This window comes from Butyricicoccus sp. AM78-15b2TA (genome assembly GCF_027665985.1).
Taxonomy (GTDB): domain Bacteria; phylum Bacillota; class Clostridia; order Oscillospirales; family Butyricicoccaceae; genus Agathobaculum; species Agathobaculum butyriciproducens.
The window spans coordinates 1-112,427 of sequence record NZ_JAQEHY010000001.1; the positions used below are offsets into that span (position 1 = coordinate 1).

At 52.2% G+C, this 112,427-nt stretch carries 123 protein-coding genes and 2 tRNA genes (1 of these 125 running past the window's edge); 30 read left to right on the forward strand and 95 right to left on the reverse strand.

The window, feature by feature from the left end; translation table 11 throughout:
- Nucleotides 1–343, forward strand: a 343-nt coding sequence (locus PGS25_RS00005; RefSeq protein WP_270417265.1) for a transposase, incomplete at its 5' end; no start/stop codon positions are given.
- A 945-nt stretch (nt 344–1,288) separates the two neighbouring features.
- Here the strand turns inward: PGS25_RS00005 and PGS25_RS00010 are convergent.
- The 9 genes from PGS25_RS00010 to PGS25_RS00050 all read right to left on the reverse strand — a co-directional run bounded on the left by PGS25_RS00010 (nt 1,289) and on the right by PGS25_RS00050 (nt 9,318).
- Nucleotides 1,289–2,089: a hypothetical protein gene (locus PGS25_RS00010; protein ID WP_118564180.1), complete on the reverse strand. Its 801-nt coding sequence runs from the start codon at nt 2,087–2,089 to the stop codon at nt 1,289–1,291.
- Nucleotides 2,090–2,100: 11 nt separating this feature from the next.
- Nucleotides 2,101–3,567, reverse strand: coding sequence for a restriction endonuclease subunit S (locus PGS25_RS00015; protein ID WP_270417266.1), 1,467 nt, complete (start codon nt 3,565–3,567; stop codon nt 2,101–2,103).
- Complete coding sequence (locus tag PGS25_RS00020) at nt 3,561–5,588, reverse strand: N-6 DNA methylase (RefSeq protein ID WP_176923696.1); 2,028 nt, start codon at nt 5,586–5,588, stop codon at nt 3,561–3,563. The genes PGS25_RS00015 and PGS25_RS00020 overlap by 7 nt, the downstream gene beginning before the upstream one ends.
- On the reverse strand, nt 5,581–5,838 hold the full coding sequence (locus tag PGS25_RS00025; RefSeq protein WP_118564178.1) for a helix-turn-helix domain-containing protein: 258 nt from the start codon (nt 5,836–5,838) through the stop codon (nt 5,581–5,583). The genes PGS25_RS00020 and PGS25_RS00025 overlap by 8 nt, the downstream gene beginning before the upstream one ends.
- Nucleotides 5,839–5,954: 116 nt before the next feature.
- Entirely contained in the window at nt 5,955–6,206 is a 252-nt protein-coding gene (locus PGS25_RS00030; protein WP_118564177.1) for a DUF6061 family protein, read from the reverse strand.
- A gap of 407 nt (nt 6,207–6,613) precedes the next feature.
- Nucleotides 6,614–7,720 (reverse strand): AAA family ATPase, encoded by a 1,107-nt coding sequence (locus PGS25_RS00035; protein WP_118564176.1) that lies wholly within the window; start codon nt 7,718–7,720, stop codon nt 6,614–6,616.
- Nucleotides 7,710–8,045: a plasmid mobilization protein gene (locus tag PGS25_RS00040; RefSeq protein WP_108981136.1), complete on the reverse strand. Its 336-nt coding sequence runs from the start codon at nt 8,043–8,045 to the stop codon at nt 7,710–7,712. The genes PGS25_RS00035 and PGS25_RS00040 overlap by 11 nt, the downstream gene beginning before the upstream one ends.
- 2 nt (nt 8,046–8,047) lie before the next feature.
- Nucleotides 8,048–9,121: a site-specific integrase gene (locus tag PGS25_RS00045; RefSeq protein ID WP_270417267.1), complete on the reverse strand. Its 1,074-nt coding sequence runs from the start codon at nt 9,119–9,121 to the stop codon at nt 8,048–8,050.
- A gap of 2 nt (nt 9,122–9,123) precedes the next feature.
- Entirely contained in the window at nt 9,124–9,318 is a 195-nt protein-coding gene (locus tag PGS25_RS00050; protein WP_204704359.1) for a helix-turn-helix domain-containing protein, read from the reverse strand.
- A gap of 302 nt (nt 9,319–9,620) precedes the next feature.
- On the opposite strand from PGS25_RS00050, the gene PGS25_RS00055 reads away from it, so the two are divergent.
- Nucleotides 9,621–10,142, forward strand: a complete 522-nt coding sequence (locus tag PGS25_RS00055) for a helix-turn-helix domain-containing protein (RefSeq protein WP_118564173.1) — start codon at nt 9,621–9,623, stop codon at nt 10,140–10,142.
- Between the two features lie 19 nt (nt 10,143–10,161).
- Complete coding sequence (locus tag PGS25_RS00060; RefSeq protein ID WP_118564172.1) at nt 10,162–10,767, forward strand: hypothetical protein; 606 nt, start codon at nt 10,162–10,164, stop codon at nt 10,765–10,767.
- A 343-nt stretch (nt 10,768–11,110) separates the two neighbouring features.
- Here the strand turns inward: PGS25_RS00060 and PGS25_RS00065 are convergent, their stop codons facing one another.
- The 12 genes from PGS25_RS00065 to PGS25_RS00120 form a co-directional block, all read right to left on the reverse strand.
- Nucleotides 11,111–13,852 carry an AAA family ATPase gene (locus PGS25_RS00065; protein WP_117491237.1) on the reverse strand — a complete coding sequence of 914 codons (2,742 nt, stop codon included), beginning with the start codon at nt 13,850–13,852 and terminating at the stop codon, nt 11,111–11,113.
- 26 nt (nt 13,853–13,878) lie between these two features.
- On the reverse strand, nt 13,879–16,881 hold the full coding sequence (locus PGS25_RS00070; RefSeq protein WP_270417268.1) for a type I restriction endonuclease subunit R: 3,003 nt from the start codon (nt 16,879–16,881) through the stop codon (nt 13,879–13,881).
- 16 nt (nt 16,882–16,897) lie between these two features.
- Nucleotides 16,898–17,116, reverse strand: coding sequence for a hypothetical protein (locus PGS25_RS00075; RefSeq protein ID WP_117491239.1), 219 nt, complete (start codon nt 17,114–17,116; stop codon nt 16,898–16,900).
- Between the two features lie 3 nt (nt 17,117–17,119).
- The gene (locus PGS25_RS00080; protein ID WP_270417269.1) at nt 17,120–18,406 is read right to left on the reverse strand and encodes a restriction endonuclease subunit S; all 1,287 of its coding nucleotides are present in this window, start codon (nt 18,404–18,406) and stop codon (nt 17,120–17,122) included.
- Nucleotides 18,403–20,133: a type I restriction-modification system subunit M gene (locus PGS25_RS00085; protein WP_117555050.1), complete on the reverse strand. Its 1,731-nt coding sequence runs from the start codon at nt 20,131–20,133 to the stop codon at nt 18,403–18,405. The genes PGS25_RS00080 and PGS25_RS00085 overlap by 4 nt, the downstream gene beginning before the upstream one ends.
- Nucleotides 20,130–20,354 (reverse strand): helix-turn-helix domain-containing protein, encoded by a 225-nt coding sequence (locus PGS25_RS00090; protein ID WP_071422329.1) that lies wholly within the window; start codon nt 20,352–20,354, stop codon nt 20,130–20,132. The genes PGS25_RS00085 and PGS25_RS00090 overlap by 4 nt, the downstream gene beginning before the upstream one ends.
- An 85-nt stretch (nt 20,355–20,439) precedes the next feature.
- Nucleotides 20,440–20,685, reverse strand: a complete 246-nt coding sequence (locus tag PGS25_RS00095; protein WP_117491242.1) for a DUF6061 family protein — start codon at nt 20,683–20,685, stop codon at nt 20,440–20,442.
- Nucleotides 20,686–21,312: 627 nt separating this feature from the next.
- The gene (locus PGS25_RS00100) at nt 21,313–21,546 is read right to left on the reverse strand and encodes a complexin-2 (protein WP_117491244.1); all 234 of its coding nucleotides are present in this window, start codon (nt 21,544–21,546) and stop codon (nt 21,313–21,315) included.
- A 93-nt stretch (nt 21,547–21,639) separates the two neighbouring features.
- Nucleotides 21,640–22,830, reverse strand: coding sequence for an AAA family ATPase (locus tag PGS25_RS00105; RefSeq protein WP_270417270.1), 1,191 nt, complete (start codon nt 22,828–22,830; stop codon nt 21,640–21,642).
- Entirely contained in the window at nt 22,820–23,155 is a 336-nt protein-coding gene (locus tag PGS25_RS00110) for a plasmid mobilization protein (RefSeq protein WP_117491248.1), read from the reverse strand. The genes PGS25_RS00105 and PGS25_RS00110 overlap by 11 nt, the downstream gene beginning before the upstream one ends.
- 4 nt (nt 23,156–23,159) lie before the next feature.
- Complete coding sequence (locus PGS25_RS00115) at nt 23,160–24,242, reverse strand: site-specific integrase (protein WP_117491250.1); 1,083 nt, start codon at nt 24,240–24,242, stop codon at nt 23,160–23,162.
- Between the two features lie 2 nt (nt 24,243–24,244).
- Complete coding sequence (locus PGS25_RS00120) at nt 24,245–24,448, reverse strand: hypothetical protein (RefSeq protein ID WP_002566189.1); 204 nt, start codon at nt 24,446–24,448, stop codon at nt 24,245–24,247.
- Nucleotides 24,449–24,749: 301 nt separating this feature from the next.
- On the opposite strand from PGS25_RS00120, the gene PGS25_RS00125 reads away from it, so the two are divergent.
- Nucleotides 24,750–25,238 (forward strand): helix-turn-helix domain-containing protein, encoded by a 489-nt coding sequence (locus PGS25_RS00125; RefSeq protein ID WP_117491252.1) that lies wholly within the window; start codon nt 24,750–24,752, stop codon nt 25,236–25,238.
- Nucleotides 25,239–25,531: 293 nt separating this feature from the next.
- On the opposite strand, the gene guaA is transcribed toward PGS25_RS00125, so the two are convergent.
- Entirely contained in the window at nt 25,532–27,088 is a 1,557-nt protein-coding gene (gene guaA, locus PGS25_RS00130; protein ID WP_117491254.1) for a glutamine-hydrolyzing GMP synthase, read from the reverse strand.
- A 205-nt stretch (nt 27,089–27,293) separates the two neighbouring features.
- Between guaA and PGS25_RS00135 the strand changes: the two genes are divergently transcribed.
- From PGS25_RS00135 to PGS25_RS00145, 3 genes are all read left to right on the forward strand, one after another.
- Nucleotides 27,294–28,229, forward strand: coding sequence for an S-layer homology domain-containing protein (locus PGS25_RS00135; protein WP_270417271.1), 936 nt, complete (start codon nt 27,294–27,296; stop codon nt 28,227–28,229).
- Between the two features lie 87 nt (nt 28,230–28,316).
- On the forward strand, nt 28,317–29,669 hold the full coding sequence (locus tag PGS25_RS00140) for an MATE family efflux transporter (RefSeq protein WP_442865167.1): 1,353 nt from the start codon (nt 28,317–28,319) through the stop codon (nt 29,667–29,669).
- Between the two features lie 16 nt (nt 29,670–29,685).
- On the forward strand, nt 29,686–29,973 hold the full coding sequence (locus tag PGS25_RS00145) for a hypothetical protein (RefSeq protein WP_270417272.1): 288 nt from the start codon (nt 29,686–29,688) through the stop codon (nt 29,971–29,973).
- A gap of 62 nt (nt 29,974–30,035) precedes the next feature.
- Here the strand turns inward: PGS25_RS00145 and PGS25_RS00150 are convergent, their stop codons facing one another.
- Nucleotides 30,036–30,209 carry a DUF1540 domain-containing protein gene (locus PGS25_RS00150; RefSeq protein WP_110436834.1) on the reverse strand — a complete coding sequence of 58 codons (174 nt, stop codon included), beginning with the start codon at nt 30,207–30,209 and terminating at the stop codon, nt 30,036–30,038.
- A 133-nt stretch (nt 30,210–30,342) separates the two neighbouring features.
- On the opposite strand from PGS25_RS00150, the gene PGS25_RS00155 reads away from it, so the two are divergent.
- The 6 genes from PGS25_RS00155 (at nt 30,343) to PGS25_RS00180 (ending at nt 35,146) form a co-directional block, all read left to right on the forward strand.
- Nucleotides 30,343–30,942 carry a hypothetical protein gene (locus PGS25_RS00155; protein ID WP_270417273.1) on the forward strand — a complete coding sequence of 200 codons (600 nt, stop codon included), beginning with the start codon at nt 30,343–30,345 and terminating at the stop codon, nt 30,940–30,942.
- Nucleotides 30,864–31,547 (forward strand): class I SAM-dependent methyltransferase, encoded by a 684-nt coding sequence (locus PGS25_RS00160; RefSeq protein WP_270417274.1) that lies wholly within the window; start codon nt 30,864–30,866, stop codon nt 31,545–31,547. Before PGS25_RS00155 ends, PGS25_RS00160 begins: the two co-directional genes overlap by 79 nt.
- Nucleotides 31,548–31,657: 110 nt before the next feature.
- Nucleotides 31,658–32,470, forward strand: a complete 813-nt coding sequence (locus tag PGS25_RS00165; protein ID WP_270417275.1) for an AraC family transcriptional regulator — start codon at nt 31,658–31,660, stop codon at nt 32,468–32,470.
- 250 nt (nt 32,471–32,720) lie between these two features.
- Nucleotides 32,721–33,854 carry a Gfo/Idh/MocA family protein gene (locus PGS25_RS00170; protein ID WP_270417276.1) on the forward strand — a complete coding sequence of 378 codons (1,134 nt, stop codon included), beginning with the start codon at nt 32,721–32,723 and terminating at the stop codon, nt 33,852–33,854.
- Between the two features lie 133 nt (nt 33,855–33,987).
- A complete protein-coding gene (locus tag PGS25_RS00175; RefSeq protein WP_270417277.1) occupies nt 33,988–34,920 on the forward strand; it encodes a hypothetical protein in 933 nt (310 codons plus the stop codon).
- Between the two features lie 37 nt (nt 34,921–34,957).
- Nucleotides 34,958–35,146, forward strand: a complete 189-nt coding sequence (locus PGS25_RS00180; RefSeq protein WP_270417278.1) for a hypothetical protein — start codon at nt 34,958–34,960, stop codon at nt 35,144–35,146.
- A gap of 114 nt (nt 35,147–35,260) precedes the next feature.
- Here PGS25_RS00180 and proS read toward each other — a convergent pair whose 3' ends face one another.
- From proS to PGS25_RS00265, 17 genes are all read right to left on the reverse strand, one after another.
- Complete coding sequence (gene proS / locus PGS25_RS00185; protein WP_118647379.1) at nt 35,261–36,700, reverse strand: proline--tRNA ligase; 1,440 nt, start codon at nt 36,698–36,700, stop codon at nt 35,261–35,263.
- Nucleotides 36,700–38,466 carry an S-layer homology domain-containing protein gene (locus PGS25_RS00190; RefSeq protein ID WP_270417279.1) on the reverse strand — a complete coding sequence of 589 codons (1,767 nt, stop codon included), beginning with the start codon at nt 38,464–38,466 and terminating at the stop codon, nt 36,700–36,702. The genes proS and PGS25_RS00190 overlap by 1 nt, the downstream gene beginning before the upstream one ends.
- A 95-nt stretch (nt 38,467–38,561) precedes the next feature.
- Entirely contained in the window at nt 38,562–40,316 is a 1,755-nt protein-coding gene (thrS, locus tag PGS25_RS00195) for a threonine--tRNA ligase (protein WP_118481230.1), read from the reverse strand.
- A gap of 534 nt (nt 40,317–40,850) precedes the next feature.
- The gene (locus tag PGS25_RS00200) at nt 40,851–42,107 is read right to left on the reverse strand and encodes a methionine gamma-lyase family protein (RefSeq protein ID WP_270417280.1); all 1,257 of its coding nucleotides are present in this window, start codon (nt 42,105–42,107) and stop codon (nt 40,851–40,853) included.
- Nucleotides 42,108–42,214: 107 nt separating this feature from the next.
- Nucleotides 42,215–43,009: a hypothetical protein gene (locus PGS25_RS00205; RefSeq protein ID WP_118285530.1), complete on the reverse strand. Its 795-nt coding sequence runs from the start codon at nt 43,007–43,009 to the stop codon at nt 42,215–42,217.
- Nucleotides 43,006–44,154: a non-hydrolyzing UDP-N-acetylglucosamine 2-epimerase gene (wecB, locus tag PGS25_RS00210; protein ID WP_110436845.1), complete on the reverse strand. Its 1,149-nt coding sequence runs from the start codon at nt 44,152–44,154 to the stop codon at nt 43,006–43,008. The genes PGS25_RS00205 and wecB overlap by 4 nt, the downstream gene beginning before the upstream one ends.
- Complete coding sequence (locus PGS25_RS00215; RefSeq protein WP_117491700.1) at nt 44,147–45,235, reverse strand: MraY family glycosyltransferase; 1,089 nt, start codon at nt 45,233–45,235, stop codon at nt 44,147–44,149. Before PGS25_RS00215 ends, wecB begins: the two co-directional genes overlap by 8 nt.
- Before the next feature lie 18 nt (nt 45,236–45,253).
- Nucleotides 45,254–46,264: a tryptophan--tRNA ligase gene (gene trpS / locus PGS25_RS00220; protein WP_110436847.1), complete on the reverse strand. Its 1,011-nt coding sequence runs from the start codon at nt 46,262–46,264 to the stop codon at nt 45,254–45,256.
- Nucleotides 46,265–46,530: 266 nt separating this feature from the next.
- Nucleotides 46,531–47,763 carry a peptidase U32 family protein gene (locus PGS25_RS00225; protein ID WP_270417281.1) on the reverse strand — a complete coding sequence of 411 codons (1,233 nt, stop codon included), beginning with the start codon at nt 47,761–47,763 and terminating at the stop codon, nt 46,531–46,533.
- Complete coding sequence (gene mltG / locus PGS25_RS00230; protein WP_270417282.1) at nt 47,756–49,009, reverse strand: endolytic transglycosylase MltG; 1,254 nt, start codon at nt 49,007–49,009, stop codon at nt 47,756–47,758. Before mltG ends, PGS25_RS00225 begins: the two co-directional genes overlap by 8 nt.
- 24 nt (nt 49,010–49,033) lie before the next feature.
- A complete protein-coding gene (locus PGS25_RS00235) occupies nt 49,034–49,924 on the reverse strand; it encodes a CPBP family intramembrane glutamic endopeptidase (RefSeq protein ID WP_270417283.1) in 891 nt (296 codons plus the stop codon).
- The gene (locus PGS25_RS00240) at nt 49,911–50,483 is read right to left on the reverse strand and encodes a 5-formyltetrahydrofolate cyclo-ligase (RefSeq protein WP_270417284.1); all 573 of its coding nucleotides are present in this window, start codon (nt 50,481–50,483) and stop codon (nt 49,911–49,913) included. Before PGS25_RS00240 ends, PGS25_RS00235 begins: the two co-directional genes overlap by 14 nt.
- The gene (locus tag PGS25_RS00245) at nt 50,470–51,021 is read right to left on the reverse strand and encodes a DJ-1 family glyoxalase III (protein ID WP_270417285.1); all 552 of its coding nucleotides are present in this window, start codon (nt 51,019–51,021) and stop codon (nt 50,470–50,472) included. Before PGS25_RS00245 ends, PGS25_RS00240 begins: the two co-directional genes overlap by 14 nt.
- 14 nt (nt 51,022–51,035) lie before the next feature.
- Nucleotides 51,036–51,836: a GNAT family N-acetyltransferase gene (locus PGS25_RS00250; RefSeq protein WP_270417286.1), complete on the reverse strand. Its 801-nt coding sequence runs from the start codon at nt 51,834–51,836 to the stop codon at nt 51,036–51,038.
- A gap of 5 nt (nt 51,837–51,841) precedes the next feature.
- Entirely contained in the window at nt 51,842–52,747 is a 906-nt protein-coding gene (locus PGS25_RS00255; protein ID WP_270417287.1) for a DUF2156 domain-containing protein, read from the reverse strand.
- Between the two features lie 30 nt (nt 52,748–52,777).
- Entirely contained in the window at nt 52,778–53,548 is a 771-nt protein-coding gene (thyX, locus tag PGS25_RS00260; RefSeq protein WP_270417288.1) for an FAD-dependent thymidylate synthase, read from the reverse strand.
- Between the two features lie 5 nt (nt 53,549–53,553).
- Nucleotides 53,554–54,291 (reverse strand): WecB/TagA/CpsF family glycosyltransferase, encoded by a 738-nt coding sequence (locus tag PGS25_RS00265; protein ID WP_117751751.1) that lies wholly within the window; start codon nt 54,289–54,291, stop codon nt 53,554–53,556.
- 276 nt (nt 54,292–54,567) lie between these two features.
- Between PGS25_RS00265 and PGS25_RS00270 the strand changes: the two genes are divergently transcribed.
- The 3 genes from PGS25_RS00270 to PGS25_RS00280 all read left to right on the forward strand — a co-directional run bounded on the left by PGS25_RS00270 (nt 54,568) and on the right by PGS25_RS00280 (nt 56,473).
- Complete coding sequence (locus PGS25_RS00270; protein WP_118481242.1) at nt 54,568–54,873, forward strand: phage holin family protein; 306 nt, start codon at nt 54,568–54,570, stop codon at nt 54,871–54,873.
- 164 nt (nt 54,874–55,037) lie between these two features.
- Complete coding sequence (locus tag PGS25_RS00275; RefSeq protein WP_270417289.1) at nt 55,038–56,093, forward strand: type IV pilus twitching motility protein PilT; 1,056 nt, start codon at nt 55,038–55,040, stop codon at nt 56,091–56,093.
- 242 nt (nt 56,094–56,335) lie between these two features.
- A complete protein-coding gene (locus tag PGS25_RS00280; RefSeq protein WP_330671814.1) occupies nt 56,336–56,473 on the forward strand; it encodes a helix-turn-helix domain-containing protein in 138 nt (45 codons plus the stop codon).
- Nucleotides 56,474–56,698: 225 nt separating this feature from the next.
- Here the strand turns inward: PGS25_RS00280 and PGS25_RS00285 are convergent, their stop codons facing one another.
- The 6 genes from PGS25_RS00285 to PGS25_RS00310 form a co-directional block, all read right to left on the reverse strand.
- The gene (locus PGS25_RS00285) at nt 56,699–57,298 is read right to left on the reverse strand and encodes a response regulator transcription factor (RefSeq protein WP_009243057.1); all 600 of its coding nucleotides are present in this window, start codon (nt 57,296–57,298) and stop codon (nt 56,699–56,701) included.
- Nucleotides 57,279–58,583 carry a hypothetical protein gene (locus PGS25_RS00290; protein WP_118639780.1) on the reverse strand — a complete coding sequence of 435 codons (1,305 nt, stop codon included), beginning with the start codon at nt 58,581–58,583 and terminating at the stop codon, nt 57,279–57,281. Before PGS25_RS00290 ends, PGS25_RS00285 begins: the two co-directional genes overlap by 20 nt.
- 32 nt (nt 58,584–58,615) lie before the next feature.
- The gene (locus tag PGS25_RS00295; RefSeq protein WP_021738928.1) at nt 58,616–59,263 is read right to left on the reverse strand and encodes a hypothetical protein; all 648 of its coding nucleotides are present in this window, start codon (nt 59,261–59,263) and stop codon (nt 58,616–58,618) included.
- Nucleotides 59,254–59,958, reverse strand: coding sequence for a hypothetical protein (locus PGS25_RS00300; protein ID WP_118639779.1), 705 nt, complete (start codon nt 59,956–59,958; stop codon nt 59,254–59,256). Before PGS25_RS00300 ends, PGS25_RS00295 begins: the two co-directional genes overlap by 10 nt.
- Nucleotides 59,951–60,652, reverse strand: coding sequence for an ABC transporter ATP-binding protein (locus PGS25_RS00305; protein WP_009321444.1), 702 nt, complete (start codon nt 60,650–60,652; stop codon nt 59,951–59,953). The genes PGS25_RS00300 and PGS25_RS00305 overlap by 8 nt, the downstream gene beginning before the upstream one ends.
- Before the next feature lie 121 nt (nt 60,653–60,773).
- Nucleotides 60,774–61,739, reverse strand: coding sequence for a DUF6076 domain-containing protein (locus PGS25_RS00310; RefSeq protein ID WP_442865169.1), 966 nt, complete (start codon nt 61,737–61,739; stop codon nt 60,774–60,776).
- 377 nt (nt 61,740–62,116) lie between these two features.
- On the opposite strand from PGS25_RS00310, the gene PGS25_RS00315 reads away from it, so the two are divergent.
- The 10 genes from PGS25_RS00315 to glyA all read left to right on the forward strand — a co-directional run bounded on the left by PGS25_RS00315 (nt 62,117) and on the right by glyA (nt 70,888).
- A complete protein-coding gene (locus PGS25_RS00315) occupies nt 62,117–62,341 on the forward strand; it encodes a helix-turn-helix domain-containing protein (RefSeq protein WP_005362423.1) in 225 nt (74 codons plus the stop codon).
- Between the two features lie 146 nt (nt 62,342–62,487).
- Nucleotides 62,488–62,691, forward strand: a complete 204-nt coding sequence (locus PGS25_RS00320; protein ID WP_004614949.1) for a hypothetical protein — start codon at nt 62,488–62,490, stop codon at nt 62,689–62,691.
- Nucleotides 62,692–62,977: 286 nt separating this feature from the next.
- On the forward strand, nt 62,978–63,295 hold the full coding sequence (locus PGS25_RS00325) for a DUF3847 domain-containing protein (RefSeq protein WP_008816380.1): 318 nt from the start codon (nt 62,978–62,980) through the stop codon (nt 63,293–63,295).
- A 2-nt stretch (nt 63,296–63,297) separates the two neighbouring features.
- Complete coding sequence (gene mobQ / locus PGS25_RS00330) at nt 63,298–64,770, forward strand: MobQ family relaxase (RefSeq protein ID WP_182436540.1); 1,473 nt, start codon at nt 63,298–63,300, stop codon at nt 64,768–64,770.
- Nucleotides 64,771–64,817: 47 nt separating this feature from the next.
- Nucleotides 64,818–65,558 carry a CHC2 zinc finger domain-containing protein gene (locus PGS25_RS00335; protein WP_118749565.1) on the forward strand — a complete coding sequence of 247 codons (741 nt, stop codon included), beginning with the start codon at nt 64,818–64,820 and terminating at the stop codon, nt 65,556–65,558.
- The gene (locus PGS25_RS00340) at nt 65,443–66,783 is read left to right on the forward strand and encodes a virulence-associated E family protein (RefSeq protein WP_118749564.1); all 1,341 of its coding nucleotides are present in this window, start codon (nt 65,443–65,445) and stop codon (nt 66,781–66,783) included. The genes PGS25_RS00335 and PGS25_RS00340 overlap by 116 nt, the downstream gene beginning before the upstream one ends.
- Before the next feature lie 270 nt (nt 66,784–67,053).
- Nucleotides 67,054–67,239: a hypothetical protein gene (locus tag PGS25_RS00345; RefSeq protein ID WP_004849804.1), complete on the forward strand. Its 186-nt coding sequence runs from the start codon at nt 67,054–67,056 to the stop codon at nt 67,237–67,239.
- A 38-nt stretch (nt 67,240–67,277) separates the two neighbouring features.
- Nucleotides 67,278–68,969, forward strand: a complete 1,692-nt coding sequence (locus PGS25_RS00350; protein WP_442865171.1) for a recombinase family protein — start codon at nt 67,278–67,280, stop codon at nt 68,967–68,969.
- A 141-nt stretch (nt 68,970–69,110) separates the two neighbouring features.
- Entirely contained in the window at nt 69,111–69,476 is a 366-nt protein-coding gene (locus tag PGS25_RS00355) for a hypothetical protein (protein WP_116704907.1), read from the forward strand.
- A gap of 158 nt (nt 69,477–69,634) precedes the next feature.
- Nucleotides 69,635–70,888: a serine hydroxymethyltransferase gene (gene glyA / locus PGS25_RS00360; RefSeq protein ID WP_270417292.1), complete on the forward strand. Its 1,254-nt coding sequence runs from the start codon at nt 69,635–69,637 to the stop codon at nt 70,886–70,888.
- 330 nt (nt 70,889–71,218) lie between these two features.
- Here glyA and groL read toward each other — a convergent pair whose 3' ends face one another.
- The 4 genes from groL to PGS25_RS00380 all read right to left on the reverse strand — a co-directional run bounded on the left by groL (nt 71,219) and on the right by PGS25_RS00380 (nt 75,288).
- Nucleotides 71,219–72,844, reverse strand: coding sequence for a chaperonin GroEL (gene groL, locus PGS25_RS00365; RefSeq protein ID WP_118285517.1), 1,626 nt, complete (start codon nt 72,842–72,844; stop codon nt 71,219–71,221).
- Nucleotides 72,845–72,864: 20 nt separating this feature from the next.
- Nucleotides 72,865–73,149, reverse strand: coding sequence for a co-chaperone GroES (locus PGS25_RS00370; protein ID WP_110436870.1), 285 nt, complete (start codon nt 73,147–73,149; stop codon nt 72,865–72,867).
- 174 nt (nt 73,150–73,323) lie between these two features.
- Entirely contained in the window at nt 73,324–74,508 is a 1,185-nt protein-coding gene (locus PGS25_RS00375) for a THUMP domain-containing class I SAM-dependent RNA methyltransferase (RefSeq protein WP_270417293.1), read from the reverse strand.
- A 402-nt stretch (nt 74,509–74,910) separates the two neighbouring features.
- Nucleotides 74,911–75,288 (reverse strand): hypothetical protein, encoded by a 378-nt coding sequence (locus PGS25_RS00380; RefSeq protein ID WP_270417294.1) that lies wholly within the window; start codon nt 75,286–75,288, stop codon nt 74,911–74,913.
- 160 nt (nt 75,289–75,448) lie between these two features.
- Here PGS25_RS00380 and PGS25_RS00385 point away from each other — a divergent pair, with 160 nt between their 5' ends.
- Nucleotides 75,449–75,886 (forward strand): hypothetical protein, encoded by a 438-nt coding sequence (locus tag PGS25_RS00385; RefSeq protein ID WP_270417295.1) that lies wholly within the window; start codon nt 75,449–75,451, stop codon nt 75,884–75,886.
- Nucleotides 75,887–76,320: 434 nt separating this feature from the next.
- Here the strand turns inward: PGS25_RS00385 and PGS25_RS00390 are convergent, their stop codons facing one another.
- The 11 genes from PGS25_RS00390 to PGS25_RS00440 all read right to left on the reverse strand — a co-directional run bounded on the left by PGS25_RS00390 (nt 76,321) and on the right by PGS25_RS00440 (nt 86,833).
- Nucleotides 76,321–76,596, reverse strand: coding sequence for a zinc-ribbon domain containing protein (locus PGS25_RS00390; protein WP_117490422.1), 276 nt, complete (start codon nt 76,594–76,596; stop codon nt 76,321–76,323).
- Between the two features lie 76 nt (nt 76,597–76,672).
- Nucleotides 76,673–77,203 carry a sigma-70 family RNA polymerase sigma factor gene (locus PGS25_RS00395; protein ID WP_270385466.1) on the reverse strand — a complete coding sequence of 177 codons (531 nt, stop codon included), beginning with the start codon at nt 77,201–77,203 and terminating at the stop codon, nt 76,673–76,675.
- Between the two features lie 205 nt (nt 77,204–77,408).
- Nucleotides 77,409–79,247: a glutamine--fructose-6-phosphate transaminase (isomerizing) gene (gene glmS, locus PGS25_RS00400; RefSeq protein WP_117490424.1), complete on the reverse strand. Its 1,839-nt coding sequence runs from the start codon at nt 79,245–79,247 to the stop codon at nt 77,409–77,411.
- A gap of 598 nt (nt 79,248–79,845) precedes the next feature.
- Complete coding sequence (gene glmM / locus PGS25_RS00405; RefSeq protein ID WP_270417296.1) at nt 79,846–81,198, reverse strand: phosphoglucosamine mutase; 1,353 nt, start codon at nt 81,196–81,198, stop codon at nt 79,846–79,848.
- Nucleotides 81,199–81,246: 48 nt separating this feature from the next.
- Nucleotides 81,247–82,287, reverse strand: a complete 1,041-nt coding sequence (gene ruvB, locus PGS25_RS00410) for a Holliday junction branch migration DNA helicase RuvB (RefSeq protein ID WP_181967744.1) — start codon at nt 82,285–82,287, stop codon at nt 81,247–81,249.
- 41 nt (nt 82,288–82,328) lie between these two features.
- A complete protein-coding gene (gene ruvA, locus PGS25_RS00415) occupies nt 82,329–82,937 on the reverse strand; it encodes a Holliday junction branch migration protein RuvA (RefSeq protein ID WP_270417297.1) in 609 nt (202 codons plus the stop codon).
- Between the two features lie 11 nt (nt 82,938–82,948).
- Nucleotides 82,949–83,443, reverse strand: coding sequence for a crossover junction endodeoxyribonuclease RuvC (gene ruvC / locus PGS25_RS00420; RefSeq protein WP_110437233.1), 495 nt, complete (start codon nt 83,441–83,443; stop codon nt 82,949–82,951).
- 152 nt (nt 83,444–83,595) lie between these two features.
- Nucleotides 83,596–84,558, reverse strand: coding sequence for a carbohydrate kinase family protein (locus PGS25_RS00425; RefSeq protein WP_270417299.1), 963 nt, complete (start codon nt 84,556–84,558; stop codon nt 83,596–83,598).
- Nucleotides 84,559–84,561: 3 nt separating this feature from the next.
- Complete coding sequence (locus tag PGS25_RS00430) at nt 84,562–85,431, reverse strand: Cof-type HAD-IIB family hydrolase (protein WP_270417300.1); 870 nt, start codon at nt 85,429–85,431, stop codon at nt 84,562–84,564.
- A gap of 15 nt (nt 85,432–85,446) precedes the next feature.
- A complete protein-coding gene (locus PGS25_RS00435; protein WP_270417301.1) occupies nt 85,447–85,962 on the reverse strand; it encodes a M48 family metallopeptidase in 516 nt (171 codons plus the stop codon).
- A gap of 1 nt (nt 85,963) precedes the next feature.
- On the reverse strand, nt 85,964–86,833 hold the full coding sequence (locus PGS25_RS00440) for a DMT family transporter (RefSeq protein WP_256372134.1): 870 nt from the start codon (nt 86,831–86,833) through the stop codon (nt 85,964–85,966).
- A 202-nt stretch (nt 86,834–87,035) separates the two neighbouring features.
- Between PGS25_RS00440 and PGS25_RS00445 the strand changes: the two genes are divergently transcribed.
- The 3 genes from PGS25_RS00445 (at nt 87,036) to PGS25_RS00455 (ending at nt 87,694) form a co-directional block, all read left to right on the forward strand.
- Nucleotides 87,036–87,120, forward strand: a tRNA-Leu gene (locus PGS25_RS00445).
- A gap of 22 nt (nt 87,121–87,142) precedes the next feature.
- A tRNA-Leu gene (locus PGS25_RS00450) sits at nt 87,143–87,228 on the forward strand.
- Between the two features lie 202 nt (nt 87,229–87,430).
- A complete protein-coding gene (locus PGS25_RS00455) occupies nt 87,431–87,694 on the forward strand; it encodes a DUF1653 domain-containing protein (RefSeq protein ID WP_118647319.1) in 264 nt (87 codons plus the stop codon).
- A 649-nt stretch (nt 87,695–88,343) separates the two neighbouring features.
- Here PGS25_RS00455 and PGS25_RS00460 read toward each other — a convergent pair.
- From PGS25_RS00460 to PGS25_RS00625, 34 genes are all read right to left on the reverse strand, one after another.
- Nucleotides 88,344–88,865 carry an ImmA/IrrE family metallo-endopeptidase gene (locus PGS25_RS00460; protein ID WP_118647317.1) on the reverse strand — a complete coding sequence of 174 codons (522 nt, stop codon included), beginning with the start codon at nt 88,863–88,865 and terminating at the stop codon, nt 88,344–88,346.
- Nucleotides 88,866–88,876: 11 nt separating this feature from the next.
- On the reverse strand, nt 88,877–89,233 hold the full coding sequence (locus tag PGS25_RS00465; RefSeq protein WP_118647315.1) for a helix-turn-helix domain-containing protein: 357 nt from the start codon (nt 89,231–89,233) through the stop codon (nt 88,877–88,879).
- A 155-nt stretch (nt 89,234–89,388) separates the two neighbouring features.
- Complete coding sequence (locus tag PGS25_RS00470) at nt 89,389–89,709, reverse strand: hypothetical protein (protein WP_270417302.1); 321 nt, start codon at nt 89,707–89,709, stop codon at nt 89,389–89,391.
- A 206-nt stretch (nt 89,710–89,915) separates the two neighbouring features.
- Entirely contained in the window at nt 89,916–90,644 is a 729-nt protein-coding gene (locus PGS25_RS00475; RefSeq protein WP_270417303.1) for a hypothetical protein, read from the reverse strand.
- Nucleotides 90,645–90,736: 92 nt separating this feature from the next.
- Nucleotides 90,737–92,068 carry an N-acetylmuramoyl-L-alanine amidase gene (locus PGS25_RS00480; protein ID WP_270417304.1) on the reverse strand — a complete coding sequence of 444 codons (1,332 nt, stop codon included), beginning with the start codon at nt 92,066–92,068 and terminating at the stop codon, nt 90,737–90,739.
- Between the two features lie 46 nt (nt 92,069–92,114).
- The gene (locus PGS25_RS00485; protein WP_270417306.1) at nt 92,115–92,384 is read right to left on the reverse strand and encodes a phage holin; all 270 of its coding nucleotides are present in this window, start codon (nt 92,382–92,384) and stop codon (nt 92,115–92,117) included.
- Between the two features lie 17 nt (nt 92,385–92,401).
- Complete coding sequence (locus tag PGS25_RS00490) at nt 92,402–92,713, reverse strand: hypothetical protein (protein WP_270417307.1); 312 nt, start codon at nt 92,711–92,713, stop codon at nt 92,402–92,404.
- A gap of 59 nt (nt 92,714–92,772) precedes the next feature.
- Nucleotides 92,773–92,904: a hypothetical protein gene (locus PGS25_RS00495; RefSeq protein WP_270417309.1), complete on the reverse strand. Its 132-nt coding sequence runs from the start codon at nt 92,902–92,904 to the stop codon at nt 92,773–92,775.
- Nucleotides 92,905–92,920: 16 nt separating this feature from the next.
- Nucleotides 92,921–93,277 (reverse strand): hypothetical protein, encoded by a 357-nt coding sequence (locus tag PGS25_RS00500; RefSeq protein ID WP_270417311.1) that lies wholly within the window; start codon nt 93,275–93,277, stop codon nt 92,921–92,923.
- A gap of 12 nt (nt 93,278–93,289) precedes the next feature.
- A complete protein-coding gene (locus tag PGS25_RS00505) occupies nt 93,290–94,492 on the reverse strand; it encodes a hypothetical protein (protein ID WP_270417312.1) in 1,203 nt (400 codons plus the stop codon).
- On the reverse strand, nt 94,473–95,033 hold the full coding sequence (locus PGS25_RS00510) for a putative phage tail protein (RefSeq protein ID WP_270417313.1): 561 nt from the start codon (nt 95,031–95,033) through the stop codon (nt 94,473–94,475). The genes PGS25_RS00505 and PGS25_RS00510 overlap by 20 nt, the downstream gene beginning before the upstream one ends.
- Nucleotides 95,030–96,112 carry a baseplate J/gp47 family protein gene (locus tag PGS25_RS00515; protein WP_270417314.1) on the reverse strand — a complete coding sequence of 361 codons (1,083 nt, stop codon included), beginning with the start codon at nt 96,110–96,112 and terminating at the stop codon, nt 95,030–95,032. The genes PGS25_RS00510 and PGS25_RS00515 overlap by 4 nt, the downstream gene beginning before the upstream one ends.
- On the reverse strand, nt 96,109–96,528 hold the full coding sequence (locus tag PGS25_RS00520) for a DUF2634 domain-containing protein (protein WP_270417315.1): 420 nt from the start codon (nt 96,526–96,528) through the stop codon (nt 96,109–96,111). The genes PGS25_RS00515 and PGS25_RS00520 overlap by 4 nt, the downstream gene beginning before the upstream one ends.
- Nucleotides 96,528–96,770, reverse strand: coding sequence for a DUF2577 domain-containing protein (locus tag PGS25_RS00525; RefSeq protein WP_270417316.1), 243 nt, complete (start codon nt 96,768–96,770; stop codon nt 96,528–96,530). The genes PGS25_RS00520 and PGS25_RS00525 overlap by 1 nt, the downstream gene beginning before the upstream one ends.
- 13 nt (nt 96,771–96,783) lie before the next feature.
- Entirely contained in the window at nt 96,784–98,649 is a 1,866-nt protein-coding gene (locus PGS25_RS00530; RefSeq protein ID WP_270417317.1) for an XkdQ/YqbQ family protein, read from the reverse strand.
- Nucleotides 98,650–98,661: 12 nt separating this feature from the next.
- Entirely contained in the window at nt 98,662–99,378 is a 717-nt protein-coding gene (locus PGS25_RS00535; RefSeq protein ID WP_270417318.1) for a LysM peptidoglycan-binding domain-containing protein, read from the reverse strand.
- Entirely contained in the window at nt 99,378–101,231 is a 1,854-nt protein-coding gene (locus PGS25_RS00540; RefSeq protein WP_270417319.1) for a tape measure protein, read from the reverse strand. The genes PGS25_RS00535 and PGS25_RS00540 overlap by 1 nt, the downstream gene beginning before the upstream one ends.
- Before the next feature lie 193 nt (nt 101,232–101,424).
- Entirely contained in the window at nt 101,425–101,850 is a 426-nt protein-coding gene (locus PGS25_RS00545; RefSeq protein WP_118729288.1) for a phage tail assembly chaperone, read from the reverse strand.
- 15 nt (nt 101,851–101,865) lie between these two features.
- A complete protein-coding gene (locus PGS25_RS00550; RefSeq protein ID WP_270417320.1) occupies nt 101,866–102,342 on the reverse strand; it encodes a phage tail tube protein in 477 nt (158 codons plus the stop codon).
- Between the two features lie 14 nt (nt 102,343–102,356).
- A complete protein-coding gene (locus PGS25_RS00555) occupies nt 102,357–103,679 on the reverse strand; it encodes a phage tail sheath family protein (RefSeq protein ID WP_270417321.1) in 1,323 nt (440 codons plus the stop codon).
- Nucleotides 103,680–103,862, reverse strand: coding sequence for a hypothetical protein (locus tag PGS25_RS00560; protein WP_118647978.1), 183 nt, complete (start codon nt 103,860–103,862; stop codon nt 103,680–103,682). It lies immediately after the preceding gene.
- Entirely contained in the window at nt 103,852–104,274 is a 423-nt protein-coding gene (locus tag PGS25_RS00565; RefSeq protein WP_270417322.1) for a phage tail terminator family protein, read from the reverse strand. Before PGS25_RS00565 ends, PGS25_RS00560 begins: the two co-directional genes overlap by 11 nt.
- A complete protein-coding gene (locus PGS25_RS00570; RefSeq protein ID WP_270417324.1) occupies nt 104,271–104,717 on the reverse strand; it encodes an HK97 gp10 family phage protein in 447 nt (148 codons plus the stop codon). Before PGS25_RS00570 ends, PGS25_RS00565 begins: the two co-directional genes overlap by 4 nt.
- Nucleotides 104,717–105,082, reverse strand: coding sequence for a hypothetical protein (locus PGS25_RS00575; protein ID WP_270417326.1), 366 nt, complete (start codon nt 105,080–105,082; stop codon nt 104,717–104,719). The genes PGS25_RS00570 and PGS25_RS00575 overlap by 1 nt, the downstream gene beginning before the upstream one ends.
- 1 nt (nt 105,083) lies before the next feature.
- A complete protein-coding gene (locus PGS25_RS00580; protein WP_227600528.1) occupies nt 105,084–105,434 on the reverse strand; it encodes a hypothetical protein in 351 nt (116 codons plus the stop codon).
- Nucleotides 105,367–105,630, reverse strand: a complete 264-nt coding sequence (locus tag PGS25_RS00585) for a hypothetical protein (protein ID WP_270417327.1) — start codon at nt 105,628–105,630, stop codon at nt 105,367–105,369. Before PGS25_RS00585 ends, PGS25_RS00580 begins: the two co-directional genes overlap by 68 nt.
- A gap of 10 nt (nt 105,631–105,640) precedes the next feature.
- The gene (locus PGS25_RS00590) at nt 105,641–106,645 is read right to left on the reverse strand and encodes a major capsid protein (protein ID WP_270417328.1); all 1,005 of its coding nucleotides are present in this window, start codon (nt 106,643–106,645) and stop codon (nt 105,641–105,643) included.
- A 19-nt stretch (nt 106,646–106,664) separates the two neighbouring features.
- Nucleotides 106,665–107,270 carry a phage scaffolding protein gene (locus PGS25_RS00595; protein WP_270417330.1) on the reverse strand — a complete coding sequence of 202 codons (606 nt, stop codon included), beginning with the start codon at nt 107,268–107,270 and terminating at the stop codon, nt 106,665–106,667.
- A gap of 66 nt (nt 107,271–107,336) precedes the next feature.
- Complete coding sequence (locus tag PGS25_RS00600; RefSeq protein ID WP_161274480.1) at nt 107,337–107,573, reverse strand: hypothetical protein; 237 nt, start codon at nt 107,571–107,573, stop codon at nt 107,337–107,339.
- A 30-nt stretch (nt 107,574–107,603) separates the two neighbouring features.
- Nucleotides 107,604–107,879, reverse strand: a complete 276-nt coding sequence (locus PGS25_RS00605; RefSeq protein WP_270417331.1) for a hypothetical protein — start codon at nt 107,877–107,879, stop codon at nt 107,604–107,606.
- Complete coding sequence (locus PGS25_RS00610; RefSeq protein ID WP_270417332.1) at nt 107,861–109,348, reverse strand: minor capsid protein; 1,488 nt, start codon at nt 109,346–109,348, stop codon at nt 107,861–107,863. The genes PGS25_RS00605 and PGS25_RS00610 overlap by 19 nt, the downstream gene beginning before the upstream one ends.
- Nucleotides 109,332–110,696, reverse strand: a complete 1,365-nt coding sequence (locus PGS25_RS00615; RefSeq protein ID WP_270417333.1) for a phage portal protein — start codon at nt 110,694–110,696, stop codon at nt 109,332–109,334. Before PGS25_RS00615 ends, PGS25_RS00610 begins: the two co-directional genes overlap by 17 nt.
- A complete protein-coding gene (terL, locus tag PGS25_RS00620) occupies nt 110,690–112,078 on the reverse strand; it encodes a phage terminase large subunit (RefSeq protein WP_270417334.1) in 1,389 nt (462 codons plus the stop codon). The genes PGS25_RS00615 and terL overlap by 7 nt, the downstream gene beginning before the upstream one ends.
- Nucleotides 112,071–112,427: the 3' portion of a terminase small subunit gene (locus tag PGS25_RS00625; RefSeq protein WP_270417335.1), read on the reverse strand. The gene runs 48 nt beyond the window's last position; only the last 357 of its 405 coding nucleotides appear in the window; its start codon lies beyond the right edge, outside the window — the gene reads right to left on this strand; the stop codon is at nt 112,071–112,073. Before PGS25_RS00625 ends, terL begins: the two co-directional genes overlap by 8 nt.

Below are 112,427 nucleotides of genomic sequence, written 5' to 3' on the forward strand. Positions count from 1 at the left end.
GGCTGCTTTGGACGCGTTAGACACGTTTGCAGAACACTGGGGCAAGAAATACCCCAAGATTTCTCAGTCGTGGAGGGATAACCGGGCAAATCTCAGCACTTATTTTAAGTTTCCTCAGGCACTTCGGTGGCTGATCTATACGACCAACACGATTGAAGGCTTCAACCGTCAGCTCAGGAAGGTAACTAAGTCGAAATTCGTGTTTCCGACCGATGACAGCCTTTTCAAAATGCTGTATCTGGCGATGATCGACATCACGAAAAAGTGGACCGGCCGCAGACAGGACTGGAGCATAATTCACGCCCAGCTGGCAATCTACTTCGAGGATCGGATGCCCAATTGACAATCCGGCTCGGAGGTCAAGGAGCGCTGCGCCGTCGACGAGACTCCAATGGACGAGGGTGCCCCTTGACTTTCGCCCCCGTTGGCGTTATGTTGTAAACAAGGCGGGCGCAGCCAACGCCGCTCCCGCCTTGAAATATAAGTTCTATTTTACACCGCTTTTTGGTGGTTACACAGAATTCGGGATAGGCCCGCTGTTAGCTTTGCAAACTGCTGTACTTTTTCTTCAATATATATATTGCATTCTCATAACAGCATAGTGCAGCAATCCCAGCCTGGATGACCGCGTCACACATTGCAGTAGCAATTCTGTCAGATTTGTGGTATTCTATTTGTGTGCCATTAGGGTCTCTCCTTTACATCATGATTTTTTCGACAACTATCATTTTACAGGAGCCCTGATGGCTTGGCTATTGCCTATTTGCTTTTGCGAACTTGATATACGCTATCTTTTTAGTTTGCGCAACTTATTGTACCTTATCGAGTCTGCAAATAATTTTGCGCATAAATCTTGACGGGATCTCACTCGTCTGTATAATAATTTGACTGTGTGTATACACATTAACACAAAAAGAAGCCGCCAACTCGGAATGGGCAAGCGAGTTGGCGGCCAATTTTTTAGGATGTTTCGTATTCGAAAATTACTAACGTGTTGCAAAAATTTTTTTGCGTTTTCAAGGTGTTAGCCAGAGAAGATTATTCCCACTCGCTCCTGTCAGAAGTTTTCTAAACAGATTTGCTTATGGGATTTAGTTCAGGGTATCGGCATTATTTTCATTATTCAGATAGTAGGGGCTATCTGATTTTATGTTGCCATGGTGTTGCCAAGAGTCCCAGCCTCAGTATAGCGGATTGTGTAGTGAGACTCAATACACCGAAACCACAAATTATGTTTTGAACACAAAGCGATAGAGATTTTTTAGAGGAAGGGCAGCTTTTCTGCGAACTACCTAAGCTTTTTTAGTGGTATACATAGAACCTCGTATGCATATTTGTAGACATTATTGGATGCTTCATCCGGCGAAAAATCTCCGTGTGCAAGACAGCACCTAAGCATATACAACACGACCACTATTGCTCGACTTATTTTCACATCGTCTTTAACAAACGAATATGCGCCAATCTTTTTGCTCCTGTCTGGACTTCCTACATCCTCGGGCTTGGAAAGAACGGATTCAATCACATATGGAGTCATTTTGCCATAGCAGCGTAAACAAGATTCCTGTTGCGTAGGTGTCAAACTAACATATACTGATTGCTGTTGTAAGGCCTCTTCATCATACTCGTCTTGCTCAAAATGAAAAATCTCAACACCTGTACTTTTTTCTTTGACCGATGTAATAATTTTGCCGCGAATTCGAGTGCATTCGTAATGGTTTTTATAGTAATCAAAGCGTTCAGCAGCATTTAAGTTCTTAGAGGCAACGCTAGAGAAAGAAATAGCTTGTCTCGTACCTATGTATTCCTGCGTCATAAGAGCCGCATTTTGGAGTGCTTCATGCAAGTTTGCCACATTATCCCTGTAGGAAGCCCCCTCGGAGTCCTCTGCTCTCAAAAGATTTACGATATATTCTCTGAATCTATTAGATGTTTGAGCAATAGAATCAATATGCTCTTTATCGTTTTTTCCTGCAATTTCACCGCTATAGTTATACCACGCATTAAAGGCGATCCAGGCCTTCATAAAAGCAGAGTAATAATCAATTTTAATATCTATGGTATCTATCCAGTCTTTATAGCCAGGCATTCTTAATCACCTCACTTTGCAAAAAACACTTTTTGATCCATCGTTCTCAAAGCCTTTTGCTCAAGCAGGTAAGCTTCATAACGTTTTTGATTTGCCTGGAGCGCAAGCTTATTTATTCTATCCTGAATTTCGGCATTTTTCAGAATAGGGATTGGTATTTGACTCACATGCGTTGCATCAATCTCATCAATTACAGACCCATACGTATAGCGTGTAATCAACCGATAGCCATATTGCGAAGACAAAAATACACTCAGATATCCAGCTATTTCATTATTTGCAGGCACTACACGAATAATGTGTTGATTAGCTGTCCAATTCTCCCAGTGTTTTCCGACCAGCGCAACTTTTCCTATGGTTCCACTACAAGTTATAAGCGTCATGTTTTCATGCAGTTCTAGTTGTTCCTCTATACGCTCACCGTGCTGTGTTACCGAAAGATACTTCTTATTTGTAGGGTCTAATTCTCCTAATTGTTTGCCACCGATAAAAATTCGCCCATGTGCTTCATCTACATAGACACGCTTGAATCGGCCCGGTAGAATAACATTACGGCTTATCCTGCAATCACCAATCGTCGTCACCTCTGCTGCGTTTTTATTGAGATAATCAACGATAGCTTTTACAATAGGCACATGATAAGACGCATCCACACGGTTGTTAAGTTGACTTAATTTTACCAGAAAAGTTTCAACTGGAGCATCCTGAACGAAATCATCCACTCCAATCTCTTCAATGGGAGGTAATTTCAATTCCTGCACCAACAAATCCATAGCTTCATCCAGCAATTTATTGGATTCATCTCTGAGGGCATAGGAATCAATGACCATCTTATGAATTTCCTGTTTGATTTCTACCGGTGCATTTGGGATAGGAACGTCAGCTAAATGTTCAGGTTCAATATGCGTAATAACCGCTCCATAGCTATTGGTCAACAATATTTGCTGTCCAATTTTACTCTTAAGATATGCATAAATGTATCCTGCGTTATCATCGTTACTATCAATCCGCAATAGATCATGGCTGAAAATCAATCCGTCGAGGGTATCCGACACATAAGCCACTTTTCCAATTGTGCCAGAACACGTCATAAGAATTTGGCCTTTTTTGACTCGCAGAGCATCGATATCGGTATCCGTACGCTTAGAGATATAGCCGTCTGGAGTAGGCTTTATATCCACAATAGAAGATGGCTGATAAATTGGATACTCAGAGTGGTCTACCCAAATTCTCTTAAACCGCGCTCCAGTGTAAGAACTCGTTAGTCCATCATCCCCACCCAAAGCTATTGCTGGAAATTTACCGTGGATTACGATTTCTCTAGCCTGTTTTGCCTCCACATCATATACGCTGGCTTCCAAACGCTTCCCACGTGCGATAATATCTGAAAGTGTAACAGAACACCATTTTACAGGAGATTTATCAATTTCAGCTTCTTCGAAATTCTGAAGCTGATAAGCAACATTCTCGCTTACCATGATAACCCCTCTCTCTTTTTCCATTCAGCAAAAATAGGCGGCACATCCGATGTTTGGTCATCTTCAACCTTTCTCTTTTGCTCATGTGCTACAGTTCGAGATCCGTCTCCCGTTTTTCCTAATACCAAAACGCTGCTTGTATCCGGGACTAAAATTTCATTTCCTTCTTTATCTCGCTTAAAGATCGGATTTCCACGCTTATCATGACCAACCTTATCCACCATTGCCATGAAAATGTTATAATCAGCCATCGTACCGCTTTTTTCCTCAGCGTCCTTTTGCTCCTTGGTTTTCTTCTGCAAGAATAAGACCGATGTCTGTGTACCGTTTCTCGGCTGGAATGTATCGACATGGAGATCAACACTAGCAATTATGCGGTGGTTTTTAATTAACCACTCACGGATATACCCCAGTCCTGGTGCACCTAAAATATTGTCAGGTAATACTATGCCCATTCTACCGCCAGGAACAAGAAGCTGCGTGCAGCGTTCAACAAACAAAATTTCAGGAGGAACGGACGACTGCAAACGATCAGTCATCTTCCAAGTATTGGAATCTTTATCGTTTTCCCAAACATGTGCGAGATCAAATTGTTCCAAAATATCTTTATCTTTAATAGGAATTTTACTACCAAACGGTGGATTAGTTACAATCACATCAAAAAAGCCAATAGTTGAATGGTTACGAATACTCGACTTGTCAATTCCTAAAGCTTCAGCAAGACTCGTCCTGAAATCTTCGGTCCATTCATGAGGAGGCAACAAAGAGTTATTTTGCAGAATATTTCCGCTTCCGTCATTATTCATGACCATGTTCATCTTAGTTGCTTTAACCAAGTCAGGATTTATATCAAAGCCAAAGTAATTTACTTTGGCCATATCCGATACCCGATCCTGAAATGCGTTTTCAGCATCAGAATCCCACTTATCACGAGGGACTCCTAATTCTTTTGCAAAATCTCTTTCAAGTTGACTCATAACATGTGTCATAGCCGTAACTAAAAATCCGCCTGTGCCACATGAACTGTCCAATACCTTTTCATCCACTTGGGGATTGATCATTTCAACGACCATCTTCATAACATTACGTGGGGTAAAGAATTCTCCTCGATCTCCACGCAAGTTAGCGCCGACAATTTCTTCGTAGGCTTTGCCCTTAATGTCAATATTAGTATGAAGTAAGCTGTACTTTTGAAGCTCACTCACAATATATGCCAAACTCCGAGGCGAAAGCTTGATTTCATCGTTTGTGTCAAAGATCAACCGATATTTTTTCTTGTTTTTTACTCTTTCAAAAATTTTGGAAATTCTTTTTTTAACTGTAAGCTGACCATCAGGATTCGAACGTTCTTCCGATGTAGCATAAAACTCAAGTGGCTTCGGAATGTTTCGTTCATCTTCAATTTTGCAAAAGATAACCTTCAATAGTTCAAAAAAAGCGGGTTGCTTTTGCATACCATCATTAACATAAATATGATTATGGCAGGTCTTGAAGGTGAACAAAAGATTATCATCATATGCGTTTTTAAGAGACGCACGACTCGGACGATTGATATCTTCCAAATTCCCATCGGCAGACGGAATATCATTGTAATCCATAAAGTCAATCTGACCTTTATCATTTACATATTTCCGAAAAACTTCTTTTTGTCTGCCGTTTGTCCACATGCCCCACTCACAGTTAGGACATGCGGACATGTAAGATTTTAATTGTTCAACGCCATCCTTAGCGTTTCTTGCATCTACAGTTTCTTTTTTGCACTCAATAATGATCTTGATATTTTCCTGGGTCTGTGCGGTGTCTTTAGACTCAAAAATAACAATATCAGCTCTAGGCTTTCTAGAGCCCAACTGTAGCGTGTACTCTACTCGAATTTGTTCTGGAAAATATTTGTGTTCATTTACTAACCGCTTTTCGACAGTTTGACGCACATATTCTTCAGGTGTGTCATTACGAAATTTTCCATCTATGTAGTCACATATTTTCCCTTCCGGGATAACAATTACTTTTGTATCAGCCATTGCCCTTCTCTCCATTTCTTTCATTCGGGTGGACATATCGAATAATGTCCGACAACTCACAATTCAACGCATAGCAAATTCGTGCAAGGACATCAAGATCTGGTCGCTTAATATTGTTTTTACAATACGAGTTCAGTTGTGTTCTTTGCAAATTAGCTTTTTCTGAAAGCTGATTTTTGCTAATGCTATTTTGCTTCAGAAAATCCGCAAGGACAATATCAAAATGTCCATAGTCACAAGGCCCATCCATTTAGATCATCCTCCTTATATTTTATTATAGCAAACATTGTCAATATGTACAGCTGTAATTATATACACTCCACGGCATTGAAGTTTAGAATAGTGTTTGGGATGACGGCCTGAATCTCAGCTTTTATCTAAAGATTCATACTCTGTCACGGCTTTCAAATATAGTTCTGGCTCACCATTCAAAATCAGTTCGGCATAGGACAGCGGATCGTTGTAGATTAGCCAGTCCAGCTCTGACCGCTGGTACATACTGTTTGCCACCTCGTTCTCCACGGCGGTGCAGTCGATGGAGAGCAGCGTCCCGTCATCCAGGCGCAGCTCCACGCAGGCGGTGTCCAGGTTGAACTCACAGGACAAAACCTTTCTCATAGTCGTTACCTCCCAATACTTAATTTCAGTTGGTTTTCCGTAGCGGTACAAGGGCCGTTTCGGTTATTTTAGTTACCGGCAAGCAATGCGTGTGGATAGCCACACACAAATCCGGCAAGCAATGCGAGTGTTCATACACACTCACATTGAACACAGAATTTCATTCTGTGGCTGCGCGTTCTCCGAACGCTTTTTTGTCTGTGCCCAGTGCCCCGTTTCGGAGCATAGGGGTGCGTGAATCGCTCACCCCTTTTGCTAATATGGTACTCCCTAAAATAGGGCTTCCCTTGGAAGATGGGGTGGTAAAATGCCACCCCAGATTTTCCGTTCCGCGACGGTTACGACGGTCGCAACGGTGCTGGGAGTACCCCTCAAAACACCGTCGCGACCGTTGCGAGCGTCGCGCTTTACTCGATTACTTCAAACGCGGGGGCTTCCACCACCATGTAGGTCAGCCGGATACGCCGCCCGGCGTGCTTGGTTTTGTTCTCGTACTTCACCTGATGTTCTTCCAATAGGCGGCTGGCATTCACATTCAGATGCTTGGTAAGCCGGTTCACCGCCATGTCTGTTTGAATCGCTTGGGCCAGCTCGGTGGGGCTGCCTTCCCATTCCCGGTTGTCAGCAGATACGATCTTTGCCACGGCTTCCAGTACCGGATCTGGGGGTTGCTTCCAAAGCTCATTCTCTGCATGGTCGAGCCCCCAGACTAGGCTCTCTTGGTCCTTGCTTAGATACAGCCGCTGATCCGGCTGGTCTCTGCCCACAACCTCCAAGGTTGCCTTACTATCCGTCCACTTTTCCTTCTGCATCAGGAGCGCTCCATCCGCACAGCCCAGCAAGCCCGTAGTGCCGGAAATCATCTCAAAGCTGTCTCCCGCAGGCTGCTTTCTGGTGTGGTGGACGATCAGGGCGCAGACACCATAACGGTCAGCAAATTGTTTCAGTCTGCCGATTACCTCATAGTCGCTGGAGTAACTGTAACTGTCGCTCACCGCTTCCCGAACTTTTTGCAGGGTATCCACGATAATCAGCTTGGTATCACTATGTTCCCGGACGAACTTTTCCAGTTGTTCATCCAGGCCGCTGCCGATCATTTTAGCGTTGGTGGCAAAATGCAGGGAGCTTGTTCCCTCTACACCAAACATACGGAACATCCGGCGCTGCAAACGGCTCTCGTCATCTTCCAGAGCAAGATAAAGGACGGTTCCCTGGTGGACCTTGTAGCCCCACAAATCCTGACCGGTACTGATATGGTGGGCGATTTGCGCCACCAGGAAAGACTTGCCCTCGAACACATTGTCCATCAGCTCGTCCAGGGTCACAGTATGCAGATAGGCCGGGTCACTCATGCGGCGCATTTTCCGGTAAAGTTCCTCCAAATCTCTTTCGGGGGAATTGCTTTTTTCGTCTGAATCTGGTATAGTGGTCTTGGAATTTTGAGAGATTGACTGCCCATCATCTGCGCCAACAGATGAACTATGGGCGGTCATTTTCTTTATCTCATCGGTCATAGGCAAAGTCCTCCTGCATCCCGTTCATAATGGTTGCGATCATCTGGATGGTGTCCAGCAGCTCATCGTTTACGCCCTGCCCGGCCTCAATCCGGCGCAGCTCGTCCAGTACGGCGGCCAGCTGGTCCCGCAGGGCCTTGTAAACTCTGGGATTGCCCTGGACCACCACATCCCGGCAAAGCAGCCGCCGGATGATGTAATCCTGCTTGGTCAAGCCGGTGAGCTTCACCGCCGTCTCGATCTGGGTATCCTCTTCCGGGGAGACCCGAAAAGCCACGGTCTTGTTCCTCCAACGGTTGTGCTTGTCCAAATTCTTTGCTGACATTTTTAATTGCCCCTTTCCATGTTTAATTTATCCGCCATTTCCGCCTGCTTGGACGGAAACAGGTGCGCATAATTGTAGGTGATGTCAATGCTCTCATGGCCCACCCGGTCCGCGATGGCCGTGGCAGAGAATCCCATGTCAATCAGAAGCGACACCGCGCTATGACGAATATCGTGGATTCTGATGCGCGGCACCCCGGCTTCTTTGGCTCCCCGGTCCATCTCCCGGTGAAGATAGCTCTTGGTGACGGTAAACATCCGGTCATCCAGCCCGATGCCGTAAAGCATCTTGATGTAATCCTGGATTTCCTCGGCCAGAAACTGCGGCATGGTAATGACCCGATTGCTCTTTTCCGTCTTGGGGGTGGTAATCAAGTCCTGGCCGTTCAGCCGCTGATAGGACTTGTTGATGGTAACGGTACACTTCTCGAAGTCAAAGTCCGCCGGGGTCAGGGCCAGCAGCTCCCCCTCCCGGATACCGCACCAATAGAGCATCTCGAAGGCGTAGAAAGACAGCGGTTTATCCATCATCACATCGGCAAATTTCAGGTACTGTTCCTTGGTCCAGAACATCATCTCCCGGTTTTTCTTCTTGCCCATGCTGCCTGCCTTCTTGCAGGGATTCTCTCGGAGGTTGTAGTACCGAACCGCGTGGTTGAAGATGGCGCTGAGCTGGTTATGAACCGTCTTGAGATACACAGGCGAGTAGGGCTTACCGTTCTCGTCTTTGCGGTTCAGCATCTCATTCTGCCAGGTGATGATCTGCTGGGCAGTGATGTTGCACATTTTCAGCCTGCCGAAGTAGGGCAGCAGCTTGGTACGGATAATGTGATCCTTGGTGGCCCAGGTGTTTTCCTTGAGCCGGGTTTTCATATCCGCTGTGTAGAGGTCCACAAAGCTCCTGAAGGTCATGTCCAGATCAGCGCTGGTCTTGTTGAGCTGTTCGCGCTCCCAGGCCTGTGCCTCCCGTTTGGTCTTGAAGCCCCGCTTCTGGGTCTGCTTGCGCTCGCCGTTCCCATCGGTGTAGCGGTAGACCGCCCGCCAGGTGTTGGTCTTTTCTTCCTTGTAGACTGCCATGATTAGCCCTCCTTTTCCGTTTTGCCGTAGCAAAACTTCTCCATGAAAAAGTTTCGGTTGACCCGCCCGGAGATGGTCAGATAGCCCTTATCCCGGAGTTCGGCGTTGAGCTTGTGGATCACCTTGTAGGCGTGGGACTTGGAGATGCCCAGCTCCTGGGCCACTTCCTCCACGCGCATAAAGTTTTGTGCCTGCATTGAAAATACCTTCCTTTCTTCGTTGATGACTGCTTCGGATGGATGTTGTGTTCCATAAATGCCTCCTCACTTTCGTCCGCCACTTTCTTCCCGGATGTATAACCAGCGTTTGCGGCAGTTCTTTTTTATTTATTGGTTCTAAGCTATTATGCTTAGTCTATTGTCATTATACTAAGCATAATAGCTTATGTCAATCGGAGTACACAAAATAAATTAAATAAAATTGTTTAGTATTTCCTTGACTTTACTAAGCATTTCTGCTACGCTTTTCTTAAAGACAACCAACGATTGGAGTGTATGATATGGCGATTGGCGAACGGATTCACTTTTTCCGTCTCCTGCGGGGGATGACACAAAAATATCTCGGTATGGCGCTGGGCTTCCCGGAGAAGTCTGCCGATGTGCGCCTCGCGCAGTACGAAACAGGGTCAAGAACCCCTAAAGCAGACCTGACTGCCGCCCTGGCCCAGGTACTGGATGTCTCACCCCATGCACTCTCTGTCCCGGACATAGACTCCTATGTAGGGCTCATGCACACCCTGTTTACCCTGGAGGACAACTACGGGCTCAAGATCAGCGAGATGGATGGAGAAGTCTGCTTGAAGGTTGATGTGCGGAAGAGCAAGGACGCCGCCCGGCTGCATGAGATGCTCTGTTCCTGGCAACAGGCCGCTGCCATGCTGGAGGCGGGCGAAATTTCCAAAGAAGATTACGACAAGTGGCGCTACCACTATCCGGAGTTTGATAGGACTCAAAAGAAGACAAAGACGCTATCGCAAGAACTCAGCAATATCATGGTGGAAGCTTTAAAAGATGAAAAATAACTATAAGGAGTGCTCTTAGATGGTAGAGGCTTTAACACTAACAAGGCTTCACGAAGAAGTCCGCGAACGCTATGCCCATGATGAACAATGTGTTGTTGGCATTATGATGGCACGATACGATTTAGGCGTGACAAAGGACATAGTTGAGCAAAACTATCAGTATTGGCACCGCAATACTAGAAAGTACTTTGATGTGTTTTGGGCTGGATATGGTGCATATTTACCCCCAAGTGATGAGTCTTTAACTAAAACGATACTTAAATTTCCCGGTAATACTCAAAGAGCATACTTTGACCTGGATGCATTCATTGAAATCAAAGACCAGTTTAATGAGTACTTTAGCTCTCCTTATGAAGACAAACTTCAACTAATTCTTGTAAACTATCGCAACGGCCAATTACATTTTAGTGAATCTCTAAAAATTGACTTAGAAGAAAACCTTGACCCAAACTACGCAAAAATACGAAAAATAATGGAATTTGTAACTAATGAATGCCGTTCAGAATATGAGGTAGCTCCAATTGCCAAAAAGTTAAAATTAGGAAAATTGAAGGATACTTTTAAAGGCATTACTTTAAGCGATGTAATCAATGCAGCCATAGGAATTGCAGGACTAACAGTTTAATATGATGCAAAAAAAGAGCTAACTGACTAATCAAAATCAGTTAGCTCTTTTTTTATGAATAATGAAAAAGTGTTGCCAAATCGTTGCCACGGATGGCCTTAACCTCTAAAAAAACCAGTTATATCAGGCTTTTCCGAGTCTCTGAAATCATTCCCACTCGCCGAGTTAAATCCATTTCTAAACTTTTTTGTATAGAGGATTTGATTCGTCGTGGTTTTGTTTGATACAGATTATCCTTATCCTAAGGTCTATTCGGACTTTTGCTATCAAAAATCTATCCAGGCCATCCTATCACGAGTTTTGCTTGAGATGCACAATTGGGTGGCTTAGGAGTATTATAGCACTAACAAAGCACCTTGACAATCTTTCCATACACTTTTAGGGTGTCTCCATCATGAATTTCAATAGGGTGGTATTCAGCATTATCCGAGCAAAGAAAGATCTTTCCATCTTTATGTAGCAGTTTTTTACAGTAAACTTCCCCGTTAAGGAAAAATGCACCACTTATGCCATCAGCTATTTCACTTTGCTTTTTGACAAAGACGGTACTTCCGTTGGGAATATCCGGCTCCATACTGTCACCAGATACATGAAGCGCAAAGTCCCCATCCTCAACATCCGTTTCATATTCTACAAAAGGTATGTCACTATCCAGCATATTCTCACCTGAACCAGCGGACAAAGGAATATCATATAGATGGATAATCCGCTTTTTCGGATTAGCTATAATATCAAATTCTTCGTTTGTGCGAATGTCTGCCATCCATTTCTGAATCTCATGGATTGCATCCGGAATATACGATTCGATGTGATCCGGACTTAAGCAGTACATAAAACATAAAACCTCTTTGCAAGTGCGCTGTTTTTCTTCTTCTGAAATAAAACGGTAAAAACTAAGATCGCCTTGCATCGCATAAACACGGGTTTCAAAATGACTTTCTCCATGGAGCACGAGCCGATACATAAGGTTTTCAAAATACCTAGAATGATTGCCCAAACTTTTTATAACCTTCGGGTCAAAAGAGACTTCTGCAATTCCTGTCCCATAAATAAAAGTAGAGAATGCTTCCAATGCTCGTCGCATAGAATTACCAATTGCCAAATCTAACCCCTCGGTATTGCTCATTGCATAGTTAAAAATCATGTGTAGCAAATCACGATATTCATTAATGGACTTTATCGGATCTGACAAAGTTCTCCCTTGCAACTCAAATGATTTACCCTTAACTGACACACCTAGCTTTTGCTTTTTGAAAGACTTCTCCATTTCGTCAGCTATTTTTTGCAAATCAGAAAATGTAGATAAATCGTGTGTCAAAAATAGGATTTTACTTTTGGCATTACCTTTAATAATTCTATGTGTCTGGTACCTCAGGAAGGAGCTTATACCGACTTTGTTCTCAAAATCAAAGCTAGAAATAGGATCATCAATAACCACTAATTCTTCATCCTGATATAGTCTTCCAATATCCTGATTTGACAATATCTGAGTAAAGAAATAGCATAAAGCAATAATGTTTCTCTCGCCTAGGGAAACGCTTTTGGGTTTAACATCATTGCCGTTTGATTTCAAGTAGTACTTGTCATTTTTCAACTCAATCGAAAGCCGACCATGCGAAAAAAACACATAATCGAGCGCATTGTTTATGTTTTCAATAGCCAGCCCCACATTTGACTTTTGCAACTCAAGAGCCTTTAAATGCTCTGAGGTTTCGTTCACCTCTTTCTGCTTGGTTTGCAGTTTGGCCTCTGCGGCTCTCATTTCGCGCTGTTGCTTCAGGTAATCTCGATACGCTTGTCCTATCTGCAGGTGTGCAATTTTTTTGTTAATCAGAAGCAAATCTCGCAAGATTGCTTTTCGTCGGTGAATGGCATCTACAAATTCTTGCCGTTTTGACTCAAGTTTACTTAAAAGCACATTTAGTTGCTGGATACTGTTTTCCAAACCTATGGGGGCAATATTTACCGGATTGTAAATACTATTTAACTTCAGTTGGATAGCGGCTAAATATTGCTCTATCAATTTTTGACAATTCTCAATCTGTTCCTGGATTTCTTTTACTAACCCAGCATCCAAATCCGTAAAATGAGAATAGTCTTGACCAAATCCAGGAAAAGATATTGCCCGTAATTCTGCCTTATGCTCATCAACATCCTTGTTCAGTACTTTATTGATGCTATTAATTAGGCTACGACGATATTCATCATCAATCTCCCGGAAACAGTAGGGACATACAGTAGTAGCTCCATCACTAAAATCATTTTTTGCTGCCTCAACAATAGATTGCCGTCCACTCTGAATCATTGAAAGAATCATCGATTCTCGCTCAGTCAACACGGGCTTTTCGACGAGCTCTGCTAATAGATCACAAATTACTCTCTCAAAGCCGTCCGTGAACTCAATTCCACCGATGGGCACCGGATAGCTTGTTGTGACATCGGCCACCTTATCTAGTAGCGCCTTGGTTTCATCAAACTTTTGTTGTAATTGTTCTTTAGTCTCAGAAACAGAAAGGCCTCCTATTTCTCTGACAACCTCTTCTGTTACCTTCGAGTTAATTTTGTTTCCCTTGATTGCAGCATCTGTAGTTGCCCAATCGCCCTGTAATACTTTTTTGATACGAGTAAAATGGTAATCAGGGCTAAGCGGGTTATTCTTATTTCCAAATGATTGCAATGCTGTTTGAGCTACATCATGTTCTTCTTGAGCTGCCGCCAATAACGCCGTATAGCGATCTATATCTGCCTGTAAATCAACTTGGCCTCCTAAAAGGATAATAGTCCCCAACCCATCTGCATCGATCTTTACATTTTCGTCAATATATTTTTCGTTGAATACAAATATTTTGCTTTCAGGTACCAAATCAATCTCGTTACCAGCTCGATCAATCAGTGAAGCAGATAATTCTTCTGTATCCTCACTGGAAGCAATTTGAGAAAAGCCATCTGAAATTGTACTTTTACCGCTGCCATTTTTACCGTAAACAATAGCAATACGGTCGTTATCATTAGGGAAAAAAGTCAAATTTGTTTTCTTTGAAAAGCAACGACCACAGATTGAAAGACCTTTTACTTTTTCAATCATAGTTTCATCACCTCATTGTTTTCTCTTCATTCCTTTTGGCCTCTTAGCCTCTCATACAGCACCGTGCCCACGGTTTCCATGACCTGCCGCATCATGTCAGGATCAGAGAACATCTTCACAAAGAAGTCCTCATTCTGCTCATACCGGGCGGCAGCCATGTTGGGAAAGTCCTTCTCGAACAGTAGCATGAAGGTCTTGCGGTCATTGTTCTGGGCGTAGCTGTGCCATTTGTCCTGAGCGGCATAGTCGTTCTCCATCTGAAGCAGGACCTTATCCATCTCGGTGAAGTTGGTGCCGTACTTCTCATTGATTTTGTCAATGATAACCGTCAGCGGATCACGCTTCTTCTCTTTGCGGCCAGCCTCGCCGGTAATTGGGCGGAAACCCTCCGGGGCGCTCTCCAGTTGGATTCCGCCCTCGAAGTCCTTTTCCAAACGGTAATACTCCAGCAACACCTTGTCATCCACATAGACCTTATCCCGCCCGCCTTTGGGTAGCATGGTATAGAGGAATTTTGCATATACACTGAACTTGTGGATATCTTTATCAAACAAGCGGCAGACCTGCGTGACGAAGGCATAGATGCGGTTGAATCGGGCTAGAGTAGACTTGAACAGCTCCTGCTTTTCTTCCTCCAGTGCCTCGAAACGATCCAGCGCCGGGCGAATGGTGCCTTGTAGTTTGCCCAAATCGCCACCGGACTGTTCCTTGGAGGAATAGAAAATCTCCGCAAATCGGTCAATCTCCATCTGCTGATATACCCGGTACTCGTCCAAGGTGTTCTTCAGGTCGTACACCACATTGGGGTCGGTCTCCTCTTCCAGAACCGTCTCCTCGTAGTACGGCTCAAAGGCTTTTCTGATGTCCTCGGCAGAGTTCACGAAATCCAGGACAAAAGTATCCTTCTTGCCCCGCATGGTGCGATTTAGTCGGGAAAGTGTCTGAACTGCCTTCACGCCGGACAGCTTCTTGTCCACAAACATGGTGTGCAGCAGCGGCTCGTCAAAGCCAGTCTGATACTTTTCTGCAACAATCAGCATCCCATATTCATCTGTATGGAACGCCTCCGGCAGGGCCTTCTCTTTGATGATCTCGCCGGATTTTGTTTTGTTCAGATTCTCCTCAGTGTAGGTTTCGCCATTGTCCTCTACCTCGCCGGAGAAGGCCACCAGCACATCCAAGTCGGTATACCCCTTCTCCTGGATCTGTCGCTTGAACTCCAGCAGGTAGCGTACCGCATGGAGCCGGGAGGGCGTCACGATCATGGCCTTGGCCTTGCCACCAATCTTGTGCCGGGTCACATTGCGGAACTGATCCAGCATGATAGCCGTTTTCTGCGAGATGTTGTGGGGGTGCAGCGTTTCAAACTGCCGGATAGCACGCACACCAGCGGCGGTGTCCAGCTCCGGGTCATCGGGGATGGCTTTGGCAATCTTAAAGTACATGTTGTAGGTCATGTAGTTTTGCAGCACATCCAGAATAAAGCCTTCCTCGATGGCCTGCCGCATGGAATACACATGGAAGGGGTGGTATTTGCCGCTCTCATCCCGCTGGCCGAACATTTGCAGCGTTTTGTCCTTGGGGGTAGCCGTAAAGGCGAAGAAGGACAGATTTTCGTGGATACCCTGGGCAGCTAGCTCATCCAGCAGCTTGTCCTCATCGTCCTTGCGCTTGGCCTCCTCCTCGTACTCCGCTTTGGCGTACTCCTCCAGAACTTTCTCGGTATCGGCCAGTGCTCGTTTCAGCTTGCGGGCGGCATCGCCGGTCTGGGAAGAATGGGCTTCGTCCACAATGACCGCAAATCGCTTATTGCCAGAGCGCACTTCTTTGTAGATGACCGGAAACTTCTGAAGGGTGGTGATGATGATGCCCGTCCCGGCTTCGATGGCCTCCCGAAGCTGCCGGGCGTTCTTGTCGATCTTCTGCACCACACCTGCTACATGGTCGAACTGATAGACGGTATTTTGCAGCTGACTGTCCAGCACCCGGCGGTCAGTGACGATGATGACGGACTGGAAGATTTTCTCGTCGTGGTCATCATGCAGACCGCTGAGCCGGTGGGCCAGCCACGCAATGGAATTGGACTTGCCGGAACCGGCGCTGTGCTGAATCAAATAGTTCTTGCCAGAGCCGTTAGCCTTTACATCGGCCAGCAGCTTGGTCACCACATCCAGCTGGTGATACCGGGGGAAGATCATCCGCTCGGACTTTATTTCGCCGGTCTTTTCGTCTTTCTCCTGCTGCAAATGGAGGTATTTATGTAAGATCTCCAGCAGGCGATCCTTGCACAGCACATTCTCCCACAGGTAGGCGGTATCGTAGCCGTCAGGGTTGATGGGATTACCCTTACCGCCCACATTTCCGGCCCCATTGCTGCCCTGGTTGAAGGGTAGAAAATAGGTTTTCGCACCCTCCAGCCGGGTAGTCATATACACATTGGTTAGATCCACGGCAAAGTGAACCAGCACCCGGTTTTTGAACTCGAAAATGGCATCTTTCCCCGCTCGGTCGAATTTATATTGCTGGATGGCGTTGGCGGTGTCCTGCCCCGTAAACTGGCATTTCAGTTCCATGGACACCACTGGGATACCGTTGAGGAACAGGACAATATCAATGCTGTTTTCGTTGCTCAGGGAGTAGTGGAGCTGCCGGGTACAGTGGAGGATGTTGGCGGCGTACTGGGCCTGACTGGTTTCATTGATAGAGGTCTCTGGCTTCCAGAACACGGCCCGGAACTTGATGCCCCGATCGGTGAAGCCCTGGCGCAGTACTTTCAGGAGGCCCACCATCTTTACTTCCCGGCAAAAACGGTCGACGAGCTGCTGCTCACTGTCAGTACCGTAGATTTTCTCAAACCGCTCCCATTGCTTGGGCTGGCTTGTCCGAATGAAGGAAAGAAACGTGCCGGTGTCCAGCGCTTTTTCCCGATTGAAGGCAACAGAGTTGCCCTTCTGATAACCGCCGTATGTAGTGAGGTATTCCTCAATATCCTGCTCAAAGCGTTTTTCTTTTACATCAAAGTCGGGCATGGTCGCACCTACTTTCTCAGATAATGCCGTGTTTCTTTGCGTAGTCCGCCAAAACAGCACAGCAGGTAGCGGTTAACGCCCCCTGATATGCTGGATCAACCTTGTCCACACTATCCAGATAATCCTGCAACTTGTGTGCCGCTTCCAGCACTTGTTGTACCTGATTTTGATGGTACTGCTGCTGGGCTTGTTGCTGAATATAGTTGTAGTCCCAAATGTTATAAAGTGGGTTCATAGCTTATACCTCTTTCTTTCCGGTCACAACCTCATAAATGAGGGATTTTTTATAATCAATAAGTTCATCAACGATTTTTTCCTTTTTAGAAACAGCTGCATCTATGCTGCTTGTTCTGTTATTCAAATGATTAACAATTTGTATTTGTTCTTCTATCGGTGGATAAGGAATCACAAAGTCACGAAGGGTACGTAACGATAAATTAGCTATAGTTGAACCCAACAAACTCAAGTCCATAATAAGTTTTGCGGTATAGCTCTGAAGATAATAACGAATAAATTCTCTGCTTTCGGTTGACTTAAGCGTTATAAAACCAGCACTTTTTCCTAACAATATTTTTTCGCCATGATAAAATGATATTTTACCGTATGTTGCTCCATTAAGAGTAACAAACACTGTATTTCCTGTCAGAAGTGGCAGCTTATATGAAGCATATTCTGTATCGCTAATTGTGTTGGTATCTTCTTTAAAAACTAAGTATTCTTCCCCTATATTGTTTCCATTTACAAAATAAACGTTTCCATCCTCATCGTATGTCGGAGTTGCATGTATCCCATCCCCAATGTCGAGTGAAAGATACTTTAATTTATTAAGTACCCAATGCTCCGGTATCTCCCCAATCCACTCAACCCCGCTGTCCTTCATGGGCACATTGGGATTTAGACCTTTTGTGACGGCTTCGGTGATAACGGACAGCTTATAGGCTTTCAGCTTCTCAATTACTTCCTGCTGCCAGGCAATGATGGCGTCAATCTGCCTGCACTTGCGGTCGAGGTAGTCGGCAATGCGACGCTGCGTATCTATGGGCGGTACTTGACACTTAAGTGCTAAAAATTTGTCGGGATATAATCTTAATCGAGAATCAATAATGCCAGTTGAATATTGTTTGAAAAGATTTGCATACATATCTGTGCGAAACAGGTAATGAAAATATTTAGCACACATATTTTGCTTTGCACGATAGATACAATAAGCTGGGCTAACAATGCCGGTATATTTGCTCACGCCCAAAGCCCTTTTCCACGCCAACATAATGTTCATTACCAAATCATTTTCTTTGCAGATTTTATATCCATCAAGAGTTTCTGCATGAGTTAGCATATCATCGTCGCTTATTCTTTCACTTTTGGGCGCAACTCCATAATATTCAGACACAGAAAGCAGAGTGTAGTTTTCACCATTTTCGCATCGGTCATTTACTTCTGAAAACAACTGCTTTATTCTCGAAATTTTCCAACCTTCTGGAATCTCCCCAATCCACTCAATCCCGCTGTCTTTCATCTCCCTCATTCTCCAAACACCTCCGCCAGAGCGCCGTCCAGCTCCGCTTCAATGGTCAGGATCTCCTGCATGATCTCCGCCGAGGGCTTGGGGGCTTCATATTTGTAGAAATACCGGGTGAAGGGGATCTCGTAGCCCACCTTGGACTTTTTCTCGTCGATCCAGGCATCCGGCGCAAAGGGCAGAACTTCCCGCTCAAAGTAGGTCCGGATGTCCTCTTTCAGCGGCACATTTTCCGTGTCCCGCAGGGCGGTGTCCGGCTGGGGCTTGCCCTTCTTCAAAATCGGCTGGCCGTTTTCGTCCTTTAGCGGGCGCTCCACAGTGATTTTGGTATAGCCAAAGTCGGCAGTGTCAAAAATTTTGCTGATCTCACTCTCCACAAAGTCGCCGTACAGCCGGGTGATCTCCGCAATGGCGCTCTCTGGGATGTCATTGCGTTTGTTGCCCAGAGCCTTGCGGCGCTTTTCATACAGACCGTTGGCGTTGATGAGCTGCACCCGCCCCTCTCGCTTGGTGCCTGCTTTCTTGTTGGACAGCACCCAAATGTAGGTGGCAATGCCGGTATTGTAGAAAATATCGTTTGGCAGAGCGATGATGGCCTCCAGCAGGTCATTTTCCAGAATGTACTTGCGAATCTCGGAAGGGCCGCTGCCGGCATCGCCGGTAAAGAGGGGAGAGCCGTTGTGAATGATGGCAATGCGGCTGCCGCCGTCCTTGGGCTCCTTCATTTTGGAAATGGCAGTCAGCAGGAACAGCATCTGCCCATCGCTGGCGGCAGGCAGGCCAGGGCCAAACCGCCCGGCAAAGCCTCGTTTGGACTCGGCTTCCACCGCCGCTTTCTCGTTCTTCCACTCCCGGCCAAAGGGAGGATTGGACAGCACATAGTCGAAAGTCTGGCTCTCAAACTGGTCATCGGATAGTGTGTTGCCGTCCTTGATAAAGTCGGCGTTGTTGCCCTTGATGAGCATGTCCGCCTTGCAGATGGCAAAGGTCTGGTCGTTCAGCTCCTGCCCGAAGGCCATCAGTTCGGTGGAGGCATTGAGCTGGTGCAGATATTCCTCTGCCACTGACAGCATACCGCCGGTACCACAGGCCGGGTCATAGATGGTCTTGGCCACATTGTTGCCGGAGAGAATGTCATTGTCATCGTAGAACAGGATATTGACCATCAGTTGGATCACTTCTCTGGGAGTGTAGTGCTGCCCGGCGTCCTCGTTGTGGGATTCAGAAAACCGGCGGATGATCTCCTCAAAGATATAGCCCATCTCCAGATTGGAGATCACATCTGGGTGCAGATTTGCCTTAGGAGAAGTAAATTCTTTGATGACAATGTATAGGATACCCTTGTTGGCCATGGTGGTGATCTGTCCGTCAAACTTGAACTTTTCCAGAATGTCCTGGACATTCTCTGAGAAACCGTTCAGATAGTCCCGGAAGTTGGCCTCGATGTTGTCCGGGTCATCCAGCAACCGCTCAAAGGTGAACTTGCTGGTGTTGTAAAACGCCTTGCCGGAGGCCTTGCACAGCAGCACATCCCGCATGGGGAGATTCTTCACAGCTTCGTACTTCTCCAGCACCGCATCCTTGGTGTCGGCCAGGATGCAGTCGAAGCGGCGGATCACCGTAAGGGGCAGGATCACCTCACCGTATTCATGGGGCTTATATACCCCGGTCAATTTATCGGCTATCGCCCAGATCAGGGCGGCTTTTTCACTTACATTGGCACTCAAGCTCATGATTCTTTTCCTTCCTTTTCCTCTGGAACAAACTCCAGAATATCGTCCACGCCGCACTCCATCACGCGGCAGATCCGTTCTATACTTTCGATGGAAACATACTCGTTTCGCTTTAGGCGGGTGATAATGTTGGCACTAAAACCAGCCTTTTCTTTCAGCTGTGCGTTACTTATCTTTTTATCAATCATCAAATGAAATAACCGATCATAACAAATCGCCATTTTAGTTCCTCCAAAGCAAGAAATGCTTGTATTTATTTTATCACATTTTCGTGAAAAACTCAATCTCGAGTTATTTTCTCTTCCGTCAATCTAACGGGGCTTTCTTTGTCACGGCCTTGAGATATAGCTCTGGGTCACCATTCAAAATCAGCTCAGCATAGGCCAGCGGATTGTTATAGATCAACCAGTCCAGTTCTGACCGCTGATACATGCCGTTCGCCACCTCGTTCTCCACGGCGGTGCAGTCAATGGAGAGCAGTGTCCCATCCTCCAGATGTAGCTCCACGCAGGCGGTGTCCAAGTTAAACTCACAAGACAAAATCTTTCTCATACTCGTTACCTCCTAATGCTTAAATTTCGGTTGATTTTCCGTAGCGGTACAAAGTCTGTTTCGTTAATTTTAGAATCTGGCAAGCAATGCGAGTGTTAATACACACTCACATTTCCTGCCGTCTGCTTGTTGAGGGCAGCGCCCCCAAGCCCCTTTTGAACACAGAATTTCATTCTGTGGCTGCGCGTTCTGCGAACGCTTTGAAAGGGTACGCCAAAGCGCCGTTCCCTTTCAGATGCCCTGGAACAAATCGTTCCACCCTTATTGCCTGATGGCTGCCGTAAAACACAGTAGCCCTCGCTTGATGTATGGGAAAAATGCCTACCCATCGTTCGTTTTTACTCCGCACACTGTATCCTGTTTTGGCGCATCGGGTGTCGTGAAACGCGACATCCTATGGTGATTTTGGGGTGCCCTAAAATGTGGCACCCTTTGGGATAATGGGGTGGCAAAACACCACCTCATCCGAGATACTTTTTAGCGGAATTTCTTTGCCAAAACTTCCGTTAGTCATTCCTTTTGCCAGAAAAAAACAGGAGCGTGTCACGCTCCTGTTCAAGCCAACAGGGAGTAGATTGACTTTGGTGCTAATTTCATCTGCGAGATTAGTATGAAAGTAAGCACCTGTTACCAGCGAAAATCCGGGAATATCCCTCGCTTATCCAGGTATTCCTGCCGGGCCTGCTCCCGCTCTTCTGCGGTGGGTGCAGTCTTATATTTTGCATACAGTTCATGCCGCACCATCGCATCTAACTTTTGCTCCAACCCTTGATGAATTTCCTCGGCATAATCATCGTCATAGGCCAGATGATACTCCACCAAAGCTACAAAAAGGTCATAGGTAATTTGTACACTTTTCATATTCATTTCCTTTCCGTGACGGTTGCGACGATAGCGACGGTGTTTTTGGCGGTATCATTTTCACCGTCGCGACCGTCGCTATCGTCGCGCCCCTTATTCTTCGGTTACTTCACAGGCAGTTGATTCTAACAGCATATAGGTCAATTTCACTTGCCGACCGGAGTGTTTGGCCTTATTTTCATAGCCAACATGGTACTCCTCCAGCAGCCTGCCTGCCTTGACATTCAGGTACTTTGTGAGGGCATTGGAGGCCATTCCCATTTGGATGGTTTCAGCTAGTTCGGATGGAGAGCCGATCCACTCCCGGCACTCAAGGGGAACCAACTTTGCAACTGCATCCAGCACTGGGTCCGGCGGTTCTTTATACAGCTCGTTTTCCATGCGTTCCAGGTTCCAGATCTGGGTCTGCGGGTCCTTCTTCAAGTAGAGGATCTGATCCGGCTGATCCCGCCCCACCACCTTGATGGTAGCGTCCAGCTCCGTGCGTTTTTTCTTCTGCATCAGCAGAGAACCATCCGCACAGCCCAGCAGCCCAGTGGTGCCGGAAATCGTCTCAAAGGAATCGTCTGCCTGCTGTTTCCGGGTGTGATGAACGGTCAGAACACAGATACCGTGCTGATCAGCAAACTGCTTGATTCTGCCGATGATCTCATAGTCGCTGGCATAACTGTACGCTTCGCCGCCTACCTCACGGATCTTCTGCATAGTGTCAATGATGATGAGATTAGTGTCCGGGTGCTCCTGCACGAAGTTCTTCAGCTGTTCATCTAACCCATTCCCAATCTTTCCGGCGGCGGTGGCGAAATGGAGGTTGGGGGTGTCGTTCACGCCGTACATCATAAACATCCGGCTTTGAATACGCTGAAAATCATCTTCCAGCGCAAGGTAAAGTACCGTTCCCTGATGGACTTTATATCCCCACAAATCCTGCCCGGTACTGACATGGTAGGCAATCTGAGCCACCAGGAAGGACTTGCCGATTTTGGGTGCTCCGGCAAGGATATATGCCCCTGCGTAAAGCAGGCCTTCCACCACCGGAGGCCTACTCTTATAGGTGGTTTGGAACAGCTCTGTCATCGTGAGTGTATGCAGGTATCGGGGGTCTGTCATACGCTGCATCTTACGGTACATTTCTTCCAGACTGTCCTGAGAGTTTACAATTTCATCGTTGCTTTTTTGCCCGGAAGTGGGTATACTATTTTCAGAGTTTTTTGAGATTGACTGCCCATCATCTGCGCCAACAGATGAGCTTTGGGCGGTCATTTTCTTTTTCTCATCGGTCATAGGCGAATTCCTCCTGCATCCCGTTCATAATGGTTGTGATCATTCGGATAGTATCCAGCAGCTCGTCGCTCACGCCCTGTCCGGCCTCGATCCGGCGCAGCTCGTCCAGCACAGCAGACAACTGATCCCGCAGGGCTTTGTAAACTTTTGGATTGCCCTGCACCACCACATCTCGTTCCAACAGCCGCCGGATAATGTAATCCTGCTTGGTCAGGCCGGTGAGTTTCACCAAAGTTTCCAGTTGGAGATCTTCTTCCGCTGACACTCGGAAAGCCACCGTCTTGTTTCTCCAGCGATTATGGTTGTCATAGTTCTTCTTGGACATCTTCTTACACTCCTTTCTCATTTTTCAGTAAATCCAGCTTGTCAGCCATTTCCACCTGTCGGGTGGGGAACAGATGGGCATAGCGGTAGGTGATGTCGATACTCTCATGCCCCACACGCTCTGCAATAGCCAGGGCAGTAAAGCCCATGTCGATCAACAAACTGATGTGGCTGTGCCTCAAATCGTGTATGCGAATGCGTTTTACCCCAGTTTGCTTACAGCCACGGTCCATTTCTCGGTGGAGATAGCTTTTGCTGATGGGAAACATCCGGCTGTCCGGCTCCACTCCATATAGCTGCTTGAGGTAGTCCTGGAGTTCATCACAGAGAAACTGTGGCATCTGGATCACGCGGTTACTCTTGGGCGTTTTAGGTGTAGTGATCACATCCTGCTTATTGAGTCGCTGGTAAGACTTATTGATGGTGACGGTGCGCTTTTCAAAGTCAAAATCTGCCGGGGTCAGGGCCAGCAGCTCTCCCTCACGGACACCGCACCAGTACAATACCTCAAAGGCGTAGAAGGACAACGGCTTGTCCATCATGGCTTCGGAAAATCTGGTGTACTCCTCTCGGGTCCAGAACAGCATCTCCTTTCGTTCCTCCACCCCCATGTTGCCAGCCTGTCGGGCCGGGTTGATATTCAGACCGTAAAAACGGGCAGCATGGTTGAAAATGGCACTTAGTTGGTTGTGAACTGTCTTCAGGTAAGTTTTCGACAGAGGTTTGCCGTGGCAGTCCCTCAACTCCCGGATTTCATTTTGCCAACGGATAATGTCCTTTGCCGTGATCTCCGAAAGTTTTCGATTCGCAAAATAGGGGAGGATCTTTTTCTTGATGATACTCTCCTTGGTGAGCCAGGTATTGAGTTTCAGCTTGGGTTTAATGTCCTTTTCATAGAGAGCAACGAAGCTCTCAAAGCTCATGTTCACATCAGCCTGTTTTTCCATCAGGAACTCCCGTTCCCATTCCAGCGCTTCTCGCTTGGTAGCAAAGCCGCGCTTGAGCTTCTGCTGGCGTTCGCCCTTCCAATCGGTGTAGCGGAATTGAACATACCAGGTGCCATTGTCCTTATTTTTGAACGCTGCCATAATTATTTCTCCTTCCTTTCTGTCTCAGATCTTGTACCATAGAATTTCTCGTGGAAAAATTTTCGGTCAATTCGCCCGGCAATGGTGATGCAGCCGGTTTTAGCCAGTTCTTCATTCATCTGTCGAATGATCCTATAGGCAAAGGGAATGGAGATCCCCAACTCCTCTGCCACTTCGTTGACACGCATAAAAATCTGATTTGCCATAGTAAATACCTTCCTTTCTTTGTTTTTGGTAGCTGCCTGCTAATTTTGCTTTTCATAAAGACCTCCTCACTTGCTACTGCCACTTTTTTCTCGGTTGTATAACTAAAAAGCTGGCGTAATATTTTTTGCGCTCCCTTATCCAAGCTTATTTGCTTAATGTTCTTATGATACTATACATATAAGCTTAGTTCAAGTGTTTTGAAAGAAATATTATTAAATAAATTTGCTTAGATTGCCTTGACAAAACTAAACAAATATGCTATGTTTCGGATAAGAACAATCATAGACTGGAGTTGGTTACATGGCTATTGGTGAACGAATTCACTTTTTCCGTCTCCTGCGGGGGATGACACAAAAATATCTTGGTATGGCGCTAGGCTTCCCGGAGAAGTCTGCTGATGTACGCCTTGCACAATATGAAACAGGATCAAGAACCCCAAAGGCAGACCTGACCGCCGCCTTAGCTGAGGTGCTGGATGTCTCGCCCCATGCACTCTCTGTTCCGGACATAGACTCCTATGTAGGGCTGATGCACACGCTGTTTACCCTGGAGGACAACTACGGGCTGAAAGTCAGTGAGCAGGACGGTGAGCTTGCCTTGCAGGTGGATTTTCGCAAAAACAAGGATGCCGCCCGACTGCACAAGATGCTCTGGACCTGGCGGGAACAGGCCGCCAAGTTGGAGGCCGGAGAGATCTCTCAGGAGGAGTACGACCGCTGGCGCTACCACTACCCGGAGCACGACCGCAGCCAGATCCGTGCCAAGATGCCGCCGGAGGGGCTGATCTAATCCTCTCACTTGTAAGCCACGGGAAAGGCCGGTTGTTGCACAAAATCAGATAATTCAGATAAATGAGAGCAAAATAAAAAAGGTCTAACTGATCAACAAAAATCAGTTAGACCTTTTACTTATGAATAAAAAGATGAGGATTTTTAGGCTACTCGCAAGCCACCCGATTTTTCTTTTCAAACTCAATAAATCGGGATTTAGCAAGTGCTATCAATCTGCTATCAAATGGGGAATTTGAAAATCAAAAACCCAGTGTTTATGCGGGTTTGCGGGCCCTCATATCCACTTTTTGCTTATTCCCACTCAATCGTAGCCGGCGGCTTACTGGTAATATCATAAACAATACGGTTTACGCCGACAACCTCGTTTACGATACGGCTGGAAGCCTTATCAAGCACCTCGTACGGGATGCGCGCCCAGTCAGCGGTCATGAAGTCGCTGGTGGTTACGCCGCGCAGCGCGAGCGCGTAATCGTAGGTACGGCTGTCACCCATAACGCCTACGGTGCGGGTGTTGGTCAGAACAGCAAAATACTGGTTGATCTCCTTGTCCAGACCTGCATTTGCGATCTCCTCGCGGAAGATTGCGTCTGCCTCACGCAGAATGTCGCACTTCTCCTTGGTGATCTCGCCGGTAATACGGATGCCGAGACCCGGACCCGGGAACGGCTGACGCATAACCAGCTGCTCGGACAGGCCCAGCTCAAAGCCGAGCTGACGAACTTCGTCCTTGAACAGCATGCGCAGCGGCTCAATGATCTCCTTGAAGTCCACGAAATCCGGCAGACCGCCTACGTTGTGGTGGCTCTTGATGACAGCGGCATCGTCCTTGCCGGACTCGATCACGTCCGGATAGATAGTGCCCTGTGCCAGATAGTCGATCTTGCCGACCTGCTCACCGATCTGCTTGCCCATCTTTTCAAACGTGCGGATGAACTGTGCGCCGATGGCCTTGCGCTTGTCCTCCGGATCGGTCAGACCCTTGAGAGCGCCGAGGAATGCGTCCTCCTCGTTCATGCGGATCAGGTTGATGTCCCACTTGGAGAAAGCTGCCTCAACCTCATCACCCTCGTTCTTGCGCATCAGACCATGGTCTACGAATACGCAGGTCAGCTGATTGCCGACTGCCTCAGCCAGCAGGGCCGCTGCAACCGAGGAGTCAACGCCGCCGGACAGCGCCAGCAGAACCTTGCCGTCACCGACCTTCTCGCGGATGGCCTTGATGGAGCTGTTCTTGTAGTCACCCATGGTCCAGTCGCCCTTTGCATGGCAGACTTCATACAGGAAGTTCTTCAGCATGAGCGAACCGTTCTCGGTGTGGTTTACCTCCGGATGGTACTGTACGCCGTAGAAGCCGCGCTTCTCGTCAGCGATGGCAGCAGTCGGGCACATATCGGTGTGAGCAACTAGCTCGAAGCCCTCCGGCACCTTTGCCATGTAGTCGCCGTGGCTCATCCAGGAAATGCCCTGCTCCGGCAGTCCCTTGAACAGCTTGCAGTCCGTGTTGTAGAAGGTCTCGGTCTTGCCGTACTCGCGCGCCGTATCCTCCTGTGCTGCGGTTACCTCGCCGCCGAGGGTATGCGCCATAAGCTGGCAGCCGTAGCAGATGCCCAGAACCGGTACGCCCAGCTCGAACAGAGCCGGATCACATTTCGGGGATTTTTCTTCGTAAACGCTGTTCGGACCGCCGGTAAAGATGATGCCGATCGGATTGAGCGCCTTGATCTCCTCAATCGAGGTCTTATAGGGCTTGACCTCACAGTAAACATTATGTTCGCGGACGCGTCGTGCAATCAGCTGATTGTACTGACCGCCGAAGTCGAGCACCAGAACAAGCTGATGATTTTCCATCGCCAATCTCCTTTCTGTTTTCCCAATGTATATATAATAGAATTATGCCACATTTCTGCGTTTTCGGCAAGGGCTTTTGCGGAATTTTCCGTTTCCCGACAGGAAGAAAACATACACAGACCGGAATTCTGCCGATCCGGTATAAAATTTAACAGCCGCGTGCATACTTTCCGATAGAAGAAACGACCGGAAAGGGTGAAGGATTTTGAAAAACAGGCAGATTCGCATCATTGCGGTGCTGCTCGCAACCGTGCTCGCCTATGCGGGACTGATCGGCGCTGCCGCAGTAACTGCACAGGCGGCGGACAATGCACCGGTGGTGCAGCCGGTCACGGCGCAGACTTGCGTGGATATTGCCGTGGAGGCCAGACTGTCCGCGACCGACGCGGATAACGACGTAGTGCTCTATCAACTGACCGAAAAGCCGCGGCTGGGCACAGCGAAAATCGAGGGCAGTACCTTATATTACACACCGGGCCGCAAAGCCGGACGCGACAGCTTCCGCTATACCGCCGTGGACGCCGAGGGCAATACAGCGCAGCCTGCCGCTATCACGATTGAAATCAAAAAGAATAAGACCGGACTCACCTACTCGGACATGGACGGTGATCCGGCACATTACGCGGCGATCTATCTGGCGCAGAAAGGCGTTATGACCGGAGAAACCATCGGCAGCTGTGCGTTTTTCCATCCCAGCCGAGCGGTAACACGCAGTGAGTTCATCGCCATGACAGCCGCCGCGGCAGACCTGTCCGTTGCGCCGACAGACCAGACCGACTTTGCGGACGACAGCGGACTTTCCGCGTGGGCCAAGCCGTATATCAGCGCCGCAGCCGCAAACGGACTGGTCAGCGGCTACGCGACCGTCTCCGGCGTGAGTGAGATTCGCGGCGAGAAAACCATCACAACGGCCGAGGCAGGCGTGGTGCTCGACCACCTGCTTGACGGCACGCTGAACGGTGTGCAGTACGCTTGGTCGATGTCCGACCATTCTCCGCAGGATTGGGCACAGCCGGCAATCGCTCGGCTGGAACGCGCCTCCGTACTCACCGCTGCACAGGCACAGAACCCAGAACACCCGCTCGACCGCCGAACAGCGTGCGAAATGCTGTACCGCGCACTGATTTTGCTGGATTCTTGACGAAAATCAGCAGCAGTGTTACAATAGTGCAGGGAGAAGCTCGGACTTCTCCCTGCTTTTTTCTGATTTTGAAAGGACTGTATTCGTTTGCAGCAAATTGATTTTTCTCAGGGCAGCATCCGCCGCAGGATACTTGCGGTGGCCACACCGATGCTGATCGCGCAGCTGCTCAACCTGCTGTATAATATTGTAGACCGCATTTATATCGGCAAAATCCCCGGCGAGGGCACGCTTGCGCTGGCAAGTATCGGCTTGTGCTTTCCCTTTGTGACGCTCATTACCGCGTTTGCCAATTTGTTCGGACTGGGCGGTGCTCCGCTGTGCGCGATGGCGCGCGGCAAAGGCAACCGGGATGGCGCACAAGGCATTATGGTCAACGCCGGCTTTATGCTGCTGCTGAGCGGTGCCGTGTTGACCGTGCTCGGCATCGCGTTTCATCGCCCGCTGCTCTACCTGTTCGGCGCCAGTGAGGTGACGTACCCGTATGCGTCCTCGTACATCGTGATTTACTTGATCGGTACGCTGTGCGTCATGCTGTCGCTCGGTCTCAATCCGTACATCAACTGTCAGGGCTTTGTCCGAACCGGCATGCTCACCGTGGCACTCGGCGCGGCAGCCAACATCGTGCTCGACCCGATTTTTATCTTCGCACTGCACCTCGGCGTGCGCGGCGCTGCTATCGCGACCGTGCTGTCGCAGCTTCTGTCTGCTGCATGGGTTGTCAAGTTTTTAACCGGCAAAAAAGCCGAGCTAAAGCTGGATTTCCGTGGTTTCCGGCCGGACTGGCACTGTATCCAGCGCATTACCGTGCTCGGCATCGCCAGCTTCGTCATGTCGTTTACGGATACGCTCGTGCAGGTGGCGTGCAATGCTACTCTACGCAATTTCGGCGGCGACCTTTACATCAGCGTCATGACTGTACTTAACTCCGTGCGTCAGATCGCACAAACGCCGGTGCTCGCCATCGCGGACGGTGCATCTACCGCCATCAGCTACAACTACGGCGCGAGGCTGTACAGGCGCACCCGGGACGCCATCCGGTTTATGACACAGATTGCTATTGGATATACCATGCTTGTCTGGATACTGGTCTCTCTTTTCCCCGCCCTGTTCATCCGCATTTTCAATCAGGACGCGGAACTGGTCGCGGCGGCTGTTCCGGCGCTGCACATTTACTTTTTCGGCTTTGTGATGATGGCGTTCCAGTATGCCGGTCAGAGTACGTTCCGCGCGCTGGGCCGGGCGAAATACGCGGTGTTCTTCTCTCTCTTGCGCAAGGCGTTCATTGTTGTGCCCCTGACTTTGCTGCTGCCGTACTGCTGGAATCTCGGCGTGAGCGGCGTATTTGCGGCAGAGCCGGTGTCCAACTGCATCGGCGGTCTGGCGTGCTACTTTACTATGCGGCATGTGGTGATGCCCGAACTCAAAATGGAGAATTGAAGATGGAGGATGGAGAATGCATAACCAGTCGCAGAACACTTCGTTTATTTTTCTGGATTTGGGACAGAGCGGTCAGTGCCTGCTGTCTGTTCCGGCGTTTGTCGCCGAAAACGCGCGAGTCTATCAGGTTGAATTTGACAAATGGCTGCAGTCATCGACCGAGCATGATTACTGGGTTACTGCGCCGGACGCCACAAAGGCACTTTGCTTCGACGGCGCGGAAGCCTTTGCGGCGTGGCTCAATCAATATGTGCTGCAGGATTCCGAGGTCAAAGCACAGCGCATTCCAACGCTTTATTTTTAATAGGTAAACCCGAAAAAGGAGTCGGACAAATCCGGCTCCCTTTTCGGCATTGCGAGGGGAAATCAGCAGCACTTTCGCTGGAAGGACTTACAGTCGGTGCACTGATCCATCGTTGGATTAGCCTCGTGCGTGCCAACGGTAATGCTGTCCAGCGCACAGTACGAGGCAGTAGGACAGTGGTTTGCACACTGCTCCACCGTGCAGTGAATAGACTTGTTGCAGCGATCGTTACTCATAGAGAATGACCTCCTTTTGTGATTTCGATAGTATTGTTTCACGCGATGCAGCAAATTATACTTAGCGATTGCGAAAACACTTTCTGTTGTGCTATACTGAAAGAAAACGATTTCAACAAAGGTTGTGACATATATGCAAAAGGGAGATGCAGCAAAGCTCAAGCTGCTGCTGGCGGGTATTTCCGCGCGGCTGACAAAGAACCGCGATTTTTTCGTGCAGGCGGACTGCGCGCTGGTTTCCGGCAAAAAGAAATTTGATGCAAAGCTGTCCCGCGCGGACGAGGACTACACCCTGCATTTTCAGGGCAGCGACCGCCGTGTGGATGCGGCGGAGTTCTGCACATTTTTTGCCGAACAGGCCGAAAAATACGATGAGAGCGTGCTCACCTACACCGAGCGCAGCACGGTTGTTACGCTGTCCGTGACGGCACGCGGCGTGCAGATGAAGCAGGCCGAGCGTGAAGCGACCGCCGAGGAAAAGGCGGCTGCCGCCAATCCGCTGCTCGACAGCGGCCGGCAGTACCTCATTCGTGTCGATCAGGCGGCAGCGCTGCTGCGCGAGATCGGCATCCTGACCGCAGACGGCAAGCTGAAAAACGACATGATCCGCAAGTACAATCAGATCGACCACTACGTTGAGCTGGTTGCGCCCATGTGTTTGAGCAGGACGCCAGCGACGAGATCGTGCTGCTGGACTGCGCCTGCGGCAAATCCTACCTCAGCTTTGTCATGAATTACTACATCCACGAGGTACTGCATCGCCGCTGCCGTGTCATCGGCGTGGACATCAAGGAGCACGTTATTGACGAGAGCCGTGCGATGGCGAAGCGTCTTGGCTACCACAACATGACATTCATCTGTGCGGATCTGCGGACGTACCAGCCGCCGAAAAACGTTACTGCTGTGATTTCGCTGCACGCGTGCGATATTGCGACCGACCTCGCGCTCGGTACGGCAATCCGCGCCAAGGCGAAATACATCGCGTGCGTGCCGTGCTGCCACAAGGAACTGCTCGATCAGTACACCATGCCCGGACTCGAGCCGCTGACCAAATTCGGCGTATTCAAGGCGCGCTTTAACGATGTGCTGACCGACAGCATGCGTGCGCTCAAACTGGAAGCCGAAGGCTACAAGGTGTCTGTCGTTGAGTATATTTCGCCGCTCGATACCCCGAAAAACCTGCTCATCCGCGCAACGCGAACCGGCAAGGTAAACAACCGCGCGAAAGCCGAGTACGATGCCGTGCGCCGCACGCTCGGCACGACCTCTGAGCTGGACCGCCGATGCGCGGAACTCGACAACGAGTTTTTCGTCACCGATGAGGATTTGGTGGGTTAATTTCCCTGTTTTTGTTTTCCATGTGCATTTCAGACAATCTGCCGGATACGCTCTTGTTTTTGTGCAAATCTGCATTATAATTTTTGTATACTCTCACAGAGGTGATGCCTGTGAAACCACCCGACAAAGGCCTGCTGCTCTCGTCGTATGTGGACTTTACCATTCCATCTCCGTTTGCGCGAGAGCACCTGTATTATCTCATCCAGTACGGACACTACCAGTGCGTACCCGGCTATGAGGTCGAGCGGGATTTTCTGGATATGTACCTGTGTGCGTATGTACGCAGCGGTTCACTGCACACCTTCTGCGGAGAACAGAGCGCGAACGCTACCGCCGGACAGCTTGTACTCATGGACTGCCGCCTTCCCCACCGGTATTACGTCACCGAGCCGACCGAGTTCCTCTGGTTTCACTTTTCCGGCGGCGAAAGCGCGGCTTATGTCCGGCTGCTGACTGGCGGCACCGGCATCTGCTTTGACGGAAATCATGAGATTCTCCAGTATTTTGAACAGATTTTCTACTACGGAGACAAGCAGATGTGCAATGAGCACCGCATTTCGGTCTGTATCCAATCCGTGCTGTGCTGTCTTGCCGTGCCGGACACCAAGCCGGATATTCCCGAGGTGATTCGTCCGGCGGTCGAGTATATCGCTGAGCACTTCCGGGAAGAGGTCACGCTCGAAACACTTGCCAATTTGTGCCATGTAAGTGTCACGCATCTCATTCGCTGTTTTGCCAGGTACATCGGCTTCCGTCCGCATGATCATCTGCAGGAGCAGCGTCTGCGTCACGCAAAGGTTCTGCTGACCGGTTCGGCGCTCTCCATCGAGCAGATCGGCTTCAACAGTGCAAGCCACTTTTCCCGCGTATTCCGCAGCCGCGAGAAAATGACGCCGAGTAAATTCCGCTCCATGAACTTCTGATGTTAATTTCTGCACAGAATAGGTTAATTTCCTGACGTGACTCTGTGTAATTTTGTCCTATAATAGAGGCATAAAGAGCGCCACGAAGAACAAAAAGGAGGCACGGATCATGGAGAAGAAAACGATTTCGGCAGGTATCATCGGTGCGGGCGGCTTTATCGGTCAGGAGCACCTCAAGCATCGCATCACAGACCTCGGGAACGGTAGAGGCCGTAAACTTTGATATGTAAAATGTAAGGAGTAATTATTTATGCTGAAATTTGGTATGATTGGTGGCGGGCTTGGTTCATACATCGGCAAATTCCACCGCTGGGGCGCTATGCTGGACGATTCCGCCGAGCTGGTCTGCGGCTGCTTCTCCCGCAGCATGGATAAGAACCGCGCGACCGCTGAGGCGTATCACCTGCCTGACACCAGCCGCGTGTATGCGGATTTTCACGAAATGGCAGACAAGGAGTCCACGCGTGAGGACGGTATTGATTTTGTCTCCATCATGACGGCAAACGATACGCATTACGAGATTGCAAAGTGCTTTCTTGAGCATGACATCCACGTTATATGCGACAAGCCGCTTGCGCTCCGCACTGAGGAAGCCGAGGAGCTTGCCCGCATTGCAGAGGAGCGCGGTCTGCTGTTCGGCATAACGTATTCGTACACCGGCTATGCGCTCATCCGTCAGGCGCGTGAGATGATTCGCGCAGGTGTAATCGGCGATATTCTGCACGTCCGCGTGCAGCATCCGGAGGACTGGGTCATTTCCGGTGCGGTTGACGGCAAGGTGGACACCTCGGCATGGCGTTTTCAGCCGAAAAAGGTCGGTTCCTCGCTGTGTGCAAACGATCTCGGCACACATGCAGAGCAGATGGTAACGCAGTTTACCGGTCTGCACGTCAAGCGCGTGCTGGCGATGATGGATACCTATCCGCGTGATCTGCCGCTCGATACCAATGTAAACGTGCTGATGGATTTCGGGGGCGGCGTAACCGGTACGCTCTGGGCATCCCAGATTGCGATTGGACACGAGTGTGACAGCGGCATCTACGTCATCGGCACCGAAGGCTCGCTCGAATGGACTGCGACCGACTGCGACCACCTGATCTACACGCCGCGCAGCCAGCCGAGTCAGCGGCTGTCCGCCGGTGCAGACTATCTGCTCAATGCCAGCACGCGGCTTTCCCGCGTCGGTGCAGGCCATAATGAAGGCTTTATCGAGGCGTTCTCGAATATTTACCGTTCGTTCTGTAATGTGCTCTCCGATCGCAAGGCAGGTCGTGAGAACACGACCGACACCTTTCCGACTGTGGAGGACGGCGTGCTCGGCGTTCGCTTTGTCGATGCCTGTGTGCGCAGCCATAAGGCCGGAGGCGTCTGGATGGACGTATAAAGCAGCCCATCCCTCTTTGACGGAAGTCCCCCTGTATTGAAGGTACAGAGGGACTTCTTAATGTAACACCCCGGAAAATCTCCGAATAGATTGATACTGAAGTTGCTTCAATTTTTGTTTGGAGGTAATATGCATGGCTGAAAAAGTTTGCTGCCCGGGTCCGATCGGCGGCAATAACGGCAACAGTGCAGGCGGCTTCCGCGAAGCGGTCTGCGTCCACACCAAAAAGGTTTATGACTCCTGCCGCAGTAAGGAGTGCCTGCGTGACATTCGCGTGTATCTCACCCGCGATGCGCAGGAGCTGATCAATGCCGGCGGCATTGCATCTGTGAAGCCGCGTGAAGCGGAACTGCTCTGTGTTTCTATTGATGTTGAGCGGATTCAGTTTAATCGAGGTTTCTACAGCGTTGATATCCGCTTTTTCTACCGCATTGAATGTGAAATCAGCTGCGTAATCGGTCGTCCGCGTATCGTGGACGGTCTGGCGGTATTTGACAAACGCGTTGTACTGTTCGGCGGTGAAGGCGGCGCGCGCATCTTTTCCTCGCAGTATATCGAGGACGGCCGCGATGTGCAGCTGCGGCCTGACAGCAACAAGCCGACTGCGGTCGTTGAGGTCGTTGATCCGATCATGCTGGACGCGCGTGTGGTAGCGCCGGAAACCAGCTGCAACTGCTGCTGCTGCGCTCTGCACGAAGTACCCCGTTCAATCTGCTCGTGCTTCGGCGGTGACGATCTCGTGCTCAGCAACGATGGTTATCAGCTGTTCGTAACCCTCGGTCAGTTCTCGATCATCCGGCTTGAGCGCGACATCCAATTGCTCATGCCCGCTTACGACGTATGTCTGCCGCGGCGCGACTGCTCGAACAGCGGTGTCGGCGGTGAGCAGGACCCGTGCGAGATCTTCTCGAGCTTTGACTTCCCTATCGACGCCTTTTTCCCGCCGCAGAGCGACAAGGCAGGCTGTCTGTTCACCGGCAGTGCCGGCGTAAATGACAATCGCAGCGGCTGCGGCTGCAGCTGCAGCAATAACAATTCCTGCAGCGGCAATAATTCCTGCAGATAATCTATCTACCCGTTTACACGCAGCCGGCTGGGAGTATTTGCTCCCAGCCGGCTGTAAATTCGCCGTTCTGTATGACGGCAAGCCGATGGTTTTCGACTGTCCGTTAAAAATGAAGCCGTCGGCAAATTCGATCTATGACCTGAAGGATGCCACTGCTTCATTCTTCATTCTCGTTAAGAATACAGACGGCGGCTTCCTAATCGGCCGCTTTGCAACCGGTATCTGATCACTGCCGCACAAACCGTTCAATCTGCTGAAAATTTTCTCTATTGGTGCAAAAAGTTCCTCATCAACTGATGAGGAACTTTTCTTGTGCAGCTTTTCGATTCTGAGACTTCACTTAGTACGCGATGCCCCAGACAACCATCTTGTTTGCAGGCTTGCCGCAGACCGGACAGGTATCTGCGATATGCTCCTGCTCGAACGGCATACAGCGGCTCGGCATACCGGTCTCTTCCTTGACCTTCTCCTCGCAGGCGAGGTCGCCGCACCACATGGACTTGATAAAGCCGGTGTGCTCAGCAAGGATGGACTTCATCTCGTCAAGAGACTTTGCAGTATAGGTATGCGCCTCGCGGTTTGCGAGCGCCTTCTCATACAGCGACTTCTGGATATCCTCCAGCAGTGCCGGAATGGTCTTTTCGAGATCCTCGAACTTAACAACGGTCTTTTCGCGGGTGTCGCGGCGAACCAGTACGCACTGACCCTCAGCGATATCGCGCGGACCAACCTCCAGACGAAGCGGAATGCCCTTCATCTCGTACTCGGCAAACTTCCAGCCCGGGGTATTGTCGCTCAGGTCGATCTTGGCACGGATGCCCGCTGCCTTGACCTGCTCGTACAGCTCGGTTGCCTTCTCCTTAACGCCTTCCTTGTGAGCCGCAACCGGAATAACAACCAGCTGGGTCGGAGCGATACGCGGCGGCAGAACCAGACCCTCGTTATCACCGTGCGTCATGATGATTGCGCCGATGATACGGGTGGAAACGCCCCAAGAGGTCTGATACATATACTGCAGGGTGTTGTTCTTATCGGTGTACTGCATGCCGAATGCGCGTGCAAAGCCGTCACCGAAGTAGTGCGAGGTACCGGACTGCAAAGCCTTACAGTCGTGCATCATGGCCTCGATGGTGTAGGTGTTCTCTGCACCGGCGAAGCGCTCCTTCTCGGTCTTTTCACCCTTGAGCACCGGAATCGCCAGCCACTCCTCGAAGAACTTCGCATAGATGTTCAGCATACGCAGAGTCTCTTCCATAGCCTCCTCAGCGGTAGCATGAACGGTGTGACCCTCCTGCCACCAGAACTCACGGCTGCGCAGGAACGGACGGGTGGTCTTTTCCCAACGGACAACCGAGCACCACTGGTTGTACAGCTTCGGCAGGTCGCGCCAGGAGCGAACGATCTTTGCGTAATGCTCGCAGAACAGCGTTTCCGAGGTCGGACGAACGCACAGACGCTCCTCCAGCTTGTCGTTGCCGCCGTGCGTTACCCATGCACACTCCGGCGCGAAGCCTTCAACGTGGTCGGCTTCCTTCTGCAGCAGGCTTTCCGGAATGAAAATCGGCATTGCTACATTCTCGTGACCGGTCTCCTTGAACATGCCATCCAGCGTGTGCTGAATGTTCTCCCACAGCGCCTGTGCGTACGGACGCATGATGATACAGCCCTTTACGGACGAATAATCGGCCATTTCAGCCTTTTTAACAATATCTGTGTACCACTGCGCGAAGTCCACGTCCATAGACGTGATCTCGCTGACCAGCTTTTTCTTTTCTGCCATTATTCTTCACCTTTCTGGTTCGCAATAATCTTATCTATTTTCTCTTGTTCGTTTTCCAGCGCATCGTTGCCCCAGATGTAGAATACATCATCGGTTGCAGACCGGACGGTAATGTTTCCGTCTTTCAACAGGCAGGTATAGTGTCCGCTTCTATGGCCCTCTGTCGGAATAGCGATTGTGAAGCGAACAGCACCGCTTTTGACCGTCTTTATCTCGTCGATCAGAATGTCATCGAGTGTTGCAAGCGTGGTCTGCGTTCCATCCGGCGCGATACGCACGAGCATATCACCGGCCATGTATCCGATACCATCCGAATAGTATTCCGTCCGCTCAGATTTATCGCAGGAAACAGCATAATAAGCCCCATCAGCATCCTGCTTTACGCTGATGACCGGAGAGTCTGTCACCTGTACCAGGCGGCCGTTCTCTTCGCGGTACAACCCGGCTGTGCCCCAGAGCAACGCACCGTCGCTGCCAATTATCTGCGGCGCACAATGCTTGCGCACCTCGGCATCATCCGACTGATACGCATTCGAGATGGTATAGCTGTCTGTCTTTTGACCGTTCCAGTTATACGCCGTCAGCACGGTTTCGTCCGCCGTACATTTCTGCGTAACAGTCATGCCGTCATCCGTCAGCCGGCAGATACCCGCTGCCACACCCAACGGCTCCACCCCTGTTTCAGTGAGCTTATAACCGGTCGTCTCGTCCGTGCAGATGATGCAGCCGCGTGCGCTCTGATAAACGGTATGTGCTGCCTGCTGCTGTGCTTCGGTCAGGGTCAGTTCGGTTTTGACCGTATCGCCGTGCACTGAGCACAGCGAATACGTTTCCGTTTTCCGGTCGTACACCAGCAGATAATCGGTTTCTCCGGCACGGCCGAGATATTCCACAGAACTTTCTTTCGGCAGCGAGAGCACTTGCGTCAGCGCCATCGTCTTGCTGTCCATGCGGTACAGGATCAAGTTCGACTGCCTCATATCACTCTGCGCATAACGGTCTGTACCGCTGACAGGCTGCACGCCATCAATCGGACACTGCGCCACTGTCACATCTGCAATCTGGCAGACGAACGGCGAAGCGATCAGGTTCCACTTGTCATCATACTGATAATCATTGCCGTAATCACGCGGCAGAACGTCCCATGCCGCATTTTTGAATTGCTTCGCTGTGAAAACGCCGTTGTCGATCAGCTTTTCCGCCACACTGCGGTCGCTTTCATCGCCATTTTTCGCGTAGTTCGTACCGAGCAGCCGAGCCGAGAGCGAAACCGCATCTCCGCGGATAAAGCCCTCCTCGTCCGTCTGCCGTACCTCATCGTTATCGACAAAAGCCGTACCCTGATAGCTGTCCGCATCCAAATGTGCCCGGGTCAGAAAAATGCAATACTGGTCGCAGGTGACATTGCGCTGCGAGCCGTACTTTGTCGCGGAAACGCCCTTGGTCAAACCATTCTGATACAGCCAGCCAACGTATTTGTCCGCCCACTGCGGCACATCGGCAAACGGGTGCTTCCAGTTTCCTGACAGCGCAGTCTTTTCTGCGCCAAGCAGACGGGTCAGCATCACCGAGGCCTCTGCGCGGGTCATGGATTTCTCCAGCGCAAAGCCCTTGCCAGTGCCTTTGAACAGTCCGAGATCATAAAGCATCTGCGCCTGCGCTTCGGTATCGCCGGGATAGTTGTTGTTGATCGTACCGACCTGTGCCGCACCGGCGGCACAAGTCAGCAGACCTGCCATCAGACACGCGGAAACAAATTTTTTCATGCCGCACCCTCCCTGCATACATGACAAAACTCTATGAACCTTTTATTCTATTGTGACGGAGAACGGAATACAGCTTCCGCTCTCCGTTTTGCTGCTTACTTCAGCTTATTCTCAACCTCATATGCGAGCTTCTCGATAAACTCGCCGGTCTCCATAGCGGTGGTCTCGCCGGTCTTGCGGGTACGAACCGAGATAACACCCTTTTCCTCGTCCTTGTCGCCAATGACGATCATATACGGAACCTTGTGAACCTGTGCTTCGCGGATCTTATAGCCAATCTTTTCGTTGCGCTCGTCCATGGTTACGCGGAAGCCCTTATCAGTCAGCTGCTTAACAACTTCCTGTGCACACGGAATATTGCGATCGGTCATCGGCATAACGCGAACCTGCTCCGGTGCCAGCCAGGTCGGAAATGCGCCTGCAAAATGCTCGGTGATAACGCCGATGAAGCGCTCAATAGAGCCGAGGACAACGCGATGGATCATAACCGGACGGTGCTTCTCGCCGTCTGCGCCGGTGTACTCAAGCTCGAAACGCTCGGGCAGCTGCATATCCAGCTGGATGGTGCCGCACTGCCAGGTACGGCCGATGGAGTCTGCCAGATGGAAGTCCAGCTTCGGGCCGTAGAACGCGCCGTCGCCCTCGTTGACAACGTAGTCCTTGCCGATCTCGGTGATGGCCTCTGCAAGGGTCTTTTCCGCAAACTGCCAGTCCTTCAGTTCGCCCATGTGATCCTCCGGCATGGTGGACAGCTCGATCTGATAGGTCAGGCCGAAGGTGGAGTAAACCTCATCGAACAGACGAACAACGTTCTTGATCTCGTCCTTCATCTGATCCCAGGTCATGAAGATGTGGGCATCATCCTGCGTGAAGCAGCGCACGCGGAACAGACCGTGCAGTGCGCCGGACAGCTCATGACGGTGTACCAGACCCAGCTCGCCGACACGCAGCGGCAGCTCCTTGTAGGAGTGCGGCTGAGCCTTGTAGACCAGCATGCCGCCCGGGCAGTTCATCGGCTTGATTGCATAATCCTCGTCGTCGATGACGGTGGTGTACATATTCTGCTTGTAGTGATCCCAGTGGCCGGAGCGCTCCCACAGCTTACGGTTGAGGATCATTGGGGTGGAGACCTCAACGTAGCCGTAGCGCTTGTGAACCTCGCGCCAGTAGTCGATCAGGGTGTTCTTGAGGGTCATGCCGTTCGGCAGGAAGAACGGGAAGCCGGGGCCTTCCTCGGTCAGCATGAACAGGCCGAGCTCCTTGCCCAGCTTGCGATGGTCGCGCTTCTTCGCTTCCTCCAGCATGTTGAGGTACTGGTCGAGTTCGTCCTTCTTCGGGAATGCGGTGCCGTAAATACGCTGCAGCATCTTCTTGGAGGAATCGCCGCGCCAGTAAGCGCCGGTAACGTTCATCAGCTTGATGCCGTTGCCCTTTACGCGGCCGGTGGAGTCCAGATGCGGGCCTGCACACAGGTCGGTGAACTCGCCCTGCTTGTAGAAGGAAATGGTAGCGTCCTCCGGCAGATCGTTAATCAGCTCTACCTTGTACGGCTCCTCGCGCTCTTCCATGAACTTGATGGCTTCCGCGCGCGGCAGCTCGAAGCGCTCAAGCTTCTCCTTCTCCTTGCAGATCTTACGCATCTCTGCCTCAAGAGCATCGAGGTGCTCCTGCGTGAAGGAGAACGGCGCATCAAAATCGTAGTAGAAGCCGTTGTCGATGGACGGGCCGATGGCCAGCTTGACCTCCGGATACAGGCGTTTTACCGCCTGTGCGAGAATGTGCGATACCGTGTGACGGTAGGTGTCGCGGTATTCCTTGTTTTCAAACGTGTACTTGTTTTCTTCGGACACTTTTATTCAGACCTTTCTTGTAAAATCATAACGAGTGGAGTAATTGATAATGGAGAATGGAAAATGAAGGTATCCGTCCACGGGACGGAATTTTATGACGCGCTTTGCGCGTAACCACAATTCTCAACTCTCCATTTTCAATTTTTCATTACTGCAGAGTAACAAAAAAGCGCTCACCCCTGTATCTCTCAGGGGTGAGCGCTTGCCCACGGTTCCACCCTGCTTGCAGCCCTTGCAGGACTGCCGCTCGGAGTTCTTAACGCGAACGACACGGCACAGCATACTGCGGTTTTCCGCTGTGCGGCTCGGGAATCGGTACTGTTTTCTCCGCATTGCGTGTGCTTGCAGCCGTGGCGCACGCTCTCTGCCAAATGCTTTTCGGAAAACAGGATTTCCGTCATTGCCTATAACTTAATAAATACAGATTTATTATAACGCTCATATCCGCGCTTTGTCAACCGATTTCGCATGAAAAATGAGGAATTGAAAAATGCAGAATAACATCATTCTCCATTTTCCGTTCTCAATTCTCCATTACTGTGCCTTTGCCCTGGTAATTTTATCCGCAGCAAGCAAAATACCCAGCTTGCCGGACTCATACGTCAGGCCGCCCTGCATATAGCAGACATACGGCTCACGCATCGGTGCATCGGCGGAAAGCTCAATGGACGCGCCCTGCACGAACGCACCTGCAGCCATGATAACCTGATCGTCGTAACCCGGCATTGCCCACGGCTCCGGCGTTACATAGGAATCGACAGGTGCACCGGCCTGAATGCCCTCACAGAAGCGGCGCAGCGGGTCAGGCGCACCGAACGCGATAGTCTGGATGATGTCGTAACGCGGCTCCTCTGCCTTCGGGCTTACCTCGTAGCCGAGTTTTTCCATGACCTTTGCGCAGAACATCGCGGTCTTGATGGCCTGCATGGTAACATGCGGCGCCATGAACAAGCCCTGATACAGCAGGCGGTTCTGACCCATCGTACAGCCGCATTCGCCGCCGATGCCGGGTGCGGTCAGCTTATAAGAGGCGTTCTCGACCAGATCCGCACGACCTGCAATATAGCCGCCGGTCGGAGCCAGACCGCCGCCCGGGTTCTTGATAAGCGAGCCTGCGATGATGTCCGCACCGACCTGCGTCGGCTCGATCTCCTCGGTGAATTCGCCGTAGCAGTTATCGACCATGATGGCCGCAGTCGTATTGACCTCACGCACGGCCTTGCAGATTCCGCCGATTTCCTCAACGGAGAGTGTCTTGCGGACGCCATAGCCGCGGCTGCGCTGGATGAATACCAGCTTGATATTCTCATCTGCCGCCGCTGCCTTGATGGCAGGCAGGTCAGGCTCACCGTTCTTGAGGTCAACCTGCCTGTAGCCGATGCCGTAGCTCTTCATGCTGCCGCAGTAATCGCCGGTGATGGTGTTCTGCAGCGTGTCATACGCCGGTCCGGTGACGGACAGCACGGTGTTGCCGGTCTTGACGGCGGAAAACATCGCGCAGGACAGCGCGTGTGTGCCGTTTACAAAGCCGATGCGCACGAGTGCGGCCTCGGTGCCGAAAATATCGGCGTAGATCTTGTCGAGCGTGTCACGGCCGTAGTCATCATAGCCGTAGCCGGTCGTGCCCGCGAATAGATTGTCGGATACCCGGTTCTTCGCGAACGCCGCCAGCACCTTCTCGGTGTTGCGGTCACAGATCTCCTCGAGACGCTCGAAATACGGACGGATCTCGCGTTCAGCCTCACGGCCGAGCGCACGAATCTCCGGTGAAATCTTAATATATTCAGACATTTATGTGTAATCTCCTTCTATCAGAGTGAAGAGTGGAGAGTTAAGAGTGAAGATAACGAAACGGTTTCGCTGTCTCTCCACTCTGCAATCTCCACTCTCCACTTTTTCTATATAACGCTTTCGCCGTCCGGCAGCGTAAACAATTCACTGTCCGGCGTTTCCGTGCTGAGCTCGCTGACGGTGACTTTGCGCGTCAGCGTATCGCCGTCATAGAACGACGCCTGCGCCAGCAGACCGCTGACCGTTGAAACGGCATATACGCAGCGGTAGCCGTCCTGCTCAAACGTAACGGCAATACACGGTTCACCGTTAATGTCCTGTCGGCCGGCAGCAGTCAGCTGCACTTCGTCAGCCAGAACATCCTCGTATGTCGGCAGCATAGCAGCTGCGTCATCGGTAAAATCGCCGGCTTTGCCCTGATAAGCAGTGCTGTCCCCTGCATTCCACGCGTACACCTTGCTGTCCGGAACGCGAATCAGCGTAGACTGCACCTGATTGTCACTGCCGAGTGTATCCGTGCGCATCACATTATCCCGCACATAGCGATGGCAGTACAGAGCCGCCGAGCCGCCATCATAGTAGATCGTGTTCTCGATCCTGCTGCTGTATGCCGCCGGACGTGCGAGCGTTGCGATGACGGTCTTGGCGTTATTGACATCAATGGTAATATCATCCACGCTCTGCCCGGTGAGCAGCGCACTGCCTGTGCCAACCGTTGGCGAATCGCCCTCACTGCCGGGCAGGATAATGCCGGTGCTGCTGCCGTGCATCCAGCCGGAGGACAGCACAAAGCTGAGCACCACCAACAGCACGAGCACGGAAGCACCCGCAGCCGCAATCTTCGGCGTAGTGTCCGGCAGATAGTGTTTCGGTGTGTGCTTCTCTTTTTTTACGGGTTTCACGGGTTAAACGGAGCCGGACCGTCCTCGCGCAGACCAAAATACTGCTCGATCGCCTGCACGATACGCTGCGAGGTCTTTCCGTCGCCGTACGGATTGACAGCGTGCGCCATTTTTGCGTAAGCGTCCTCATCGTCAAACAGCTCGCGCGCGAGCTTAACGATATTGGCCTGCTCCACGCCTGCCAGCTTGACCGTACCGGCCTCGATGGCCTCCGGACGTTCGGTCTCGCGGCGCAGTACCAGAACCGGCTTGCCGAGACTGGGCGCCTCCTCCTGCAGTCCGCCGGAGTCGGTCATGATGAGATAGCAGCGTGCCATCAGGTTGTGCATCTCGTCCACGGCCAGCGGATGAATGAGGTGAATGCGGTTATTGCCGCCGAGGAATTTCTCCGCAGTCTCGCGGACATACGGGCTGAGGTGCACCGGATAAACGAAGTGTACATCCGGATATGCTTCGCTCAGCTCGGCAATGGCGCGGCAGATATTCTCCATCGGCTCGCCGTAGTTCTCGCGGCGGTGCGCGGTAACGAGGACAACGCGGTTGTTCTCAAAATCCAGCGTCTTGAGCTGCTCATCACGGAACTCGAAATCCGGCTTTACGGTCATGTGGATCGCGTCAACAACCGTGTTGCCCATGACAAACACGCCGTCTGTGATACCTTCCTTCGCAAGATTATCACGGTTGCGCGGCGTCGGCGCAAAGTGCAGCGTTGCAATTTGACCGGTCAGCTTGCGGTTCATTTCCTCCGGGAACGGGCTGTACTTATCATAGGTACGCAGACCGGCCTCTACATGACCGACCGGCACCTTGTGGTAGAATGCCGCAAGCGCACCGGCAAAGGTAGTCGAGGTATCACCGTGGACGAGCACGATGTCCGGCTGTGCCTTTTCGAGCACCTCATCCAGACCGTGCAGGCTCTTCTCAGTAATGGTCGCCAGCGTCTGACGCGGCTGCATGATATTCAGGTCGTAATCCGGCTTGATGTCGAAAATATCGAGCACCTGATCGAGCATCTCGCGGTGCTGCGCGGTAACGCACACGATGGACTCGGTGTTTTCATTCTGCTCGAGCGCATGCACCAGCGGCGCCATCTTAATGGCCTCCGGGCGAGTGCCGAAAACCGTCATTACCTTGATTTTATTCATCGTCTTTATCCTCCTTGTTTTCGGATGCGTGTTTGCTCCAGTGCTCCGCACCGTAAATGATGCATGCACCTACCAGAATTGCAGCCAGAACCGCCAGCAGCAGCACGATCGCCTTAACCTCGCCGGACGAGGTGAGCACCACGGCGGTAAGACCGAGCGTTGCGCTGATAGCGTACAGAATAGCAACCGCCTGCTTCTGGTTGAAGCCCATGTCGATCAGCTTGTGATGCACATGGCCGCGGTCCGGACTCATCGGACTTCTGCCTGCCGCCACACGGCGGATGATGGCATTGGCTGTATCGAAAATCGGCAGGCCGAGAATCAGGAACGGCACCGCAAACGAGATGACTGCGTAGAATTTGAACAGACCCATGATGGACACGGTTGCCAGCATGTAACCGAGGAAGGTCGAGCCGGTGTCGCCCATGAAGATCTTAGCCGGGTTGAGGTTGTACGGCATAAAGCCGATGCACGCGCCGGCGAGCGCCGCCATCGTAATGGCAATCGGCATGTTGCCGGTCAGCAGCGCAACAGCAAGCATGGTAATCGCCGCAATGGACGAAACACCGACCGCAAGTCCGTCCAGACCGTCAATCAAGTTTACCGCATTCGTGATGCCGACAATCCAGATAATCGTGACCGGCACTGCCAGAATGCCGAGATGGACAAACGGCGTATCCGACAGCGGATTCAAATTGGTGAACAGACCAATCTGCAGGTCGCCGATGCAGACCGGAATAGCTGCCGCCACAATCTGCACCACGAATTTGAGCTTGGCGCCGAGCGCCAGCACATCATCGAAAATGCCGAGTGCGACAATGATGGCCGCTCCGAGCAGGACGCACAGCATGGTCTCATCAAGCTGCCCGAAAATCAGAATCGAACACAGGAAGCCGCCGTAAATGGCCAGACCGCCCAGCCGCGGGATCGGCTTTTTATGCATGCGGCGTGCATCCTTCGGCACGTCGATCGCGCCGACCTTATGTGCAAAATTCTTGACCGGCGGTGTGAAAAAATAGCTCAGCACGGCAGCTACGGCAAACGCTGCAATAATCGTGCCGATGACAATATATTCAGACATGGTTTACTCCCTTTTGGCTCAGCGTGCGACAAAGCCTACCTTTCGATAAACCTTATCCAGCGTTTTGCGCGCCAGATAGGAGGCCTTCTGTGCGCCCTCCTTGTAGACCTGCTCCAGATAATCCTTGTTGTTCAGCAGATCAGTGGTCTTTTCACGAATCGGACGCAGCAGCTCGACAACGGCCTCGCCGACTGCGGGCTTGAACTCACCGTAACCCTTGCCGTCAAACTCGGCTGCCGCCTGTTCGATGGTCTTGCCTGTCGCCAGTGCGTAAATCTGCAGCAGGTTGGAAACACCCGGCTTGTTCTGCGGGTCAAAGATGATGCGGGAATCCGAGTCGGTAACCGCACGCTTGAACTTGCGCATAATATCCTCCGGCTTGTCCATCAGCAGGATGTAGCCGTTCGGGTTCGGGTCGGACTTGCTCATTTTGCTGTTCGGGTCAACCAGGCTGGTAATCTTGGCACCCTCGCCAACCTTCGGGTAGTAGCCCTCCGGAATGGTAAAGGTGTTCGGATGCAGATTGTTGAAGCGGTTTGCAATGTCGCGGCAGATCTCGATGTGCTGGCTCTGGTCCACGCCAACCGGAACGAGATCGGTCTGGTACAGCAGAATGTCTGCCGCCATCAGAACCGGATAGGTGAACAGACCGACATTGATGTTGTCCGCGTGCTTGGCGGATTTGTCCTTGAACTGGGTCATGCGGGAAGCCTCGCCGAACATGGTGAAGCAGTTGAGCACCCACGCCAGCTCCGCATGCGCGGGCACATGGCTCTGGATGAACAGAATGCTCTTTTCCGGGTCCAGACCGCAGGCAATGTACTGCGCGATCAGCTCAAGCGTTGCACGGCGGAGCGCCGCAGGCTCCTGCCGGACCGTGATGGCGTGCTGATCGACCACGCAGTAAATGCAGTTGTACTGCTCCTGCAGGATTGGGAAATTGCGGATAGCACCCAAATAGTTACCCAGCGTCAGCTTGCCGGACGGCTGCACGCCGGAGAAAATCGTTTTCTTCTGGTTATCGCTCATGTATATACTTCCCTTGCTTAGAATTTTTCGGTTCAATTCACCCCGAAAGGTTTCCATACTTAATTGTAATGATACCACAATTTATCATACGTTGCAACCATTCATAAAAAGGAGATAAGAGGCAGGAGAAACCATGCCGTAGAGGCGAACCGTGTTCGCCTGTTCAAGCGATTTGCAAGGGGGAACGAAAAAGGGCGCACAATGTGCGCCCCTACGGTAAGCCGGCACGCAGGAAAATTCCTGTCTCCTAACTCCTCATTGATTGTTTACTCCGGTCTTTCTTTGACCTTCCGCAAAATAGCCCACTCGCTGACCTTGAACGGGAACGCAAAGTGTACGCGCATCTGCGGCACGTTGAACAGCTCGCGCTCAGTGCCCTCGTCATCGGTGACGTTTTTCGCGCAGAACGTATACGGTGCCTGACCCGGCTGAATCAGCTCCAGCTCTTCCCCATCGAAAAAGCGGTTCTTAAGTGCGAACACGGCTTTGCCGCTGTCGTCACACTCGACCGGCATGCCGACAACCTCGTACTCGCGGATATACTGGCTGTCGCCGTAATGCTGTCCGTTTTCCTGATTGCCGAAGTAGAAGCCGGTGTAATACTCGCGGTGGCTGACCTTATTGACCTCATCGCGGCAGAACTGCGGCAGAACAAAGTTTTCCGGGTCCTTTTTATAGGTGTCGATCGCGGCACGGTATGCACCGGTGACACAGGCTGCATAGTACGCAGTTTTGTTGCGGCCCTCAATCTTGAACGAGGTAATACCGGCCTTGATCAGCTCCGGAACGTGCTCGATCATGCACATATCCTTGGAGTTATACAGGTAGGTGCCGCGTCCGTCCTCCTCGACCGGGAAGAACTGCCCCGGACGCTTCTCCTCCATCAGAGAGTAATTCCAGCGGCACGGCTGTGCGCATGCGCCATGGTTGGCGTCGCGGCCGGTCATGTACTGCGAGATCAGGCAGCGGCCGGAGTACGAAATGCACATAGCACCATGAACGAAGGCCTCAATCTCGAGTTCCTTCGGGGTTTTTGCACGGATTTCGGCGATCTCCTCAAGGGAAAGCTCACGCGCGAGCACGATACGCTCGGCGCCTTCATCCGCCCAGTAGTTTGCCGCCTCGTGGTTAAGGATGCTGGTCTGAGTCGAGATGTGCACCGGAACCTTGGGCGCGTATCTGCGCGCCATGCGCAGCACGCCTACATCCGCGATGATGAGTGCGTCCGCGCCTGCGTCCTGCAGCAGCTCCAGATAGGCCGGAAGCGCCGGAAGGTCGCGGTTGGACGGCATAATATTGACTGTAATGTAGCACTTGACGCCGTGCGCGTGCGCGTAGGCAATACCCTCGCGCAGCGCGTTATCGTCAAAGTTGGTTGCAGCGGCACGCATGCCGAAGCGCGTTCCGGCCATATAGACCGCATCCGCGCCGTAGGCAATGCCAAACCGCATTTTGTCCAGATCGCCTGCGGGCGACAGTAATTCAGGTGTGTTATTCACCGGTTGCCTCCGTTGTCGTCGTGTCTGCCGAAGCGCTTGCAGCCTGCGCCTGTGCCTGATTAGAAGCCTCGATGTTGCGCTCGTGCTCCTCATAGCTGCTTGCAAACAGGTGCGAGCCGTCCGGCATAGCAACGTAATAGTAGTAATTGTTGTCCTCCGGATGGCTTGCTGCGTACAGCGAAGCATGACCCGGGTTGCAGATCGGTCCGGGCGGCAGACCCTCGTGGTTGTAAAGGTTGTACTCGGAATCCGACTTGAGATCCTCGTCACTCAGCTTGCCGCCGGTGCGTCCCAGACCATACAGAACGGACGCGTCCACCTGCAGATACGGGAACTCGGAGGAATTGTTCAGACGGTTGTAGATAACGCCCGCAATGCGTGCGCGCTCATCGTCACGCTGTGCCTCACGCTCGATGAGAGAGGCGATCGTGACAATATCGTGCATCGAGCGGCCGAGATTCTCCGCGCCGGACTTGATGTCTGCATCGTACTTGTTGCCGAAGTTGTTGAGCATTTTGTTGATGGTATCGACTACCGCAGCGTTGCCCTTGTATACCTCATAGGTATCCGGGAACAGATAGCCTTCCAGCCAGCCTTCCGCGGCCGGTTTTTCATCCTCAAGGAAATCGTGCTTGAAGGAATATTCATTCAGCACCTCATCCAGTGCATCCTCGGTGCAGATATGGTTGTCCAGCAGCACCTGACGGATCTGCGAGATGGAATAACCCTCCGGAATGGTAATCTGCACGGTCTCTGTGCTTGCAGTGTTGGTCAGCGCGTCTACGATCTGACCGTAGTCCATCGACGGGTTCAGCTGATACGCACCTGCCAGAACCGAGGTATCGGTCTGGTGCTTGAGCTTCAGATACAGCTTGAACACCGAATGATAATTGATAACGCCCTGGTCGTCCAGTTCCTTGGCGAGCGAGGATACCGAGGTGTTCTCCGAAACCGTGATCTCCTTGACCGCATCTGCCTTGACAAAGGCAAAAATGTCGTTTGCCATGAACAGCGCTGCAATCGACAGCACCAGCGAAGCACCGACTACTGCGATCATGTACACCATCGAGCCTGCACAGCCTGCGTTCATCCGGCGGCGGCTTCGGCGGCGTTTGGGCTGCTTCTGCGGCGGCTGCGGCTCTCGATCGTCATCGAAATGCTCCGGCGTAAACTGCTCGGGCACCGGGGGTTCCGAGCCCGGCAGCGGTACGCGCCGCGTTTCATCGTTGTTAAAATGATTATCCATAATTCACCTCTCTGCGGGTCAGCCTCAGCCGATCCAGTAATTCAGAATGATTTTACCGGCAAATGCCAGCGCGAACACAATAAATCCGGGCTCTTTCACCAGCAGCCACAGGTCATACCAGCCGGCACTGACCTCAAAGCGCGGAATGGAACCGCGCGCCAGCATTTTTCCCAGCGTGTCCAGCGTTAAGAACGCAAACAGCAGGAAAAAGAGCACAGTCAGCGGCAGCAGGATGTTCCAAATGCCAAACGGTGCATAGGTATCTGCCATCCACTGCATCAACACGGTGACAAAAGCCGCCGCAGCATGGGAAAGCACCGCCGCCCATATGGTATCAAACACATAGGTCAGATAAGTAAACGCCAGACCGGCGCAGAATCCTGTCGCCAGATCAAGCGGGCTGCCATGCAGCAGTGCGAACACGATGCCGCCGAACAGCAGGCATGCCGAGGTACCGACTTCTTCACCGTATACGCTGAACAGCGCACCGCGTAAATAGATCTCCTCGACCAGAGCTGCTATCACAACGCCGATCAGCAGCCGCCATGCAAACGACATACCGCCGAGCGGCATCGGCAGGGATGCAATCGTCAGCCGGAGACCGGTATGCGCCAGCAGACGGTATTCCAGCATGTTCAGGCTGAGGGCGGCAAATGCGGTCGCCGCGCCCATAAACAGGATGAGCAGCCAGCCGCCCTTACGCGGCATTTTGAATGCAAGCCGCTGCTTAAAGTGCTCCCGAGCCATGCCGGGCAGCGCCATTGCAAGCGCCAGACCGAAGCACACGATCTCACCGAGCGCCATCAGCGACGGCGGCAGATTAAAGTGCGTGATCAGCTTTTCCATGCCTGTCAGCAGGCAGAAGCACACAAACAGGCTGAGACCCGGCAGCAGTGTGCGTTTATCTTGATTCATCGGTGCGCAGCACCTCTCTTTCGGTGATAATGTAATGACAGTAGCGGTCGAACGCCTCGTGCGGCAGGGTTTCGCTCATGCGCTGCGATGCACACAGCGCCGCACAGACCGCGTTTGTCCGGCTGAGGAACCGATCATAATAGCCGCCGCCGTAGCCGAGACGGTACCCTTTTCTGTCGCACGAGAGCGCAGGCGCAAGAATCAGGTCGATGTTCTCCGGTGCAATCTCCGGCGCCGTGTCGGACGGCTCCAGGATGCCGTAGTGACCGGTCCGCAGTTCAGAGAGCGCTGTGATTTTCCGCGCGGTCATGCTGCCGTCCTTGCCGCACAGCGGCACGCAGACCGTCCTGCCGGACGCAAGCGCGTTTTCGAGTACCATGCGGGTGTCAATCTCCTCAGCAGTCGAAACATAGCAGAAAATGCATTCTGCCTGCTGATAGAACTCGCTTTGCAGAATGTTCTGTGCGATGGCGCGATCAATCGCCTGCTTTTCCGCGGCGGACAGACTTGCCCGTTCGGCAAGATAGCGCCCCCGCAGCGTTTTCTTATCCGTACACATGATGTACGACCGACTCTGCAACTTCGTCTGCCTTGGCCTTGCCGCACAGCGCGGTAATCAGCTCACACGCGAAATCCAATGCGCCGCCGACGCCGCAGCCGGTGATGATCCTGCCATCGGTGACTGCGTTTTTCTTTTCCGGGGTCGAACCCTTCATGCCGTCCTCCATGCCCGGATAGCAAGTGGCTTTCTTGCCCTCGAGCAGACCCATGCCGCCCAGAATGATGGACGGAGCCGCGCAGATGGCCGCAACGTACTTGCCTGTATCTGCCATCGTGCGAACCGCATCGGTGACACGCTTGTCCGCGTACAGGTTGGTTGTGCCCGGCATGCCGCCCGGCAGAATCAGCATATCTGCCGCTGCGAGGTCAACCTCGTCCATGGACAGGTCGGTTACGACATTGATGCCGCGTGCACCGCACACGGTTGCACCAGTCACACCGACCAGCCTGGTCTCCACGCCTGCGCGGCGCAGAAGATCGACCGGAGTCAACGCCTCGACTTCCTCGAAGCCCTCTGCCAGTAATACATATACCATGTTTGTCACACCTTTCAGTTGAGCATTAAATTCATATATCCAGCGGTTTCATCCGCTTTCTCATGCCATTTGCATACGCCGAGTGCTATTTCGCTGCCGGTTTCCGTCACGGCGAGCATATCGCGCCGCAACACGTCCAGCAGACCCTGCAGCTGCGCGTCATCTGCGCCGAGCAGCTCCTGCGCATTGTCCTCCCAGCAGAACGCATAGCCGGTGAGCGTTCCGTCCTTGAACCAGCCATACACGCCCGCGCCGAGTGTGTCGAACAGCGCAAGCTGCGCGTTCCAGTACGCCATGTCCCGCTCGATGCGGCATTTCGGCACCAGTTTGTCATACAGCGCCGCCAGTGCAGGCACATTCGCCGAGGTCAGCCGCCGAGGCGCTTCGCGCTCCCCTGCCGTGCGGGTAATCTCCCGGCGGGAAATATGGAAGAACGGCTCGTAGCCGAACGGTTTGTAAAAATCAAACAGCCACTTTTCTGCCGGAATGAGCACGGACGCAATGCGTCCCCCCTGCCTGTCCAACTCGAACGAGCGCTCGAGCAGCCGCGCCATATAACCCTTGCGGCGATGCTTTGGGTCGGTGCATGCACCGTAAATATACGTTGCCTCGCGGGAGAGGCCGCCCACCGTCATGCGGTACGGGAGCATCTGCACCATCGCCACGAGCGTTTCGCCCTCAAGATACAGCAGCGTATATTTTTCTTTATAGAAGTGCGCAAAGAAGTAGTCGTTGAAGCCGCCCTCATCCGGAAAACAGGTTTCCCAAAGGGCACGAACGGCAGGAAAATCGCCTTTTTCTGCAAATCGCATCATTTCAATCAACCTTTCGGCACAGCCATATATTTCACGCCGCGCATGACCGGATAATAGGACTTTTTCGCCTTGCGCAGACCCTCGAGTCCCAGATCCTCCTCGCGGTTGACGTATTCCACATCATTGCAGTTGCGCTCTACGAACTGCTGGTTGATCATCTGGTACGCGCCCTGAATCGTGTGGTCGGCCTTTTCAATCTGTACCACGAACATATCCGACGTAGCCTTGCAGCCGAATGTGAACGCGATAACCTCGCCGTCCAAGCGGAGCAGTCCGCCGCGCAAATTCAAGTAGTCAAAGTTGTGGAGCGCCTGCACGATTGCGCAGGTCTCGCCTTCAAAGTCGCGCTCGCGTGCACAGCCGTTCAGGTTGCACCAGTGCACATGGAAGGCGAACGCATCCTTGCTGTTTTCCCGGGTCATGTCCTCGTAGCTCCACCGCCCCTCATAGGCAGTCTTGAAGCGGTTGACGAGGTTGCGCTTGCTCTGCAGCTTTTTGCCGGACAGCGTGCGCAGCTTTTCCGCGAGGTAGATATAATCGTCGCCGTCCTCGCTGTCGTGCGAGAACGTGAACTTGCCCGGGCGAACGGCTTCGATACGCTCGATCATCGGCTCAGCGACCGAGACGATGACGAACGGAAGACCGCGTTCAGCGGCATCCTGCTCGAGCGCATCTAGCGCAGCGCCGAGGTCGCCCTGACCGACAGGCGCAAGATAGCAGTCGTGTCCGCCGTCCAGCGGAGACATTTTCACCAGCATAAAGCCGTCTTTGAAGCAGATCTGCGTATTGTAATGGCTGCGCCACATGAAAAGATCGACAAAACAGCGCTCACACAGATGATAGTTGTAATGCGAGCCGCAGTGCTCGACCATTGGTTTATCTTCTAAAGTAATTTCTCTAAACGGTAACATATAATACCTTTCTCAAGATTGATTTGGGGGTTACTTGCCCTCGCGCAGCGCCTGATAGTGCGCGCGCACTTCTGCGGCCTTGCCGCAGGACATTTTGCCCTCTGTGCAGACACCGTCCACGCAGGCCGGTCCGCAGTGACCGAACAGCGTCGGCGCAACAGCGTATACCTGCCTGTACATCTCCTCGGCAAGCGCACGGATCTCCCACTGGGCGCGATTGCAGCAGCGCAGGCGGAAAAAGTTCTTGAGGCTGCGGGCGTTCGCCGTCATGACAATGCGAGTCGCGCAGGCGTTCGGCAGAACGTAGCGTGCGTCCTCAATGGCGTGCTTTTCAGCCTTGCTGCGGGCGGTCTTCTCCGGAACGCCCTGCTCGAGCAGCTCCTTGAGGTAGCCTTCCATCAACGCGGCCGTCAGTTCCTCGTAGGTGTGCTGGTCGTCCTCCATCGCCTGAATGAATTTTGCCCGGGCAGCCGGAATTTTATCAATCTCCGGCGGAACAACATACTCGAAGCCCTTCTCACGCACATAGCGCTGGCTCTGCACCGAGAACGATGCAATGCGGTGGCGCGTGATCTGCGCCAGCAAAGAACGTGATACACCCTCGATTGCAAAGGTGAACGACACATGCTCGATCGGACTTTCGTGGCCGATCTCGGAAAGCATGTTGACAAAGCTCTCTGTCTTTTCCTCGGTCAGACCATCCAGCACGCTGTCCACGTCCGTGGAGGAATAGCAGTTCTTTGCTGCAGCCGCGACCAGCTTTTCCGGGTCAGGCGTGTAAGCAAGCAGTTTTACTTTCATTCTTATCACTTTCCCTTCCTGCCGAAAAGCCGCTCCTTGATAACGATGAGCAGAAATTTCGGCAGCTTCATCATACGGCCGATACGGCTGGGCTGCTTGAGCAGACGGTAAAACCACTCCAGACCCAGCTTGATGAAGATATCCGGCGCACGCTTGGCAACGCCTGCGAACACATCCAGCGAGCCGCCGAGACCGCAGAACAGTGTGCTGTGGATATCGTCCATGTTGTCCGCAATGAATTTCTCCTGCTTGGGCGCACCCAGACAGACGAACACAACATCCGCACCGCCTGCGGCGTTGATGCTGTCCACAACCTCCTGCGGATCGGAGAAATAGCCGTCATGCGTGCCGGCAAGCACCAGTCCCGGATACTTCGCACACAGGTTTGCACCTGCTTTTTCGGCAACACCGGGCTTCGCACCTAGCAGATACAGGCGCATGTTCTCCTTGGCCATCGCGGCAACAAGGCTCTCGGCAAATTCAATGCCGGCTACCTTGCCCTGCAGCTTTTCACCGAGGATCTTCGCAGCATAGATGATGCCGATGCCGTCCGGCAGGACAAGCGTCGCATGGTTGACAACGCCCATGAATTTTTCGTCATGGCGGCAGAGATCGACGATCTCCGGATTCGGGGTAACAACGTAGCCCTTCTGCCGGGAACGGATCTTGCTCATTGCAAGCTCAACAGCCTGCTGCTTGGTAACGGCGTGAAATTGCACGCCCAGAATAGAAGCAGTATTCATCTTCGTATCTCCCATATTTTCCAGCCTTTTATTTGGCGATGAACATTCCTAATCTATTGTATTATACAGCAGCAAACTAAAATCTGCAAGCCCAGCTTACAGAGAGTGAGGAGTAGATAGCGATAAACGTATCATGCAGGGCGGACTGACCCCGTCCTGCCGCCTGTAAGTATGTGCAGATCGTTGCGAACGGCGGCATGAGGTCATGCCGCCCTGCGATATGCCTTGGCAAACATCGTTCTCTTTCCGCATAGGCTGTTAAGGGGAGGTGAACCCATGGAAGAACTGACGCAGTATATCAAGGCGGATTTCGCGGTTCTGGTAGCGGTTTTATACTGCATCGGACGCGGACTCAAAGCAATACAGCGGTTTCCCAATCAATTTATCCCTCTGGCACTCACGTTCTGCGGGATCGGACTGGCTTGTCTGTCAGTCGCATCGCGCTATGCCAGCTACGGCAACTGGGCAGCCGCTCTGTTTGAAGGTGTGGTACAGGGTGTCCTGTGTACAGGCATGTCGGTCTATCTGAACGAAGTCATAGCACACTGCAGTTCAAACAAAGGAAACGACCCGCCGAAATAACACGCGAAAACAAAAAGAAGAACAAAGTGTTCCAACGGTCTCAACGGCTTCGGTTTTCCGAAGCCGTTTTCGTTTATCCTTACTTGCATCAGCAGGCAATTTGCGGTACAATACCCATATAAACTCTGTCCCCTGCTTTGGGACACCAAGGAGAGAGACACGCCTTGTACGATTTGCAAACTCTAATTTTTTACGCCAAGGAGAAAAACACCTCCGATGTGCATTTAACCGTTGGTCTCCCGCCGATGCTGCGTATCGACGGTGAGCTGCGTACCCACGGTGACGTACCTCTGACCGAGCAGGATGTACAGGATGCGGCACAGCAGCTCGCGGATGAGCATCAGCTGCACGAGCTGAAAACCATCGGCGAGTCCGACTTTGCGGTGACGTTTGCCGATTCCGTGCGTATGCGCTGCAATCTGTTTCGCCAGCAGCACCACACAGCGCTGGCGCTGCGTCTGCTGCCGATGGAAATCCCGACTGCGGAACAGCTTCGCCTGCCGGATATCATTATACAGCAGGCAGAAAAGCCGCGCGGACTGGTTATCGTGACCGGACCGACCGGCTCCGGCAAAAGTTCCACGCTGGCGGCACTGATCGACCACGTCAACCGTACCGCGGCACGCCATATCATCACGCTTGAAAACCCGATTGAGTATGTACACCCGCGCATTCGCTCAATGATCAACCAGCGTGAAATCGGTACGGATACGGACAGCTTCGCAAGCGGTCTGCGGGCAGCTCTGCGGCAGGACCCGGACGTTATTCTCGTCGGTGAGATGCGCGATCTGGAGACCATTTCGACCGCTATCACAGCTGCCGAGACCGGTCACCTTGTATTCGGCACACTGCACACCAAGGGAGCTGCCGGTACGATCGACCGTATCGTGGACGTATTCCCGCCGGAGCAGCAGGAGCAGATTCGCATTCAGCTTGCCGAGGTGCTTGAGTGCATTGTCTGCCAGACGCTCGTACCGCGCACCATAGGCGGCCGCGTAGCCGCATTTGAGATTCTGACCGGCACCCCTGCCGTGCGCAACCTGATCCGCCAGAACAAGTCGTATCAGCTCATCAGCACCATGCAAACCGGCCGCAATCAGGGTATGATGCTGATGGACGATTCGCTCGGGGAACTCGTCCGCAGCGGAGAGGTCCGCATCGACGATGCCGCTGCAAAAGCAGCCGACCCGGAAGCGTTTCCGCAGTCTGTCTTCCGATAAGATAACAAATCCCGCGTTGAATTTCACGCGGGATTTTTATGGCAATACCGCATAAAGGAGCCGCGGCTTTAATTATGCGGTGTTGTCTTATGCTTATTTTGCTTTGCGCCTGCTTTTGAAGCAGGATGCCGCAGGTTCACTCTTACGTTAATTTTCCATTCTCAATTTTCCGCAACTCTACGGAACGTTCATTGTATTCTCCTCCGTTTTCCGTATAATAGAATGCAAGGGAGGTGATCCAAATGGATCAGGTAAAAACCGGCAGACTGATCCGCGCTCTGCGGACAAAACTGAGACTGACACAGCTTGCGCTGGCCAAACAGCTTGGCGTCAGCGACAAGGCGGTATCCAAATGGGAGCGCGGGCATTCCCATAGTTAAAGATACCACACCCAATATCACAAACTCACGCTTAAACAATATTTCTTAGTCAACCACATACAATAACAAATACAAAAAAGCTGGAAGCAGACTTAATTTTGCTCCCAGCTTTTCTTTATTGTTTTGATGAAGTCGTTCAATGATACTTGTTTTTGCCATCTGCTTACATAATGTGCATACTTGTCACTTGTGTTCTGATATATCTGTCCCTCTTATTGCCTAAACTCATATTAAGGGTGTGATATATCCAAGTGCAATAGCCTTGTTATAGGCTTCGATAGCATTTTTAGCCCCCAGCTTATCATAGATGCTTTGGATATGGTTGTAAAGTGTCCGTTCACTGATATACAGTTCTTGCGCTATTTCATGCTTCGTTTTCCCTGTTCCAATCGCCTTAATAATTTCCGCTTCACGATCTGTCAGGGGATCTAATAAAGGGGGCGTAGTGGACTTGTGACCTTTACTAATAGCTGTGAGTTTTTTTACCAACTCGTCAGCAGAAGCAGACTTATCAATATAACTTACGGCGCCTTTTTTAAGTGCCTCCTGTCTATAAACTGGCATATCATAAGAGGATAGCATAACCACCTTTATTTTTGGCTTTTTACTATATATCGTTTCTATCAGATCAATGCCAGAACTTTTTGACTGCTCTCTTAGGTTGACATCAAGTAATACAATGTCCCATTCGTCTACGGAAAGAATATTCCAAAACTCTGTTTCATTACTTACATAGCGACAGATAGAGATTTCATCCCAATCTTCCAGAAGTTTGCTTAAACTCTCTCCAAATATCCTGTGATCATCAAATAGTAATATCTTCATTTTTTCTCCCCAAAACTGCCGTTGCAGTTAAAATACCATCTTTCTCTAAATACTGAATGTTACCACCATTCCCATTTATCAACACCGTCAAGAACAGCATACCACCTTTGGAAGAAAGAATATTTTCAATGTCATTTGGTTTCGCTCCATCATTTTGACAGGTAATTACGAGTCTACTTTCTTCATTTAGCGCGATTTCCAAATGAATAAAAGTAGCGGCAGCGTGTTTATAAACATTGTTGACAAGTTCTTTGATTATCTGCATAGTCTGTTCCAAACTGTTATCTTTTTTCAAAGCAATCCTTGCTTCGCTGTCAATCGTGAAATCTACAAGTATATTCTTCTTTGGGTACAGCTTCTTAATCGCGTCAAGCATATATCCGATATGTTCCCATGAAGCATACCCCGAAAAGATATTAGAGGAATAGAAATTCATCATATTTCTTACCCGCAATTCCAAATCAGACAATATCCTTTTTGTTTCATCAACATCTGGTGAGCGAAGCGACAGGAGATTTTTGGCACCTCCAATGTCTTGAAGCACATCGTTATGAAGCAGTCTTGAGAAATCTTCCCTCTCATTTGCAATATAGTTCGTTAATTCATAATACTTTGTCAACTCCTTGTAACGGGCCTCCATGTCGCCAAGATGAATGACAGCAAAAGCCTCAAATAAAAGCATTATAAGCTGAAAAAATACATTGACTTGTAGGGTGGACAAATCAAAGCAATAAAGTACGACTGTAAACAAGGGAATCATAAGAGCGAGGACATATCTTGCTTTCCTCTGGGCAATCGGAAGAATATTAACCTGTTTCAAATTTATATATCTATAATCAAGGAAAATTCCCATGAACATTCCAACTAACATGGTTATAACAGGGAGAATTTGGAAATCAAAAAACGACAGTATGATAGCTGCAATTCCAAACAGCAAGCGAACCATTTTACCCCGGCTTGCGTCAGTTCTTACCAGCATTATTCCGATAATCAATGCAAAAAACAGAAATGCACCCATGTATAAGGTGGAAAATCCATCATACATCAGCGCCGCAATAAAGGAAACAGAAAGCAGGTTCCAGCCACATTCAGATATTGTTGCCTTTCGCCGTGATGTCATTACATGAAGATAGAGCAGATTGAGATAACAAAGCAAGACGGCAATCGACAATAAGTTGATGGCTCCGTCATTCGCAATTCCTTTATGTGTTCTATCCAATATAACCCATAAAGTCACAATACCCGCATGAAGAAACAGATACGGATAGAAGCGTTTATCCTGCATAGCCCCCCTCCTTTCAGCTAAAATTCATTATGTTAGTAATATGATGATACGATCCGTTCTTTAGTCATCAGACATAAACCACACGCAGTCAAAACTATTATACTCACTGGAGAAAATAGTAGCAACACCCACACATTATTCGTTTTCATAAATATCCCACATTTTAAGACAACCAGCAAAATATGAAGCAGTGTTGCAAAGATAGGAATACTCTTAAACCAGTTCATATTTCTAATCCAGAGAATCAAAACATTTATAAATGCCGAATACAATATGCTAAGGATCAGAAAATAGGTGCCTAATAACAAGATAAGGTTTGGCAGGCGAATGGAAATTATCAAAAGTAGAGGAAACAAAAGGATCAGCGTTCCAATCCATAGTGATAGCAGATTCTCCTTAACAATACTTGAGATTTTAATACCATTAGCAAGTTTCCATTCTATTCTCTTTGTGATTTTTTCTTGCTGCAACATATCCTTGCTTATTTCTCCGGCAAAAAAGATAAATAAGCACAGGTATCCATCAAGCATAAAATACTTTATATCAACGCCAAATACAATGTTTTCTGAAATATCCCCAAAGTTCATCAGAGAGATCATGCCGAAGATAGCTGCTACCGCACTCATAAATATAAAATTCCAGTTCAATACCCTTTTAAGGTTTAAGGTTATCAAACCCATTCGCCATCCCTCCTGATAACTGTTTCGTTGCTCATGTGCCGAGCCTTAAAGAAACTTAATAGTACAAACATCATGCAAAGTGCAACATCAACCACAATAATCAAATAGTCAATTCCTATATGATGTTGATTCACAAACTCTGTAATCTGTTCTGCCGACATCGCAATCAAATAAACCAGTGCAAAATTACCAAAGAACAGAACATTTTTGAACAGTTTTACTCGTTTTACATCCAGTACAATGATATTCAAAGCGACAATCTCACAAAAACTAAGTACAAGAATACTAAGATAAACGCATACGATCCGCCCAAAGCTCATTGTCCAGTCGGTAAAGTAATAGCAACTCATAAAAACAAAGAACGGGATAATACCAGAAAATCGGAAAATCTGTATCGAATACTGTTTTATAATCTCTTTTACCGCAATTCCAGAAGCTGCAAAAAATTCAACTCTCCGGCTTAACTTATCCTTTGCTGTCAAATCTACAATCATAGCACCGGATTGCAGGGAGGTAAGACCAAAAATAACCGCATAGAGCATTAGGACTAAATAATCTTCTCCCTTAGACTGCAAGGCGTCCATCTGCATTGCAAAGCTCATAAAAATCGCCAGAATGGCAACAATCGCAGTATCAATTAGGAGGCTTTTACTTCTGGTAAGATAGTAGCCTGCGCCTTTTCCCATGTTACTCATGCCGATTGCCCTCCTTAATAAAGATTTCTTCCAATGATTGTCCTTGCATTTCTTGAATACCCTTATCAAACAGCAATCTGCCATTTTTAATCATAGATACATCATCAGCGCACTTTTCAATCTCGCTAAGGTCATGTGAAGTGATAATAACCGTTTTTCCGTCAGCTTTTAGAGCCTCTATCAAACTACGGATTTCTACTCTGGATATGGGGTCTACACCCGATGTTGGTTCATCCATGAGCAGAATATCCCGTCCCATCATAATCACAATCAAAAGGGACAGTTTTCTTTTCATTCCTTTAGAATAAGTGCTAACACGCTTTCCTAAATGCTCGGTCAATCCTAATTGCGTACAATAACTGTCTGAACGATCATTTATTTCAAATCCAAAGTATTTCCCAAAAATTCTCAAATTTTCAAGACCAGTCTGTTCTTCATACAGATAGTCATTTTCAAGCTCCATTGCATATTTCCCTGCAATGTTGATTGTCCCTGCATTTGGCTGGTATACCCCTGTAATCAAGCGTAGCAGTGTTGTCTTTCCAGAACCGTTCGGGCCAATAATCGCATGGATTGTATTTGCTTTTACATTCAGGCTAAAATTCTCAAACAAAACTCTGCCACCAAAACCTTTTTTTAAGTTCTTTACTTCAATCGCATTTTGAATCTCAGACATATTTTTTGCTCCTTTCATTTGGTGCTCCACCATATAGGTATAGTGTATAAAACGAAGAAGCATTTTGCATGAGTAATTACTGCAATTTCGATACTGCCATCAGGCAAATGTCACAGAAACCTCACAACGAGAAAAAAATTTAGTATTCTGTCAGTTCCACAATTACATTACTTTGCAGATACAGCCAGTCCGTAAATTCTTTCGGGCTGGCTGTTCCTGTTTTTACAGCCTTTTTTCTCTGCAAGGCTTCTTTCTTAAAGTCGGAAAAGGCAGCCTGTATTTTTTCCAGACGGTCAGCCGGAAAGCCTGCGGTATTTTTTACCCGGTTTATTTTGTTGCGCCAGTTCTGGCATTCATTTTTATAAAGCATGTCATAGTTATTTTCTCTTGCCCTCTCGTCAAATTCCCGCTTGTTTTGGAGCGCCTGTGCTTTTCGGCATTTGTCACTGCACAGCTCATACCGCTGGCTCTTTGCCAGAAAATATTTCCCGCAGACCTTGCACTGCCGGAAGCAAAGCCCCCAGTCATTCAGCCTGTTCAGATAATAGGTAATCAACGGGTAGAGGGACGCATAGGCAGACACACATTCTTCTGTGCGCCGGTTGTCCGGTAACCAGAGGTCAAGCCGGGTATCTTCTGACGGTGCGCCTTTGAAATAAAGGCTGCCAGCTTGAAAATGTTTCGGTTTTCCTGTCTCCCTGTCAAAGCTCATGGCTTCGTTATGGAATACCCCGGTCAGGCTGCTCATTTTATCCATGAAGCGGTCACAGGCAGCGTTACGGTCACGGGGTTCTCTGGCAAGCAGATAGCTGTTCCAGATACGGAACGCCACATACATTTTCAGAGGGTCATTGCTAAGATATTTTCCCCAGAGAAATTCGCTTGCCGTCTGCTCCAGCTCCGGCTGTTTCCGTCGGTTGGAGTGGAGGGCTTGCCGCAGCGGAGAAAGCCCGTATAAGTTCCAATCTCTGTCCGTGTCACGCTCAAAGTTTATCAAAAAAGTTCCCAGCGGGCGTGTCATATCACAAAGCACCTCTGCGTTTTGGCTCCCGTTCAGCCGGAAGCGGATCTGCTGTTCTTCCCCAATCAAAATCCGCTCTTTCATTTTCTTCCTGTCCAGCGTCAGGACAAACAAAATCCTCTCAAAACATGGCTCATGCCGTATAAACTGATTCTCCATCCCTATCCCCTGCCTTTGTTTATGGTAATTATATAATTCAGTTATATCAGTTACACTCATGGTATCGCAGAATCATTGTTTTGTCAAGGATAGTACGCTATGATGATTGCGGTTGGTAATTTCGTACCGCACAGTACCTTGACAAGTGAATGACCGTCCAAAAAGGATATGACCGGCAGGAGAAGTGACGCATCCGGCGCACCAATGCAGGGAAACACCGCAGGAATGGGGCAGGAAAACGGCTTTTGGGGAGAGCGGCAGCAGGAAGCATTTTAACCTATTTGATTTATGGGAGGAACAGAATGAACGATAAAAAGAGATTGAACAGCTACGAGGATTTACCGCTGGTTCTGGATGTGGCGGACATTCAGCGGATTATGGGAATTTCAAGAGCGAGCGCCTATGAGCTGGTACACACCCCCGGCTTTCCGGCGTTCCGCAGGGGGAGGCTTATCAAGGTCAGCAAAATTGCTTTCTTTGAATGGATGGCAAAAGGCTCCGAAACCGTACCGGGAAGCGACAAATAAGCGTGAGGTATCATTCCCTGACTGCAATACTGCCGCACTTTCCAAAGGGGCATACAGAGAGAAAAAACCTTAAAAATGATACCGAGACGCTACACCAAAACAGCCTATCTGCGTACATCAGATAGAAACGGAGAAAGGAGCCGGTTATGGCAAGAATGAGCAACAAGCGGCGGCTGGAATGGTCTTTCTTCTTAAATGACCGCAGCCGTATCACTTACAACGAACTGTGCCGGAAATGCCAGCACGAATGTAAACAGAGCTTCCGGGCGGTTGTGGTTGACTGCCCGAAGTATCTTTCCAAGCGTTCCAAGAAAAAGGACAAGACTGCCGGAAACGGAAAAATCCCTTAGGAACTAAGGGCGCACTTCTATACATAGTCTAAAGACCATGTATCGTGCGTCCTGCGGAGCTTACCTCTGCCGCTGATAAAATCAGCAATCCGAGGTCTGCGTTCGCTTCGCTCCGACAAGGCGGCTGCACCCCCTTGCGCCGCTAAAGCGGCTATCCCCTGTGTACCCGCCGCAAAGAGAAATCCGCTCTGCGGTTTTCCCTTTTCATCGGGTTTTATAGAAGCACTGACACACGGACTGTCTGCGGATGGTCTTTCTTTATCTTATCAGCAAAGGATGTGAGAACATGGAAAAATCTTTGGAACAGTTGAAGCAGGAATATGAAAAAACCACTGTCCTGCTGGAACAGGAAAAACGGAAAATGCAGCGTTTGAAAAACCGGCAGGCGTATCTGGAAAGCGGTTCCCGGAAACAGAGGACGCACCGGCTGATTACCCGTGGGGCAGCTATTGAGAGCATTGCACCACAGACAAAGGAGCTATCCGAAGCGGAATTTTATTCCCTCATGGAAAGCATTTTGAATCTGCCGCAGGCGGAGCATTTCATCCGGTCTGCCACAGAGAACCACGCCCGTATTTCCGGGCAGGAGAAAGGCGGTGACTAAGGATAGCACTTTATCATTTTTCAATCGCACAGATCAAGCGCAGCGCCGGTCAGAGCGCCATTGCCAGCGCAGCCTATCGAGCCGGGGAGCGTCTTTACAGCAGCTACTATGGAGAAGTCAGCGACTACACCAAAAAGGGCGGCGTGATCGCTTCGGAAATCATGCTGCCGCCCCATGCGCCGGAAATATATCTTGACCGGGCGACCCTCTGGAATGCTGTGGAGAACTGCGAGAAACATCCAAAAGCACAGCTTGCCTATTCCTTTGATATTGCCATGCAGAATGAATTGACGCTGGAAGAAAACATGGAGCTGGCGAGGAAGTTCGTACAGGAGCAGTTTGTGACAAAAGGCATGATTGCCGACCTTGCTTTTCACAGCCCGGAGAAAGAGGACGGCGGCATCCCTAACCCGCATTTTCATGTGATGACAACCATGCGCCCTTTGAACCCGGATGGCACATGGGGACAAAAACAGCGTCGGGAATATCTTCTTGATGAAGATGGAAACCGAATCCGGGATAAAAACGGCGATTATATGTTTAACGCTGTCCATACAACAGACTGGCATGAGCCGGAAACGCTGGAACACTGGCGGGAGCAGTGGGCGGCTGCCGTTAATACAAAATTTGAGGAAAAAGGGCTGGATGTGCGTATCGACCACCGTTCCTATGTGCGGCAGGGGCTTGACCTGATACCTACTGTCCACGAGGGAGCTAATGTCCGGCAGATGGAAGCAAAGGGCATCCGCACCGAGAAAGGGGAACTGAACCGCTGGATTAAAGCCACCAACCGGCTCATGCAGGATGTGAGGAAGAAGATCAAAGCCCTGTTTGTCTGGATGGCAGAGGTAAAAGAAGAACTTTCCAAACCCCAGACACCGAGCCTTGCCGACCTGCTGATCGCTTATTACAACCAGCGCAACGCAGGGGCATGGAGCAATAAAGCCAGAACCGGAAACTTAAAGCAGTTTGCCGAAGCCGTCAATTATCTGACGGAAAACAAGCTGCTCACATTAGAGGATTTGCAGGAGCGTCTTTCCTCTGTCAGTGAAGAATTTGAAGCATTAAGCGGCTCCATGAAAAAGAAATCTGCCCGGATAAAGGAATTGCAGGAATTGATACGGGAGGGCGAGAATTACCAGCGGCTAAAACCTGTCCATACGGAATTGAACAATATCAAGTTTAAGAAACAGAGGGAGAAATTTGAAACATCCCACGATGCGGAGTTACGGCTGTTTTATGCCGCCCGCCGTATTCTGAAAGAAAAACTGGACGGAAAACCCATTGCCCTGAAAGCATGGAAACAGGAATATGCACAGTTAAAAACAGAGTATGCCGAACTGTCTCCGCAGCACAAGCCACTCCGGGAGGAAGTCATACGGCTGCGGCAGGTGCAGAACGCCGTAGATACCGCACTGCGCCGGAGGGAGCAGCCACAGGCAGTACAGAGAAAGAAACATGAGATGGAGCTATGATATAATCGGCAGCTTTACCGCTACCAGTATTTTTATGGAGGGAGCATTTGAATGTATTTGAAGCGGTGAAACAGTCTGTTACCACTCGGCAGGCTGCTTCATTCTATGGAATCCGGGTGGGGAGAAACGGCATGGTCTGCTGTCCATTCCACAATGACCGCACGCCCAGCATGAAAGTGGACAGCCGCTTTTACTGCTTCGGCTGCGGGGCTTCCGGGGATGTGATCGACTTTGCCGCTTTGCTGCATGGATTGGGGAAACGGGAAGCTGCGGTCAGGCTTGCGGAGGACTTCGGCGTTTCCTATGAGAAATCCGGCAATGCGCCGCCAGATAGGAAGCGTCACAACAGGTCACAGCCCCGACAAAAATCAGCGGAGCAGAGATTTCAGGAAACGGAACGGTATTGTTTCCGGGTGCTATGCGATTATCTGCGCCTGCTGGAGCATTGGAAAACAGCACACGCCCCACAGCCGCAGGATGCCATCTGGCATCCTCTTTTTGTGGAAGCGTTGCAGAGGATAAGCTACACAGAATACCTTTTGGATATTTTGTTATACGGAGAAATAGAAGAAAAAGCGGCATTGATCGCCGCACAGGGAAAGGAGGTGTTGCGGCTTGAACAGCGAATTTCAGAGCTTGCCGCCGGAAACGCAGGAAGCGGTCAAAAGGACGATGGACACAATGGAACCGGCGCAGACACCGGAAGAAATCCGGGAGACGTTAGAGGGGACGCAGAAAGGCGGCGTGAAGAACAGCATCCGAAACTGCCTGACGGTGTTCCAGCGTGACCCGCTGTTTCGTGGGGCACTGCGTCTGAACCTTTTGACGGAGCAGATTGACATTGTGAAGCCGCTGGGCTGGGAGCGCACCAGTACCACGCTGACCGACATGGACATGAACTACCTGCTTTTGTATCTGGAAGAAAATTACGGGCTTACCAGCGAGAAAAAGGTGCAGAGCGCCATCAAGATTGTTGCCAATGAAAACCGCTACCATCCGGTCAGGGATTACCTGAACAACCTGCAATGGGACGGCACAGAGCGCATCCGTTACGCCCTGCATCACTTTCTGGGAGCCGATACGGACGAATACACTTATGAAGCCTTGAAACTGTTCCTGATGGGAGCCATCCGGCGGGTATTCAGACCGGGGAGCAAGTTTGAGGTCATGCTCTGTCTGGTTGGTGGTCAGGGAGCCGGGAAATCTACCTTTTTCCGGCTGCTGGCAGGCAGGGACGAATGGTTTTCAGACGATTTGAAGAAGCTGGACGATGAAAATGTGTACCGCAAGCTGCAAGGGCATTGGATTATCGAGATGTCGGAGATGATCGCCACAGCCAACGCCAAGAGTATTGAGGAAATCAAGTCATTCTTAAGCCGCCAGAAAGAAACCTACAAAGTGCCGTATGAGACACATCCGGCAGACCGGCTGCGGCAATGTGTATTTGGAGGGACGACCAACCGGCAGGACTTTTTGCCCCGTGACCGCACCGGCAACCGGCGCTTTCTCCCCGTGACGGTGTACCCGGAACGGGCGGAGGTTCACATACTGGACGATGAAGCGGCGGCGAGGGCGTATATCGAACAGATGTGGGCGGAAGCCATGACGGTTTATCGCAGTGGGAAGTATAAGCTGTCATTCAGCATGGAAATGAACCGATACCTGAACGCCCACCAGCAGGACTTTATGCAGGAAGACACACAGGCCGGCATGATCTACGCCTATTTGGAGGACTACACCGGCGACAGGGTATGTTCCAAGCAGCTTTATGAGGAAGCGCTGGGGAACTTAAATTCCCCGGCAGACTGGGAGACACGGGCAATCTGCGAGATTATGAATACCGGCATTGCGGGCGGCATCATACAGGGCTGGGTAGCCTACAAAAGCCCGAAGCGGTATAAGAAATACGGTTCTCAAAAAGGCTGGGAGCGTGTCAACCAAGCTCCGCCGGAGGGGGACGGTTTTCAGGAAATCACGGAAGAAGAAGCCCGGCAAATGGAACTTCCATTCTGAAAAGCCACCGGTTGACAGTTTGGTTGACGCTTTGGTTGACAGCCGGTTGACGGGGAAAAGCCTGATATTTAGGGCATTTCTCTCCTTTGTCAACCATGTCAACCAAGAAATCAAAGAAAAAGTAAAAAGTAATAATAGAGCGCCTATGGATTGTTTTCAAAGTCTTTTCTGCCGGTTGACACGGTTTGGTTGACACGGAGACAGTCTGCGGCTGTACACCTGTCTGACATTCCCTTGTCGGGCATATTTCATTTATGGAGGTAACTGCCTATGGCAAAAAGCAAAAACGAGAGCAATAACAAAAACAGCGGCACCCTGCTTACCGAAAAAGACGGCACCCAGTATTTTGTCATGGGGAAAGTCCGTATCAAGGTATCGGAGCATTTCGCACAGGATGGGAAGCCGCTTGACAGCCTGCTGGAAGATGTGATCCAGCACGCTGCCGCCGCTTCCTGAAAAAATACGGAATAACGACTGTCAATCAGCCCACGCTTATGATATACTTGTACCAGCGAGTATTGTATAAGCGTGGGTTGTTTCTTTTAGAAGGAGGATTTTTAACCGTGAAACAACCATACAATACAACGATTTATAACACTGCACTATATTTGAGATTGAGCCGTGACGATGAATTACAGGGGGAAAGCGGCAGTATCCAGACCCAGCGCATGATGCTTAGACAGTATGCCGCAGAGCATGGGCTGACCGTTGTAGACGAGTACATTGACGACGGATGGAGTGGGACAAATTTCGAGCGTCCAAGTTTCCAAAGGATGATTGATGACATCGAAGACGGGAAAATCAACTGCGTTGTCACAAAGGACTTATCCCGTCTGGGAAGAAACTATATCCTGACCGGTCAGTACACGGAAATCTATTTCCCCAGCAAGGGAGTACGCTACATTGCCATCAATGACAATGTGGACACCATCAACGGAGAAAGCGAGCTTGCACCGTTCTTAAACATCCTGAATGAAATGCACGCCCGACAGACCAGCAAAAAGGTCAAGGCTGCCATGCACACAAGATTTGCCAATGGCGCACACTATGGAGCCTATGCACCGCTGGGCTATGTAAAAGACCCGGACAAAAAAGGTCATCTTCTGATCGACCCGGAAACACGCTGGATTGTAGAGAAGATTTTTGACCTTGCTGTACACGGGCGTGGAGCCGCCAGCATTACACGGATTCTGGTGGAGGAAAAAGTACCTACCCCCGGCTGGCTGAACTATGAAAGATACGGGACTTTCGCCAATATCTACGCCGGTGCGCCCGCAGAAAAAGCCTATGCGTGGACGATTGCACAGGTCAAGAGCATTTTGAAAGAGGAAACCTACATCGGTCACAGCGTTCACAACAAACAGAGCAACATTTCATTCAAGAACAAGAAAAAGGTGCGGAAGCCGCAGGAAGAATGGTATCGTGTGGAAAATACCCACGAAGCCATCATTTCCGAAGAAGTGTTCCAAAAAGTTCAAGAGCTGATTGCAAGCAGACGCAGGAAACGCAGAAACGGTACGACACAGATTTTCGCAGGATTGATAAAATGTGCAGACTGCGGATGGTCTTTAGCCTATGGGGAAAACAAGCAGAACAAAAACCCATACGGGTACTACCATTGCAGCAAGAACGGACAGGGATTACGCCAGTGTTCCATGCACTATATCCGCTATGATGTACTGTATGCCTATGTGCTTGCAAGACTGCAATACTGGTCTATGCTGGCACAGAAAGATGAGGACAAGCTGCTGAAACGGCTGCTCAATGTCAGCGACAGGGAAAGGAACTCTGCGAAGAAAAAGCAGGCTGCGGAGCTGAAAAAGGCAGAGAAGCGTAAAGCCGAGGTTGACGGGCTGTTTGCTAAAATGTATGAGGACTGGTCTGCCGGACGCATAACCGAGTATAACTTCAATATGCTGTCCGAGAAGTACCAGAACGAGCAAAAGGAGCTTGAAACAAAAATAAGACAGCTTCACGAAATGATGGAAGCCGCCGTACAGACCGCAGCGGATGCTGAAAAGTGGATTGCCCTAATGAAACAGTATGTCAACCCTGTGGAGCTGACCGCCGAACTTCTGAACACTCTAATTGAAAAAGTAACCGTCCACGAAGCTGTCAAGGGCGAGGACGGAAGTCGTGAGCAGGAAGTAGAAATCTACTACCGCTTCATCGGCAAAATCGACTGACCTTTCTTTTTTACCCAACAATATCTTTAATTAAGGGAAACGGGCGGCGGTGCTCCCGACATCTCGCTCCTCCCGTTGTTATCACAGGCTCTCGGCGTGGACACCGAAGCCCTGCTGAGAGGCGATCTGGAGGAAAACGATATGACTAACGGCAATATGAAGAAAATGCGGTTTTACCGCTGTCCGGCCTGCGGCAACCTGCTGTTCTCGACCGATGACGCAGATGTGACCTGCTGCGGTGCAAAATTGACCAACCTCGTTATGCACAAACCGGACGAGGAAAATGCACTGCAAATTGAGCACAGCGACGGCGAATGGTATATCACCGCACCGCATGAAATGCACCGCGAGCACTATATCTCGTTCGTTGCATTTCTCACCGGAGACACGATGATCGTCAAAAAACAGTACCCGGAATGGGGATTAGACGTGCGTCTGCCCTATATTCGGCACGGCATGCTGCTGTGGTACTGCACGAGGGACGGACTATTCTATCAGAACATCTGAGCAAAGGCAGGGTAACCTGCCTTTTTCTCATTTTGCAGGAGGCTTTTTACAATCCTTCATTTTTGGTTATATTTTTCGTAAAATCGACTTGCTTTTTTATGAGGGCAATGGTATAGTCAAAGAGAACTTTATACTACTAAAGCTTGGAGGTAGTTCAAATGTACAAAGAAATGATGGATTCCATCGGTATGATCCAGTCGATCGACCCCGAGCTGGGCAGTGCGATGAACGAGGAGCTGCACCGTCAGCGCCAGAATATCGAGCTGATCGCCAGCGAAAATATCGTTTCTCCCGGCGTTATGGCTGCTATGGGCAGCGTGCTGACCAACAAGTACGCAGAGGGTCTTCCCGGCAAGCGCTACTACGGCGGCTGTGAATTTGTTGACAAGGTAGAGCGTATCGCAATCGAGCGCGCATGTGAGCTGTTCGGTGCAAAATATGCGAATGTTCAGCCGCACTCCGGTGCACAGGCCAACCTTGCGGTTTACTTCGCTCTGCTCGATCTGGGCGACACCGTTATGGGCATGGATCTGTCTCAGGGCGGTCACCTGAGCCATGGCTCTCCGGTCAACCAGTCCGGCAAGAACTACCACTTTGTTTCCTACGGCGTAAACGAGGACGGCTTCATCGACTACGCTGAGCTTGAGAAGGCTGTCAAGAAGCACCGCCCGAAGCTGATCGTTGCAGGTGCATCCGCGTATCCGCGTGCCATCGACTTCGAGAAAATGGCCGAGATCGCACATGGCTACGGTGCTTACCTGATGGTTGATATGGCGCACATTGCCGGTCTGGTTGCCGGCGGCCAGCACCAGAACCCGATGCCGTATGCTGACGTTGTTACCACCACCACCCACAAGACGCTTCGCGGTCCGCGCGGCGGCCTGATCCTGACCAACAACGCGGTTCTGGCAAAGCGTATTAACTCCGCTGTATTCCCGGGCACCCAGGGCGGACCGCTCGAGCATGTTATCGCGTCCAAGGCGGTTTGCTTCGGCGAGGCACTGCAGCCGGAGTTCAAGGAGTACGCACGCAAGATCGTCGAAAATGCCAAGGCTATGGCTGCACAGCTGCAGGCACGCGGTGTCAAGCTGGTTTCCGACGGCACCGACAATCACCTGCTGCTCGTTGACCTGACCGACGAGGAGTGCACCGGCAAGGATCTGGAGGCGCGTCTGGATTCGGTTCACATCACCGCCAACAAGAACACCGTTCCGGGTGAGAAGCGCAGCCCGTTCATCACCTCCGGCGTTCGTTTGGGCACTCCGGCCGCTACGACCCGCGGCATGGGTGTAGAAGAGATGAAGGTCATCGCGGACTGCATCGCAGACTGCATCTACCACTACGATGAGAAGAAGGACGAGATTTCCGCGCGTGTTCTGGCACTCACCGAGAAGTTCCCGCTGTACGAATAATCTCCAGTTGCCGCGGAACTATTTCATCCGGATTTCCGAACAATGCCGCATGAAGCTCCGGAGCACGCAAGTCCGATGATACTCATACAAAGAAACAGAGCGTTTCACTGCTGTGAAGCGCTCTGTTTTCATTTTCAGGATAGTCCAAGCCTCTTGAAAAATCCATTAAGCACATTTGCATCTGTAATTTTTCGACAACATAAAAGGCCGATGCCTGCAAAATGCAGACATCGGTCTTTTACATATCTGATGCTTTTCCACTGACGATTATCACAAGTTTGCCTTTTAACCCTTAAAATCCCCAGTGTTTTCAGCGTTTTTCGGTACTGCTTAGTACATACCGCCCATATCCGGAGCAGCCGGAGCCGGAGCAACAGGCTCCTTCTTATCAGCAACCAGGCTCTCGGTGGTCAGGACCATCGAAGCAACGGATGCTGCATTCTGCAGTGCGGAACGGTTTACCTTGGTCGGGTCAACGATGCCGTTTGCAATCATGTCGCCGTAGGTCTCGGTTGCAGCGTCAAAGCCGTAGCCAACCTTGTCAGCGTGCTTTACCTTATCAACAACGATTGCGCCCTCGATGCCTGCGTTGGCAGCGATCTGCTTCATCGGTGCTTCCAGACCGCGTGCAACGATCTGCATACCGGTCTTCTCATCGCCGGTTGCCTCTGCTGCCAGAGCCTCAACCGCTGCGATAGCGTTTACATAAGCTACGCCGCCGCCTGCTACGATGCCTTCCTCAACAGCTGCGCGGGTTGCGTTCAGTGCATCCTCGATGCGGAGCTTCTGCTCCTTCATCTCGGTCTCGGTTGCAGCGCCAACCTTGATAACTGCTACGCCGCCGGCCAGCTTAGCCAGACGCTCCTGCAGCTTCTCACGGTCGAAGTCAGAGGTGGTGCGCTCGATTGCGCCGCGGATCTCAGCAACGCGGTTTGCGATAGCCTGCTTGTCGCCAGCACCGTCAACGATGGTGGTGTTCTCCTTGGTTACCTTAATCTGACGGGCAGAACCCAGCATATCCATGGTAGCGTCCTTCAGCTCGATACCAACCTCCTCGGAGATTACGGTACCGCCGGTCAGGATTGCGATGTCGCGGAGCATATCCTTGCGGCGATCACCAAAGCCCGGAGCCTTAACAGCTACGCAGGTGAAGGTGCCACGCAGACGGTTTACGATCAGGGTAGACAGAGCCTCGCCCTCAACGTCCTCAGCGATGAGCAGCAGCTTCTTGCCAGCCTTAACGACCTGCTCGAGGATCGGCAGCAGCTCCTGAATGTTGGACAGCTTCTTATCGGTGATCAGCACCAGAGCGTCGTCCAGGTTTGCTTCCATCTTCTCGGTGTCGGTGCACATATACGGGGTAATATAACCGCGGTCGAACTGCATGCCCTCAACAACCTCAGAGTAGGTCTCAGCGGTCTTGGACTCCTCAACGGTGATAACGCCGTCGGTGGAAACCTTCTCCATAGCCTCTGCGATCAGGGTGCCGATCTCGTCGGAGCTGGAGGAGATAGCGCCTACACGGGCGATGTCGTTCGTGCCGTCAACCTTCTTGGAGTTCTCAGCAATCGCTGCAACAGCAGCCTTGACTGCCTTGGCGATACCGCGGCGCATTACCATCGGGTTTGCACCTGCTGCTACGTTCTTCAGACCCTCACGAACGAAAGCCTGCGCCAGAACGGTAGCGGTGGTGGTGCCGTCGCCTGCGATGTCGTTGGTCTTGGTGGCAACTTCCTTAACAAGCTGTGCGCCCATGTTCTCGAAAGCGTCGTCCAGCTCAATCTCCTTAGCGATGGTAACACCGTCGTTGGTGATCAGCGGACCGCCGTACTTCTTATCCAGTACAACATTGCGGCCCTTCGGACCGATGGTTACCTTAACGGTATCAGCGAGCTGATCAATACCGCGCTGCAGAGCCTTGCGCGCGTCCTCGCCGTAAATAAGCTGCTTAGCCATGATGAATTACCTCCTGAAAATTACTCTACGATTGCCAGAATGTCGCTCTGACGAACGATGATATACTTCTCGCCGTCCAGCTTAACCTCGGTGCCGGTGTACTTGCCGGTGATGACCTTCTGGCCCTTCTGAACTTCCATCTTGATTTCCTTGCCGTCAACAACGCCGCCCGGGCCTACTTCGATGATTTCAGCAACCTGGGGCTTCTCCTGTGCGGATGCGGTAAGAATAATGCCGCTTGCGGTGGTCTCCTCCGCCTCGACCATCTTGATAACTACACGGTCGCAAAGGGGCTTGAGCTTCATAATGGATTCCTCCTATGAAAAATAAGATTTTACAATGTTGGGGGTTAGCACTCAAATTACCCGAGTGCTAACTTCGAGTATTATCTTACACCAAGGAGCCGCAATATGCAAGGGGGTAATCCGGAATTTTCACAAAAATTTTCTGAACAAATTATGAACAGTGCCCTATAGCGCTCAGCTTTTTGCCGGCCGTTTAGCAGACGGTCGGTCGGAGTGCTTATTCTCTCCCCTGTTCGATGCAGACGGGTCTTTAAAATACATATGCAGCTCGCACTTGATCATGCCGTTGTACAGCTTACGGCGCTTATCCGCCTTGCGGCCGTAGCAACGTTCGAACAGCGGGTCCGAACTGAGCAGATACTGCTTCATCGGGCTGTTTTTTGTCGCTCTGCCGAGGTCGGCGTACAGCTTTTCCGCCTGCTGCAAGTCCAGCAGACGCTCACCGTACGGCGGATTGGCAAACAGTACGCCTGCACCGCTGTAATCGCGCTTTACTGCGTCCGCGCGCTCGAAGAACACCGTGTTCGCCACACCGGCCTTGCGCGCGTTCTCGATGGACAGCTGCACGCAGTCCGGGTCAATGTCGCTGCCGACGATATCGAATTTTGCGTCCGGCTGGGCAAGGTCGAGCGCACTCTCGCGCGCCTGCTGCCAGACCGACCTGTCAAAGCAGCTCCACTTCTCCGCATCAAAGCGGCGCAGCAAACCGGGCGCACGGCGCTGCGCGATCATGGCCGCCTCAATCGCAATCGTGCCCGAGCCGCAGAACGGGTCGAGGAACGGATCGCGTCCGCGCCAGCGCGCCAGCTTGACCATAGCCGCCGCCAGCGTCTCACGGAGCGGCGCCGCGTTGCTGTTGGCGCGGTAGCCGCGCTTGTGCAGACCGGCGCCCGAGGTATCGAGGTACAGCTCGGCTACGTCGTGCATGATGGCGAACTGAATCTGATACTTTTCACCGATCTCGTCAAACCAGGTCTGACCGTACTTCGCGCCCAGGCGCGATACGACTGCCTTTTTGATGATCTTCTGGCAGTCCGGAATTGAGTGCAGAGCTGAGTCCAGACTGTGACCCTTGACCGGAAATGCGCCGTCCGCCGGAATGAACTGCTCCCACGGGAGTGCTTTTACGCCCTCGAACAGCTGATCGAACGTTTTGGCTTTGAATGTGCCGATGCGGATGAGCACACGCTCGGCGCACCGCAGGTTCAGGTTCGCCCATGCGAGCGTGTTCTCGTCACCGGTGAACAGCACGCGGCCGTTTTCCGCGTGTACGTCGGTCAGCCTGCCGCCGAAGCGCAGCTCGTCCGCGACGATGCCCTCCAGCCCGAATAAAGTCGGGCAGCATAATGTAAGTTCCATCGTGTTTCCTCCAAAAAGGCTCCCGCCGTCATAGCAGGAGCCGAAAGTCCTTTTTAACCTTTATATTGTATCGGTTTTTAAGGATTTTGTCAAGATTTGCGACGAGATAACGCGGTTTGCTGAATGCCGCTATCCGAAGCGTTATCGCTTGAGAAGCGAACAGGCTCTTGCCTGCTCTGCACGGGCACAAGAGGGAGACACCAAGGTTTGCCCGTAGGCCACTAAACCTTTTTCCCGCGCCGTGTGCGGATTAAAGCAGTGTTCGATTTGTGCAGGTAGAGCCAGCGCATTCATGTAAGCAAACAGATAGAATCGGCAATGGGTAAATATGAACACAGTGGGTATTGATGTTCCAAGCGGAAAGAGCACGGCTGCAGCGCTTCGCTCTTTGGGCGAGGTTGTTCAGCTGCCGTTGGATATTGTCCGCAACGCGGGAGGATTGGCTTCTCTCACCGAGCACTTGAAGGCACTTGACAGCGAAACCCGCGTTGTGTTGGAACACGCATCGTAGTTCGTGAACGCATCGTCATCCGGCGGTTCCGGCCAACTCCACTGCTCGATCGGCTCATTGATATGCACGTCAAAGAACTTTGTTTCCGGTTCGCCGCACTCGCAGTTCGTTTCAAAGAAGCAATTTGGCATGAACTCTGTTCCGTGCCAGCCTTTACCTTCTCCAGTCTCGGCATTATACTGCGTAAAGTACCAGCCGCTGCCCTCTGCTTCTCCTTCTTCCTGCTCAAAACGAACATATGGGAGATAGATCATTTTTTCATTTTTCACACCTTTTTTCCTCCTTATTTGAGGACTATTTTTACTGCGGACAAATAAAAAAGTGCCGGTAATGAGGATTTCATTACCGACACTTTCGATAAGGAAGGCTCTTTAGGGTCTTCCTTTTCTTTTTATCAAGAACTACCCCGATTTACAGGAGTTATCGCCTATGTCCAGCAATATACCATCAAAGTCCGATGAAAACGGCGCAGCCGAATTCATCAAGTACCAGAAACTATGTGACTTGGATTACTATTCCCGCTTTTCGCGCGAGGAACTGGAAACCAAGCACGCCGACATTCTGCATTTATACGAGGTCCTTAAGAAAGACACCCGCTTTGGGATTGTCTTATCGTTCGCTCTGATTCCGGTTAGTGCGCTTATCTTATGGGACTTTTATCTGCTTCTCACCAATCCCGCCTATGCCTTTTACACATCAAAAAATATGAACATCGCAGAGATTATAGCTCTTCTCATACATATCGGAGTCCTTCTGCTGCACGCAGCATTCATTGCATTTTCCGTTTCTGACGGTTTCTATCTCGGCTTTCTTCGCCGGCAGAAAGAGACGGTCGAAGAGCTGCTTACCATCAACGAAGCCAAGTAAAGGATCTTCTCTATGCATTTCTACATTTTCAAGCGCAACGAAACGCTGGACGTACTTCTGCTCCCCCACAAGGGAACAAACATGTACAGCTTCGTGAATCTTAGCAAAGGTCATATCTGCCCTTGCTTGTTTCCCAGCATTGATGCCGCTATTGCTGACCTTGACGACCGGCAGAAACGTGGCTTAATCCTGAAATACGATGTTATTGCTTAAAATCAAAAGATTCCCTCTGCTCATTTTGAGCAGAGGTTTTCTTTTGCCGCAAGCCGCCCATCGCTTGCGGATTCGATTCTTCATTTCTTTATCATTTTTTCGGGACACATACATTCCCTTGCCGATTCCTTTCCTTTGGGCAAAGAAAAAAGCACCAGCAATGAGAAAGTCATTACTGGCACTTTTAACGTGTCATTTATTGATTTTTTATCGTTACGGTATCACTGCTCACGCATCTTTGCGAAGCACTCGCTGCAATATACCGGGCGGTCAGATTTCGGCTCGAACGGAACGCGAGCCTCGCCGCCACAAGCAGCACAGGTAGCGGTGAAGAACTCACGCGGACCGCGTGCAGCGTTCTTTCGCGCGTCACGGCAGCTCTTGCAGCGCTGCGGCTCATTCTGGAAACCGCGCTCTGCGTAAAACTCCTGCTCGCCGGCGGTGAACACGAACTCCTTACCGCATTCCTTGCATACTAAAGTCTTGTCTTCGTACATGGTTTTTACCTCTCTTTGATACTGTTCCCTCGGGAAACTTGAAATATATGCGTACAGACACTGCGCCTGCTATCGCCTAAATAGGTTTAATGGCTGCCGATTTTCGCTTGATGCGCTGGACGGCATTATCCACAGATTTGATTGGTTTGTGCAGCGCTTCGGACATCTCTTCATACGATAAGCCGTCCAAAAACAACGTCAAAACCTGTGCCTCAAATTCAGACAAAAGCGAGTAGAGCTTCTTTTTCCGCTCTTCCCTCTCCTCATTGCCGATAACAAGCGATTCAGGATCACCATTCGGTGCAGTTACCCGGGTACGCGATTCCGCAAGGTCTTCAAACAGAGGTCGATCGATTGACATGGACTGATTGAGCGGGTCGTGCTTGAGCGACGCTGCCGCCTTCACTGCGGAGTAAATCTTCCGCGTGATGCACAACCGTGCAAACGCTCCAAAGGGTGTGCCCTTGCTCTCGTCGTACTCCCGGACGGCATTCAGCAGCCCGAGCATACCCTCCTGCATCAGATCCTCTGCATCGGCGCCTGCCAGAAAGTAGGGCCGCGCACAGGTCTTGACCAGACGGGTATAACGACGGATCAGATTCTCCATCGCGGGTCCGTCTCCCTGCCGTGCCAGACGGCACAGCTTTTCATCCGGAATCCCGTTCGATGGCTGTATTTGATAATCATTTCTCATGTCAATAGCTATTATACGCGGTAGAATTGGAAATGTCAAGAAACGATTGTCATCTTTACCGATATCACACAAAAACGCGCTTTTATTTTTGTGTAATTATGACAATATTGTTGACGTTTTACTCTACAGTTACCGACTTTGCCAGGTTGCGCGGCTTATCGACATCACAGTTGCGCTCCACTGCGATATAGTATGCCAAAAGCTGCATCGGAATAATCGAGAGCGAAGCGGAAAATTCATACAGGCACTTCGGCAGGCGCACGATGTGCTGGCAGACCGACTCATCGCCGGTGAAATCGTCCGTGGTGACGAGCACGACGCTTGCGCCGCGCGCTACAACCTCGCGGATATTGGAGACCGTCTTCTCAAACAGTGCCGGCTGCGTTGCCAGAGCAACAACCAGAGTACCCTCCTCGATCAGAGAAATGGTGCCGTGCTTCAGCTCACCGGCAGCGTACGCCTCCGAATGAATATAGGAAATTTCCTTCAGCTTGAGCGAAGCCTCGAGCGCGGCGGCATAGTCCAGTCCGCGTCCAAGGAAGAACACGCTCGAGCGGTTTGCATACAGCGTAGCGATACGCTGCATATCCGACTGGCACCCCAGTGTCTGCTCAATGCATTCCGGCAGACGCTGCAGCTCAGCGCACAGCGCACGCTCGTCACCGATGGAAATCAGACCGCGCACACGCGCGATCTTAACCGAGATGAGGTACAGTGCGGACAGCTGTGCGGAATATGCCTTGGTTGTCGCAACCGAAATCTCCGGGCCGGCCCAGGTATACAGCACACCGTCTGCTTCGCGCGCAATCGTCGAGGAAACGACGTTTACAATTGCAATCGTGAACGCGCCTGCCTGCTTGGCCAGACGCATGGCAGCCAGCGTGTCCGCCGTCTCGCCGGACTGGCTGATAACGATGCACATATCCTTTTTGCCGATGATCGGGTTCTCATAACGGAACTCGCTGGCAACCTCTGCCGTGCAGCGAATGCGGCACATCGCCTCAATCACGCGCTTGCCGACCATGCCTGCGTGCAGTGCAGAGCCGCAGCCGATGATATGAATATGCTCGATTTCACGCAGACGCTCATCGGTCAGACCGTTGTCCTCGAATACAACCGCATCATTTTTGATACGCGGCTTAACCGTATCGGCAACTGCCTTGGGCTGCTCCATGATCTCCTTGAGCATAAAGTGCTGGTAGCCGCCCTTTTCCGCTGCGGACATATCCCACGTTACGGTCATGATTTCCTTCTCTACCGTATCGCCGAACTCGTTCATGACAACTACGCTGTCCGGGCGAACGATTGCAACCTCGTTATCATCCAGAATAATGTAACGCTTGGTGCGATTGATAATAGCGGTAATATCGGATGCGATCATGTTCTCGCCCTCACCGATACCGATAACCAGCGGGTTGCCGCGGCGTGCAGCAACAATCTCCTGCGTGTTATCCATCGAGACTACGCCCAGTGCGTAAGAGCCGCGCAGACGCTGTACGGCCTGCAGAACGGTCTTTGCCAGATCCTCCTGCTTGCCGGTGTGCAGATAGTCCACGAGGTGCGCGACAGTCTCCGTATCGGTCTCGGACTTAAACTCGTAACCGTGTGCCTCCAGACGCTCACGCAGCTCCTTGTAGTTCTCGATAATGCCGTTGTGTACAACTGCTACCTTGCCCTTGCCGCCCAGATGCGGATGCGAGTTGCGGTCGGACGGCTCGCCGTGCGTTGCCCAGCGGGTGTGGCCGATACCGCAGGTGCAGTACATGTCGCCGCCTTCCTCCTTGATCTTCTCCTCAAGGTTTGCAATGCGGCCGCGCGCCTTAACAACACGCAGACCGTCCTTCGTGAAGGCAGCCACACCGGCAGAGTCATAGCCACGGTATTCCAGGCTGTACAGACCCTTGATGAGAATCGGAAGCGCGTTCTCGCGTCCGGTGAATCCAACGATTCCACACATAAAAATAATACTCCTTTGCAACGGTAAATATAACATATCTTCCGCAACATTTCAGTATGAGCCTTAGGCAGCACGGAACAATGAAAGCTGCGGCTTCTTGCACGAACTCCGGTCGCGCCTTGTCGGTCCGCAGAACTCTCTCACAAATCGCTCTTGTTTAATTATTCCGTATTGCCTTACCTCAATATATGCGGTGGTACTTGTGTAATAAGAAATTGGTGCTACCGGGCAATTTGGCAGGAGCAGTTTGCGAAAGATTTTGCGTTCTGAAGAGCGTAAACGATTCGCAAAGTGCCGCAGACAAATTGTGCGGTAGTGCCCTAAAAAAGGGTATAAAAATAGTGCGTTACGCATAACTGCTCTGTCGATACGGTCGCCCGTATGTTTTAACAGCCTGCTGACGATCAACCCACTTGTGACCGAAGGGCACCCGCCGAATACTTTCGATTAACCCTTTCCTCGTCAACTGCGATACCGGCTGCACCGCAGTTCTGGCGCTTAGCATGTTATGGAATTGTGCGCAAATGCTCCCACCTCCCTGTTCAGAATGCAGAAAGTGGGTGTGCAAACCACACCCACTCCTGTTGGCTCTTTTACATTATACAACAGACTCGATGACTTTGGCAACCTTTTTTGCCAAAGTATCTACCTGCTCACTGTTCGTGCCCTCTACCATGACGCGCACAAGCGCCTCCGTGCCGGACGGACGAACCAGGATTCGGCCGTTATTGCCCAGCTCCGCAGAAGCCGCATCGATAGCCGTCTTGACCTCGGGCAGCTGCTGCAGGGTAGCCTTTTTATCGTTCGGCACCTTGACGTTGATCATCAGCTGCGGCCACGGCTCAACCTCAGCTGCGATCTCCGAGCACTTCTTGCCGCTCGCCTTGAGGATAGACATAAACTGCAGTGCAGTCAGCTCACCGTCACCGGTGGACGCATACTCAAGAAAAATAACGTGTCCGGACTGCTCGCCGCCCAGAATATAGCCCTTCTTGAGCATCATTTCGAGCACATAGCGGTCGCCGACGTTGGAGCACTCAATCTTCATGCCATTCTTTTCGGCGTAGGCGTGCAGTCCCATGTTGGACAGAATGGTGGCAACAAATGCACCGCCGCGCAGCTTGCCTTCCTTCTTCATGTGTGCCGCGCAGACTGCCATAATGCGGTCGCCGTCCAGCTCCTCGCCAGTCTCGTCTACGATCAGGCAGCGATCCGCATCACCGTCAAAGGCAACGCCAAGATCAAAATTGCCCGAGCGGACGCGCTCCTTCAGTTGACCGAGATGGGTGGAGCCGCAGTTATCGTTGATGTTGATGCCGTCCGGCTCATAGAAACGGATTTCCGCCTTGCACTCGACCAGACGCATGAGGCGCTCCACCGTCGTGGAGGAGGAGCCGTTTGCACAGTCCACCGCCACGCGCAGACCGGACAGGTCGCCCTTGATGGTATCTGCAAGGTGGTCGGTGTACTCGACTACCGGGTCGATCTCGCTTTTGAGTACACGGCCGATCTTCTCGTGGGTCATCTTCGGGATAGACTCGAAATCGTCGATGAGATCCTCAATCCTTGCCTCGGTTTCGTCCGGCAGCTTGTAGCCGTTGCCTGCAAAAATCTTGATGCCGTTGTACTCAAAGGAGTTGTGGCTTGCGGAAATGACAATACCCGCATCTGCCTTGTGCTTGATGGTGAGGAAAGCGACCGCCGGCGTCGGGATAACGCCGAGCAGCTCTACATCCGCGCCAACCGAGCAGATGCCCGCGACGAGCGCGTTCTCCAGCATATCCGAGGATACGCGGGTGTCCTTGCCGATCAGCAGCTTCGCCTTGCGGCCGTGTGCGGACTCCTGCGTAAGTGCGTATGCCGCTGCCGCGCCGATCTTGAACGCCAGCAGTGCATCAAGTTCCGAGTTCGCTACACCGCGAACGCCGTCTGTTCCAAAATATCTACCCAAATGAAACACCTAACTTTCTTGTATGATAAAGGCGGGGAAATGATTGAATTACAGCATTTGCTGTCCGTCCGCCGGTTCCAGATTCAAATGACGGTAAGCCTGCAGCGTCACGCAGCGTCCGCGCGGCGTGCGGCTGAGAAAGCCGATCTGCATGAGATACGGCTCATAAACATCTTCCAAGGTGATCGCTTCTTCGCCGATGGTCGCGGCCAGCGTGTCCAGCCCGACTGGACCGCCGCCGTAGTTCTGGATGATGCTTTTGAGCATCCTGCGGTCTACGTTATCCAGACCTAACTCATCAATCTCGAGTGCACGAAGCGCAATGTCGGCACTTTTTCTGTCAATCGTACCGGTGCCGATTACCTGCGCGAAGTCTCGCACACGGCGCAGAAGCCGATTGGCGATTCGCGGCGTACCACGGCTGCGGCGCGCAATCTCGAATGCGCCCTCGTGCTCGCACGGTACATTAAGAATGCCTGCCGAGCGTTCAACAATACCGCACAGCTCCTCCGGCGAATACAGCTCCAGGCGGAGCATGACGCCGAAGCGGTCACGCAGCGGACTGGTCATCTGACCGGCACGCGTAGTCGCGCCGATGAGCGTAAATTTCGGCAGGTCGATACGGATCGAGCGCGCCGAAGGCCCCTTGCCGATGATGATATCGAGTGCATAGTCCTCCATCGCAGGATAGAGAATCTCCTCTACCGCACGGTCGAGACGATGAATCTCGTCAATAAACAAAATATCATTCTCTGAGAGATTTGTCAATAAAGCCGCCAAATCTCCCGCTTTTTCGATTGCCGGACCGCTCGTAACACGAATATTCACGCCCATTTCTGCGGCAATGATGCCCGCGAGTGTGGTCTTGCCCAGACCCGGCGGGCCGTACAGCAGCGTATGGTCGAGCGATTCACCGCGCATTTTCGCGGCCTGTATGTAAATACTCAGGTTTTCCTTGGCTTTTTTCTGACCGATATAGTCCGCCATGGATTTCGGACGGAGCGAATTCTCGGTCTCGTCCTCGCTGAGCTGGCGGGTGGAGATGATGCGCTCATCATCCGTCATGCCGCCGGAAAATTCAATACTCAAAGGTACACTCCCCTACTTGATCAGGCTTTTATCGTCCAGAATCAGGACTTGACCAGCTTTTTCAAGCACTGGCGGATGATCTCGTCCGCCTCCATGCTGGCAGCATCCAGACCCTCCATCGCGTGCAGCGCCTCTGCCTGCGTATAGCCGAGCACCATAAGCGCCGCGACTGCCTCCTGCGTGTGGTTGACACCGCCGGAAACGGCGGCTGCCGCCACCGGAGACGCTGCAGATGCGGTCTCGAGCTGCTCCTTGCTCATCTTGTCGCGCAGCTCGAGTACAATGCGCTGTGCGATCTTCTTGCCGATGCCCGGCGCCTGCATGAGCATTTTTTCATCGCCGGTAATAATGCTGAGCGCCAGTCTGTCCGGCGGTGCGACCGACAGGATGGACAGCGCCGCCTTCGGGCCAACACCGTTAACGCTGGTCAGCATCAGGAAGCAGGACTTCTCCTCCTCGTCGATAAAGCCATACAGCTCAAACACGCCCTCACGGACATTGAGCCAGGTCAGCAGACGCGCTTTTTCGCCGGTTTTCAGCTTGCCGATGGTGTTCTGCGAAGCGTGACAGGCATAGCCTACACCGCTGCAGTCGATCACTGCAAGACCCTGCTGGAGCACGGAAACCGTGCCGTCTACATAATAAAACATCTATTTCAACCTCATAATAAGCCTTCATAGCGCATGGCCTGCCGGGAATGCCCGTGGCAGATGGCAAGCGCGAGCGCATCCGCGGCGTCATCCGGACGCGGCAGCTTGGTGAGATGGAGAATGCTTTTCGTCATTTCCATCACCTGTTTTTTCTCCGCGCCGCCATAGCCGACAACGGACAGCTTCACCTGATTTGGTGTATAGGATACCGGATGCAGTCCCTTCTGTGCCAGCGCCAGCAGAATTACACCGCGCGCCTGCGCCACCTGAATGCCGGTTGTGACGTTTTTCGAGAAGAAAAGCTCCTCGATTGCCACCTCGTCCGGGTGAAATGTGTCCACCAGCGTACAGATATCATCGTAAATCTCACATAAGCGCAGGTGCATCGGTGTTCCGGGAGCGGTTTTTGCCGCACCGTACTGCACCGGCGTAAATTTCATATTATCGAACCGCACCACGCCATAGCCAATCGTGCCGTAGCCCGGGTCGATGCCAAGAATCGTTATCATTTCTTTATAACCTCAAAATTATACCACGTTCGCACACATTGTGCAATAAATTTTAGTGGCAGGTTAATGGAAAATTGAGAATAGCGAATTGAGAACCGCGGTTACGCGCAAAGCGCATTATTGAATTGCCGCCCTGTGGGCGGACACATTCATTCTCCATTTTCCATTCTCAAGTCTTCTTCCGTTGGCATAACCGCGCCCTTATGCTGCACGGTATACGCCGAACATTCAGACGAAAATGCCAGATAATCCGCAAGTTTCTCCTGCGGGATGTCTGCGAGCGTTTCCGCTGTCACGCCGTCGCGGGTAAGCTGATACAGGAACGACCCGATGAACGAATCGCCCGCTCCGGTGGTATCCGCGACCGTCACCGGCAGCGCTTTGGTCTCGGCGCTCGCGTTCGGCGTGTAGACTGCCGCGCCGCCCGCGCCGCGTGTCACAAGCAGCAGCCTGCAGCCCCACGAAAACAGAAGCTCTGCCGCTTCCCTCTCGGTTTTGCAGCCGGTGCAGAATTCAACTTCATCATCCGACAGCTTCACGAGGTCTGCATACGGCAGAAACTCACGAATCGCTGCCTGGCAGCTTTCCGGGCTGTCCCACAGCGGCAGACGCACGTTAGGGTCGAACGAGAGGAACGCGCCTGCGTCCTTTGCCAGCCGGATGGCCTTGCGATGTGCCTGCTTGACAGGTGCATCCACCAGATCGACCGAGCAGAAGTGCAGCACGGCACAGTCCGCGAAAATATCCGGCGTAATCTGTGCTTCATCGAGAAACAGGTCTGCCGAGGGATTGCGGTAGAAGGAAAACTCGCGGTTGCCGTTCTTATCAAGCGAAACAAACGCCAGCGCGGTATTCGCCCGTCCGGTGCGGAACACACTCGAGATATCCACGCCGTTTGCGCGCAGCGTTTTGAGAATGTGCGTACCGAATGCGTCCTCTCCCACCTGCGAAATCATCTGCGCTCTGCCGCCGAGACGCGCCACTGCAGTTGCAACATTAGCCGGCGCACCGCCCGCGACACGCTCAAACTGCACGACCTCATCAAGCGCACAGCCGCGCTGCTGCGGCACGAAATCAATGAGCAGTTCGCCGATTGCCACTACTTTTTTCATCGTTTATTCCCCCAGAATATGTCGGTAAATCGCCTGTGCGACACCGTTTTCCGCATTACTTCCGGTGATTACGTCCGCCGCTTCGCGGATGCACGGCTCGCTGTTTGCCATGGCAACCCCCAGCCCTGCCATCTGCAGCATGGTCAGATCGTTTTCGCTGTCACCGATGGCGATGACGTTGGCCAGTGTACAGCCAAGGTGATGTGCCAGCCATTCCAGTCCGCGTCCCTTGTACACACCCATGCGGTTGACCTCGACGTTACGCAGTTCTCCGCCGTACATGACGGACGGTGCCAGCTCGAAAATGCCGTATTTATCGAGTGCCGCTGTCAACGGCGCAATCGCATTCGGGTCATCGTGATAAAGAATCGCCTTGGTGAACGGGCGCGGCTCGCGCGCGAGCACCTCGCGCCACGCATTCCCGTTCTCGACAAAGTGATAACCCTCGTCGGCTTCGTCCATCACGACCCGTCCGCGCCGCTGCAGGTTTTCAAGGAAATGCCGAAAGGCATGTCCATAGTACAAATCCTGCGTGGTATACAGGCATGGGTCGGTGTCAATGGCAGTGCACTCGTTCAGGATGATGTCCACCATTTCTGTGCTCAGACCGTCGAAGAACGCCGGTTCCCTGTCGTCCGGATGCTGCACCGCCGCGCCGTTTGCGGTGACAAGCCAGTCCGGTGCGGCTTCCAGCTGTTCGCTGAAGCGGCGTACCTCGCGCACGTTACGTCCGGTGCACAGCACGATCTGCACGCCCGCCTGCTGCGCCATGCGTACCGCGCGGGCGTTCTCCGGCGTGATGCGGCTCTGCGCATCCAGCAGCGTTCCGTCTAAATCCAATGCCAGAATTTTGTATTGATTAGTCATATTCATACTCATTTCCTGCTCTCATTCGCGCAGCATGGCACGCCGCGCACGATAATCGGGTAAATAGCGCTCCACCAGCGCCCAGAACTGCGGTCCATGGTTTTTATGTGCAATGTGCGCCAGTTCATGCACCACCACATAGTCAATAGCAGGTTCGGGATAGTCCATCAGCCGCCATGAGAAGCAAATGCTGTTTTTGCCGCTGCACGAGCCGAACCGTGTTCTCGCTGAGGTGATCTTCAGCCCGGTCGGGTACAGATTCATCAGCTTCGCGTAATACTGTACCTTGGGCGGCAGCTCTATTTTCGCTCGGCGGATAAGCTCAACCTGCCTGGTCGCATCCGGCTCCGGATGTGCCGCACGGCGGGACTGCTGATCGGCAAGTGCGCGGGCTATCCAGTCCGCATGCTCCGCGACAAACCGTTCAATACGGTATTTTGCCAGCCGCAGCGGCGCACGAACGATTACACGGCCTTCGCGTGTCACCTGCACAGCAAGCGTCTTTCGTTTGGAGCGAACCAGTTCGTACTCGATCATATCACTGTCCCTTGCGCTCCAGATTGCGGTTGTAGAAGAACACCGCGACCGAAATGCCGCAGATCAGCAGATAGCCGAGGACGCTCCAACCGTCCGGCAGTTGGCCGAACAGGAAAAAGCCGAGGACAGCCGAGAAGATGACCTGCGTATAGTCGAACACCGAAATCTCCTTGGCCGGTGCGTTGGCATACGCGAGCGTTACGCCGAACTGTCCCAAAGCGGCTGACGCACCTGCACCGATCAGGCAGAAGAACTGTCCCCATGTCATTGGGTGGTAGTCCGTGATCATAAACGGCACGCATACCAGCGTGGAGAACATCGAGAAGAAGAACACGATGCGGGCGCTCTTTTCGCCTTTCCGGCTGAGTGCGCGTACACAGGTGTAGGCCGCGCCTGCACCCATGCCGCCCAGCAGTCCGATAATTGCCGGGAAGGTTGCCGAGGAAAAACCCGGCTTGATAATCAGCATGCTGCTGCCGAATGCCGCAAGCACCGCCGCGTACTGGAATACGCTGGCCCGCTCCTTCAGCAGAATGAGCGAAAAGATAATAGCGAAAAACGGCGACATTTTATTAAGAATGTTTGCATCTGCCAGTACAAGATGGTCAATAGCGTAGTAATTGCAGAAAATGCCGAGTGTGCCGCAGGTTGCGCGTATGATGAGCAGCGGCAGGTTGCCCTTTTCCCACTTAAAACCAACCTTTTCGCGGCACAGCACCACGGCGGCCACTGCCACCGCGACCAAGTTGCGGAAAAAGGTTTTCTGCGTGAACGGCAGATCCCCCGCCAGACGTATGAATGCCGCCATCATCGCAAAACCGAACGCGGACATAATGATAAAACCGATTGCCTTACTTTTTTTAGAAAGCACTGAAGTCTTCCTCCTTTTTGTTGTGAATTTTCTAACTGCTTCTATTGTAACACACAAACTGTTCCGCGTGGCAGAGAAATCGTCTGTTTTTCGCGTTTTGAAATTTTTCAAAAAAATTTGAAAAAAGGTGTTGACATTTAGCGTCCACATGGATATAATAATTCTTGTCGCTGACAGTGAGGCGACTCGATGAGAACAGAATGCGAGTGTGCTGGAACTGGTAGACAGGCACGTTTGAGGGGCGTGTGTCGATCGACGTACGGGTTCAAGTCCCGTCACTCGCACCACCTTCTTTCAACAACAGAATATGCGGATGTGGCGGAATGGCAGACGCGCTAGCTTCAGGTGCTAGTGTTCGCAAGGACGTGGGGGTTCAAGTCCCCCCATCCGCACCAAGAATTGTGCTGAAATCGTTGAATTTCAGCACTTTTTCTTTACTTTGCAAATGCCAGTTTTTAACTGACGACACTTTGACGACAAAAGGAATTTTTACGACCACGTTCTCTGCTATCAAAACCGTTTAGAGCAACTGCCTCTCCATTGGAAAATTTTCTGCCGATATGCTATAATAATTGCAAAAGATTGGAGAAGATATTGATGGATTCAAGAAAAATTCTTGTCGGAGAAAAATACCTGCATTTCAAAAATAAGCTTTATCAGGTGCTTGCCATCGCCACGCACACGGAAACCAGCGAACCGCTGGTAATCTACCAGGCACTCTACGGCGACTTCAAAATTTATGCGCGGCCATATGATATGTTCGCCTCCGAAGTGGATCACGAGAAGTATCCAGATGTTGCGCAGCGTTTCCGCTTTGCTCATGTAGTCTTTGACGGCGATACGCCGCAGCCAACTGAATAAAAGCAGCCCATAGGTAGCTGAATTAAGCATCTATGGGCTGCTTTTGATCTTTGCATAGTTATAGTCTGCAAAATACTTAACATTTAGGCGGATGGTTTTCTATTTTTATGCTTCTAAATGCGGAAAAGCCCCTTTCAATTGACGCTGATGCCAATTTGAAATGGAGCCATAAAATTGATTTTATTCTGGTTTCTGTGTCTAGTGAGGTGTCGATCGACGGTATCCGCGAACTTTAGCCCCATCTTTTTACATAAGATTTCATAGGAGCAATCTTCTATTTTGCTTTCCTCGAACGCTCGAAATTGTTTTCGCCATATTGATTAGCATTATGCATTAAGGGGTAACAGGAGAGGTAATCCTCTCCTGTTATTCCGAAGCAGTCAGTCATCGACCGGAATGCGAAAAGCTTTTAATCCATAATTTTTCGCCCAATAAGTAACCCCATTGCGCGTAATATACGGACGAAAAATGTACTTTTCGTTACCGTTGCCTCGACCTTTTGTCGTATGCATACTGCAATTCCTTCCTTTCCGGTTCAGAATTGCCTCTTGCAATTTATCAGAATATGTGATATTATCACTTTGTGTTATGGTTGCAAGAGTCGGGTATAACCGAACCTGTGATCCCTAAGAAGTAACGTTTGCCGACGTTACTTCTTTTTTTGTGTATATGCAATACTTGCTGCACTTAATGATGTACCGCAAGCCTTTGCAATCTCTTCTGGGCGCATATCACAAATGATATGCATGGGCATAAGTAATGCAGCCGCAAAAGTGTTTGCCTGCCATTCTGATTTGCGATATGCCGGAACATTATACGTTGAGTCAATTCGGCTCATTGCAAGATCAACATTCCTGTGCATGAAATAATGCCCTAATTCATGTGCAAGGGTAAAACGATCTCTCCCATTTCCATTACACGCGCCGTCATAAACACTCTGACGAATTCGCATCAAATTTAGCTGCGGATTATAATTTGCAGCATCTTGACCGAATTCCGAGTCTTCAATGATTTCAAAATTGAATTCGGAATCAAATGCAGGAAGTGCTACTTCGATCATTTCAACAACCGGAAAAAACGCTATATTTTCCAAACCAAATCTTTGCCGAACCATCAATGCCAGTTTTTGAATATCTCGTTTGCTTGCCGGTGGTACTAGAAACTCACTCAAGCGCAACCCTCCTAGTTCTTTTTATGCAGGATTTTTAGGATTTCATCCATCTGCTCAGAAGATAGCTCGTTGAATTGTCGTGCAAAAGCAAGTCCTACATCCCGTCGTCTATCCGATGCATACTCTAAAGAGAAACTCACTTCTTCACGAGTAGTTGCAAATGCATCCCACAATTCATTCTGCTCTTCATCATTTAGATGATACTTACTGATGATGTCCTCCATCATTTTATACTGCGGCTTCCGTTTTCCATTCTCAACTGCCGACAGATTTGCAGAAGAGATGTCCAAAATGTCCGCCATGTCTTTCAACCGCTGTCCTTTGTCAATCCGCAACTTGCGGAGATACTTAGCCAACTCCGTTAACATAGCCCATGCCACCTCCTCGTTTGGTATGTTTCTACTATACCTCGTACGATTCAATTTGTCAATACACTTTTGTGAAGAAATTTTACAATTTTGTAAATTGTAAAAAATCCCCCTCCGAGAGCCGGTATAACACCAGTTCCCAGAGGGGTTTCTCTTTACTTCGCCATCGCCTCGGCCAGCTTGCGGATCAGTTGCTCACCGTACTGGTACCGGAGCAGATACTCGATGGTCTGCTCCTCCAGGCCGGCGGCTTCCTGCACTGTGTCAATAGCGGCCTGCACCTTGGCGGTACCGTCGGGAACGAACGTGCGGCACTGCGGTGCGGTGATGCTCGGGACCTTGCGAACAGCGTCATACCCGATCATAAAGCCTGCCTGCTGGAGCGATCTCATCTTGATATAGTTGGTTTCATCCTTGCAGATGCACTCACACTCGTAGGTCTTGCCGTTGAGCAGGACCTTTTTCTTTTGTACCACTTCGTCGTCCTCCTTCTTCGGCTCGGGTTCAACCGGCGCGGTCAGCCGTGCCTTGAACTTACGCCACAGACTTTCGTCGCGTACCCACGGCTCGTTGAGCAGTCAATTACGCGCAAATTGTGTAGATATTACGTCATATTTACATGGTCAACTGCTTTACTCCCACAGTTAGTGCCACATTCCCTGTTCTCAAACATATTCATATTTTAACGATTCTTTTTCTTCTGTTTATCAGCCATAGCAGTCACAAAATCTTGTATCGCCGGAAATGTATTTGCTCCGCCCGCTACTCTTCGAAATGTTTCTAATGTTGCTGCCCCATCTTTGATCAAATACCCGAATTCTTGCTCAATAATTTTCCGATCTACAATATCTGATTTCCATGCAACCAATACACTTTCCAAAGAATTCAAATAATCTATGATAATCCAGCGCAATTTCGATACTGCTACATCATCCACATCAAAAGAATCATTTCCGAATGCTTTCTCAATATTCGCACATATTTGTTGATCATCTGCAAATATTGTTCGAAATCGTCTGAGTTGTGTTGTATACTCCTCATCGTTTTCGTAATGACATTTTATCTGAAACGGTTCTTCATTCCATATCCTCTTACAGCTGGTCTCACTAAGACTATCAACCAATTTACGAGCAGCCGATCCCACTTCATTTAGTCGTATATTCCACTCACGAGTGGCCTCAATCGCCTTTTCTTTTCTGTTTCTCTGATCACTCCAATGATATTGGAAAACTGCAAAAACAATAGATACCGATCCCAAAAATGTATAATATGTACTTAATGTATCAGAATTAATGTCAAAACCTATGCCCACATTGTTAATTCTCATAATTAATGGTGCTGACCACATTGCTATACAAATCACCGAGATAATCTTAAAAAGCAATGGCTTTACCTTTTTTATTAACCACACACATATCCCTCCATTTACAGGATAGCACATGGAGTTTATATTTACAAGTAAGCCCCCCTCCGAAAGCCAATACTTTCAGAGGGGGATGTTATTTACTCTAACGCTTTCGCCAGCTTATGGACCAGCTCCACGCCATACTCATAATCGAGCAGGTACTGCATGGTCTTGTCGCTGAGGCCGGACGCCTGCTGCACCTTAGTGATTGCCGCCTGCGTCTCGGCATCGATTTCCGGTTCTGCCGGCTTGGCGGTCGAAGTGTCATACTTAATGCCGAGCGTATCGAGGATACCCTTGGCGTATGCGATGCCGAACGTCTGCTGCTTTGCCTTGGTGCCCGCCTGAGCAGCGTCCGCCTTCGTGTCCACGAACACACCCTCGCAGATTACTGCCGGACACTTGGTATCGCGCACAAACGCATAATAATCGCCGCGCTGGCCCTGTCGGGTCTTGCAGCCGCGGCTGTTCTGTCCGATTTTGATAACCTGCTTCTCAATGTTCTGCGCGAGCACCTTGCCGGTGCCGCCGTGGATGGTATGGAATACCTCAAAGCCATCACCGCCGCCGCTGTTGTTGTGCACGTCGATAGCCAGATCAGGATTGTACGCATTGCATTCGCGCACTTCCTCATTGATGGGATCCTCCTCATCATTGGTGCGGCTCATGCGCACCTCAACGCCGTGCGCGGTCAGATAATCACGGCACGCCAGCGCCATCACGAGGTTTGCTTCCTTTTCGACGATATAGCCGACCGCACCGCTGTCGCTGCCGCCGTGGCCGACGCCGATAAATACCTTCTTGCTCATAGTTTTCTCCTCCTTTGGAATGTTTGCTTTGTGTTTAATGCAGACTACGCTGCACACCGGCCTGCCGTTCGTACCCTCTTTTTCCGGCGCGAACAGGTAGCCGTCCGACACGCGATACATGCCGGTGCTGCCGCCTGCGTCCTGTACGAGCAGCAGCTTGACGTCGTAGTGATCGCGGACGTACTGCGCAACTTCCAACTCGGTGTGACTGGCCGAAGTCTGCACATGGATATACCGGCCGTCCGTCAGCAGACCGCACATATTACGGCTGCGCCGGTCGGACTTGCCGAGAGATCCGTTCACCTTGCCGTCCTTGATTGCCAGCTTCCAGCCAGAAACAACATTCTCTGAGCCGAGGCTCAACCGTTCGGCCGTACCGCCATAGCCGCAGACCTTGCCCTTGGCCTTGAGGTACTGCAAGGTTCGGCCCTTGATAACGCCGTACTTGTCGCTCCCCTGCCCTGTCATATTGAACAGTGCGAGGTTATACACCACGTCTGCTTTTTCTTCAGTCGCCCACTGCTTCAGGCTCTTCGCAGGTTTGGACGCAGCAGCGTAGGGTGCTGCTGCGAACCAGATGTCATACAGCTTGCGGTCGTAAATATCGCAGCGAATGCTCATGCTGAATTCTCCTTTCATCTACTTGAAAGAAACTTTCAAGTCCATTTTACTCCGCTGAGGGCGCAGTGTAGCCCTTTGCCCGTGCGCTATCAGAAATGCCGGAAGTAGTCGGGTCATTCAGAGCACTCCAGATATTGCTTGCCACCAGGAACAGGCAGTACGGATTGCTGAACGCGCCGGTAATAACGCTCCACAGTCCCGCCCATGTGGTCATGCTCTCGGCCGTCAGCCCGCTGTACGCCAGAACGGTCGCCAGCGCGCCGGTAAGTACCTGCACCCAGAATACCGGGTTCTTCAGTCGAATTTTCCAGTTCATATAAGTACCTCTCTTTCTCAGTTCAGGCCAAGCTGCTGCGCGATATAGCCGATGAAAATACCGACGAGCGCCGTCGCGCCGTAGGCCACGATCTTGCGCCACATCGCGCCGTCGCGGTCCTCGAGCGTTTCCAGCCGCTTGCCCTGCTTTTCCTGCTCCTTGACCATGCTCTCAATGCTGGTGGCCAGCTTGCCGACCGAGGCGGTCAGCTGATTAAGCTCCCGAATATTATCCTCCAGCAGTTCGATGCGCTTGTCCTGCCGACGATTTTCTTCTTCGAGCCGTCGGCGAAACTCTTCGTGCTCTGCGCGGGAAATGGAACCGTCCATTTACATTCCTCCTTTTTTAAGGCGGAGGGACGGCTCCCCGTCCCCCACTATCATTACAGTTACAGCAGACCCAGCAGCTCATTGTACTCTGCCTCGGTCAACTTGCCCGCCGCGAAAAAGATGTCCAGCTTGTCCTCCAAGCCGTCCGTCTGGCCGCGCTCGATCATGCGCTTCAAGGTGCGATACAGCATAATTTTTCACCTCCTCTCATTCGTTCAGACCCAGTTCAAGCAGGGTCAATCTATATTCGTGATCTACGATCATAGCATTTGTGTCGTCCTCTGCGGTTGGCTCAGGCTTAGGCAGCGCCGCCTTATCCGCCTCGATTTCCTCAGGGGTTCGCGCTACAACCTTTTCGGCTACGAGTTTGTAGCGCGGAACCGCGCCGTCATAGAGCGGCTTATCGAGATAATGGCTCTGCGCGAGCGAAAATTTATCTCCAAAGCCTTCATCAATTTTTACCCAACCGGCGAGGTCTGCCGGAAGGGAATATTCTCCCTCTAACCGCAGCACACGACCGGTCTCGTCCGTCTGGACGTAAACACGGGATTTTGGGGTTTGCATAGTGTCACCTCCTTACAGATCAGCGGAGAATAGTAGATTGTTGTTTATATCTATCCACATAAAGCATGGAGATTTAGGCGTCGCGCTTCCTGTAATTTTCATGCGGATACCCACAGACCCGTTGCCAACGTTCAAGAGGGAAACATTATTGACAGTTACGCCTTCGCCGTAACTCGTGTCAACGTGTAGTATTCCGTTTACCATGCAGACGGGAGTAGCTCTCAGCGAAACTGGAGTGGGAACAACGATTATTGCTTCGGTTCCATCTACGGAGATGTATCCTGACCCAGCACAGACATAGTTAGTTGTACCTCGCGTAGAAAATAAGTACCTCTGACACCTCCTCAACTGCTCCCCGAAATCAGGGATTTCGTTAAGAACCCAAACGCCGTTTTCCTTGTGCGCAAGGGTCTGCGTGGAGCCGAGTTCGAGTTTGGCGGCGATAATGGTAGCGGAGTTATCTACTGAACCAGCAAAACCGAAATAGACTTTATTTGATGTGGCGGTCGAAAACGTAACGCTGAGAATACCGCTTGCATCTTTGCTTTCTGTTTGGGCAATGTCGCCATCCGTTCGATTTCCGGCAATCAAGCGTAGCGGATCAGAACCCGTTCTATCTTTGTAAAGTAGAGACAGCGTATATGTCGCATTCGGTAAAGTGTTTTCGAAGTATTGCTGCACATCCCATTTGCCGCCAATTTTTATACCACCATCAACAACGCTAAGCGTCGTGTCGTATTGCAACCACCATCGGTCAATCGTGTATGTAGTGTCCTCCGTATACTCCGTCTGCCCCCTCTGGTTCACCGGGTTGCCGAAGTACCAGTTATCGAGCAGGTTCGGGTTTGTACGGTATTTTACCGCGCCAGAAATCGGAGTAGAGTCGGCGATCGAGACCGCAATGTCATCGCCCGTCAGCGTCACATCTTCCGCCAGCGTCTTCCCGTTCACCGTCCGCGTCAGCGGTACGAACAGCTTGCCGAGCGCCGTCTTAACGCTCGACCACAGCAGCCGCTTTGCCTTGCCGCCGTCCGCGCTGTCCGCGATCATCACGCCGTCTGCGTCGGCCGGTTCGGCCTTGGTGGTGACCTTGGTCGGGTCGGTTGCGGCAAGGACTTTGTCGATCTTCTCAAAGTTTTCGTTCAGCGTGTCAACGTCGCCGAAATCCTCGTAGCCAGGCTTGTTCAGATTATAGTTAGGTGTTTTCTGCGCCATCTGGCAAAACCTCCTCCTTAATTTCTCGCCAGGTGAGCTTTTTCAGCTCACCCCACGTCAGTCGCTTGATCTGCTCCCATGTGTTGTAGAGCAACGATGTTGTGCAGACCATATTCGCAGGCACAATGTCCGCGAGCAGTTCTTCAACCGCCTGCTGATTGCGTTTCGCGGTCAACGCAACTTTGACGGTCAGAGTGTAGACCGCGCCGTTCACCTCGAGCTTATAGCCGTCCGCGCCGCAGAGTGTCGCGAGCTGCTGTCTGAGCCGCCGCACGGAAAACGGCAGCTGTGTGTTGATTCTGGTCAGCACCTTAAACCGGCGCTCGTCGAGCGTGTCGGTGTCCTGCGGCACAACGCCGAAGATCTTCTCGTAGCGCGAAATTGCGTACTCCCCTGCCGTGCTTAGAAACTGCGCGTCAAGTACCGCATCAGCGGCATCACGCAGGCGGTCAATCTCCGGCTGCTCAGTGTCGCACAAAAGCGGAAACTCGTAGGTTTTCAGCAGGATCGGCGGCAGGTAGTCTTGCAGCTTCTTTCTCACGGTGCACCGCCAATCGTTTTCAGCCGCGGAATCTCGTCCGCAGCCAGTTCAATGTTCTTGGTATCGCCATTGACGGTCGTGCCGTCCACGTCGACCACACAATCCGCGGTCAGCAGGTGTGTTTCGATCTGTGAGATACGAACCACCGTTGTTTCGCTGTCTGCCCAGGCTTTGCACAGCTCATCGAGATACGCATTGGCGGCGCTGACAAGCTGCGACTTGCCGTTCTCCCAGTTCCAGCCTGCGGCAAAGGTGATGTTCGCCGCAACGGTGAGGTCGGCGTACTTCGCGCCGGTGACGGTCACGGTATGCCCGATCGGCGCGAGCCCCAGACCCTCGCCGTGATTCTGCTCGGGGTCGATGGCGGTCTGCACCTTAGAAATCAGTTCGCTGCTCGGCGCGGTGAAGTCGGACGCGATAATAGTCAGCTTTACCGTACCGCCGCCGTTCCATACCGGATAGACCTTGACACCGCCCACGCCGGTAATCGCGTTGACCTTCTCGCGGTAGTCGGCCACGTTGCCGCCGAACGCTTCACCGTCAATGCTGGCGTAATACTTCTCACGCAGGGTGTCGGTCGTGTCGCCGTCCTCGGCCGGAATGAGCACCGCCGCAATCTGGGCGGTTTCCAATCCGTTGACCGTCTGGATCGGTAACAGCAGACCGGTGTACTTGTTGCCGACCGTGCCGAGCGTTTCGGCCTCGAGCTTGTAGTGACCCGCCGATATCTTTTCTGTGATGGTGTAGTTCACCTCGTCGCAGTTGAACCGCAAGCCCGCGGTCAGCTCCACACTGGACGGCGTGAACACGCCCTCGATAACAGCAGCCGTTTCGCCCTGAATGGCTACGCCGCGCTCTTTGCAGCGCAGCATAAGGTACTGGAGCGACGCTGTATCAACAAAGGTTTCGTCCATCACGACGTCCAGTTCCATGTAGCATTTGACCAGTTCTGCGGCCGCCGGCGCAAGCGCATCGTAGATAATGCTGCCCTCGCGCTTGTCCACGGTGTCCGGCACGGATTCCAGCATACGGTTCATAATGTAGTCAAACGTCATTTCGTCCGAGTATCGTCCGATCATGCCGCTTCACCTCCAAACTCAAATTCGCTTTCGACGTCGCCCTCGGTCGTGGTTACGATAAACTTTACAAGCAGATTGCGCTTGCCCTTGGTAAACGAGAACTGTTCAACCGAGAGCACACGATCGTCTGCCATGAGCGCATCTTCAATCGCCTTGGCGACCTTGGCCTGCAGATACGGCGTCATGGTCTGACCGAGCAGGGCGTTCAGCTCGATACCGTAATTCCAGCTGTAAATCGCGTACTGAAACCGTTCGGTCTGGAGAATCAGGAAGATCGCCTGCTTCATGGCTTCCAGTCCGTCCAGTTTGCCGCCGGAACACGGGTAGCCGTCAAACCGCAGCGCATAGGTGCGCGTAGGCTGTGTTTCAATCTCGAAATCCTGCACGAGATCGTCATTATACTCTGTCGGCAGCATTACAGCGCCCCTTTCTTGTCTAAAATGAGATATTCCTGACCGCCCTGTTTCCTTAGCAGAATGAGCTTGTCCCCTACCTTAAACGAGGACGCGCTCATGCCAGTACGGACGGCCAGAAACTCTTTTTTGAGCGGCAGTTTCTGGTCAATCTGCACCTGAAACGGGTCAAGCGAGATGACCTTTCCGTAACACCAGTCAGCAGGCCGCCTTGCTTCAAAGACGTTTTCTGCGATCTGTTTCATAGCGTTAAACATATTAGGCACTAAACTCACCTCGGATTCCGCTCAAATACAGGTCCATCGTGTAAAGACCGTTGCTGAACGTGTGCTTTGCTTTCTCAATACACATATAGTTCTTGATATTGATATCACCAAGGCCCATGCCGACGCAGACCGAAGTACCGGCACGCGCCCGAACATCACCGAAAACCTTCTGCATGGTCAACTCGCGGTGAATAACGTTGTAGTATTTCATCAGCGCCTTTGCCTTGGTCTGCAAATCGGCGGTGTTAAGGGCGTTATCCAGCTTTTCGTAATACTGGAGCGTGCCCCATTTGCTCTGGCTTGCCGTGTTGTTCATCACATGAACCTCTCTGACGCCGGTTTCATCATTGTCCCACGCCAGCTTGATGCGGTTGTACACGTCGCTGTCGATGGACGAGGTGTAGCTGTAACCCTGGGCCGTGTCCTCGTCGATGTAGAGCGGCAGGAGCAGGCTCTCGTAGGGTTTGAGGCACAACTTGCCGAAATCGTCGTAGAGCACATACACCTTGCCGGTATTGATGATTGTGAGGTCGGACGCATTGCCGAGCATATCGAAAAGCGTTCCTTCCTCAATCCTCTGCGGAATCTTGTACTTGGTGTCGGTCACGGTACCGACCTTGAGGCCGTAGTCCGCAGCCAGCATTTTCAGCACATCGGCATAGGTCTTGTTCGTATAGCTGATGGTGTCCTTGTTTTTGAAGTAGCGCAGCTGGTCATAGGCCGTAACCTTAATCAGCCGATTGTCTGAGCGCGACTTCTTGAACACATACCCATAGAACACGTTCGCACCATTGAATCGGAACGACACCGGATTGCCCTCGTGAAAATTGAGGGTATCATCCTTGACCACCGTAAACGTCAGCGAGGATGCCGCGCCGCTGCGGGTGGTTTCCCACACGATGTCGCCCTCGATCATCGGCTGCTGAAGCTGACCGTTCCTGTTCTGGATGATCAGCTCGGCGCCCGGCATCTGGCAGGACGGCACATCCCGCAGGATCTCCTTGCGCGTGCCCGCCGCGCCGGTGACAGACTTAACAACAACGGTCGTGATGTCCTTCTTCTTCTCTTTCTCGGTGCTCGTGCCCGAAGAGGTCGAGCCGGACGAGCCGCCGATGATGGCTTTGCCGTACTTCTTGCCCCAGCGGTTGCACTCAGCGTTCGAGGACATCAAGAGGTCGAAGTGGTACACGCCGTTTTCGATTTGAATCATGCCGCCGCGGTCATTGACGGTGTAGGTCACGCCGTCAAGCGCTGTACCTGTACCCTGCACGGTGATTTTCGTCCCAAAAGGTACGCTTGGCGGTGCAGCACAGGTGTGCTTGCTCGGGTCAAGTTTGTTTCCCAGTGCGTCAAGAAACCCGCCCTCCATGGCATTATTCGCAGGATAATAGGCGGTAAAGAGCGCCTTAACCGTATTTGTTGCCGTACCACCCGACTTCGCGCCGGAATACTTGGCGAGCGTATCGCCGGAAGAAACGTAGTTCAGCGGATTGACGGACGAGCCGTTCTTGTGCATACCGAAATGCAGGTGACAGCCAGTCGAGCTGCCAGTTGTACCAACGGCCGCGATTTTCTGACCGGCGGTGACTTTTGCGCCCTGCCTGACGTAGAGCGCCGAAGCGTGCCCGTAAAAGCTCATCAGACCGCCGCCGTGGTCGATGCTGATGTAGTTGCCGTAACCGCCGTACCAGCCGGACTTCGTGACCGTACCGGGACCAAATGCAAGGATTGGTACGCCGCTTGCCGCAGCGAGGTCTACACCGTCGTGGAACTCCTTGCCGTGGAACGGGCAGGTGCGGTTGCCGTAGCCGCTCGAAATGCGCGAGTAGGATGGACACGGCCAAACATATTTACCCATGCTATCCCCTCCTTAACCCGGCAGCTTGAGCACGGTTCCGGGATAAATCCACCAACCGTTACTGCTGCTCGACCTACCGTATTTCTTCGCTGCGGCTTCGATGACCGTCTTGTTCAGGCTGTAAATGCTCGTCCACTTAGTCCCGTTTCCCAACTGTACACGGGCAATATCCCACAGGGTATCACCCTGCTTGACGGTGTACGTCTTGTTCTTAGGTGCAGTCGTGGTGTCGCGCTTTTGTGTGACGGTCGCTTTTTTCGTGCCGGAACTGCTGCTCTCGCTCTTCTTGAACTCGATAGACTTGGTATGGTACGGCGCGTATTGCAGCAATTCAATCTTTGCCATCACGTCAACGCCGTAGCTTCCGGCATCCTCAGCAAGCTCATAGCTTTCGAGCGAAACCGTCATTGGCTGTGCGCTCATCAGCTGTTCGCCGCTGTCGTCTATGCGGATAACCGAGAACTCAAACGGCTTGCGGGCGGTCTTGAGCGATTCCAACTTGCTCATGTAATACTGCGCCGGCTGATACCCGTTCGGATACCAGGCAAACGGGTATTCCCTGTTCGGCAGCAGCGCCGAAAAGCTGATTTTCGACAGCCCCGGCGCTTTCAGGACGTTCACCTGACCCTCGTTGATGAGGTTGATGGTCTTGTTCTGATTGCTGATCTTGATGGTCAGCGCACTCGGCGTGACCGGAAGGCGCACACCAGCCATATAAAATTCATACATCAGATGTGCACTCCTTCCGCACTGGTGACAAGCGCCTCGGTGACCTTGGCTTCCAGCAGATTGACTACGCCGTCCAGATCCATCTCGTTCGAGATGTTGTTGTGGTTGACCATTTCCACCTTGATCTCGGCGGTGGTGTACTTGTTGATGACCTGCCGCTCCGCAATATCGCGCAGCAGCTTGATGTCGTCCGAGGATACGCTCACATCGTCCGCAATCTGGGCGGTGTTGTCCGCGATGTTGGACAGCAAACCCGTTGCCGGATCGTCCGGCAGGTCAAGACCCAGCTTTTCAGAGATGCTGTTCTGGAGGTTTGCGCCCCAGTTGTAACCGTTGGCGTAAGCCGTCGAATACTCGATCTTCTCCTTGTGCTTAACGTACTCCGTCCACCCGGACTGATCCTTGATCTTCTGGATTCTGTCGGTGTAGCTGTCGTAGAACGCGTCCAGGCCGCTGGTGATGTTGATCTTCACACCCGGAATAAGGTTGATGAGCTTCTCAATCGTCCTCACCATACCGCGGATGACGCCGACAACATACTGGCTGAGCTGCAAAAACAAAATCTCGATCGATGCAATCGGGTGCTGGAACACGTTGCCGAGGAAGTTGATAAGGTCGGCAATGACGTTGTAGACCGGCAGATAGAACATATTGTAGACGAACGCACCTGCCATCGCGAACAGGCCGCAGATCACGCCGACGGCGCTCGTCGTTTCGTTCTTTGCCCGGTTCGTGTAGTTGATGTACGCGGCGATCACGCCGATCAGAATGATGATCGAGCCGATAATCAGCACGATCGGGTTGAGCGACATCACCGCATTGAGCATCTTCTGCGCGGCGGTCAGCGCCTTCGTAGCCGCAGCACAGATCTTCGTCCAGTTGGCGGCCACCGCAAACAGCGCAAAGGCTGCCGCAGCCGCAAGCACCAGCGGGCCGATGACCTCAATATTGTTCGCCACCCAGTTGATGGCTTCGAGCAGCGGCTGCAAGGCCATGATCGCCATGTTGCTGGCTTGCGTCCAGACGTCCGACCAGGTGAGCGGAATCTCGCTGAACTTCCGGTTGGTTTCCTCCGCCGAGGACAGCAGCGCGGACTTGACAACGCTTGCTGTCAGCTCGCCCTCCTGCGCCATGCTGCGGATCTCACCGACCGACACGCCGAGGTAATCCGCAATCGACTGAATGATGGTCGGTGCCTGCTCGAATACCGAGTTCAGCTCCTCACCGCGCAGCACGCCGGAGCCCATGGCCTGCGTGATCTGGAGCATGGCGGCGGCCTGTCCCTCTGCCGAGGTGCCGGCGATCTTGAACTGCTTGTTCAGCTGCTCGACAAATGCGATCGTTTCCTGATTGCTGCTGAATGCGTCACCGGCAAGCAGACCCATCTTCGCGACCGCATCCGCCGTAGCGTTGTACGCGCCGCGCGAACGCATAGCCGACTGATAGATCAGCTCCTGCAGGTCGGCGGTGCTTTGCAGACCGTCGTTCATCAGGTTCAGACGCGCCGTAGTCTGCGTCATTTCGTCCGACATACGCACGATACCGCTCACCAGCTTGGAGCCGAGGAACGCGGTGCCCAGCTTTTTAAGTGAGGCCGTCAGGTTTTCTGCCGGCGGCTGTGCCGAGGTCATGCTGCTCCGCAGCTCCTCGACTTCGCTCACGGTTCGGGTGAGTTCTTCGCGCACACCCACCAATTCGCTGTTAAATTGTGCGTACAGACCGGTCGGCGCCGCCTGTTCGGTCAGGCTCTGCATCCGCTCAAACCGGTCGTTGACCGTACTCAGACTGGACGAAATACGGCTGAGCACATTACTCATGCCGTCGCGCAGCTGGACGGTATTTGACAGTGCCATAGAACTCACCTCCCTCGTTTTGCTTTATCCAGAGCCGCCTTTTCGTCCTCGTTGTGCACGACACAAGACGCCCAGATAAATGCCCGTTCTTCCTTTGGCAGACTTAAATATTCGGACGGTAGGATATGGAGCTTTTGCAGGCAATAATGCGCTGCATACGCTTCATAATCATCAGAACCCTCACCGCCCCGAATCAGTTTTTTGCCTGTTCCACCAGATCGAGCTTGTCACCGAAGCCGCAGATATCGAACAGCTTTTCCGTATAGTTCGTATACTCACCCGGCGTCAGCATGGCCGAGATCAGCTCCTCGGCGCACTTTACGCCGTAGCTGTCCTGCAATTCTGCATCGTTGAGGTTCGGATAAACCGTGCAGGCGGCTGCCAGCTTGGCAAGGTACAGCACGTTGTCGAATTCCTGACGGAAGCTGCCGCGCTTGCCCGGCACCTGTACGCGGTACTGGCAGTCGCGGCGCAGTGTTTCGTCCTCGCGCGAGGAAATGCAGCGCACCTCCCACTCGAGCGGCTTGCCGTCCTCATCGGTGAAGCGGTCGGACACGACCAGCCTTACGTTTTCAACCTGTTTGGCGTTCTGCGCCAGAAATGCGGTAAGATTACCCATTGTGCAAATTCCTCCTTATTCCATACCGGACAGCGTGTTAAATTCCTCCGGCATATCCCAGTTATCAAACGTGCCGGAAAGCTCCTCATCGAGCAGGGTATCGCCCGCGTCGAACTTCGCCAGAATCGAGCTGTCGATCAGGCAGCCGGTGTGCGTGATGGTCTGACGGCCGGCAGACGAGGACGGGTCCTCGTTGGACACCTGAATCTCAAACGGCGTCATCCTGCCGGTCTTGCAGTAGGTCAGGAACCAGCGGCGGAACACGCTCTGGTTGAAGTGCGCCGTGCCCTTCCACGAACCGGACCAGCCGGTTGGCTTCTTACCGATGCCGGTACGGCCGAGGATTTTCACGTCCTGCGAATTGACCTTCGCGGACGACTCAAAGCTGTACAGCTGCATCATATTGTAGCGGTTGCCGTCAATGGTGACGTAGCACTCGGCCATCGAACCGGATACCGCATCATTTGCTTCCATAACAGGAGCGTTCAGCATGACTTTTCCCTCCTTTATTCAACGATTACTTTCATGTAAAGCTGTTCCATCGCGGAAACCGGCTGTACATGGTCCTCGACCGCAACGGACTTCTTCATGTCGCCCTGCGACACGGTGACGCTGCTGCTGTCAAAGTTCTCAATGGCGCGGATGGTCTGGAGCTGGGTGTGGTGCGCTACAATGTCGCTCCACAGGCTCACGCGGCCGCTTGCGTCGTTCTGCACCTTGCCGAGGTACTTCGAGTTGAACAGGCTTGCAATGTCATTCGCAATCTGGTCGAGCACGCGCATGACCTGATTGGACGAGAAATCCGCGCTCTTTTCGTCCGTGACGGACACAAAGGTGTTGATGTCGGTCAGCACGCGCGTCTGGTCACCGACACGGTGGAATGTGAACTCACCCGCCTTGATCGCCTTTTCAAGCTGGGTCTGCGTGTAGTTCGTGTCGATGTCGTACTCGCCGGTGTAGGTCGAGTTGGTCAGCGAACGGTTGACCGCGCACGCGGATTCCGCGCCGGTCGTCCAGTAGACAGCCGAGGTATCATCAGATGCACCGACCAGACCGTTCTTGACGGAAATCACGCCCTCATAGTCCGCCGCCGGGTAGCCATGCAGCACGCACTGGAACTTCACGCCCTGCTCATCACGCAGGCGGCGCGTCCAGTTGGCGAACAGACCCTTGACCGTGCTGTTCTTCGTGTCGCAGCCGACCGCGTTGAAGCTGTACGGCTCGATCTTGTCGAGGAACGTCTGGTAAGCTGCATCCTGCACCGCGCCGGTCGTGCCGCCGGTGAGTAGCAGGCCTGCGTTCTCGGTCAGCGCCTCGCTGCCCTTCCAGTGCAGATAGTCGTTGTCGGAAAGGTCGGAAACCGCCTTAACTGCCTTCTGCGTGTCCACAAGGGTCGTGCCGATATAGGTCGAAACGTCGTAGACCTCGTTCGTCGATACCGTGAAGCCCTCGTTCTGCTGAATCACGATCTTCAGTTCGTTGCCGATCTTGCCCGGATACTTCGCCTCTGCGTACTTGCAAGCTGCCTTTGCACCGCCGCTGTTCAGACGGAACAAGTGCAGCGTCTTGGCATTTGCGAAGATCTCGCGCAGCGGACGCAGCTCGTCCGCCGTGTAGGCGTAGCCGGTCAGCGCAAGTGAGCCCTTCTGGAACTCGCTGTTCTCGATGGTCACGACCTCGTTCTCCGGTCCCCAGTCGAGGGACAGCGGGAAAGCCGCCGTGCCGCGGTCGCCCAGGGTCGCAGACGCGCGAGCCGCCGACACAAAGTTGATGTACGCACCGGGCAGAACCTTGTTCTGTACGGTATACATACCGCCGCCTAAAGCCATTTAATTCACCTTGCCTTTCATAAAGTTATCAATGAGCGCGTCCACCTCGGAAAAGGTGTAGCGCTGATCCTTGTCGAGCAGCACACCCAGCAGGTCGCGCCGCTCGCGGTATCTGTCGAAGGTCAGGAGCTGTGCGCCGGTAAACGCCGGTGCTCCTGCCTCGTTTTTGCGTTTAACTGCCATTTTCGTTCTCCGTTCCTACGGTGGTCTGCAAATTCTCCATCGGAATATCTTCTGGGATTTCCCGGACAAACTGCCGGTAGTCCGCGAAGAAGTGCAGCACCTCGTCTGTAATTTCCCACGAGAGATTCGAGCCGCGCAGGCTCTCCGTGCGCCGCAGCAGCAGCGTGAGTGTCTGTGCAATCTCCCGGCACTGCTCCTGCGGACGGCCGTCCGACGGGAAGAACCGCACGTCCATGTGCTGCACGATCTCATGCAGACCGGACGGGTACGGCGTGACGTCCGCACGAAGCTGCCGAATGGAGAAGCACGGCGCAGAGAAGCCCTGCTCGATACACTCGGTATAGATGTCGTACTGCTCCGATGGATAGACCGTGCGCAGCTTATCGACGATTTCCTGTGTGGTGTTTATCATTTGCCCTCCATCATGCGGCTGAGAAATTCCTCGCTTTTGGTCTTGATAAAGTCCGGCGCGGCTTTCTGAAGGTCGAACAGGCTGTCACGCAGCATATGCTTGCCCTCGACAAAGCCGTTCACAAGGCGCTTGCCGATGGCCGGAACGTACCGTCCGACCTCCTGCCGGTGGCCGTTCTCGACGTATGGTGCATACTCGATATTGTTATAAATATCCGCGTGGTACACCTTGCCGCTGCGCTTCGCCTTGGTGATGAACCAGTTGCGCCGCAGATGACCGCGGTCAACTGGTGTCAGCTCCTTGACGTCGGTCAGCAGTCCGTTCATCATCTCATCGAGCAGGCCGGTGTAGAAAGCGTCCATCTCCGGTTCACTGGCGGCGGCCTTAATGCGTTCGTTTAAGTCGCGCAGCTCGTGAAAATCACAGCTTCCCCAGCTTGCCATTATGCTCGCTCCTCTCGGACGGCAGAAAGCTGCTGATGGGTCGGATAGACCGCGCTTTCGCCGCTGTATTTCAGCCGATAGGTCGCGCCGTACTGCTGAACCGCAATGCGGCAGCCTGCCGGAATCGTCAGCTCCGGCGCACAGTAAATCGTCGCCTGATAGCTGATCTGACCGCTGTTCGCGTCCGTTTTGCTGTCCGGTGTGCCCGAAAACGACAGCGCACACGGAATATTCTCGTGCAGCACCGCATCCGGTGTAACAACGGTTTCGCCATTCACGGTTTGCTTGCTTGTGCCGGTGACGGTCATCACGCCGTCATAGGTCTGCTCCAGCAGCGCCCGTTCCAGCTCCGGATTGCCGAGCATGCTACCACCTCATCTTTCGATAGGCGTTCAGCTGCGCCTTGTAGTCGGTGAGGAAGTCACCCGAGCTTGCCAGCGCCGCCAGCTGTTCCGCTGCGGTTGCAAAGGAAAAGGACGTATCCCCTCTGGACACGCCCTTTGCGGCAGGCTGCATATTCTCGTTCTGGAGCTGAACGCTGTTTACCAGGCCGCGCACCATAAGCGCTGCGGTGTTCGTCAGGCCGTCCGGCGCCTCGGTCAGATTGCAGTAGTTACAGATCTGCTCGAGCACCAGATCGCAGGCGAACTCAAGCGTTTCCTGCGGCAGGTTCGGCAGCAGACTTTGCGCCCGCAGCATCAGCGTTTCCCTTGTCATTTCTGCGCTTCCCCCTCGGTTTGTCCTCGGTCGGCTCGATTTCCTCCTCGGCGGTCACGGTTTCCACGGTAAAGCCCGCACGGCCAGAGAACCAGCTTGCAAGCCACTCGTTATCCGTCTGCGCCTCACCACTGACGAACTGCACGCCGCCGATCTTGCGGTCATACTCCTCGTTCGGTGCCTTAATCTTGTACATGGCAATTCCCTCACTTTACCTTGAAGTTACGCAGCACGCCGGCAGCGCGAGACTTCTTGAGCACGGTAGCGGCTACCATTTCCACGTCACCGGCCTTGACTGCACCTGCGGTGGAGAAATCAGGCAGCGTGGTCGAAATCACCTTGCCGCCCATCGGAGAGACCGCGTGGAAGCCGTCCAGACCCAGACGGACTGCGTACAGGTCGGTAAGACCGGTAACCGTGGTCTTGGACGAGGACGCGCCGTATTCACGCGACGTAATCGGCACGACCGGCTTTTCCTTCTTCTCGGCGGTGTCGTAGTAATACTGCATATCCATGAACGGAATGCCGTTGTAGCCTGCAATCTGGCGGCCGAAAGCGTCCTCGGCGTGGGTCAGATAACCGGCACGGCGGGCGCAGGAACGGATCTTGGTCAGCAGCGCCGCGTTGCCGATGAGCATAGTCGGCACGCCGTCCAGCTCGGAGAGGAACTCGTCAAGCATATCGAGCACGGTCTTGTAGTTGGTGTCGATCGCCGCCGAGGTGGACAGGTCGATAGCCTTGGATGCGTCGGCGTTGAGCTCGGTGGAAGTGCCGACAAGCAGCGTGTCCAGACCGTCAAAGCCCTTGGTGCCCTTGTCGCCGTTGATGGCGGTGTAGTGGAACAGGTTGGTGGTCGCCTTGATGTGCTCCTCCAGCTGGAACTGCACCTCGTTGATCTGACCGTTCGCGGTGTTAGCGAGAACACGGTCGATCTTGAACGTACCGCCGAAAATCTTGAGGTCAACCGACTTGGTTTCGCGGTCGGCAACGGTCTCGGTGTAGTCGGCGTTGATGTCGCGGAAGTCCGCGCCTGCCGGGGTCTTGAGCTGGGTGTAGCCATAGGTCAGGGTCGAGCCGCCCGTGCCGGGGGAAACCGAGTTGTCAAACGTCAGTGCGTTCAGCAGCATGGAGCCGCGGCGGAACTGGTCGATAACCTGCTGGTCCACATGGTTTGCCATGCCGACCTTTGCCTGTGCGAGAGTGATAGGCATTTTTCATTCCTTCTTTCTGTTAGCCGTTGGTGTTGTATACTTCTGCGAGAGCGGAACCGAGGTCGTTTACCGTGTTCGGCTTGCCGCCGGACTGCGGGTCATAGCCGCCGCCCTGACCGCCGTTCGGGTTTCCGCCCTTGTCGCCCTGCTTGCCGGACTGACCTGCGCCGTCCTCCTCGAACAGCCATGCCTTGTCCTTTTTCAGACTTTCGACCTGCGCGTCAAGGCCGGTGATCTTGCCGTCTGCGCCGATCTTGATGTCATCCATCGAGAGCGCCGCGCGGGTCAGCTGCGGATCGCGTGCGTGGGCACGGGTCAGCGCCAGGTCAATGGCAGCGTCGCGACGAATATTCGCGGTATCGGTGTCGTACTTGGTCTGGAGGGTCTTGAGGTCGTCCTCCAGCTTCTTCGGGTCCTTGCCGTCCCACGCCTTGGCAGCCGCACGCAGGTCCTTGATGGTGTTGTTCGCCGTGGTCAGCTCCTGCGCCTTGGTGTCCAGGTCGGCCTTGGGCACGTAAGCGCCGCCGGCGGCGTTGACGACCTCAAACTTTGCGTCCTTCGCCGCCTGCTGAAACTGCTCCCACGTCAGTGCGCCCTTTTCAAAAAGGTTTTTGAGAAATTCCATTGTTTTTTGCTCCTTTCATCGAAAAATGGGTATGAAAAAACCACCTTGGATTGAATCCTTGGTGGTTTAGTCCATCAGTTCTACTGTTTTGATTTCGGTTTCCAGCATTCCGGTCAGAACGCCGTTGTCGTCGCGCCGGATAATCAGCTCTGCAATCTCCGGTTCATTGTCCAGTGCGCCTACGACGGTGACGAATTTGCCGGTCAGCGTAATACCGTCCGTGCATTCCACCTTGAGGCGATGCGCTTTGTCATATGGGTGCTCGGTGCCGAGCAGCTTTTTCATGTGCTGAATGAGATCCATTGTTATCTCTCCAATGTACGGTCTTGATGACTAAGTCTTTGGTTGATAGTGAACGCCCGGTGCACATTCGATTGCCGGTTTTTTCTCCAGCTTATTCATATGCTCGCCCGGGATACCATCCGGAAACGCCTTGCAGCATACCCGCTTTCGGTGGATACAGGTATTGCACAGCACACCATGAACGCCAGACGGCTGCGAACAGCGTGCCAGAAACTTGTCATGATCGGACAGTTCTTCATATCGCCTGTTGCGTTCCTCGGGTGACAGCCTTTTGAAGTCCTCAAAGGTTAAATTTCTGTCAGCCATATGGTGTTGCCCTCCTTTCTGTCAACAATGAAACGCGATTCTCTCTTGAAAAGGATTTCCTTTTCGATTGTGTTGATACCACGCATATCTCTGCCGGTCTTACTCTGAATAACCAGCTGAATATCCATATCCGAGTCATATACCTCCGTAGAAGTAGACGTGTATGCGTCGTATGTAACGATCGCGTCAACCTCATGCGCTGCCAGAAAAGCAGCTTTATCCGGTATCATGTCACTGGACAGAGAACGATATACCGTTCCCTCGTACACTGGAAGTTTATCCAGCGCCTTGTCAAGCCGTTTCGTCCAGCGCTGTTCCGCTTCGCTGAGCGATTCACCTCGGCGCAGCTTATCGTTTAGCGAATAGCTGGCCGCACTGACATACTTCTGCAGTGCGCTTGTTTCGCGCTTGTTCAATTCCAGTATAGCACTTTCCGGGTCGTTTTCAACATATTTCTTATGCCATTCCTCATATGTCATACCTTTCTCGACATACTCGGTCTTACCGGTCGCGGGATTTCTGGCGGCACGCTTACTGCCAATTCGGAACTCCGTTACCGGAACAGTGGTACACCGGCAGCGCGGATGCAGCGGCGGATAATTGATGCCGGTTTCGTGCTCCGCAAGCGAAAACTCGCGCTGATCCAGAGCACCGCACACTGCGCAGGTCTTGAGATCGAGCGCTGCCTCGAACCGATAGGACTGGACACCGGTTTCCCGGTATCCCCGTTCGGCAGCCTCAGCCGCCATGTGGGCGCTCTCGGTGTGGATGAGCGTTGCCGCCCTGCTCTCGGACACGCCCATGCGCTGGGCGAACTCTTTCGTCATGCGGTCGAGCGAGTCGCCGCGGACAAAGCCGCGCGAGAGCGTCTGCATCAGCTCACGGGTCAGCTTGTCCTTGTCCGCCCAGATGCGTGAGGAAAACTCACTGCCGACCCATGGCGTAGCGAGTATCTTCTCGACCGTCTGCGGGTCAATTCTTGCGAACGTGCTTGCCACATCGACCTGCTGGCTGACAGCGTACACCGTGCGGTAGTAGGTGTCGGTGTAACGCTCCTGCAAATGGTCGCGCAGCACATCGCGCTGAGAGCCGAACAGCTCCATCATACGCAGCTCAACCTGCGTCTGCAACGCCTGCAAGCGCGAGATACGCGACCGGAGATAAACCTCCTCCAATTCCTTGTCAAAGCCGCCGGCAAGCGCCTTGTCGCGGAACTCGTCCAGCGACATCCGGAAGTCCTCCAGCTCTGCATCCCGCAGTAGCCTGCGTGCGTCTGCCATGCTGACGCTCTCGTTTGCGGCATAGCGGGCATAGAAGATAGAAATTTCCTTGTCCAGTTCGTGCAGAATGCGCTCGTATTCCCGGTGGAACCGCAGACACAGGTCGTCATCTTCCTGCTTCTGCTTCTCGGCCAGCTCGATGGCACGTTTGCGCCAGTAGGCGCCGTTCAGCTTATCCGCTGCTGCCATCGCCTACACCGTCCTTTGGCGGAAACTGAAACTGCGGCTGCTTCTCTGCTGCTGCCTGCTGTTCCTTTTCCAGCTGCTTTTGCTCGTTCTCGGCATCGTCTACCCACGGATGGTTTGCGAGGATGGTTCTGTCCGAGATAATGCCGACCGACTGCTGCGCGATCTGCGCGGTTTCGAGATCGTTCTGCACCATGTTGCGTGTCCAGGTCTGGAGAATGCGTTTCGGCTGTGCGATACCCTCCAAGCGGCAGATAGCACGGACCAGCTCAGCAAAGCCGGAGCGGAACTGCGTTTCCAACATCACGGCTTTCAGCTCCAGCAGACTGTACAGGTACTTGAGCGCCACACCGGACGAGTTGCCGAAATTCTCAGGGTTCGGGTCAACGCCCATGCCGGAAACGAAGATCTGACGGCGGGTTCTTTCGAGGAAGGCGTTACGTGCCTCAAACGGGATTTCCGCTCGGATGGTATCCACACCGCCGTCTCCCTCGACCTTGATGAGCTTGCTCTTTTTGAGGTCACTCATGAACTCGGTCTTGTCCGTGCCGCCGTAGTTCTTGATGACGAAGATGACCTCCTGCACGTCCTCCATGTCGTTGGCGAAGCCGGAAACCACCTTGTCGTAGGCGTCGATCAGGTCGCGGTACAGCGGCAGATCGCCCCGCCGGTCGGCGTTGTTGTAGAACGGGATGAACGGCACCGCGCCGAGGCCGTGCCGCAGCTCCTGCCCGACTTCCGGATACTCGAAGTAGGTGTAGTTGCCGGACACGCCGTTCTGCTTGTAGAACCGGCAGGTCGTGTCATCCCAGTATTCGCACACCTGCACGGTCTGTCCACTCTGCGGGTCGAGCATGGTGTAGCAGCGCAGCACACCGACTAAATCGCTCTCCAGCGTACCAGAGAACACCGGCACGATCTGCTCCGGGTCTACGGTGTGGTAGCGGAACCTGCCGTCTGTGCCGCGCCAGTAATGCAGCCAGCCGACCGAGGTGTTGCTCGCGTCAATGCCGAGCTGCATGGCCGTTGCGGTATACTGATCTCCGAGAATCTCTGCAATCCGCTCGTTGGCGGTCTTGTTCCCCACATCGAACACCGGCGGGTAGCTCAGCGCGTAGGAAACCTTCTGCGTCACGAGCAGATTATGCCACGAGTGCGAAATGCGGTTGTCCGCGAGGTGCAGCGGATTGCCGAGCGCCTGCTCGGTCTCTGCCTGCCGCTGCAAAACGCTGTTGTCCTGCTTGATGCGGTTGACGTTGCTGTAATAGCGTCGCGCCTCGTCCGCCTCGCGGATGAACTGCCCGTGTCCCTGCAAAAGCCGCTGAATCGTGCGGCTGTTTACTTTCACCATACGCTGACACCTCCTTTCCTGTTGAACTGCTCCGCAACGCCGGTTGTCGCGTCGGGAGCGTCATCGTGGGCGTTTTTGCCCTCTTTCTGATAATGCTGCATGGCCTTTGCGTACTCCGGCCAGCGGTCACGCCAGTTGACCGGATAATAAATATGGTTCTGTACCCATGTTGCGTTTGTGAGAATTCTTGCGACCTTGTTTTCGCTCTGATGGAACCACTCCACACGGCAGCGGTTGGAGCCGAGGCGCCGAAGCTGCTCCTGCACGTTGCGGGCAAAGCCGCGGCCACCGTTGTTGCTCTCGATTTTCGCGAGGTTTACGCCGTGCGCCAGCAGCCGCCGTGCGGTTTCCGGCTCGGTCACTTCCATCGGGGCTTTGGTGTAGTAAATATCGAGCACATACGCCTCGTGCGCGTACTCGCCGTAAATGATGCTGCAAAGATAGTCCGCGCCGGTGTCCGCCGTGTCCGTGTAGCTGCGGATATGCGTGAACAGCGGACTGCCGTTTGCATCGCGCGGAATGTCTGTGTATGTCTTGAAGCTGCTGTACAGACGGCCTTTCAGGTCGATCGGCTGCTGCTGGTAGTTCGCTGACGCGATCTCCTCGCTCATCGTGCGAACCTTGTCCTCGTAGTCCTCACGGGTGAGAACCGCATCGCACAGCATCGTGCCGTCGTCCTGCAAGGCTTTCATCGTGATGAGTTCCGCATCCGGCCAGTGCTCCAGCGCACGGCCTGCGAGGTCGCCGGTCGCCCAGCGCGTCATGATGATAACGATCTTGTAGCCGGTTTCGGTTCGGGACAGCATCGTGTCCGTGAACCACTGCCACTGCTTGTCGAGTGCGCCCTCGTTGAACGCCTCCTCGGCTTTCTTGATGAGGTCGTCGAGAATCAGCTTGCGCGCGCCGAAGCCGGTCGCCGTGCCGCCCGGAGAGGTTGCGAGGTAGCTTGCGTACTGCCCCTCGAGCGCCCACTTGCCCGCAGCGGCCTCGCCGTACTTGATGCGTGTCGCCGGAAAAATGTCCGAGAACACAATGCGGTTCGGGTCAAACCGTTCCTCCGCAATGCCGTCGCGGACTGCCCGTGCGAACGTCGTGGACAGCGTTTCGTTGTAGCTGCCGGTCATGATCTGCTCGGACGGATCGCGCCCGAACAGCCACTGGCTTAGCAGCACCGCCGTGCGGCTCTTGCCGTGGCGCGGCGGCATATTGACCACCAGCACCTTGCGGTCGCTCTCGCAGAACGCCTGTAAGCGCCTGCACAGCGTTTTGAGGTACGGCCGGTCCTCGCGGTAGAAGTCCGGCGCCATCAGCTTGCAGAACGCCCAGAAGTCGCGCCGCGCAAGCTCAAGGCGAGCCGCCCTGCGAATGCGAGGGTCAACCATCGTCCGCCAGCTTCCGCAGCTCCTCGGTGGTCAGACCGGCGAGCGGGTTCTCCACCTCAAGGGTGCCGGAGTGCTCGATTTTCTGCACAAACGCGCCTGCCGCTTTCGCTCTCAGCTCTGAGGCCTTGAGCCGGTCCTTGGTTTCCTCGTCCTTGTCACGCATGACGTTCGTCCAGAAGGCGTTTATCTCCTCCATGTTGGCAATGCGCGGCGTTTCAAGGATTTTATCCCGCTCCGCGATGTAAACAGCAAGTTTCCGCAGGTTTTCGCTGCCGATGGACTGAAATCCGTTGTCATCCCTCGCCTTGTATCCGGCAAGCCGCGCCGCCTCCGCCGCCGTCTTGCCCTG

What these genes read in the sequence shown, in the direction of transcription:
- PGS25_RS00240 (WP_270417284.1), bottom strand. Translation starts at nt 50,483, where the DNA reads ATGTGTACGGATAAGAAAACGCTGCGGGGGCGCTATCTTGCCGAACGG.
- PGS25_RS00465 (WP_118647315.1), bottom strand. Translation starts at nt 89,233, where the DNA reads ATGTTAACGGAGTTGGCTAAGTATCTCCGCAAGTTGCGGATTGACAAA.
- PGS25_RS00350 (WP_442865171.1), top strand. Translation starts at nt 67,278, where the DNA reads ATGATATACTTGTACCAGCGAGTATTGTATAAGCGTGGGTTGTTTCTT.
- PGS25_RS00495 (WP_270417309.1), bottom strand. Translation starts at nt 92,904, where the DNA reads ATGCTGTATCGCACCTTGAAGCGCATGATCGAGCGCGGCCAGACGGAC.
- PGS25_RS00305 (WP_009321444.1), bottom strand. Translation starts at nt 60,652, where the DNA reads ATGAAAGGAGCAAAAAATATGTCTGAGATTCAAAATGCGATTGAAGTA.
- PGS25_RS00010 (WP_118564180.1), bottom strand. Translation starts at nt 2,089, where the DNA reads ATGCCTGGCTATAAAGACTGGATAGATACCATAGATATTAAAATTGAT.
- terL (WP_270417334.1), bottom strand. Translation starts at nt 112,078, where the DNA reads ATGGTTGACCCTCGCATTCGCAGGGCGGCTCGCCTTGAGCTTGCGCGG.
- PGS25_RS00515 (WP_270417314.1), bottom strand. Translation starts at nt 96,112, where the DNA reads ATGATCGGACGATACTCGGACGAAATGACGTTTGACTACATTATGAAC.
- PGS25_RS00575 (WP_270417326.1), bottom strand. Translation starts at nt 105,082, where the DNA reads ATGCTCGGCAATCCGGAGCTGGAACGGGCGCTGCTGGAGCAGACCTAT.
- ruvA (WP_270417297.1), bottom strand. Translation starts at nt 82,937, where the DNA reads ATGTTTTATTATGTAGACGGCACGGTTTCCGTGCTCCAGCAGGGTCTT.
- PGS25_RS00555 (WP_270417321.1), bottom strand. Translation starts at nt 103,679, where the DNA reads ATGGCTTTAGGCGGCGGTATGTATACCGTACAGAACAAGGTTCTGCCC.
- PGS25_RS00170 (WP_270417276.1), top strand. Translation starts at nt 32,721, where the DNA reads ATGCTGAAATTTGGTATGATTGGTGGCGGGCTTGGTTCATACATCGGC.
- PGS25_RS00600 (WP_161274480.1), bottom strand. Translation starts at nt 107,573, where the DNA reads ATGGATCTCATTCAGCACATGAAAAAGCTGCTCGGCACCGAGCACCCA.
- PGS25_RS00430 (WP_270417300.1), bottom strand. Translation starts at nt 85,431, where the DNA reads ATGAATATGACTAATCAATACAAAATTCTGGCATTGGATTTAGACGGA.
- PGS25_RS00025 (WP_118564178.1), bottom strand. Translation starts at nt 5,838, where the DNA reads ATGGATGGGCCTTGTGACTATGGACATTTTGATATTGTCCTTGCGGAT.
- PGS25_RS00390 (WP_117490422.1), bottom strand. Translation starts at nt 76,596, where the DNA reads ATGTACGAAGACAAGACTTTAGTATGCAAGGAATGCGGTAAGGAGTTC.
- PGS25_RS00125 (WP_117491252.1), top strand. Translation starts at nt 24,750, where the DNA reads ATGGCTATTGGTGAACGAATTCACTTTTTCCGTCTCCTGCGGGGGATG.
- PGS25_RS00500 (WP_270417311.1), bottom strand. Translation starts at nt 93,277, where the DNA reads ATGCAAACCCCAAAATCCCGTGTTTACGTCCAGACGGACGAGACCGGT.
- PGS25_RS00545 (WP_118729288.1), bottom strand. Translation starts at nt 101,850, where the DNA reads ATGGGTAATCTTACCGCATTTCTGGCGCAGAACGCCAAACAGGTTGAA.
- PGS25_RS00020 (WP_176923696.1), bottom strand. Translation starts at nt 5,588, where the DNA reads ATGGCTGATACAAAAGTAATTGTTATCCCGGAAGGGAAAATATGTGAC.
- PGS25_RS00115 (WP_117491250.1), bottom strand. Translation starts at nt 24,242, where the DNA reads ATGGCAGCGTTCAAAAATAAGGACAATGGCACCTGGTATGTTCAATTC.
- PGS25_RS00435 (WP_270417301.1), bottom strand. Translation starts at nt 85,962, where the DNA reads ATGATCGAGTACGAACTGGTTCGCTCCAAACGAAAGACGCTTGCTGTG.
- PGS25_RS00425 (WP_270417299.1), bottom strand. Translation starts at nt 84,558, where the DNA reads ATGAAAAAAGTAGTGGCAATCGGCGAACTGCTCATTGATTTCGTGCCG.
- PGS25_RS00490 (WP_270417307.1), bottom strand. Translation starts at nt 92,713, where the DNA reads ATGGACGGTTCCATTTCCCGCGCAGAGCACGAAGAGTTTCGCCGACGG.
- PGS25_RS00590 (WP_270417328.1), bottom strand. Translation starts at nt 106,645, where the DNA reads ATGCCTATCACTCTCGCACAGGCAAAGGTCGGCATGGCAAACCATGTG.
- PGS25_RS00265 (WP_117751751.1), bottom strand. Translation starts at nt 54,291, where the DNA reads ATGAATACTGCTTCTATTCTGGGCGTGCAATTTCACGCCGTTACCAAG.
- PGS25_RS00320 (WP_004614949.1), top strand. Translation starts at nt 62,488, where the DNA reads ATGGCAAGAATGAGCAACAAGCGGCGGCTGGAATGGTCTTTCTTCTTA.
- proS (WP_118647379.1), bottom strand. Translation starts at nt 36,700, where the DNA reads ATGGCAGAAAAGAAAAAGCTGGTCAGCGAGATCACGTCTATGGACGTG.
- PGS25_RS00325 (WP_008816380.1), top strand. Translation starts at nt 62,978, where the DNA reads ATGGAAAAATCTTTGGAACAGTTGAAGCAGGAATATGAAAAAACCACT.
- PGS25_RS00345 (WP_004849804.1), top strand. Translation starts at nt 67,054, where the DNA reads ATGGCAAAAAGCAAAAACGAGAGCAATAACAAAAACAGCGGCACCCTG.
- PGS25_RS00315 (WP_005362423.1), top strand. Translation starts at nt 62,117, where the DNA reads ATGAACGATAAAAAGAGATTGAACAGCTACGAGGATTTACCGCTGGTT.
- PGS25_RS00295 (WP_021738928.1), bottom strand. Translation starts at nt 59,263, where the DNA reads ATGGGTTTGATAACCTTAAACCTTAAAAGGGTATTGAACTGGAATTTT.
- PGS25_RS00310 (WP_442865169.1), bottom strand. Translation starts at nt 61,739, where the DNA reads ATGAAAGAGCGGATTTTGATTGGGGAAGAACAGCAGATCCGCTTCCGG.
- PGS25_RS00065 (WP_117491237.1), bottom strand. Translation starts at nt 13,852, where the DNA reads ATGATTGAAAAAGTAAAAGGTCTTTCAATCTGTGGTCGTTGCTTTTCA.
- PGS25_RS00605 (WP_270417331.1), bottom strand. Translation starts at nt 107,879, where the DNA reads ATGGCTGACAGAAATTTAACCTTTGAGGACTTCAAAAGGCTGTCACCC.
- glmS (WP_117490424.1), bottom strand. Translation starts at nt 79,247, where the DNA reads ATGTGTGGAATCGTTGGATTCACCGGACGCGAGAACGCGCTTCCGATT.
- PGS25_RS00235 (WP_270417283.1), bottom strand. Translation starts at nt 49,924, where the DNA reads ATGAATCAAGATAAACGCACACTGCTGCCGGGTCTCAGCCTGTTTGTG.
- PGS25_RS00050 (WP_204704359.1), bottom strand. Translation starts at nt 9,318, where the DNA reads ATGCAGGCACAAAACTTTATGCGCGTGGAGGAAGTGGCCCAGGAGCTG.
- PGS25_RS00580 (WP_227600528.1), bottom strand. Translation starts at nt 105,434, where the DNA reads ATGACAAGGGAAACGCTGATGCTGCGGGCGCAAAGTCTGCTGCCGAAC.
- PGS25_RS00035 (WP_118564176.1), bottom strand. Translation starts at nt 7,720, where the DNA reads ATGACCGATGAGATAAAGAAAATGACCGCCCATAGTTCATCTGTTGGC.
- PGS25_RS00090 (WP_071422329.1), bottom strand. Translation starts at nt 20,354, where the DNA reads ATGGCGATTTGTTATGATCGGTTATTTCATTTGATGATTGATAAAAAG.
- PGS25_RS00535 (WP_270417318.1), bottom strand. Translation starts at nt 99,378, where the DNA reads ATGTATGAATTTTATATGGCTGGTGTGCGCCTTCCGGTCACGCCGAGT.
- trpS (WP_110436847.1), bottom strand. Translation starts at nt 46,264, where the DNA reads ATGAGCGATAACCAGAAGAAAACGATTTTCTCCGGCGTGCAGCCGTCC.
- PGS25_RS00120 (WP_002566189.1), bottom strand. Translation starts at nt 24,448, where the DNA reads ATGGCAAATCAGATTTTTATGCGTGTCAACGAAGTGGCAGAGGAGTTG.
- PGS25_RS00060 (WP_118564172.1), top strand. Translation starts at nt 10,162, where the DNA reads ATGGTAGAGGCTTTAACACTAACAAGGCTTCACGAAGAAGTCCGCGAA.
- PGS25_RS00250 (WP_270417286.1), bottom strand. Translation starts at nt 51,836, where the DNA reads ATGATGCGATTTGCAGAAAAAGGCGATTTTCCTGCCGTTCGTGCCCTT.
- PGS25_RS00505 (WP_270417312.1), bottom strand. Translation starts at nt 94,492, where the DNA reads ATGGCGCAGAAAACACCTAACTATAATCTGAACAAGCCTGGCTACGAG.
- PGS25_RS00520 (WP_270417315.1), bottom strand. Translation starts at nt 96,528, where the DNA reads ATGCTGCCGACAGAGTATAATGACGATCTCGTGCAGGATTTCGAGATT.
- PGS25_RS00560 (WP_118647978.1), bottom strand. Translation starts at nt 103,862, where the DNA reads ATGGCAGTTAAACGCAAAAACGAGGCAGGAGCACCGGCGTTTACCGGC.
- PGS25_RS00055 (WP_118564173.1), top strand. Translation starts at nt 9,621, where the DNA reads ATGGCGATTGGCGAACGGATTCACTTTTTCCGTCTCCTGCGGGGGATG.
- PGS25_RS00585 (WP_270417327.1), bottom strand. Translation starts at nt 105,630, where the DNA reads ATGTACAAGATTAAGGCACCGAACGAGGAGTATGACCGCAAGATCGGC.
- PGS25_RS00075 (WP_117491239.1), bottom strand. Translation starts at nt 17,116, where the DNA reads ATGAACCCACTTTATAACATTTGGGACTACAACTATATTCAGCAACAA.
- thyX (WP_270417288.1), bottom strand. Translation starts at nt 53,548, where the DNA reads ATGAAAGTAAAACTGCTTGCTTACACGCCTGACCCGGAAAAGCTGGTC.
- PGS25_RS00280 (WP_330671814.1), top strand. Translation starts at nt 56,336, where the DNA reads ATGGATCAGGTAAAAACCGGCAGACTGATCCGCGCTCTGCGGACAAAA.
- wecB (WP_110436845.1), bottom strand. Translation starts at nt 44,154, where the DNA reads ATGAATAAAATCAAGGTAATGACGGTTTTCGGCACTCGCCCGGAGGCC.
- glyA (WP_270417292.1), top strand. Translation starts at nt 69,635, where the DNA reads ATGTACAAAGAAATGATGGATTCCATCGGTATGATCCAGTCGATCGAC.
- PGS25_RS00385 (WP_270417295.1), top strand. Translation starts at nt 75,449, where the DNA reads ATGTCCAGCAATATACCATCAAAGTCCGATGAAAACGGCGCAGCCGAA.
- PGS25_RS00610 (WP_270417332.1), bottom strand. Translation starts at nt 109,348, where the DNA reads ATGGCAGCAGCGGATAAGCTGAACGGCGCCTACTGGCGCAAACGTGCC.
- PGS25_RS00355 (WP_116704907.1), top strand. Translation starts at nt 69,111, where the DNA reads ATGACTAACGGCAATATGAAGAAAATGCGGTTTTACCGCTGTCCGGCC.
- PGS25_RS00595 (WP_270417330.1), bottom strand. Translation starts at nt 107,270, where the DNA reads ATGGAATTTCTCAAAAACCTTTTTGAAAAGGGCGCACTGACGTGGGAG.
- PGS25_RS00570 (WP_270417324.1), bottom strand. Translation starts at nt 104,717, where the DNA reads ATGGCAAGCTGGGGAAGCTGTGATTTTCACGAGCTGCGCGACTTAAAC.
- PGS25_RS00015 (WP_270417266.1), bottom strand. Translation starts at nt 3,567, where the DNA reads ATGGTAAGCGAGAATGTTGCTTATCAGCTTCAGAATTTCGAAGAAGCT.
- PGS25_RS00290 (WP_118639780.1), bottom strand. Translation starts at nt 58,583, where the DNA reads ATGCAGGATAAACGCTTCTATCCGTATCTGTTTCTTCATGCGGGTATT.
- guaA (WP_117491254.1), bottom strand. Translation starts at nt 27,088, where the DNA reads ATGGAAAATCATCAGCTTGTTCTGGTGCTCGACTTCGGCGGTCAGTAC.
- PGS25_RS00200 (WP_270417280.1), bottom strand. Translation starts at nt 42,107, where the DNA reads ATGTCTGAATATATTAAGATTTCACCGGAGATTCGTGCGCTCGGCCGT.
- PGS25_RS00040 (WP_108981136.1), bottom strand. Translation starts at nt 8,045, where the DNA reads ATGTCAGCAAAGAATTTGGACAAGCACAACCGTTGGAGGAACAAGACC.
- PGS25_RS00085 (WP_117555050.1), bottom strand. Translation starts at nt 20,133, where the DNA reads ATGAGCTTGAGTGCCAATGTAAGTGAAAAAGCCGCCCTGATCTGGGCG.
- PGS25_RS00045 (WP_270417267.1), bottom strand. Translation starts at nt 9,121, where the DNA reads ATGGCAGTCTACAAGGAAGAAAAGACCAACACCTGGCGGGCGGTCTAC.
- PGS25_RS00540 (WP_270417319.1), bottom strand. Translation starts at nt 101,231, where the DNA reads ATGGCACTGTCAAATACCGTCCAGCTGCGCGACGGCATGAGTAATGTG.
- PGS25_RS00100 (WP_117491244.1), bottom strand. Translation starts at nt 21,546, where the DNA reads ATGAAAAGTGTACAAATTACCTATGACCTTTTTGTAGCTTTGGTGGAG.
- PGS25_RS00270 (WP_118481242.1), top strand. Translation starts at nt 54,568, where the DNA reads ATGGAAGAACTGACGCAGTATATCAAGGCGGATTTCGCGGTTCTGGTA.
- PGS25_RS00110 (WP_117491248.1), bottom strand. Translation starts at nt 23,155, where the DNA reads ATGTCCAAGAAGAACTATGACAACCATAATCGCTGGAGAAACAAGACG.
- PGS25_RS00485 (WP_270417306.1), bottom strand. Translation starts at nt 92,384, where the DNA reads ATGAACTGGAAAATTCGACTGAAGAACCCGGTATTCTGGGTGCAGGTA.
- PGS25_RS00255 (WP_270417287.1), bottom strand. Translation starts at nt 52,747, where the DNA reads ATGTTACCGTTTAGAGAAATTACTTTAGAAGATAAACCAATGGTCGAG.
- PGS25_RS00525 (WP_270417316.1), bottom strand. Translation starts at nt 96,770, where the DNA reads ATGAAACAGATCGCAGAAAACGTCTTTGAAGCAAGGCGGCCTGCTGAC.
- PGS25_RS00370 (WP_110436870.1), bottom strand. Translation starts at nt 73,149, where the DNA reads ATGAAGCTCAAGCCCCTTTGCGACCGTGTAGTTATCAAGATGGTCGAG.
- PGS25_RS00150 (WP_110436834.1), bottom strand. Translation starts at nt 30,209, where the DNA reads ATGAGTAACGATCGCTGCAACAAGTCTATTCACTGCACGGTGGAGCAG.
- PGS25_RS00480 (WP_270417304.1), bottom strand. Translation starts at nt 92,068, where the DNA reads ATGAGCATTCGCTGCGATATTTACGACCGCAAGCTGTATGACATCTGG.
- PGS25_RS00340 (WP_118749564.1), top strand. Translation starts at nt 65,443, where the DNA reads ATGGACACAATGGAACCGGCGCAGACACCGGAAGAAATCCGGGAGACG.
- PGS25_RS00565 (WP_270417322.1), bottom strand. Translation starts at nt 104,274, where the DNA reads ATGATAAACACCACACAGGAAATCGTCGATAAGCTGCGCACGGTCTAT.
- PGS25_RS00285 (WP_009243057.1), bottom strand. Translation starts at nt 57,298, where the DNA reads ATGAAGATATTACTATTTGATGATCACAGGATATTTGGAGAGAGTTTA.
- PGS25_RS00030 (WP_118564177.1), bottom strand. Translation starts at nt 6,206, where the DNA reads ATGAGAAAGGTTTTGTCCTGTGAGTTCAACCTGGACACCGCCTGCGTG.
- PGS25_RS00245 (WP_270417285.1), bottom strand. Translation starts at nt 51,021, where the DNA reads ATGGTATATGTATTACTGGCAGAGGGCTTCGAGGAAGTCGAGGCGTTG.
- PGS25_RS00395 (WP_270385466.1), bottom strand. Translation starts at nt 77,203, where the DNA reads ATGGAGAATCTGATCCGTCGTTATACCCGTCTGGTCAAGACCTGTGCG.
- PGS25_RS00455 (WP_118647319.1), top strand. Translation starts at nt 87,431, where the DNA reads ATGGATTCAAGAAAAATTCTTGTCGGAGAAAAATACCTGCATTTCAAA.
- PGS25_RS00615 (WP_270417333.1), bottom strand. Translation starts at nt 110,696, where the DNA reads ATGGTGAAAGTAAACAGCCGCACGATTCAGCGGCTTTTGCAGGGACAC.
- PGS25_RS00080 (WP_270417269.1), bottom strand. Translation starts at nt 18,406, where the DNA reads ATGAGGGAGATGAAAGACAGCGGGATTGAGTGGATTGGGGAGATTCCA.
- PGS25_RS00070 (WP_270417268.1), bottom strand. Translation starts at nt 16,881, where the DNA reads ATGCCCGACTTTGATGTAAAAGAAAAACGCTTTGAGCAGGATATTGAG.
- mltG (WP_270417282.1), bottom strand. Translation starts at nt 49,009, where the DNA reads ATGGATAATCATTTTAACAACGATGAAACGCGGCGCGTACCGCTGCCG.
- groL (WP_118285517.1), bottom strand. Translation starts at nt 72,844, where the DNA reads ATGGCTAAGCAGCTTATTTACGGCGAGGACGCGCGCAAGGCTCTGCAG.
- PGS25_RS00550 (WP_270417320.1), bottom strand. Translation starts at nt 102,342, where the DNA reads ATGCTGAACGCTCCTGTTATGGAAGCAAATGATGCGGTATCCGGTTCG.
- PGS25_RS00375 (WP_270417293.1), bottom strand. Translation starts at nt 74,508, where the DNA reads ATGGAACTTACATTATGCTGCCCGACTTTATTCGGGCTGGAGGGCATC.
- PGS25_RS00155 (WP_270417273.1), top strand. Translation starts at nt 30,343, where the DNA reads ATGCAAAAGGGAGATGCAGCAAAGCTCAAGCTGCTGCTGGCGGGTATT.
- PGS25_RS00215 (WP_117491700.1), bottom strand. Translation starts at nt 45,235, where the DNA reads ATGTCTGAATATATTGTCATCGGCACGATTATTGCAGCGTTTGCCGTA.
- PGS25_RS00145 (WP_270417272.1), top strand. Translation starts at nt 29,686, where the DNA reads ATGCATAACCAGTCGCAGAACACTTCGTTTATTTTTCTGGATTTGGGA.
- PGS25_RS00175 (WP_270417277.1), top strand. Translation starts at nt 33,988, where the DNA reads ATGGCTGAAAAAGTTTGCTGCCCGGGTCCGATCGGCGGCAATAACGGC.
- PGS25_RS00530 (WP_270417317.1), bottom strand. Translation starts at nt 98,649, where the DNA reads ATGGGTAAATATGTTTGGCCGTGTCCATCCTACTCGCGCATTTCGAGC.
- PGS25_RS00095 (WP_117491242.1), bottom strand. Translation starts at nt 20,685, where the DNA reads ATGAGAAAGATTTTGTCTTGTGAGTTTAACTTGGACACCGCCTGCGTG.
- PGS25_RS00300 (WP_118639779.1), bottom strand. Translation starts at nt 59,958, where the DNA reads ATGAGTAACATGGGAAAAGGCGCAGGCTACTATCTTACCAGAAGTAAA.
- PGS25_RS00190 (WP_270417279.1), bottom strand. Translation starts at nt 38,466, where the DNA reads ATGAAAAAATTTGTTTCCGCGTGTCTGATGGCAGGTCTGCTGACTTGT.
- PGS25_RS00105 (WP_270417270.1), bottom strand. Translation starts at nt 22,830, where the DNA reads ATGACCGATGAGAAAAAGAAAATGACCGCCCAAAGCTCATCTGTTGGC.